The organism is Flavobacterium sp. P3_A6 (assembly GCF_056403035.1).
On record NZ_JBFUGG010000005.1, the window covers coordinates 57,672 to 173,014 of the forward strand.

Genomic DNA, 115,343 nt, shown 5'->3' on the forward strand with positions numbered 1-115,343 from the left:
TATTTTTCGGTAAAAGTTCCTGAGGGAAATTACAAAGTAAAAATCACTTTGGGCAACGATAATAAAGATTCTAATATTACTGTAAAAGCAGAATCCCGAAGAATAATGATTAATCAGCTTTTGATAAAAAAAGGTAAATCTGCCATACAGGAATTCAATGTAAATGTTCGTAACTGTTATATTAATGATTCCTATTCAATAAAATTAAAAGACCGTGAAAAAGGAGACTTGAATTGGGATAACAAACTAACCCTAGAATTTTTAGGAACAGCAAATATTCAAAAAATTGAAATTATTCCACTTGATAAAGTTACTACCATTTTTCTGGCAGGCGATTCTACTGTAACCGATCAAGACGTAGAGCCTTGGGCTTCATGGGGACAAATGATTCCTCAGTATTTTAACACCAATGTTATCGTAACCAATTATGCTTGCTCTGGTCTTGCCTTGAGTTCTTTTAAAAGCAGCAATCGCCTGCAAAAGATAAGTTCTCAAATTAAAGCTGGCGATTATTTGTTCATTGAATTTGGTCACAATGATGAAAAAATAAAAGGCATGGAAAATACTGCCTGGAAATCATATTCAGATTTATTAATCGAATTTATTCAGGCAGCTAAAGACAAAGGGGCCATTCCAATTTTAGTTACGCCTACACAACGTCGCGCCTTCAATACCGACGGAACCTTAAAAGCAACGCATGGAGATTTCCCCGATGCCATGCGTGCCGTAGCTAAAAAGACGAATGTGCCTCTTATTGACATTACCGCAATGACTACCCAATTGTATGAAAAATGGGGAGATAATGCTTCCAGAAAAGCTTTTGTACAATACCCTGCCAATACTTTTCCAGGGCAGACCAAAGCTTTAGAAGACAATACTCATTTTAATAGTTTTGGAGCCAATGAAATTGCACTTTGTATAATTAAGGGAATCCGTGACTTGAACTTACCTTTACAAAAAGACATTTCAAAGCAAACACCAAAATACAGTCCCGAACATCCTAATTACATTTCAAATTGGACGTTACCAATGAGTACGCGTTTTGAAATCGCAAAGCCTGACGGCAATTAATTTTTTTGAATACATTTAAAATGAAAATACAACAAACTTTACAATCTCTTTTTATTGTTGCGATGACTATCGTTCCAGCACAAAGCAATTTTGCTCAAGAAACGGACAAAGTTTTACTTTCCGGAAAAGATTTTGAACACCCGGTACAATGGGATTTTTATTGTACCGATGGCAATAACAGTAAAAAATGGACGACTATCAACGTGCCTTCCCAATGGGAATTAGAAGGTTTTGGCGAATACACATACGGAAGATGGTATAAGGAACTTAACCAAAAAGAGCCTAGTAAAGAAGAAGGTCTTTATAAATACGTATTTGATGTTCCCAATGATTATAAAGGCAAAGATGTCTTGATTGCTTTTGGCGGTGCCATGACGGATACCGAAGTAAAAATTAACGGCAAATTAGCCGGAGAAATTCATCAGGGCGGTTTCTATGAATTTAAATATGATATCACTTCTTTATTAAAATTTGGCACCAAAAACACGCTGGAAGTTCACGTATGGAAACATTCGAACAACAACTCGGTTAATGCTGCAGAACGCAGAGCAGACTGGTGGCTGTTTGGCGGAATCTATCGTCCAGTATGGCTGGAAGTATCCCCAAAAACACAAATTCAGCATATAGCGGTAAACCCAAAAATGGACGGTTCGATTACTATTGATATGAACCTTAAAAACATTCCTAAAAATACGGTTGTAGAAGCCTCTTTGAAAGGATTAAACGGTGAAAATTTTCAAACGTTCACTTTTCCGATTAAGGCAAAAAGCATTAAAGAAACAATCGCTGCCCAATGGAAAGATGTTAAGCCTTGGAATCCGGAAACTCCAAATTTATATACACTAGAACTGTCTCTGAAACAAAACGGGACAGTACTTCACAAATTGGACAAAAAAATTGGTTTCAGAACTTTAGAATTCAAGAAAAAAGACGGAATTTATGTGAATGGTACCAAGATTATAATGAAAGGAATCAATCGTCATTCCTTTTGGCCGGAAGGCGGGCGCAGCACCAGCAGACGCATCAGTGTGTTAGACGGCCAGCTGCTGAAGGACATGAATATGAATGCTGTACGCGGCCATTACCCGCCAGATGAGCATTTCATGGAAGTCTGCGACTCTTTGGGACTATTTGTTCTAAATGAATTAGCCGGATGGCAAAACTCTTATGACACCAAAACAGGAACAAAATTAGTGACCGAAATGATTACCAGAGATGTCAATCATCCATCAGTAATTATTTGGGATAACGGTAATGAAGGCGGCTGGAATTATGAAGTGGACAAAGTTTTTGACGAAAATGATCCTCAAAAAAGAATTGTAATTCATCCTTGGTCAGATTTTAATGGCTGGGATACACACCACTACCCTACTTATTTAACGGGTATGCACCGATTCAACAGTGGCGAAAACGTGTTTTTCCCAACCGAATTCATGCACGGAACTTACGACAACGGTCACGGTGCTGCTCTTGAAGATTTTTGGACTCGCTATAAGCAAAGTCCTCTGTTTGCCGGAGGGTTCATGTGGGCAATGCTGGACGAAGCTGTTTTTCGCTCCGATTGGAAAGGCGACGTGAAATTTGACTCCAAAGGCTCTTTGGCAGCTGACGGGATTTTAGGCCCGCACCGCGAAAGAGAAGGCAGTTATTATACGGTAAAAGAAGTTTGGGCACCCATTCAGTTTGCTCCAAAACAAGTCACAGATGCTTTTGACGGCTCCTTTTTAATAACCAACGATTACCTGTTCAGCAATTTGAATTCCTGTAAAATGGAATATAAAATAATGAAATCAGATGCCGATATTCTTTATACAGCCGGCGTTTCAAAAGTAGTAAGCTCTGGTAAAATTGAAATCCCAAGTATTGAACCAGGCGAAACCCGCAAAATTAAATTTGCTGTTCCTGCGAACTTTGCAGAGGGAGATGTTTTGTCTATTACTGCAAATGACCAATACGGCAAAGAAATCTATACTTGGACTTGGCCTATTCACAAAGCCAGCTATTTTGCCAATAAATTTTTAGTTTCTAAAACTGTTAAAACTAAAGCCATTGCCACCCGAAATGGAAATGAAGTTGTTTTAAGCGGTGACAATGTTACCGTGACTTTGGACAGCACAACTGGAGAAATCTTGACGGTTAAAAACGCAGCTTCTGTAATTCCGCTAACGAACGGTCCGCGTCCTATCGGGATGAAAGCCAAATTAAAAGATGTTCAGCTTTCGCAGGAAGGAGAAAATGCAGTCTGCACCGTTACCTATTCCGGTGGGTTAAACACCATAAAATGGATTATGTATCCTGACGGAAGGTTCAAAATGGAACTGCTCGCTTTGAAAAATGCAGAAAATGCAGGAGGTTTTGATGGTGCTTATTTTGAGGATAAAATTAATTCGTTCGGAATCACATTCAGTTTCCCTGAAAAAGAAGTTACGGGAATAAAATGGTTTGGAAGAGGCCCTTACCACGTTTGGAAAAACAGAATCAAAGGAACTACTTATGGTGTTTGGGAAAAGAACTATAACACCACTATAACTGGCGAAAGTTTTGAGAATTTGGTTTATCCGGAATTCAAAGGCTATCATGCCAATTTATTGGGAGCCAATCTAAAAGCGGGTACATCGTCATTTAAAGTTTTTAGCGAATCTAACAATTTGTTTCTGAGATTATTTACTCCCGATTTACCTAAAAATGGTTTCCCAGGAAGCAACCCGCAGCCTGCTTTTCCGGAAGGCGACATTTCCTTTATGTATGAAATTCCAGCGATGAGAGATTTCAAACCATTGGAACAGCAAGGACCGGAAAGCCAGCCAACAAATATCCGCATCAAAAAAGGAGACGATGGAATATCAATGAATTTGTGGTTTGATTTTAGAAACAATAATTAAGAAATAGAACAGAGACCAATAAAATAAATTTATACATATATGAAAATTATACGATTAATGGCTTTACTGTATGCAGCAGTACTTTTTTTTAATTTCACCCAAAAAACTGAAACCAAACCAACCCTTTTTATAGTTGGCGATTCAACTGTAAAAAACGGAAGCGGTAAAGGAGATGGCGGTCTTTGGGGCTGGGGCGATTTTATTGGCCAATTCTTGGACACTACCAAAGTTTCTATACAAAACCATGCTTTGGGAGGAACCAGCAGCCGAAGTTTTCAGTACAAAGGATTGTGGGAACCTGTTTTTAAACAGCTTAAAAAAGGTGATTATGTTTTTATTCAATTTGGACATAATGATAATGGTGCCATAAATGATACGACAAGAGCCAGAGGAACAATTAAAGGAATTGGCAACGAAACCGAAGAAATTGATAATCTGTTGACTCACAAACATGAAATCGTTCATTCGTATGGCTGGTACATTCGAAAATTAGTACAAGATGCCAAATCAAAAGGAGCTATTCCTGTAGTTTTTTCACCAATTCCAAGAAACGACTGGAAAGACGGAAAAGTGCTTCGCAATAACGAATCGTATGGCCTATGGGCAAAACAGATTGCTGAGCAGGAAAAAGTTGCCTTTATTGATTTAAATGATAAAATGTCTTTGGAATTAGAAAAAATCGGTGAATCCAAAGTGATGGGAACCTATTTTTATGAAAGAGACCACACCCATACTTCTGCAAAAGGAGCCGTTTTATCAGCTTCAGTAATTGCGAGTGAACTCAAAAAAAACAATAATTCATTTGGCAAATATGTTTTAGCGAATCCAAAAATTAAACTTCCTAAAAAGAAAAAAGTGTTTTTGATTGGCGATTCTACAATGGCAAACAATGGCAACAATGAAAATGCCGTAGGCTGGGGAGTTGCTTTCCCGCAATTTTGCGATACAACACGAATTGATGTCATTAATAAAGCAAGGGGCGGCAGAAGCAGCCGTACTTATGAATTTGAAGGCTTATGGAAAGACGTCAAAGACCAATTACAGCCTGGAAACTTTGTTATTATTCAGTTTGGCCATAATGATGCAGGAGCTGTTGACAAAGATAAATACAGGGGCTCTTTAAAAGGAAATGGCACAGAAACACAAATTGTAAACCGCGCTGACAGCATTACTGAGACTGTGCATACTTTTGGCTTTTATATCGAAAAATACATTAAAGAAGCTAAAGAAAAAGGCGCAATTCCGATTGTGATGAGCCAGACACCAAGAAACGAATGGCCGAATGATAAAGTAGAACTTAGAGAGGACAGCTATAACAGCTGGTCAAAGACTGCTGCCGAAAATCAAGGAGTTGATTTCATTGATCTAAATGTAATTGTTGCCAAAAAATATGAAGCTTTAGGCAAAGTAAAAGTAAAAGCCTTTTTCCCAAAAGACCACACGCACACTAGCCTCGAAGGCGCAACACTCAATGCACTGACCGCAGCGGAAAGGATTAAAAACTTAAAAAAATGTGCTTTGAGAGATTATATTGAGATTCCGAAAAAGAAAGAATAATATAAAATTTTATTTGAAATCAAGTGCGGTAATATAAATCTATTGCCGCACTTTTTTTATGGGAATACAATTCAAAATCCGTGCATCACTTTTTTTAAAACCAAATATGCATTGTTTTTCAACCTTTTTTATGATAATTTTTGGTTCAATCTAGTGTCTAATGTTGAATAATTATAGAAAAAATAACAGATAATCAATAAGTTAAGGCAATTAAAAAAAGTATTGAGTTTTTTCACCAGACCCAATATGAGATTTCAGTTCCTCAGAACCTCACTTTTGCTGATGACTTCTTTAAAATTCTAACTCCCGATAGATACCCTTATCAATCGCTAACACTTCCTATCAACTCGGCGGGTACATACACTCTCACTCTCCTAGAAAAAAACCATACCCGACATACTAAAAAATTACAAAAGAAATTACTGAGAAATTCGCAATAAACCATTTCACATTTTATTAAAAATAAATTCATAAAACTGACAAAACAAGCAATATCTTACATTACAAATTTTATGAAATACAAGAGTTTGTAAGTCTTTTTCAGCAATTACAAATAATGCAAAAAAAATAAAATTTTATTTTTCATAATATTATATTATTCGCTAATTTTTAAGCATTTAGTAATAATTTTACAAATAACATAAGATTATTAAAATAATCACAGGACACTACAGGATAGTCAATTATTTTCCCTTTTTTAACTTTAACAAGTTAATATTTATTATAGCACTATTACATTTAAATACCTGAGAAAAATTAGCACAAAAAAACTTATAATCCACCGTCAAAAGAGTGATTTTCATGTAATGCAAATTAATTAATCATAAATCAACATTCTTGCTTATCGAGTTTAATTAGCTTTTTACATTAGAGTTTACAAAATATTTATATATAAATACAATTACAGCACATACTCTTCAATAAAGTTCCTTAATGGGGTAGATATATTTAAAATACATAATCTTCTAGACCTCTATAAATTCATATCCCTAAGTCCTTTTGCGCCACTCCAACAATGCATTAATTAGTCAATTTCACTATGCAAAATAATTACCAAGAAAATTCTAAACTTCAATTCTCAAATAAATTATTCTTTCTAGTATCACTTCTCGTTTTAATGGGCAGTTTGATTAATATTAATTTTTTCATTTACAGAGGTTTATTTAATTATTTTGTTTTAACAATAAGTAGTGGAGTAATTCTAACAACAGTTCTTTTTTGGAAGTATCGAACTATAAAAAATATGGTAAATACTCCTGTCACATTACCATCTGTACTTTTTTTATTATGGGCTTTATTTGTTTTTGTTCAATTAGGAGAAGCCGTGCAATATAAATATTACCGAATAGCAGTCTGCTTTTCATTTATTATTTCTTTCATTGTATTAAAAAAGAATAATGCTATTAGTTTTTATAAGTCCGTTGCTATTATTGCCACAATAGAGGGGCTTTGGTGTATTTTACAATATTTAGGTAAAATTCCTAGCGAAAGTAATGATTTTGCTGTTACTGGAAGTTTTGTGAACCCCAATGTTGTTGCTATGTTTTTGGCGTTATGTCTTCCTGCACTACTTTATTTTTGCTTTAAAGCATCTTCTGCCTATTTAAAAGCAGTACATTATTTGACGCTGCTAATTGTATTTATAGGGTTACTGCTTTTAGAATGCCGTACTGCAATACTGGGCGGTGCTTTTTCTTCGGGATTGTTTATTGTACTTCGTTTCAATCTAATAAAACGCTATAAACGAAAATATCTATTGTTGGCAATTTTAGCTATTGTTATTTTAATTGTTCCCGTAGGAAGACAATTATATCTTCATAAGAAAGATTCTGCTGACGGGCGATTGCTTATTTGGAGAATTTCTACTCAAATGATTTTGGATTCACCTGTTAGAGGTTATGGAACGGGAATGTTTGAAAGAGAATATAATCTGCAACAAGCTAAAGTAATACAGAAAAAAAAATTAAGTGGAAGTGAATTAAAAAAAGCTTCATTTGTTTTGATGGCTTACAATGATTACTTAGAACAGGCTGTTGAAGGTGGATTTCCTGCTCTATTATTTTTTGTGACGATGATAGTTTCTTTTTTATATCCATCTAAAATAAATACCAATATAAGACTAGAAAACAATACTAATGATAATCTAGACATAACCTATGTTGCTTATGCCGGTTTTGCTTCTTTTGCGTTGATGGCCTTTTTTAATTTTATACTTCAAGCTGTTCCTGCGATGCTTCTATTTTGCGTTTATGCAGGAATTTTATGTATCAATGATGAACAACGAAAATTAACAGATTTATCAATTAAACAGCCCGTCGCCAAAACAATTCTATTAGCCTTAACTTGTTTCACTTTCTATCTCACTTTTGGACAACTAATCCAAGCCAAGGAGTATCGAAAAATTAAAATCGCAAGAGATTTTCTTGAATCAGGAAATATTTCACAAGCTGAAAGTCTACTAGTTCCTTTGCAAAATTCAAAACAAAACTCCACAAGCTTTTGCATAATCTACGGTAACCTGCTCTATTCCCAAAATAAATACAATGAAGCTTTAGAACAATTTGAAACTGCTAAAAAGTTTAGTTCTAGCGCAATCCTGTTTAAAATGGCTGCACAATGCCAATTTCAATTAAAAAATAATAAAGAAGCTATTTCAAATTTATATCAGCTTACTCTATTATCTCCAAAAACCATGAAGTATAAATTTGATTTGATGCAAATTTTAACATCTAACAAACAAATAAATTTAGCATGTATTGTTGCTCAACAAATTATTGACATGAACGTCGTTAACCCAAATGAATTAACGGATAAGTATCAAAGCATTGCCAAATTATTATTAAAAAAAAGCAAGAATAGCAATTCTAATAAATCATTTTAAATGTCATGAGTAAATTTATAGCTGCCTTATTATTATTTTCAGCATTTTGCACTATAGCCCAAAATAGCCTGCCAAAAAATGTGGCAACGGTCTTAAATAAGGCTGGTAAAAACAAAGGGGAATTAGAAAAAGTTATTCACCGGTATAATCAAAATAAAGCTGATAGTCTTAAATTAAAAGCGACTTATTTTTTAATAAGCAATATGGATATTCATTCCTCAGTAGATTACTATTGGGCAGACGGAACAGGAAAAAGAATTCCTTACAACGAAATGGATTATCCGGATTTTGTGACTGCTGTAAAAGCTTTTGAAGAAATAAAGCCGAAATACAAAAGTGTAAAACCTGTACCTTATAGTTACAAAGACATCGACACTATTAAGGCTGATTTCTTAATTAAAAATATAGAAAATGCATTTGAGGTGTGGAAACGGCCACAAGCCCAAAATGTTTCATTCAGTGATTTTTGCAATTATATATTACCCTACCGAGTTGGCTCAGAACCTCTTCAGGAATGGCGAGCTATCTATCAAGAAAAATTCAAATGGATTCAAGATAGTGTAAAAGGAAATAACACAGAAGATGCCCTAAAATATTTTGCCAATGATTTCCGAACTTGGTTTATCAATACCTGGGACCAGGAACAAAGAAAAGAACCTTTGCCTCATCTTGGTCCAATTCAGTTATTAAATCGGAAAAAAGGGAATTGTGATGATATTGGGGATCTAATGACTTATATACTTCGTTCTCAAGGTTATCCTTCTTCTGTTGAATGTGTTCCCTTTTGGGCAACATCAACGGGAACACATTTTTTTAACAGTACTTTTTCGTCAGAAGGAAAGTCGATTCCTTTTGACGTTTCGACCGCTAATGTTAAGATTGATAATTTTTCTAGAGAACCTTCTAAAGTCATACGCCTTACTTATGCCCGACAACCCAATGTTCTAGCAAGTATATTACCCAAAGAACAAATTCCTCCCGGTTTTATGCGTAATGAAAACTATATAGATGTTACCTCAAATTACTGGCAAACCAGCAGTTTAACAACATCTCTTTTTAGTGTAAATGCAAAACCAACTGTAGCGTATATCTGTGTTTTTAATGGTATGGACTGGAGAGCCACCTGGTGGGCAAAAATTAAAGATGGCAAAGCCACATTTAATGACTTATGTAAAGGGGCTGTTTTCCTGCCTGCATATTACGGTAACGGTAAAATTTTGCCTGCCGCCTATCCCATAGCCTCAGGTTACCAGCACCAGCTCATTCTGAAACCTGATTTGGCAGCAACGAGAAATGTAGTTATAGAAGAGCAGGACAAATACCTCAAATTCAGGTTAGACAAAAAATACACTCTTTACTATTGGAACAATAACTGGATTTCTATGGGGGAGCAAACAGCTACAGCCGAAACCAAATCACTTGTATTTGAAAAAGTCCCCAAAAATGCACTATTGTTATTGGTTTCTGACTATTCACAAGGTAAGGAGCGGCCTTTTATCATTACTGATAATCAAGAAAGAATCTGGTTTTAAAACCAAAACAAGCTTATTAACAACCATTAAATATTTTAAATTATGAAAAAAACAATTTTTGTCCTATTAATTAGTTTGGCTTTTACATCGCACAAGATGAATGCGCAAACCAGCGAAGAACAATTCTTCAAAGAAAAATACTTACAGCAAATTGAGAAAAATGCTGCCAATGAAGCACGAGCTCAGTTAATTTTAATTACAGGTAAATACAAGGTAGATACTGAAACTTATAATACATTATATAAATTGTATTATGATCGAAAAATAGAAATAGAAAAAAAATTATTTGTTACGGAAGCATCCAGAAATTCACAGAGGGATTTAGCAGTTGTAATTTCAAAATACGATTCAATTTCCAGTTTTTATTTGCAGGCGTTAAAAAACAAAAGCCTTATTGGTGATAAGGTACTTGATGTTAATGATAATTCGAAATTTGCCAGTGCTGTGAGAAATAGGGGAAAACTAAAACTTACCAAAGAACAAATAGATAATTTAATCTATAACAGCAAATTAATGGCTGCCCAAAAGAATGAGAATCCTTCTTTGGATTTAAAAGCGAATGAAAGAAAAATTCTTCCAACAATTCTAACGGATGAACAATACACCCAACTGCTGATTATTCTGAACCAAAAAACCGCTTCAGATTGGGCAAAAAACTCATGGAAACATCTTCAGGAAAGAGGGATCGACCAAGGGCTTGACAGTACCAAGGTAAATAGAGAACTCTTTAACTACAACTTAGCCAAATTAGTTAAAAAGGAGCGTTTTGGAAACGAGGCACCAAAAACAAGCGAAAGCATGAGTAAATTGACCACGGAGCTTCCCGAGGCTTTAAGAAGACTTCAATCTGACCAAGCCCGCAATACGTCGAAAAAACCAGAAGAGACAAAAACCAAATTCGCATGGTAATCCCCTGCTCTTACTTCCATGAAGGAACCGAAACCTGAAAAAAGTTTTTGTGCTAGGATTTCTTAAAACAATAATAAATAATTTATTTATGAAAAAAATTACACAAATAGCAGTGTTGCTGCTCTCGTTCCAGCTATGGGCGCAGACTAACAGCAAGCCTTCCATATCGTCRCTGGATATGGCCAAAATGCAGCTCAACCAAAACCACGTTTACTACAATCCCGAAAAAGGATTCGAATCCTGCAGGAAGGCCGCAGAGGAAGAAGCAATCCCAAAGGCGATGAATATGCTGGCTATTCTTTACAGCGAAGGGGTAGGTGTAGCTCCAAGTCAAGAACTGGCACTACAATGGTTCCAAAAAGCTGCTGAAGCGGGTTATCTAAAAGCATGGTTCAATATAGGAACTATATATAGGGAAGGAATAGGAACTACCCAAGATTTCAAAAAAGCATTTGAATATTACTCTATAGGAACAGACTTAAAAGCTACCACCAGTATGTCCGGTAAAGGCTATATGCTTTACAAAGGTTTAGGTTGCCAGCAAAATTATAAGGAAGCTTTTGAATTGTTTAAAGTAGCCAGCCAACATGGCGTTTTAAATGCAATGTATATGCTGGGAATATGTTATCGTAATGGTTATGGTACTCCAAAAGATTTAGTTGCTGCCAAACAATGGCTTACCAAAGCTGCAAATTATGGGTATAGCCCGGCTCAAAATGAAATGATGGAAGCCGAACCTGAATTTGTAGATTACAAAGAAACGAAAAAATCGTATTCTAAGACAAAATCCATTCATCAAGAAGGTATAAAAGAAACTTTTGAGCCTGTATCTCATCGATTAGATAGTGCACAAGAGCTAGACGGGACTTATTCAGGCTATCTTGTTACCTATGATTGGAGCGGACAGCATATAATAGCCAAAAATGAATTGACTATCGACTTAAAAAAACAGGGCGATGGAATTTTCACAGGTACATGGACAGAAAAAGATAAAACTGCTGTCCCTTTAAGAGGGACAATTACCGATACTGAAGTGCGTTTTGACAACACTGCTTATAATAAAATAGATCACTACAGTGCCAAAAAGCCAACCGAGTTTTTGTTTAAGGATGCCCGTCTGCAAAATATAGTCTACAAAGATTCCAGCTATCTGGTCGGGAATTTGCAATTATGGTCGGTTAGACAGAATGAGCCCGAAAAGCCTATGTACATCAGTTTGGTAAAAAACAATAAAAATAAAATTGATACAAATACAACAAAAACCAAAGATAACTTGGTCGTATTCCCCAATCCTTTTTCTAATAGTTTCTCTTTCAATCTTAGTTTGAATGAGCGAAGCACGGTTGAAATTGCTCTGTATTCCATAACGGGGGTCGTTCTATATAATGAAAAATTGGAGCTTCCTGCAGGTGACCATAGACATACTATTACGGTTAGTATCCCTTCTGGTGCCTATTTTTTAAAAATAAACTATGGGAATGTTCGAAAATCAACCATTGTAATTAAATCTTAAGATGAAAAAAATATTATTTTTATTACTATTTTTGACGGGCTTAACCCCAGTTTTCAAAAATAATACCCTAAATTTGGTTTGTTATCAATCATATGGACAAGAACCGAGCAATGGTGAAGAAGATGTGGTAGTGTGTAATAGTCATGTAACAACTACTTCATGGCAAGAAGGAGATTGGTTCATTACAGAGTCATGTCATCTTGAAAATGGTGAAAAGCCCTGGGATGATTGCGTTGAAGTTTGTGATCAGGATGCTGAATATAGTCCTGTTGAACCTGATCCGGATGATGGTGATGATGGTGATGATGGCAGTGGAGGCAGTGGAGGCAGTGGAGGCACAGGAGGTACAGGAGGCGGGGGCACTACCACCCCTATTAAAGTGGGCGAAGCGCCAATAACTAAGACAGAATTTGATAGGCGCAAAGCATATGATTACGCCAGTTATAACCCTAGTGTCAAAGAAAATCAAGTGTTGACCCAATCATTTGGCGACGCAAAAGTTATTGGTACATTAATTCGATTTGAAAATGCGTTTGGACATGTTTTTTATTATTTCACGCCATATGCTACCGCATACGGATTAACCACGGGTATGTATTATAGAATTCCAGACAGAACAGACAGTAGTTCTCCCACATATACATATCATTTCAATAACGACGTTACAGGTTTTCCAGAATCGGGGACTTCAACTATTGGCGACTTATTCGATTTATTTGGCAAACCAATGACTGTAACGATAGAACCGAACAATTCACCTATAACGACTACAAACAATGTCCCTCTTACAATGAAAACATGGTATCTTGACAAAGATGGTGATGGCTATCATAGCGATACCCGACAGGCTACAAGTAACCCAGGCTCGGGATGGAAAGCAACAACAAAAGGCTCAGATTGTAATGATAATAGTTACTACAAAAATATCGATTGCAGGCCTAATTGGTATCTTGATATGGATGTTGATGGATATGATGGAGGCACCCAACAATCCGACACCAGCCCAGGTACAGGATGGATTAAGGGAACTTCTTTAGGTACGGATTGTAATGATAATGTGTATAACATTCAAAATATTTGTGGGAATAGTCGTGACTGCATAGAAAACAACACTAATAATCAAACAAATATAAAACCAAGTCAAGCTACATTAAGTCAAAATGCTATTAATTTATTAAAAGGTATTGAAACACTAAGTCTTATTCCTTATAATGATAAGACAGGAAATCCAACCACTAAATATGTTGATGGTGCTACTATAGGCTATGGTCATTTAATTGCTAATGCAGCGGAATTTGAGACATATAAAAATGGAATTTCATTATCATCAGCAAATACATTATTTACGAATGACATAGATCGAGAAATAAAGGCCGTAAGAACCTTAAGCTATGATTTATCACAAAATCAGTTTGATGCCCTAGCTATTTTGGTTTTTAACATTGGTAGTACACAATTTAAAAGTTCTTCTTTGAGGAAATTTTTACAAGATTGTAATGCACCAACTAATTATAATTCAGTTGAAAATGCTTGGAAAGCTTTTAATAAGGATAATGGTGTTATAGTTCAAGGGCTAATTAATAGAAGGAATTGCGAGTGGGATATTTTTGTTAACGGTATATACAAACAATGGTAATTTTAAAATAATTAAATATATAATATGAAAAAAGCAATATTTTTTATGTGTTTGTTAAAATGTTTATTTTTAACTGCACAAGAGCAACAATACGGTACATTAGTAAAATGTAATGAATGCAATGTTCAGTCTTATTTAGGAGAGTACAAATATGTAGCATACATTCCTTATGATCATCCTGAAAATCAACAATGGATAACTTTAAATCAGAATGACAGCAATTTTGCAAAAAAAGTTGTGTTTTTAGAACAACAATTTAGCGGGCTTGATTTGACAGTAGCCAATCCAATTTACAGTATAGATAAATACCGTTTAGTAAATAAAGAAGGCTATGTTGAAACAAATAGGGTAATGAGAACTTATTTAAGTTATTATTATTCGATATTAGGCAATTATGGAGATTACACTTACATGATAGGTGTCAGAAGTACTTTAAATTCAGGTGCAATTTATGAGCATGCAGACTATATGTTTGAAATTTATGGTGAAAAACTAATTAGGCGTGATGGTGATAATTTTTATCTTTTAGAAAAGATAAATTAAAATAACATACCCACTCTATAAAGTCTACCGACTTCATCACACACGCAGAGCGCAAAACAAAACCACAAAGTAACAGCTGTTATTTTGTGGTTTTTGGTATATTTTGATAAGAAATACCTGCAAAATTAGGAACTGCACCTATTGCCGACTTATTCGATTTATGGGGCAGACAAATGACAGTAACGATAGAACCAAACGATTCCCTATAGCGACTACAAACAATGTCCCTCTTACGATGAAAACATATTATTATGACTTTGATGGTGATAAATATCATGGAGATACACGACAGGCCACCACTAATCCAGGCGCGCGATGGTCTTTAACAACAAATGGCCCAGATTGTAATGATAATAATCTCTATAATAACATCGATTGTAGACAAAGTTGGTATACTGATGTGGACGGTGATGGATATCATGGAAAAACCGAACGATCCGACACCGAACCAGAAGGTGGAGGATGGATTAAAGGAAGATCATATGGTCAGGATTGTGATGATAATGTTCCTAGCATTGAAAATATTTGTGGGAATGGTGGCTGTAATACAAGTGCTGGGGATTTGCAGAAACTTTTCCCTTTAACGGATGCTAAAGCAAAGTTATTGGCTGATACCATAAACAAGTTTTCTAAATTTTATGGTATAAATACTAAAGAAAAATTGCAGCATTTTTTAGCTCAGGCAGGAGTTGAAACAAAAAATTTTAATTCTTTCAGAGAAAGTACAAATTTTCAACCTCAAGTTGTAATGGCGAAATTTAGCAAATATTTCAATAGCTTAAAAAATGATAACAAAGATCCCGATAAAGCTAATTTGAGTTCCATTTATATTGTTGGACAAAAATATGTTGATGGTGAAAAATTATTTAATATTGTGTATGATGACAGAAATCCTAATAGAAGTAGATATAATCTGCTTGGAAATACTCAAAATGGGGATGGATATAAATTCAGGGGGCGTGGTGCTTTACACTTAACTGGTCGTGATAATTATACCAAATTTACAGAGTTTTATAATAATATTTCAGGTGACGCACCTAAAGATTTTACCCAAACTCCAAATGATTTAGTAGACAATCTTGAAATAGCTATCCATGCAGGAATGTGGTTTTTTCAAACGAAAGTAATGGGAGGTATTGATAATTTTAATACGAAAATTTTAAATACCGATCCTGCAATTATAGATAAGTTAACCATAAAAATATCGAATATAGTAAATGGTGGAGATAATGCTTTACAAGATCGAGTGGATTTATTAAACGATTCAAAAACAAAAATGAAATGTAATTAAAAATATAAAAATGAAAAATATAGTTTTATTAATTATGATGGTATTTACCTTTCAATACTCTTCTGCACAAGATATAAATGTAAACGAATTTCCAAATAAAATTTTAGGAAAATGGCAACAAATGTTATATGATACCACATTGGAAGATTATGTAAGTTCAGAATATTATTATTTATTTAAAGAAAATAATGTCTTGGAGGAATATAAGGGTAGTATGTTAACGGGAACACTTAACTATGAAATTTCTTTTTCAGAAAATTATAGTAATGGGAGAACTATAAAATTAGCAAATATAAAAATCGCAGATCCTGATTATGGAAGTTCCGATGATTATCAACTTAATATGTTTATAGCCGAAGATTCTTCTATGAATCTAACATTAGAAGCAAATAAGACAGCAGTAATCAGTGTGTATAAAAAAAAATAATCTCTCTCTGCGACAAGTATCTATTTAAATTAGAATAGAAATTGTAGTGTTTGCAATACGGTTATTAAAAAACAGAAGTGTTTAAGTTCCTTCTGTTTTTTTTTATTTTACAGTTTTAAAAATCAATATGTTTGAAGAAATTAATGCCGGATAAATAGAAGTAGAAATGGAAATACAGAGCCTGGAGATGGCTACATATTTAGAAGAAGGGGAGCTATACAAATAACAGGAAGAACTGATTATACTAATTTTAGCAATTATTATAAAGCTAATTTTGATTCATCGGTTGATGTATTACATAATCCCAATCTCATATCAAGTAATCTTGAAATTGCTATAATAAGTGGTTTATGGTTTTTTAAAACTGAAATTATAGATAAACTTCCTCCAATCGATTCAAATACTCCAGTTCTAAAAATTACTAATAAGATAAATCGCTACGAAACTAAAAAAAAGAAAGAAGAAAGAAAAAAAATATTTGACGAAAAAGTAAAACCTAATGCTAAATGCAATTAAAAAMAATAATTATGAAAAAGTATTTTATAATAGCTCTAACAATATTTATAAACTGTAACTCAAATGCTACAATAGAGCAAAAAAATTCTATAATCAAAACTATTAATATGCCACCTGATAGCAGAACCAAAATACTTGGAATCTGGTATGATTATTCATATAAAAATTCGTACTGGGAATTTAAAAATGATGGAAAAGTATATATTTACTCAGACGGAGTCTTAGAAAGTGTATCAGACTTTTCAATATCTCATAGTTGCGGTCAAAATTCTGATACAAAATTTGAATTTCTTAAACTTATAGACGAAGATGGGGCTGAATACTGTGCTGAAATTAACGGTATAAACGAAAACAATAGCGGTATTTTATCTTTAACAAGTATGAGTAATTTTGATGTTACTTTATTTGTAAATGATAAAAATATTGTTATTTCTAATTAAAATATTAATGTGCCAATGGTTACTTGATGATAATCATTCAAAAAAAACTTTAGGATTTGCAAAAATATAGAACAATCCACTTTTAAGAATTCTGTTTTTTAAACACTATATTCCGCAAATGTCTCCTGACTTTGCGGAATCCTGTTTTATAGAAAAATGTACTTTTTAAAACAATTACTTAAGTTAGTTTTAAAAATTGAAATTTAGCTAATTGACAATTAGGAATGGGTACAAAGTCAGGAAACATTCGCACAGCAACTGCTTCGTAACAAGATTTATATTTTTGGGAAGACTTTGTGGAGCGGGATAATATAAAATTTCATTTAAAATATGTGCGGTAACGGTTATCTGTTACCGCACTTTTTTATGGAAATAAAGCAATAAACACTACAATTAAATGTTATATAATAAGATACAACTGTTTTTAATTAGTACTGTTTATAGCTTATGAAAAGGATATTGTTTTTAATTAGTGTGATTGGTATTTCCCTGCAGGGATATGCTCAGGATGGGCGTGATCCTAAATTTAAGCCCATTCCAGCTAAAAATACGCAAGAAAAAATAGTTATTCCTCCGAGAGAAATTACGCCAAAAAAAGAAGAGTTGGCTGTTGTAAAAAAGCCAGACCCTTATCAAATCAATCCTGAAGAACTTTTTAAAAATCCTTATCTGTATAAAAAACCAAACAATTCTGAAGGTATTTTTTATAGACAAAATCAATATTTAGGAAGTTTTAAAACGAAAACCTTTACTTCTACTATCCGATTTCGGGATGCTGCTTTTGTAGACGGCGATAAGATAAAAGTATATTTGAATGATAAAATAATTCAGCCCGAAGTTAGTTTGAGCGGCGAATTTCAAGGCTTTAAAATAAATTTAGCTGATGGTATAAACAAAATTGATTTTGAAGCTTTGAACGAAGGTTTTGCATCGCCAAATACCGCCCAATTTGAAGTTTATGATGATAAAGGAACTGTTATTTCGGCAAATCAATGGAATGTAGGCACTGGTTATAAAGCCACTATAGTATTGATTAAAGAATAAAAATTGGCTTGAGTCAAGGTTTTTAAACTCTCAACAACTCCGAAAATACTCTTATAATTAAGCACAACACAAACAACAGTAGTTGGCGAGGCTAACAGCAAAAAAAGTAATGTTTGCCATTTACATGCAAGAATTATTTTTTGCCAATTTGACCATATAATAATCAAAACGAAAATGGAGCAAAATGAAATAAGAAATGGAGCAATTAAGTTTCCCCAATTTTTATCGTAAGCCAAGAATTGAGCCTGATAAATTTCGTCCCAAATAATAAATGCTACAAAAAAAAGTATACTTGAATATATAATTTTTAATGTTCTGTTCTCCTGCATAATTTATATTGTTATTCTTAAACCATATTTTGGCTTTGTTTTACATCTAATTTTTCTCTACCTAAAATTCTCATTAAAAAATAATTGCCCTTCAAAATTCAATTTATTCTAATTTTCTTTTTATCGAAATATAATCTAAAACAATTCCAGTTTGATTTACCGAAATGGTCATTTTTTGTTTATTAGCAGCAGTAACCGAAAAAGGAACTTTTACAACTGCACTGTTCCGCAATACATTTTCTTTCCAGGTATTATCGCGGTCTTTGGTATTAATTAAAAATGATTTCGATTCATTTTCATTTATTCTAATGAAAACTTCCTGATCAAAATTATTTGAATGGGTTGGCAGAAAATGTACTTCTGCCTCATAATTTCCAGCATCTGAAACTTCAAATTCGTACGAAACAGAAGGCTTTGATTTCTTAAAATAATGCTGATTTAAAGGAAAAAGAGTCATCGCATTATTGCTGTAACCCAATCCGTTTATTGTTTTCCAATTATAATTTTCACTGTTTTGCACAGAGACAAACTGGTTAGCCTGAATTACAACAGCAGTATTTATTTTACTTTCTTCATTCGTCTTTGAATTTTTGACTACCGAATCAAAAACAGGCAGATTTCTCGGATGCATTGACATCATATTATTCCATTTCCCGCTGGTCATTTTCGTGTTATAAAAATCCGTAAGCTCTTTTATTTTTTCATAAGCTTCAGATGCCTGTTTATGGTATTTTTCTTTTTGAACCTCATCATTCGCCGTTGCTTCCAAATTCCAATAAAGAAATTTAAAATTCATATTTGCCGCCGCTTTTACAGGATAAACAACCAATTGAAACCAGGCATTTTTGCGCTCATTCGGTATTGAAGAAGATAAGTCATCCACTTTTTTTACCAAATTCTCATAAGCTTTGATTCTCTCCTCCATTTCTTGTTTTGTAAAATTAGAAGGTTTAATCTGAGTCGTAGGTTCGGTTTGGCTCCAGCCCATATATTCCGGTTTTCTGATAAAAGCTAAACGATAATATTCGGTCATTACAGAACTCAATTCGCTGGCAATCGCTGGCGCAAATTCTCTTGAAGCCCATCGTTCTAAATTTTTATTGATACCGTCAAACGGAATACTATTGATATTCCATGCTAAATCCATGAAAAACTCCATATTATATTCGCCTGGCTTGATATCACCCACGTTTACAATCCACATTTTTTTGGCACCGTTCTGGTAAGCTTTTGACATTTCGCTCCAAATTAACCCAGGCTGTGCAGTACTCAGCCAAAGATAATCATGAGGACGTCCCCAATAACTAAGATGGTAATACACACCACCGCCTCCAGCTCTTTTTTGCTCTTTTTCATTACTTAAACGGCGGATATAACCGTAATTATCATCTGGCCAGACCAGCGTAACATCATCTGGGACTTTGAGTCCGTTATCATACAATTCCAGCACTTCTTTATACGGAACGAAAACCTGCGGAATTTCATTTAGCGGTTTTTTAAAGGTATTCGACAGCATTTCGCGCTGAGTCCCGATTATTTTTCCAACCATAGAAATGGATTCTTCTACATTTTTGGCACCCTCCATTTTGCTGTCATGAACCCCTCTCATCCCCAATGTCATGACCACTTCATTATTAGCCGATTTTATTTCGTCTAAACGGTCCTGCCAATATTTATTTACTTGGTTACTGTTTGTAAAATAATTATAATCTCCAAAGCTTTTTTTCCATTCATCGACATTATTTCGAAGCATAGGTTCTGCATGAGAAGAACCAATTACCATGTGATATTTCTCGGCCATTTCTTTATTTCCGTTAATGGTAAAAAAACCTTTTGTACAGGGATGCATGGCTGGCCAGATTGTATTGGCTTTTAACCTCAACAGCAGCTGAAATATTTTCTCATACGTTTTTGGACCGATATCACCAGTTTCGGGCTCAAAAGTTTTCGCCGCCCAAGGCTGCAGTCCCCAATCTTCATCATTCAAAAATATTCCTCTGTATTGTACTGATGGCTTTTCGATTATTCCTTTTGACGGCAATTGAAGCACCAGTTCTTTTTTGGCAATCGGATTTACATCAGCCCACCATTTCCATGGTGAAACACCTAATTGTTCGGCAATTTCAAAAATGGCAAAAACAGTTCCCCTCACGTCACTTCCTGCAACTATTAGGTTTTGCTCTTCTTTTTTGATATAAAATTTCTCCCATTGATTCGCTAATTCTTTTTGAATGGTTTTAGACTGAAATAAAGAACTTGAAGCCTGACCAATATAAATTCCATTTTGAGAAATTTTGTTTGCAGTAACGACCTGTAATCTCTTTCCTGTAATTTCTTCCACATCAGAAACCAGCTCATTGACTGCCCAAAGCACCAATTTATCTGTTTTGGAGTCAATAAATACTGTTGTGCTTTCATTGGCTTTTACAATAGGAAAATCAATTGCTTTATTATTTTGACCAAAAATGGTATTAGTTAAAAAAGCAGTTATTGCAATTAAAAAAAAGAGTTGTTTTTTGAACATTGTACCTGTTATTTTTATTCTGATTTGCTTGTCTCTGCTATTTTTGGATCTTTCTTTATTTGAATATCCAATTCCTGTTTCATTTTCTCGAAGATTGTTTCATTTTGGGTCAAAACATTATTTTTTTCTTCAGGATCCTTTTCTATATTAAACAGTTCATAATCTGCAACCCCTTTTTTGGAGGGTTTATTTTGAATTAGTTTCCAAGGTTTTTGAATCAAACAAGCTTGTAAATGTCCTCGAATATAAAGAGAACGATTTTTAATTTCCTTGTTCTCTGCAATTTCATTCCATATATTTTGGCCTTCTACCGTTTGCGGTAATTTTTCAGCCCCAGCTAATCCTAAAATGGTAGGCAAAAAATCAATCACCGAAACATAGTCTGAGTTTTTATAATTTTTTAAATGGCCTTTCCAATACAACACACAAGGCACTCGTACTGCTCCTTCGTAATTTGAAGTTTTCCAATCACGCAATGGTGAATTATCTCCCAAAGTTGTGTTTGATCGATGTATTCCACCATATTCTTTTCTGGAATCCCAGTTTTCCATCGCTCCATTATCACTCATAAATATGATAAGCGTACTCTCATCTAAATTTTGTTTTTTTAAATTCTCTAATAAAATGCCAATACTGTGATCCAAATGCGCCATTGCAGCATCATAATCCCTGCGGGAACTGTCTTTGGCAATTTTGTTATAAGGAATCTTCCATTTTTCTTCTTCCTGCAAAGGAAAATGAGGCGCACTGTATGCCACCTGCAAATAGAAATTCTCCTTTTTATTACGAATTTCCGAGAGCCATTTAATAGATTCTTGAGTTACCAAATCGGTTGTATGACCTTTTTCATCAATGAATTTGCCATTTCTGTACCAGCTTTGATCACCGTTTTTGTATCGGTGTGTATATTGATCAATCTGTCCATGCAAAAAGCCATAGGAATAATCAAAACCGTACGCTTTTGGATTACTGCTTAACTGCAGGCCTAAATGCCATTTGCCAATAAGCGCAGTTTCATATCCGTTTTTCTTTAGTAATTGAGGGAGAGTAGGAATAGAATCCGGTAACTTCAATTCGCTTTTATCACTTATTGGGGCCAAAATCCCCATACGGCTGGCTGGTCTGCCCGTAAGCAATGCTGCCCGTGTAGGAGAACAAGTAGGGCTGACATAAAAACGGTTAAGCTGCACACCGTTTTTTGCCAGATTATCAATATTAGGCGTTTTTATTTCCGATCCATTATAGCCTACATCATTCCAGCCCATATCATCTGCAATAATAACAATGATATTAGGTTTACTTTCTTTCATTATTCTTTTTTGAGCATAAGTTCCTATACTGCTTAAAAATGCAAAAGCAGAATAAAAAAATATTTTTTTAGAATTCATCATTGAAAAAAATTTAAAGAATCAATAAAGTAAAAAAAGACTGTTTCACATTTGTGCAACAGTCTTTTATAAATTTTAAAATAACTAATCCACTAATTTACCATTAACTTTTACATTCTTAAAAGTTACGCCTTTAATCGCCGTTTTGTCAATCTCGCTGTTTTTGGATTCAATATTTAGATTCTCAAAAGTAAAATTGGATAAAAATATGTTCGGATCCTTTTGTACTTCGTAAAACTTGTCGCATTTTAAACTGATGTTACGCAAAGTTACATGCTCTCCATAAGAAGCAGGAGTATCTTTACGCCCTTTCATATCAAAAAACTGATTCCATTGATAAACCACTAATCCTTTTACAGCAGTTCCTTTAATGTTTTCAACCAAAATGTATTCGTATTTTTGAGGAGTATCCGGTCTCATTTTCAGCCACAGTAAACGTGATACATCTGTAACTGAACAATTACGCATGATTACATTTTTGTTATGTATAGATTCACTTCCATTTGTTAATGCCGAATGCGAGAATCCATAAGTACAGTCTTCTATAATAATATTTGTGTTTTCTCCATTTCCTTCTTCAGTATCTGCCCATGGCCCTTTTCCTCCTTTTAAAGCAATGGCATCATCATTAACCGACATATAGCATCTTTTTACCAGAAAATTAGAACACACATCAATGTCAATAGCATCGGTACTTGGCGCTTTCACTTTTTCATGCGGTGAAAAAATATAAAGATCAATCAATTTTACATTTGTACATTTATAAAAATGATTGGTCCAGAAACCCGAATTAATCAGCTTCACATCCTGAAACTGCACATTTTTAGAATTCCAGACAAAAACCAATCGCGGTCTTGAAACTTCTAAATTAGTGCATTTTGGATTTTCTTTACGTCTTGCCCAAAAAGCTTCATAATATTTATAACCATTACCATTTATTGTTCCTTTTCCAGAAATGGTAAATCCATCCAAGCCATAAGCATTGACTAATGCTGGAAAATAATCCAGGTTCTGCCCCTCCATACGTGAAGGCATGATTGGATAATTAGAAATATCATCCGAACCTTTTAAAACTCCTCCTTCTACAACGTGCAAATGCGTTTTTGGCTTAAAAAATAAAGCACCGCTCAAGAAAACTCCTTTTGGAATTATAATTACTCCTCCTCCATTTTCTGAAGCTTTATCAATTACTTTCTGAATAGCGGCAGTCTGAATTACAGTGCTGTCATTTTTCACCTCATAATCTGTAATAACATATTGCTTTCCTAATTTTTCTAATTTGATTTTAGACGAATCATTAAACCAAGCTGGAATCTTTGTTCCGTCAGGGAAAACATTTTTAGCGTTTTTTTGAGCTACCGAAATTTGATAAAATCCGATAACCATGACAATCAATGCGATACTTTTCTTCATTATATTAATTTAATTTTCAACTTTTTTATTTTCTTTTCAGCCATGTTTCAGGCACATTTATAATACAGATATTCAAGTTTTTATTATCCTCCGACAGCATTGCTGACTGAAACTGTATTTTCGTTCCTTCTCTGTTAAAAGTTGGATGTATATGATCTTTAGCTGTTTCTTTATGCCCTGTTGTGAGCATTAGTATTTCTTTTGTTTTTCGATCAATTAAATATAAACTTCTGGAAAAATCATCACCAGTCGCCCATCTCCCGTCAGCTGAACCATGAACGTGCCAAAAACCGCTGCCGCTGTTTGTCTGTCCGGCAATAATCATTTCTCTTGTTCTTAGATTAACTATTGCTAAACCTGTAGGTTTTTCACGAGTTCCAGATGCACCCCAATTACTTTCCTGTCCAGGATTTTCGGGATTTCTAACATCTTTACTGCCGTTTTCTTCAACAGGAACATCTTTTTGAACGTCAACTTTTCGGTGTCCCATTATTGCCATGGCAACTTCATCTTTTCCTATTACTGCTTCATGCGTAACCCACTCATAAGGAGCTTCTGGATACAATGGGCGTAAACCCGAACCATCTGCCATTACTGTCCAAGTGCGCTGCGGTGATTTACCTCCTGTTTCCCAGCAAAAAATAATTTCGTCAGCATTCCATGTATTCGATTGGATATGACCAATTTGAAAAGGAACAGAAACCACATGTTTGAACGCTCCCGTTTTCAAATTCATACTTCCGATTCCGCCTGGTCCAGCTCCCATATTTCGGGGACCAAAATTCTTTTCGAGCGTTACATTTTTATCCAAATATTTAAAAGCTTCATTTTTACCGACTCTAAAATAGACTTTCTCTTCATCTGCATCCAATGCCATGTCTCCGGAAGCTTCCATGTCGGACGGGCTTTTTCCGCAGACTCTTTCGTAAGCAGTGACAGCCTGCATTTTTCCAGATTTACTGTCTTTAAAAACTTTATCAAGATCCACTTCAATAATCTGCATAGCCTTTTCACCCACATCGCGCATAAAATAGACTTTCATTGATTTTTGAGCAATACAGAACGTCCCTGAATAACCGCCTTGAGTAACCTGAACTATTTCTCCTGATTTTTCATTAACCGCCATAATCTCGCCCTCAACACGATGAGAACGGAATAACACCCAATTACCATCAGAAGTCCATTGCGGATGGGTAGGATAAATTTTAGAATCTCCTTTTGATTTTGTTGTCAAAAAAGTGATTTCGTAGCCTGTTACCGGATCTTTTACAATCTTTTTTTCAGAAGGGAAGCGCTGTCCTATTTGACCAAAAACAGTAAAAGCACAGAGAATATTAAATGATAAAAATGCTGTTTTTAATTTCATCCTGATAAATATTATCCTTTATTTTTTAATTGTATAGAACTGTCATTTATCTCAAACTGACTATTATTCAACAGCGCAATCACTTCTGCACCAGCCAATAAAACCGGACCGTAGCCATGTGCAGCAAATACATTTATCGGACGGTAATAATAGAATGCCGGGTCAAAACCCATTCCTGTACCTACGCAGGTTCCTTCAACCTGGCCTTTGTCATTGACTTTTGACGCTACCGCATTCCAAGCTAACAAAACTGTGGGAGCATACGTCATTTTATCGACATATCCTCTATTAATAGCTCTTGCTATTGAATAAGCATATATTGCTGTCGCAGAAGTTTCTAAATAGGTATCATTCCTGTCAATTAACTGATGCCAGAAACCAGTTCCGTCTTGGTATTTTTGCAGTCCAGCGATATGAGCCTGCAATTGCGCCAATACTTTTGGATACCCTGGATGATTTTTTGGTAATGTTTCCAGCAATTCGACCATAGTCATAACTGCCCAGCCATTAGCTCTAGCCCAGTGAAACTGAGGATGCACCTGCATTGATTCTACCCATCCATGCATGTAAAGACCTTTTTCGGCATTAAACATACGTTGCGAAAATTGAGTCACTTGTTTTACGGCATCATCAAAATATTTTACATCCCCTGTATAACCGCCCATTTGCGCAAGCGCCGGAACGCTCATAAACATATCATCCAGCCATAGTGTGTTCATCTGTGGTCTGTTTCGTGCCAAAGTACCGTCACTCAAACGCTGCTGTTTTTGACTTATAAATGTAATTAGGTTATTTATTAGTGGGTCAATATTTGATGCTAAACCCATTTTTTTCGCTTTGATAAAAGCTGCACATAACGCTCCTGCATCATCCAAAGCATGTGGCTTGATTACCGAATGTATTGGAGAACCCTCAAGGTTTTTTTCATTTGTATTGGCATATAGATCCGCAATGAGCTGGAGTCTTTTGTTTACATAATTTTCGTAATTTTTATCAGAAGTCACCTGTGATGTCAAGAGCATTCCTGCATAAGTAACTCCCCATTCATAACTGGTAAGTCTAAACGCGCCTTTTTCAAAAGCAACATTGCCATCTATTTTTTTAAAATCGGTTACTTCTGAATTATCCTTTTTATTTACAACTTTTGAAGCGGTATTTGCTTCTAAAAAATTATAGACTTTATCTAAAACTGTTTTTACGTTTTCTTTTTGAGGAATAATATAAGGAGTTGGGTATACTGGCTGCAGCAAATGCAAAGGAGCAGTAGCGTCATTTGTTTGAGATTGCGCAATTGTAAATGCTCCCAAAAAAAATAAAACGAGAATCTGGTTTGGTTTTTTCATAATTCTTTAGATTAAATTATTTTTTTGATTAGTCCATTATTTTATTTCAAAATCGATTTTGGCTGAAAGCTGTTCGGCCAAAGCAGTAACATATTTAGCAAAATAAGCCGCGTCTTTAAAGTTTGGATCGGCGCTTAACTCCCAGCCTGCCACTGCATAATAACTGATCGGCTCATTATTTTTAACTGTCAGCTTAGCCAGATAAGAATCGGTTAGCTGTCCTGTTTTGAGAGCTTCGATATAGCCTTTGTATAACTTTTTTGGAACTATAATTGCTGTTCCTAATATCCATTGCTTTTCGTAAGTTAAATGTCCGTGCTGTATCAAACAGACAAAATCCCCCGACTCAATTTCCTTTAAAGGATTCGTGTTATTAATATTGGAAAGAGCAGCTAAAAACACTTCATTTCCCTGAAGTCCGTTTACCTTTACTGTATTTTTATATCCGTACATTCCCGGCCAGATTGAAGTTGTCTCCTGTACCTGATACTTTTTCCCGTTAATATCCCAATTGCGATAATTATAACTCAAAACCGAATTCACTGGTCCTTCACTTACAATTTTAAATGTTGTTGTTTCAATGTTATTTAAAGGTTCTTTTGCAGTAACCCCTAATCTTTTTATTTCATTATTTACCAGTAAAGCATAACCTCCCAAACCGGCTGAGTTTCCAACTGGAAAAATATCTCTTCCCCAATCGTACATTTGATGGTAATTATCTTCTACTGCACCTTTGCTGTTGATACCAACATCTTCTGGTGTAATGGCTGGGATTTTTTTACCAAAAACATCTTTGGCATTTCTTCCGTCTAAATAATGCCTGAATCCTACTTTGTCATTTTCCCAAGAGGGACCATCCGTCTGATAACGCTGATATCCAAGCGCTGTATGCACTTCATTAGCTGGCAATACTTCTTCTGCAGCGGGTTTTACTGGTTCATTTTTTCCGGCTCTTTTCCCAAAACGAACGCTTGTTCTTATGACAAATTTTGGATCAGTTACAGACCATTTTAATACTAACTCTTTTTTTTCTTTGGCAGTAAAATCAGCCGTCAAAAAGATTTCATCCCATTTTCCGTCCCCGTCAAGATCATTAAGCTGTGCAGGAATAGTATCCTTTTGCAGCAATATGATTGGATAATTAGCTGTATTTTTTACAAAAGGAAGAGTGCTTCTTTTAATTTCAACTGCCTTTTGCGACAAAGCAATATCCGAAGTATTTTTGAGAACAATTTTTACTGCAGTTCCTTTTTTTTGAGCCATACAGCTGTTCGCTAATAATACTGCAGCTGTTACTGTTAAACCAAATTGAATACTTTTTTTCATTTTATTGTTTTTATTAAAAAATATGATGGAACTGCTATTCAGAATCTTCGCATTTTCAAATTTGGATGTCTTTTTCACCAGTTAAAATAATCATGAAATACTGCTATKTTTATTTTAAAATTAATTTACAAAAAAAAAAAACGCTAAACCATAAAGATTATAGCGCTTAAAAAGAAGGCTCGTAAAAACTCCACTTATAGAATTAACTTTCTTTTTAAAAAATTTAAAACCACTAACTAAACCAAAACAACCGTGAAGAGTTATTAAACTAACATAGATTCAAATATATCTATTAAAGCGGGTAAGAGTGTCCTGTTGTATACTGCTACTGCCATTTTTTCGTGTGATCAATAAATTAATCCAAATGAAAAACTTCTTTTAACGAAGCCGAAAGCGGCGAATTATCCGGATTAGTCTCCATAATATCTCCCATATACGCCCACCATTTTTTTACAATAGGATGATTCGGCAAGAATGTTTCATCAAAATCAGGACTTAATTTTTGAACTGCAAAAAGAATAAGTGTTTCTTCATCTAAAAAAATACTGTAATCCTGAATTCCCGATTCGGATAGCAGCGATGCTAATTCCGGCCAAATTTCGTCGTGTCTCTTTTTGTATTCCGTTTCAAAACCTTTTTTTAATTTCATTTTGAAAGCATTTCTATACGTGTTTTTCATTTTTATGGCTGTTTTAAATTTATATAAACAGGATTATCCCTGTGGCAGACAATTTCGTCATTTTCTAATTCTAATTCGGCTATTTGGATTGAACTTCTTCTGGTCTCATAATTATCTTTCCCTTTATTTTCGGGAATTCTTCCAGGATGCGTAAAATAAAAAATATAGGCTTTGCCTCCATTTACGACTACATCAGCATGCCCGCCAATAACCTGATCATCGATTCCTGTACCTGGAATTTCGAGTATATTTTTTGACTGCCGTTTCCAATTGATAAAATCTTCTGACGAATATACACTTAGTCCTCGCCAAGTATCGCAAATCATCCAGTTTTTGCCTTTCCACTGAAAGACTTTTGGACCTTCTCCTCTTTCTTTTATTATTTTTTTTCCAGCATCTGTCCAATTATACAAATCGGGACTATCAGCATAATAAATGGATTTTCCCTCATTTTCATTATTGTAATACATGCGCCAAGTTCCATTGGGCAACCGAAAAACTGAAGCATCAATACATCGTTCTGATGCTAATTTTAGTTTTGACTCAAATTTCCAATCCATTAAATTTTTACTCGTCAGATGAATAATGTAACGCGGAAAATACCAGCCGTCAAAAATACCGGGAACAATTGTCAAATACATATGATATAACCCTTTATACTCAATAACATCGGGAGCCCAGTGAGTAATCTGCGGTAATTTGTAACCAATATTACAAGTGTCCTTATAGGTCCAATTTAGGCCGTTTTTTGATTCTGCAATTCCAATTCGAGTGCCATGAACCCAGCTAACTCCTTTTGCTGTAGCATCATTTGCCCTGCGGTTGGTGTAAAACATAAACCATTTTTTTTGTTTTTTGTTCCAAATAACTACCGGATCTGCCGCTCCGTCTAAAACAGGATCCCGAAATAACGGTTTACCGGCTGTATTCTGAGTCTTATTTTCAGTGTTCTGCCCATTAACAAAATGACAAAAAAACAGCAAAATTCCGAAAAAAATATTTTTAATTATAGCGTTCATAAATGTATAATTCATTTGGAAAAATCCTATTTCTGATTTTCCCAATTATCCGTTCTAAATGGTGATGCTGGTAGATTTTCGGTGTTGAATAAATTTGGATCAGGAACCGCTTTCCATGCAAACCGGACAGCTGTGGGCTTATTTACTTTTTCAGAAGAAACTACTACTGTTTTTCCTTTAATTTTAGCAGCAGCAGGATAAAAAACTTTGTCCTCGCCGGCAATTTCAAATTCTTTCAGAACATCACCTTTTTGCAGGAGTCCGGATTCAGCATGGTCAAAAAACAGCTGTATCTGCTTTTTATCTGCTTTCATGTGATTGTATATGGGACCTGAATACACGAGTTTATTTTCATTATAAGTCTGAGCACGGGCAATAAGTGATAGTCTGTAACCAACCGTCTGCTTATCTATCGGATGAATATTGGTTTCATTCCCAACATCTGTTGTAACCGCCATGCCGCTGTTTTTAATTTTATTCAAAGAAAGCAGCTGTGCCTCACGGATGTACGCATTCTGACCTTTGTGAGGCGCAATCTGAACATAATAAAACGGGAAATCACCTTGTTTCCAGTCGTCTCTCCAATTTTGCACCATTGCAGGAAACAGAGTTTGATACAGCTGTGCTTTTTCGGCATTACTTTCTCCTTGATACCAGATAACCCCTTTCATCGTATAATTAACTATTGGGTGCAACATGCCATTATACAAAACATACGGATATTTATTCTCATCCGTTTTCTTTGGTTTTTTTTGTTCTGTAGCTGCAGTTCCATTTTTCAAATTTGTATAATACGCTTCTAAGTCAGTATAATATTGCTTTTCTTTTTGAGCATTTTCTATCAGAATCGGAACTAAGTCTTTATTCTCTTCTAAAACTTTTGATGATGTCCAAGCTTCGGCTTTTGTTCCTCCCCAAGAAGTAGAAATCAAACCAATAGGAGTTTTGATATTTTGAAATAAATCACGTCCAAAAAAGTAGCCTACCGCCGAAAAATCATATACGTTTTCTGGAGAACATTCCTTCCAATTCCCTTTAACATCATCTAATGGTTTTTCAGAAGCTATAGTTGTTACCGTAAATAATCTGATTAATGGAAAATTAGCATTTTTAATTTCCTCTTCATAATTTTTCACTCCTGTTTTCCAAGTTCCCTCTTGTTTCCCAACAGGAAAGAACATGTTAGACTGCCCTGAACAAACCCAGACTTCTCCCAATAAAACATTATTAAGTACAATTTTGTTGGAAGCCTGCAGCGTAATAGTATATTTTTTCTCATCTGCTTTTGGAGTTGAAACCTGAACTTTCCAATTTCCTTTGGAATCAGCCTTTGTTTCAACTAATTCTGTCTGCCACCCTAATTGAATTTGAATGTTTTCATTTGGCGCAGCCCAGCCCCATAAATTTACTTTTGCATTTTGCTGCAAAACCATATTATCACTTACAAGTGCCGGTAATTTTATCTGCGCCTGCAGCAATTGACAAGCTATTATAAAACAAAAAAGGAACAGTTCTTTTTTAACCATTTTCATATCTTCTTTTTTACATTGAGTAGAGGATTTAAAAATACAGGACAACTTTTGATTAAGCGTCCTGTACTCTCCTGATTATAAAAAAACAAACCGCCTCAAATTTTGTTATGAGGCGGTTTATAATTTTTTATAAAATCAAAAATTAGTTATATCCTGGATTTTGCATTTCTTTTTTCTGAGCTGCTGATAAAGGAACTCCATTAGCATAAATTCCATCTAAGAAAGTTTGTGGAATTGGTCTCAAATTATGGAAATCTTTAATATTTAGAGCAGCTTCTGGATTATAAGCCTTCGCTCTAACTACTAAAGTCTTAGTTCTGCTTAAATCTTCCCAACGGTGAAACTCTCCGCAAAGTTCTCTAGCACGCTCATTCAAAACCAAACATAGCATTTTGTCATAATCGCTAGAGTAACCTAACTTTGCAATTACAGCTAGATCAGACGGAGGCAAAGCACTAATACTAGCTATGGCTAAACTTGTAGCTGTAGTTATTGGAGTTGTAATATTATTAGATTCATAATAAGAGTTTTCTGGGATATATGAAATCGGAATTCCTGCTTGCCCGCTAACCGTGTAAGCACCATTACCATCAGCATAAAGAGCACGATTTTCTCCAGCTTTGTAAGCGGCACGTGCACGGACAGTATTGATATAAGGAAGAGCATCTGCAAATGATCCTGATCCTGCTTTTGCTAGACGTACTTTAGCTTCGGCTGCCAACAAATAAGTTTCTGCCGAACGCGCCAATACCATATCGCGAGATCCTTTTGTAGTACTTACATCTACTCTGTTACCATCTAAGTGTTTGCTTAAAGATGGAAATCTTACATCAGCCATTAAACCCACTTTATCTGCTGCATAAGCTACATATACACTTGGAATAGTTTTCCCTTTGTAAAGTATTGCTGGATTGTCATTGTTTTTGGTTTTTGCAAAACGAGTATCTGCAGCATTATTGATAATATACATGATACCTAAATCTCCATTTTTATAAACTGCTCCAGAGGCATTGTTAACAATACTTTTGGTTTGAAAACTTTTCCAAAAACGAGAATCATTTACCTGGTCAAATACATCATACATAAAATAAGTAGGCGCCAAACGACTGAAAGGTCTTCCTCCTGCAAGGTTACGCTTCATTTGAGGCAACTGGTCGTAAGTAGAAAGAAAATGCAAGTGTTGTTGATTTCCTCCTGTCGTCAAAGCATTAGCATTAAACTGTGCTGACAAGATTAATTCAGAAACTTTTTCATTTGCACCGTCCGCTACCGTATAATTCCATAAGTCACCAAAATTTCCTGTCAATGGATGATGAGAAATAACCTCATCTGATAAAGTAACTACTTTTTGTAAATCAGCAGTTTTTGTTCCAGAATTCCAACTGTCATTAATTTCACTGGCACGGGCTAAATACGCTTTTGCCAAATAATGTGCAGCAGCATCTTTTGTAATTTTAGCTGGAAATCCTGCATTATCCAATAAATCGTACGCTTGTGTAAAATCTGCTATTACTTGATCCAAGACTGCTTGTGCAGTAGCTCTGGTAAATTCTCTTTCTACCGTCGTAGTCGAACCAGTAATTAATCTTAAAGGTACCCCTCCATATTGACTTTCTAATTTTAAATAATTGAAAGCTCTTAAAAAATATCCTTCACCCAATGCCCTTTTCTTGATAGCAGCGTTAGTGGATACAATTGCTGTAGCAGCTTCAATTAATTGATTGGCATTACCAATTCCGATATACAAATTGTCCCAATTGGTGTTAGCCGCAACAGTATTGGCATTAGAAACAGTTACAAAAGCCTGAAAACCTGAAGCATAAGAATTCCAAGTCCAGTTTGAAGGATCTCCTCCAGCATGAAATTCATCTGTACCTGATTCATTTGCAGTAAGTGCAACTTCAGTAGCTAATTCTGCTGCAAATACTTGGTAGTACGTTCCAACTGCTAAAGCTTGAATCCCTGTTTCGGTTTTATAATAATCCTTATTATAGGCTGTGGTCAATTCCTCATCTAGGAAATTATCACTACAAGAGCTGCCAAGAACCAATGTAGCTACTAGAGTTAAATGGATATATATATTTTTATAATTTTTCATAATTTATTGTATTAAAATTCAATTTTAGAATTGCACGTTTAATCCCATTGTAACTCCTCTGTTTGAAGCCGTTGTTTGCGTATCCAAATCAGTCCATTTAACTTTTGTAAATACCATACCAGGATTGTTTACTTGAAAATATAATCTCAGTTTGGAGAGTCCTATCTTTTGTGCTAATTCATCTGTGAAGTTATATCCTAATGAGATATTTCTCATTTTCAAGAACGAACCATTTCGATATCCTAAAATAGGATAGTATTGATCACCTGTTCCTGCTGAAGCAATTGGTTTTTGATATTCTGCGTTGGTGTTAATCTCTGTATAATAATTAATTTCTCTTTGACTAAGTCTTGCTCCTTGATTCTCACCACCTGTATCATAAATATATCCCATTTTACCATATACAAAGAATGACAATGAGAAATTTTTGTAATTAAAAGTATTTGTTAATCCTGCTATGTATTTTGGATCTTTATTACCTATTATCACACGGTCATTGTTGGCATCAATTTTATAATCACCATTTTGATCAACAGGTCTTGCATTTCCAACAGTAAATCCAGCTCCATTAGCATTGAATTTTGCCATTTCAGCTGCATCTTCTGTTTTCCAAATTCCATTTGATGCGAATCCATAAATTGAATTTTGAGATTGGCCTATAAACAAGTTATTGTTGATGTCATCAAATTTACCATTCTGTAAGGCAACTATATGACTTTTTTGATAAGAACCGCTAAAGTTAGAACTCCACTCAAAGTCTTTTGCTTTAACATTGATAGTATTCAAAGTAAGCTCAACACCATTTCCTTTTGTTTCTCCAACGTTTTGATACGTGTCTTTATATCCAAGAACAGTAGGCACACTGCTTTTTAATAATAAATCGGTGGTTGTACTTGTATAATATTCCAAAGCACCCGAAACTCTATTGTTAATTATAGAAAAATCCAAACCGTAATTAAACTGTGAAGTTTTCTCCCAGCCTAATGCTAAATTTTCTAAAGAAGTGTTGTTTAGAACTCCTGAAAGAGTTCCATAAAGCACTCCAGTTAGGGAAGGTTGAGTTGCATAAGCAGGTATTGCAGCATTTCCTGTAACACCATATCCTACTCTTAATTTTAATGAATTAATCCATTCCGCTTTTTGCATAAATGACTCTTTGTCTATACGCCAAGCAGCAGATGCACTCGGAAAATCAGCATTTTTATTTCCAGCAGCTAATTGTGATGCCCCATCTCGACGGTAGGAAGCTGTTAACAAGTATTTGTCTGCATAGCCATAATTTATTCTAGCCATATATGACAATAGTCCTGTTTCAATCAATCCTGTAGAATAACCTGAAAGTGATGGTACATTAGAAGGAGTTAATGCATTCCATTTATTAGCAGGGTTTGGAATACCAGTAGCAGACATAGAACTTCCTTCATTTTTATATTGTGTCTGACTCGCCAATAAGGTTAACCCAAAATCATGATTACCAACAGTTTTGTTATAAAAAATCAAATTGTCTAACGTATAAGAAATAGTTTGCTCAGTGGTTAAGGAAGCAAAATTTGTTCCAGCTCGAACAGCAGACTTAGCATCTAAGTAAACTCCATCTCGGAAAGAGGTCAAATCTGGACCAAAATTAAGACGGTATTTTAAACCATCAAGCGCTGAGGAAATTGCTCCCAAGTCAAACTGAGTATATAAACTACCAAAAGCACGAATACTTGCACGCTGATCTTGTGAGTATTTATATTCATCAACAGGCGTTCTAATGGCTGTATCTCCTCCTGGGTTATCAATTCTGTTTCCATTGGCATCATAAGGAACTGTATAAGGAAGATTTGTGCGGGCAGAAGCATATATTCCAGTAGAACTTGTAACTGCATTCCTTCCTGTGTTGGATTGTCCATATTCATTAATACTATAACTAGTATTAAGGTTAATTCCCATAGAGAACCATTTGGTTGGCGTAATATCTACATTAGCATTACCGCTGTAGCGTTTATAGCCTTGACCATAAAGAGTTCCTGTATTGTCTAAGTACCCAAAAGAACCATAGGCTTTCATTTTTTCAGTACCTCCACTAACACTTAAGTTATGTTGTTGGGTAATTCCTGTACGGGTAACAAATTTTGTCCAATCTGTAGTTGCTACTTTAGAGCCATCCCAAGTGGTAGTAATGTTCCCATTAGCATCTTTCCATCCTTTTTCGATATTTGCCCAAGCTGATGGATCAGCAGACGCTAAGAAAATAGTTTTGTCGTTTGCAATAGTTGGTGCATCTCCTCTTGGAACAGTAGCTGGTTTTTCATAATACTTTGCCCAACGACGAAAGTTAATATATTCTGCCGAATTCATATTAGGAGCATTCTCATGTATTGTTTCTGTAACGATAGAAGAGTCATAATTTATGGTGAATCTTCCATTTTTTCCTTTTTTTGTTGTTATAATAATTACTCCGTTAGCACCTCTAGAACCATAAATGGCAGTTGCCGAAGCGTCTTTTAAGACATCAATTGCTTCAATATCATTAGGGTTTAAAAAATCAATCCCACCCGAATTTGGATCAACACTGATTTTTCCTGCTGAATCAGTAACAAGTCTTGTATTCATTGGAATCCCATCTACTATATAAAGAGGAGCATTTGAAGCTGAAATTGATCGAGCTCCACGAATAGTAACACTTCCTACCTGTCCAGGACGTTCGTTTGAGCCAATATCAACCCCTGCAGCTTTTCCCTGCATAGACTGAACTGCGTTTACTACTGGTCTAGAAGTAATTTCAGCCGAATTCATGCTTACTGTAGAACCTGTCAGATCTTTTTTCTTCCTTACTCCATAACCTACAACAACCACTTCATTTAAAGTATTATCAACTTCTTTTAATGAGACATCGTAAGTTCCTGCATCACCAACAGTCCTTTCTTCTGCTTTAAAACCTACAAAGCTAAAAACAAGGATAGATCCCTTTGGAACATTTATAGAATATGATCCGTCAATATCAGTACTAGTACCGTTTTTGGAATTCTTAATATTCACATTTGCTCCTGGTACAGGAATTCCTGACGCATCTTTCACCGTCCCCTTTACAGTTTTATTCTGCGCATAAAGAGATGAATCCAGCAACGAAATCACCGCAATAATGAGCAGAAAAATTAATTTGTTTTTCATAAAAGTTAAATTTTAGTTAATTAGTTAATTCAAATTTATCCAGAACACTTTCATGCACTATCCTGTACTATCCTGTATTTACATTTGCAGATAAATAATTATCAGTGATTTATAAAATTATTATTGGATTTTTATCTTTTATACACTGTGCAATCGATTGAATTGAAACTAAATACCAAAAAATATGTTAAAAAAATACATAATCATAAAAAATTATACTTTTTTAAATTATTTATGTTTTTTTATTCACAAAAAAATATCATACTGAAAATTTCATCATAAAATCATTATGTTTTTTAAAACATAAATCAATTTCAGCGATATCTTTTATGACTTTAAACTCATACAAACTATATCAAGTTAATATATTAATTAGAATTGAATGGCCTATCGTCAAATGTATTTATAGACAATAAAACAAAATCGGATTCAGCAGCATCACAAGACTTAATCGAAATATTACCGACATATATCCGTAGCAGAAATAAAGAAAAGAAAAATTAAGTTTTTCGCGATATTGGGAAATATTAAAAACTTAACAGCAGTGCTTTGAAGTACACACTGGAAAAAACAACATATTAAAAACCTAATTATAAGCATAAAAAAAGGCTGTCTAAATTAGACAGCCTTTCTTGTATTTAAAAAAACTAAACAGATTAATTATAACCTGGATTTTGCCAAGCCGCTTTTTGCGCAGCTGTTAAATTAGTACCATCTTCATTCAATAATCCATCAATAAATGATTGCGGAATTGGACGCAACTCATGCTTATTCGCACTAATTAATGTTGCATCTGGATTGAAGGCTTTAGCTCTTGCAATCAAAGTCCCTGTACGAGATAAAGTTTCCCAACGATCCCATTCACCCAATGACTCACGAGTACGTTCGTCTAGAAGGAAATGCAATGCACGTTGATAATCTCCTGAAGCTCCAATTCTAGAAAGAATGATTTCATCTTCTGAAGGCAAATTAGCTGGAAATGATTTCAAAGTCAAATCAGACGCCGCTGTTGTAAGCGCTATTTGAGGATTAGACAAATAATACGTATTCATATCTAAATTAGAATTAATGTAATTAGTTGCTGCCGTTCCTACATTTAAAGGATTATTTTTAAATGCAAGAGATCCATCGCTATAGAACGATCTGTTTTCTCCATTTTTCCATTGTGCACGTGCTCTAACAACATTGATATCATTCATTGCTTGAGCATACTGTCCTAAACGCACATAACATTCTGCACGTATCAAAAATGTCTCTGCCAAACGAGCCATAATTACATCACGGTTTGCGTTAGCTCTTTCTGCATTACGTGAACCATCGTCTGTTTTATTTATTCCTGCAAAGAAATTACATTTAGCCTGATTTCCAAATGATGAAGCTACATAATTACCATTTTGGTACAATACTAAAGAATTAGGAACAAATTGTCCTTTTGTAGTGGTTAATGCACCTGTAGTTGCTGTTTGACGGCTACCTACAGTCCATGCCGCTAAACGGCCTGCATCATCTTTCCAGTTTGGATTTTGTGTAGCAGCACAACCAAACTTATAAGAATCATAAGTATGGTCATTTTTATCATTAAGAATCATCACAATACCAGGATCACCTAATTTCACTCCAAGACCAGCAGTCTTTACTGCATTTGTTCCGTAAACTGTTTTGAAAGTTTTCCACATACGAGCATCGTTAACGTGATCAAAAACAGAATAAGCATACTCTGTAGGACGACAAGCTTGAAAATCCATAGACCCTATCCAAACACCACGCGCTACCCATCCTCCAGAAAAACTTGAGAATTGAGGTGTAAAAGAAGGTCCAGTTTGATTTCCAAAACGACCTGCTGTTGTGGCATCTGCATTAAAACCAGCAGCCATTAATATTTCGTCTAATTGCTCATTTGGACAATCAACCCCTGTCCAATTTGCATATAAATCACTATAATTTGCAGTTAATTTTCCACCACGAGCACCAATTGCATATGTTGTAACATCAATAGCTTCTTTCAAATCTGCATCCTTATATTGAGCATTCCAAGCAGCACATCTTTCAGATGAACGGAAAAGCAACGCTTTTGCTAAAAAGTGAGCAGCCGTAGCTTTTGTCCAAGTAATTCCTTTACCATAAGTATAAACTTCTCCAGAAAAATTCTTGTATGCATTTCTTAAATCTGAAATAACTTGTGCCCAAGATTCCTCTTCAGTCGAACGTTTAAAATTACGTACTACAGTTACAATCGGTTCATTTTGAAGAACTATACCACCATATTGAGCAGTAAGACGATAGTAATTGTAACCACGCATAAAATAAGCATGCGCTAAACAACGATTTCGAATAACTGGATCAGCTATTACTTTATCTGCTTTAGCGATAATCGTATTAGCAGATGCAATTCCAAAATACATCTCATCCCAAAGTGCTGCAGGAGAAGTAGCATTAGCATTAGCGGCTCCTGTTGCTACCGAAGCACCTACAGGCCCTAAACGACTATCATAGGTATTCCACATTTCATTAGTCAAATCATTACCTGTAGTAAATTCGTCACATCCTAAACTCGTTATAGCATGTGACCAGCCAAATCCAAAATGCCAACGAATATTACCATAAAGAGATTGCGATAAATCTACAAGACCTGCTTGGGTATCAAAATAATTAGTAGCATACTGAGAATTTAAATCTTCGTCAAGAAAATCATTTGAACAAGAGCTTATTGACACTCCTATGAGTATCAATAAACCAAATCCTATATTTCTAATATTTTTCATTTTTAAAATTTTTAAACGTTATTTATTAAAATCCAACTTCAAGACCGAAAACAAAACTACGGTTGTAGTATGTGTTGTTCACATCAAAATCATACCAATCTACTGCTTGATAGATACTTCCTGGATTAACCGCTTGTGCATACAATTTCAAATGAGACAAACCAACCTTAGAATTCAATTCTTTAGGAAAGTTGTAACCTAGTGATATGTTGCGAATTTTTACAAAACCAGCATTTTTAAACCCTAAGAGACCAGAATAACTATCTAATGAACCTGAAGTTGCTTGTCCTAAAATTGGTTTTTGATATTCTGCTCCAGTGTTATCAGGTGTCCAATAATCGATTTCACGTTGATTACTGTGAGCAGTCATTGCTTCTCCTCCTAATGATGCTACGTACCCCATACGCCCATAAAGATTTATCCCTAAATCAAAACCTTTAAAACTAAAAGTGTTATTCCAACCCATTGTCCAGTTTGGATTACTATTTCCTAAAATAACTCTATCATCTGCTGTCATTTTATAATCTCCATTTTGATCTTTAGGACGTACTTTCCCTGGAGAGAATTTCTCACCGTTAGCATTCCATTTAGCTATTTCAGCTTGATCTTCTGGAGTATCTTGCCATAATCCTAAATTATCATAACCATAACGCACCGCTAAAGACTCACCAATAAACCAAGCATTGTCAACCATATCATTTTTACCATAAGCCAACTCTACAATTTTATCTTTTTGCCAAGCCCCATTTAAGTTAGACTCCCAAACAAACCCACCAGCAGTTTGTACCGGAATAAAATTAAGCGTCAACTCAATACCGTGGTTTTCAGTTTTACCAACATTTGCAAAAGTAGTAGGAAATCCTGTCAATGTTGGAATATTCATTTGCATAATCAAATCATTTGTAAACGAAGCGTATGCCTCCAAACTACCACTAATACGATTATCTAAAACCCCAAAATCAAGACCTACATTGTACTGAGTAGTTTTTTCCCAACCCAATTCTGAGTTAGCCATCCCTGTTAAATTTTTAGTATAATATGGCTCATTAGTCGTGTAGGCCAATTCATTACTAATTCCATTGAAAGGCAAGTAAATACCTGTAATAGCTCCTTTTGTTGCATAAGGATCAACTGAAGAGTTTCCAGTTGTACCCACTCCAAAACGAAGTTTCAAATTGTTAATCCATTTTGTGTCTTCCATGAATGACTCTCTATCTATACGCCAAGCCAAAGCTGCTGATGGAAAAAAGTCCCATTTATGACCTTCTGCTAGCTGAGATGCTCCATCCCAACGTCCAGACATCGTTAACAAGAAACGACTATCATAACCATAGTTCAAGCGAACCATATAAGAACTAAGCTGACGTTCTGTAAGACCAGAATCTACACTCGCTTTATTAGCAGCATTTGTTAAATCTACTGTATCAAAAGCATTCCATAAAAACGCAGGGTTTGGAATATTATTAGCACTCATTGCTGAGCTTTCAGTATTCCATGCAGAAGCTGTTTGAAGTAAAGTAAATCCAACTTTATGCTTTTCTGCAAAAGTGCGATCATAAACCAACATATTATCCAAAGTCCATGACAAGTCACGACGATTTTGAAGACGCGCATAATTAGTTCCTGCAGAACCATCCGCATTTATTTTTAATGAAGAAGTACCGTCGATATAAACACCTTCTCTCCAGTGTCTAAAATCAGGGCCAAAATTCATTTTATAACTAAGTCCTTTTACAGGAGCCCAAATTTTACCAAAGTCTAAGGTCGCAGCAAAACTTGCCAAAACACGCATAGTTTGTGAATCCTGTTGGCTTTTATTCCACTCATCCATAATAGTATAAACACTATTTTCTCCACCAGGGTTAATAACTAAATTTCCATTTGGATAATAAGGTACAGCTATATTGTAAATAGATTTAGCAGCCCCATAAATAGCATCAGGAGTTGAACTACTTCTTGCCCCCAAAGTTGACATTCCGTATTCCTGCTCACTCCAAGAAACATTAAACGAAGCATTAAAATTAAACCAATCTGTTGGTTTTAAATTTGCACTCAATTTTGCAGTATAACGATCATAAGACTGCCCTTTTTGAGTACCTTGATTACTTAAATAACCAAAAGAACCATAAGCATTTACTTTATCAGATCCACCACTTGCACTCAAAACACGCTCATTAACAATACCTGTTTGAGTTACATAATCAGTCCAATTTGTATTAGTTACCTTAGAAGGATCCCAGCTTCCGCTTTCCCAACCTTTTAATACATTATCTCTAGAGGTTTCACCGTCTAAAGGGCTGCCAAAGATTAATTTGTCATTAGCCAATGTTGGAGACTTAGGACTTGCGTAAGTTGTTTTTGAACCAGGTTCAAAGTTAAGGTTATAAGCTGCTTGTCTTCTAAAATCGATAAAATCAGAAGCACTCATTGAAGGAGCACGATCTATAATATCCGACACAGTAACAGTTTCAACATAATCTAAACTGAACTTACCAGACTTCCCTTGTTTAGTCGTTACAATAACAACACCATTAGCCCCTCTAGAACCGTATATAGCTGTTGCAGAGGCATCTTTAAGAATATCAATCGATTCGATATCTCTCGGGTTAATTGTTTCAATACCAGAAGCAGACATCAACGGCACACCATCTACAACATACAATGGCGTGTTACTAGCTGTCAATGAACGATTTCCACGAATACGAACAGATCCTACAGTTCCAGGACGCTCACTTGAGGTAATATCTACCCCAGCCGCTTTACCTTGAAGTGCTTCCATTGCACTCGACACAGGTCTTGAACCCAACAATTCAGCATTTATACTCACTACAGACCCTGTTACATCTTTCTTTTTAACAGTACCGTATCCAATAACTACAACTTCATTAAGAACTGCACTCTCTTCTCTTAAAGTCACATTAAGAGCATCTGAAGCATCAACGACTCTCTCTATTGTTTTTGTTCCCGTAAAACTAAAAACTAAAATGTCTCCCACTTTAGCATCAATAGAATAATGACCGTCAAAGTCAGAACTTATTCCTTTTTTTAATCCCTTAATTACAACATTTGCTCCAGGAATTGGTAATCCAGTTGGGTCTGTAATTACTCCTTTTATGGTCTTATTCTGCGCATATGTTACCGTTTGTAACAAAGCAAACAAAACCATAAAAACCCAAAGACTTGTTTTATTTTTCATAAAAAGTTAAATATAGGTTAATATTAATCCTCAAAATTATTTATCCTTATAATGCTTCCTATCCTGCAGTATCCTGCAAGATGACTACATTTTATTGTATAAAAATTCATAATAAATACAAATTGAATGTTAAAATATTCATAATAAGTCACTTAGATACAGTTAAAGATTATTTAAGAAAAAATATTTTTTTTAAATAATTTCATAAAATATTGATTACAAAAAAAAGAAATTTTACGAAAGTCTCAATTTCGCCAAACAGGACGCAACAGGACACCTATTAGAATACATAATTCTATTTTTACGTTTCTTTATATCCTAAATTCATTCAAAAACTAATTAGCCACAAATGATACTTAAAAAAGCTAGTTTATTTACAGTAATTGCACTGACATTTATTTCTATAACTTCTGGACAAACTGTATCTAAATTTCGTTTGCAGGAAATAAGCAATACAAATCAGCCTTGGGCACGATGGTGGTGGATGGGAAATGCTGTTGACAAACCCGGTCTGAAAAAAAGTTTAATTGATTTTCACAAAGCGGGAATCGGCGGTGTAGAAATCACTCCTATCTATGGTGTAAAAGGCGAAGAGAATAACTTCATTGATTATTTGTCGCCAAAATATATGGAAATGTTAGGCTATACTGTAAAAATTGCAGACAGTTTGAGTATGCAGGTCGACATGGTTCTTGGAACGGGCTGGCCTTATGGCGGACCGCAAGTTACGCTTCCTTATGCAGCAACTAAATTAGTCATAGAAAAATATCAAGTTCAAAAAAACGAACTTTTTAATAAAGAAATAAAAGCTGATCCTGAAAAGGAAAAAATACCAGCACAATTAATATCGGTTTCGGCTTATGGAGACGACGGTTCTTATTTAGACCTGACGAGTCAATTAAACGGATATGTCCTGAATTGGAAAGCCAAAAAGAAAAACTATACCCTGTATGCTGTTTTTGCCGGCAAAACAGGACAGCAGGTAAAGCGTGCGGCGCCAGGCGGCAAAGGATATACCTTAGATCATTATTCTCAAGACGCTCTCAATGCTTATGTAGTCCCTTTTGACAAAGCATTAACAGGATTTGAAGGCAAATTACGTGCAATTTTTAACGATAGCTATGAAGTATACGGGACTGATTTCACTCCTTTATTTCTTCAGAAATTCGAGAAACGTAGAGGGTACGATTTAAAAAAGCACCTCCCACAGTTGTTAAGCGAGAACGATAATGAAATAGGCAATAGAATAAAAAGTGATTATAGAGAAACCATTTCTGATTTGTTACTAAATAAATTTGATCTGCCTTGGACAAAATGGGCAAACAGCAAAAACTACAAAACCAAATTACAGGCACATGGCTCCCCTGGAAATTTAATCGATTTATATGCCTCCGCCGATATTCCAGAATGCGAAACCTTTGGCTCTATGCCTTATGACATTCCTGGTTTCAGACGTGAAAAGCAAGATATCCGCGAAGGCGATGCTGATCCTGTAATGCTGAAATTTTCATCATCTGCCGCACACATTTCAGGAAAACCATTAGTATCTTCAGAATCATTTACATGGCTGAGAGAACACTTCAAAACTGCCTTATCACAATGTAAGCCCGAAGTAGAAGATTTGTTTTTAAACGGAGTCAATCATGCCTTTTTACATGGTTCTACATACTCTCCAACCAGAGCAGCGTGGCCAGGATGGGAGTTTTATGCTTCTGTAAATTTTAACAGCAACAACACTATTTGGGAAGACGCTTCAAGCTTATTTTCATATATCGCCAATTGCCAGTCATTATTGCAGCAGGGAAAACCGGACAACGAAATTTTACTGTACTGGCCTATCTATGACACTTGGAACAAATACAATAACGGTTCTTTATTTTTGCAGTTCAAAATCCATTCTTTATCCGAATGGCTTTACGGAACTTCATTTTATGATACTACAAAAAACTTAATGAGCAAAGGATACGGCGTCGATTTCATTTCGGATGCCTTTATAAAACAGGCAGCTGTAAAAGACGGGGCAATTATTTTGCCGGGCGGGAGTTTCAAGTCGCTGGTTGTACCTGTCTGTAAAACAATGCCGTTGGAAACATTAAAAAAGTTGATTGATTTAAAGAAAAACGGTGCCAAAATTATTTTTGAAAGTCTGCCAGAATCAGTTCCTGGATTTAATGAATATGAAAAACAAAACACAGAGCTTCAAAAATTAATAACTGAGAATAAAGACTTAACTCAACCTGTTTCAGACATCGTACAAAGTTTGAGCTCAGAAAATATCATCCCTGAAAGCTTGGTCAATACAGGACTAAAATTCACAAGAAGAACCCTAGATAATGAAAAACTGTACTATTTAGTCAATCATACCAACAAAACTATTGACGGAATGATTCCATTGCAAATTGGCAATAAAGAAGTGGTTATTTATGATCCGTTAACTAATCAATATGGCAATGCAATCGTTCAAAAATCGGATAATCAAACATTGGTAAAATTACATATCGAAGCAGGAAAATCATTGATGCTGATTACAGAGAAGATGCCAACTGTACAAAAATGGAATTATTGGGAAACAGCATCTGCAGCAATTCCTTTAAACGGAAAATGGCAATTGAATTTTGACAAAGGAGGCCCTGAACTTCCACAGCCAGCCACTTTAACAGCTCTGGAATCCTGGACAAAATTATCACCGCAAGCCGAAGCTTTTTCTGGTTCTGCTACTTATACTTTACAATTCGACAGTCCAAAAGTTATTGCAGACAATTGGAATTTAGATCTTGGCGATGTTCGCGAAAGCGCTAAAGTGTGGTTAAACGGCACCTATATTGGTACGGCTTGGTCTGTTCCTTATCAATTAAATATTGGTAAATTGAAACCTGGTAAAAACGAACTTAAAATTCAAGTCACTAATTTGGGAGCCAACAGAGTCCGCGATATGGAACTCAAAGGAATAGAATGGAAAATATTTTATGAAATCAATATGGTTGACAAAGATTATAAAAAATTTGACGCGACCAAATGGGATCTAACTCCTTCCGGATTATTAGGTCCAGTTTCTATTACTCCATTAAAAAATGAAATCAAGAATTAAATGAATCCCAAAATGAAAAAAATAGTTTTATTTATCACGGCAATTTTAGCCTATACCACTACTTCACATGCACAACCGACATTTGACAAAAAAACAGTATTGTCTCAAATGGAATTGGCTAATAAATATTTTATGGACAAATGGCCAGATACTGGCAAAACTATTATTACCAACAAAGAACGTCCAAGCAATATCTGGACTCGCGGCGTGTATTATGAAGGATTGATGGCTTTGCATGAAATCTACCCAAAAGACATTTATTATAACTATGCTTACGATTGGTCAGAATTTCATAAATGGGGTTTTAATGGCGGAAACACGACTAGAAATGCTGATAATTATTGCGCTGCCCAAACCTATATCGATTTGTATAAATTAGAACCAGATGCAAAAAAATTAAAAAATACTAGAGCAAATATTTCAATGCTGCTCAATACGCCTCAAAATAATGACTGGTCATGGATTGATGCAATACAAATGGGTATGCCTGTTTTTGCCAAAATGGGTGTTCTGGAAAAAGACAATCGCTATTTCGAGAAAATGTATGAAATGTACATGTTCTCCAGAAATAATCATGGCGATCATGGATTGTTTAATCCAAAAGACGGATTATGGTGGAGAGATGCAGATTTTGATGCTCCCTACAAAGAACCAAACGGAGAAGATTGTTACTGGAGCCGTGGCAACGGTTGGGTAATTGCTGCTCTTGCAAAAGTGCTTACAATAATCCCAAAGAATGCTCCGCATAGAGATCAATATGTAAAAGATTTACAAGCCATGGCAAAAGCTTTAGTGCCAATTCAAAGAACAGACGGATTCTGGAATGTGAGTTTACATGATCCAACTAATTTTGGAGAAAAAGAAGCTTCTGGGACTGCTTTGTTCGTTTATGGTATTACTTACGGAATCAACAGTGGCATTTTAGATAAAAAAAACTATTTGCCAGTTATCGAAAAAGCTTGGACTGCATTGACAACAGAGAGTCTGCATAAAGACGGATTCTTAGGATTTTTGCAATCAACTGGAAAAGAACCAAAAGACGGCCAGCCATTAAACTATGATAAAATTCCTGATTTTGAAGATTATGGATTAGGCTGTTTCTTGCTAGCAGGGTCTGAAATTTATAAAATGAAGTAATACTAATGATTTAATAGTAAAAAGGGAAGTTTAGTGGCTTCCCTTTTTAATGAATAGTAATCCGCATCATATGAAATATAAAATTTTACTCATCCTGATTTTATTAAAAAGCTTTCTTTTATCGGCTAAAGAATTTTATGTCTCCCCTCAAGGAAATGACACTAATGATGGCAGCATAACAAAACCCCTCGAGACTATTCAAAGAGCACAGGAATTAGCCAGTTCTGGTGACACTGTTTATATAAGAGGCGGACTTTATACGATGAGAGAAGAACAAATTGCCGAAAAAAAAGGCGTTTGGGCGTATGTCACGACCTTGGATAAAAACGATATTTCTTATTTAGCCTATAAAAATGAAATCCCAGTATTTGATTATAAAAACATTAAACCTGGAGACTGCCGAATAATTGCTTTTTTAGTAATCGGCAATAATATTCATATAAAAGGCATTGAAGCAATAGGCATTCAGGTAACTATTCAAACGCATACCCAATCAGAATGTTTCGAAATTAGAGGTAACAATAATACATTGGAACAAATAAAGATGCACGAAAATATGGCAATCGGAGTTTATATGCTATCAGGTTCAAACAACCTGATATTAAATTGTGATGCTTACAATAACTGGGACTCGGTTTCCGAAGGCGGAAAAGGCGGAAATACAGATGGTTTTGGCGCTCATCTTAAAAAAGGAAGTATCAATAATGTTTTTAGAGGCTGCCGCGCTTGGTTCAACAGCGATGATGGTTTCGATTTGATCAATAATGCTGAACCTGTTTTAATAGAAAACTGCTGGGCTTTTTACAATGGCTATTCTTCTGATTTTGTAAGCCGTGCCGATGGAAACGGATTTAAATCCGGCGGATATGGCAAAGGTAAAAATCCTTATGACAACGTTATTGCAAATTACGCTCCAATCCCTAAAAATACAATCCGCTTTTGTCTGGCTGTAGGAAATAAACAAAACGGCTTTTATGCCAATCATCATTTGGAGGGGAATTATTGGCACAACAATACTGCCTACAAAAACAGAGTAAACTATGATATGCTTAACTGTGTGGCATTAAACCCAACCGATTTTGGAACTGATGGCCTAGGCTGGAATCACGAAATGGCAAACAACTTAGGCTTTGCCGCTAAAGTAAAGGAATTAGGAAACATTGATAAGTCACGCTGCGTGTTGAAAAATAATTATTTTGATTTAGCGGATAATTCAGTTACGGCTTCGGATTTCTTAAGTCTTGATGAAGCTTTGCTTACCGCACCAAGGCAAGCTGATGGAAGTCTTCCTAATAACGATTTTTTAAAGTTGGCTACTTCCAGTAAACTCATAAATGCCGGAACTGATATTGGATTTCCATTTAATGGAAAAGCCCCGGATTTAGGTTGTTTTGAAAAAAAATAAACAATAAAAACATTAAATATGGTAAATAGTTTAAAACGATTTTTTTGTGTTTCATTATCATTAATTTTCTGCTTTTCTGCTCATTCGCAAGAATTCAGCAGAAAAAAATACAATTTTAATTCAGATTGGAAATTTAAAACCGAAGACCTCAGCGGAGCAGAAGCCATTGATTATAAAACTTCGGATTGGACTTCCGTAACGCTTCCGTATGCTTTTAACGAAAATGAAGCCTTTAAAAAAGACATTACACAGCTTACTACTGGAATTGTTTGGTATCGAAAAAAATTCAAACTGCCAGAAAGCGCAAATGATAAAAAAGCATTTATCGAATTCGAAGGCATTCGTCAAGGCGGCACTATTTATGTCAATGGGCAAAAAGTCGGACTTCATGAAAATGGAGTAATGGCTTTTAGCTTTGACATTTCAGCATTGGTAAAACCATACCCTGCCGAAAACACTATTGCTCTTCGTATTGATAATGACTGGAAGTACAAAGAACAGGAAACAGGATCTACTTTTCAGTGGAATAACAATAATTTTAATGCCAATTATGGCGGAATCCCAAAAAACGTTTACCTCCATCTAACGGATAAATTATACCAAACGCTTCCTTTGTATTCTACTCTAAAAACAATTGGAACTTATGTTTATGCCACTAATATAAATATCCCTAAAAAAACAGCTTTGGTAACCGCAGAAACCGAAGTTAAAAACGAATTTCCTACAACTAAAACCTTCTCTTATGAGGTACAGGTTTTTGATATTGACGGTAAAAAAATAGCTGACTTTTCGGGTTTGAATACAGTATTAAATTCGGGTGAAACCAAAATCATTAAGGCTTCCAATGAATTGGAGAATCTGCATTTCTGGAGCTGGGGTTACGGGTATTTGTATACCGTAAAAACCATTCTTAAAATTGATGGTAAAGAGATTGATGCAGTAACTACCAAAACTGGTTTTAGAAAAACTGCTTTTGCAAATGGTGAAGTGGTATTGAATGAACGTGTGCTTCAAATGAAAGGCTACGCGCAGCGTACCAGCAACGAATGGCCAGCAATCGGAATGTCTGTGCCAGCATGGCTGAGTGATTTCAGTAATCGAATGATTGTAGAAAGTAATGGTAATTTAGTGCGATGGATGCACGTCACGCCTTGGAAACAAGATGTAGAATCTTGTGACAGAGTAGGTTTAATACAAGCCATGCCTGCTGGTGATGCCGAAAAAGATTCAAAAGGAGCGCAATGGACACAACGTGCTAATTTAATGCGCGATGCGATAATTTATAATCGAAATAATCCGAGCATCTTATTTTATGAATCAGGAAACGAAGTAATCAGCGAAGAACACATGCGCGAGATGAAAAGTTTGCGCGATACTTATGATCCATTCGGAGGAAGAGCTATTGGTTCCCGTGAAATGTTGGACAGCAAAGAAGCAGAGTACGGCGGAGAAATGCTGTATATTAATAAAAGCGCCGACAAACCTCTTTGGGCAACCGAATATTCCAGAGACGAAGGCTTGAGGAAATATTGGGACGAGTTCTCCCCTCCTTTCCATAAAGAAGGAACCGGAGGAACAAATCATTCCAATGTGAATGGATCAAAAGTAACAGATGCAAGTTCGTATAACCACAATCAAGATGCGCATGCCATCGAAGATGTGGCGCGCTGGTTTGACTATTATCGTGAACGCCCAGGAACTGGAAAAAGAGTAAATTCTGGTGGTGTTAATATTATTTTTTCGGATAGCAATACCCATTTTCGAGGTGCTGAAAATTACAGAAGAAGCGGCGAAGTGGATGCGATGAGAATTCCAAAAGACGGTTTCTATGCACATCAGGTAATGTGGGACGGCTGGGTCGACATTGAAAAATACAGAACCCATATTATCGGACACTGGAATTATACAAATGAAGTTACTAAAAACATTTATGTGGTTTCTTCAGGAGCCAAAGTGGAGCTTTTCGTTAATGGCAAATCCAAAGGTTTTGGAAAGCAGAGCACTCAATTTTTATTTACTTTCGAAAATATTCATTGGGAAACTGGTTCACTGAAGGCAGTAAGTTATGATACCAATAATAAAGTGCTGAGTGAAGATCAGAAAACGACTTCGGGAACACCTTTTGCTATTCGATTAACTTCTCATATCAGTACTCAGGGATTATTGGCTAACGGTGCCGATGTTGCTTTGGTAGATGTCGAAGTGGTGGATAAAAAAGGGAATCGCTGTGTTCTGGATAACAGTTTAATCGAATTTTCTTTAGATGGAAATGCTGATTGGTTAGGCGGAATTGCTCAAGGACCAGATAATTATATTTTATCTAAAAATTTACCTGTAGAAAATGGCGTAAACCGAATTATGATTCGTTCTACTTTGAATGCTGGGGAAATTACTGTCTCTGCAAAATTTAAAGGACTGCAGTCGGCTAAAGCAGTTTTAAAATCAAAACCGTTCTTAACAAAAGATGGACTTACAGAACAATTGCCTAGCGATAAAATGCCTTCTTATTTGGACAGAGGAGCGACACCGAAAACACCTTCGTATACTATAAAAAGAACTCCGGTTTTTATTAGTAACGCAACAGCAGGAGCGAATGCCAATGATGTGAATAAAAGCTATGATGACAATGAATTGACAGAATGGGCTAATGACGGAAAAATTAGTACTGGGAAAATCACCTATACTTTAGCTGAACCAGCAATAGTAAATGAAACTGTAGTTAAATTTACAGGCTGGCGCAGTAAAAGCTATCCAATTCGTATATTAGCTGATGGAAAAGAAGTCTATCGCGGCAATACAGAACAGAGTTTGGGTTATATCACCATTCCGTTAAAACCTGTATTGGCAAAAGAAATAACAATTGAGCTGACAGGATCTAATTCTGAAAAAGATGGTTTCGAAACTATTGTTGAAGTAGACCCAAACAAAGAATTGGATTTATTTAAAGATAAAGAAGCTACGAAAACCAAAGGGCAGCTGCGTATTGTAGAAATAGAATTTTATAAAAAGAATGATGAATAGAATTAACCAAATGATACTTTTTGGATCAATACTTTTTTTAGGATTATCCATTAACGGCTTTTCACAAGAAAGTGCAGCATTTCCGCTATGGAATCAAATCCCGGGAGCAATTAAAAATGATGCTTATAAAGAAGAACCTCGACTAGATGCTCAAGGCATTCGAACAGGAATCAGGAAAGTTACAGAACCTACTTTAATGCCTTTTTTGGTCGAAAATAATTCCGGAAAAAATGCTGCAGTAATCATTTGTCCTGGTGGCGGATATTCTGTTTTGTCCATCGACAAAGAAGGAATCAATATTGCTAAATGGTTCAATTCTATTGGAGTTTCGGCTTTTGTGCTTAAATACCGTTTACCTTCGGATGCTATTATGACAGATAAAACCGTTGGCCCGCTTCAAGATGCTCAAGAAGCAATACGCACCTTACGCCGAAATGCCGTGAAATGGAATCTGGATCCTGCTAAAATTGGAATCATGGGATTTTCGGCAGGAGGTCATTTGGCTTCAACTGCATCCACTCATTATTTAGATAAAATATATGACAGCAAAGAAGATATCAGCGCACGCCCTGACTTTTCGATGTTAATCTATCCCGTAATTTCTATGGAAGAAGGAATCACTCATAATGGTTCCAAGGAAAGTCTTTTAGGTAAAACAGCTTCTGCCGAGCTGATTGCTAAATATTCCAATGAAAAGGAAGTAAACGAAAACACGCCCCCAACATTTTTAGTACACGCAACAGATGACCATGCTGTTCCCGTAGAAAACAGCATTAATTATTATTTGGCATTGAAGAAAAACAAAGTCGCTGCTGAGATGCATTTGTATCAAAATGGAGGTCATGGTTTTGGTTTGGGTACAAAAGGAACACATACGGATTGGCCGGCCACTTGCAAAAAATGGCTGACAGCGAATAAAATCTTAGAGGATAAACCAACCTATTTATTTTCTTATTTTAAAGGAAATGGAGAAGACGGACTGCATTTTGCCTGCAGTACTGATGGCTACGAATGGCAGTCTTTGAAAAATGACACTTCCTTCTTAACTCCCGAGGTTGGAAAAGATAAATTAATGAGAGATCCATGCATTATTAAAGGCGGCGACGGATTATTTTACATGGTATGGACAGTGAGCTGGACTGATAAAGGAATTGGATATGCTTCCTCCAAAGATTTAATTCATTGGTCAAAACAGGAATTTTTACCTGTAATGGCTCATGAAGAAAAAACAAGAAATACTTGGGCTCCCGAAATCACTTTCGACGAAAAGTCAAAAACCTATATGATTTATTGGGCTTCTACTATTGATGGTAAATTTCTGGAAACTAAATCGGAAGAAGAAAAAGGGTACAACCACAGAATCTATTATACAACAACAAAAGATTTTAAAAAATTCAGCAAAACAAAACTGCTTTACGAGCCAGGATTTAATGTGATTGATGCTACTATTTTGAAACAAGACAAAGGTTATGTGATGTTTTTAAAAGATGAAACAAAAGTGCCTGTTCAAAAAAATCTTAAAGTAGCATACAGCGATAATTTGACAGGGCCATATACAAAAGCAAGCGCTCCAATTACTGGCAATTACTGGGCTGAAGGACCAACCGCAATAAAAATTGATAACAATTGGGTTGTTTATTTTGACAAATACACCCAAAAAAAATACGGAGCTATAAAACAAACAGAAACTGGCTGGGAGGATATTTCAGATAAAATCTCATTCCCTCAGGGAACACGCCACGGAACTGTAATTAAGGTTAGTCCAGAAATTATTGCTAATCTGAAAAAAGAGTAATTAATTTATTGGAGAATTATTTATTGAGTTCTTCAGAATATGTTGTGAACATAAATTTTTATCAAACCATTAAAAAATTAAGATTAATTAAGAAATCCTTTAAACCTTAATTTCCTTAATGCCTTAATGGTTAAAAATTAAAACAATACTAAATTGTTTTACATTTTCTTTTACTCCCTATTTTTACTGTCCATTACGATAGTAACTGGCCCGTCATTGAGCAATGACACTTTCATATCGGCACCAAAAATTCCGGTTTGGACTTTCTTGCCCAATTCTTTTTCGATTTGTTTTACGAAATTTTCATACATCGGAATAGCAGCTTCTGGCTTTGAAGCTTTTAAATATGACGGACGGTTTCCTTTCTTGGTGGAAGCATGAAGCGTAAATTGTGAGACCACAATTATTTCACCATCAATGTCTTTTACCGAAAGATTCATTACGTCGTTCTCATCACCAAAAATGCGAAGATTAGTGATTTTTTGGCAAAGCCAATTGGTATCTTCCTGCGTATCTGCATCTTCAATTCCCACTAGAATCAATAATCCTTTCTGGATATCGGCTACAATTTTAGAATCGATGGTTACTGAGGCTGAGGAAACTCTTTGGATTACAGACTTCATTTTATTCTAAAATAAATTTCAACATTGAGATTGCTATTGATTTTTGAGATTTAAATGGCTATTTCCTAGTTTCATCACTTGCTTTTCGATCTTCATCATAAGAATCGGTACGGTAATGTTCATCGTCTCCTTCTAAAATTTTGAGGTAACTGTTGTAACGAGACCAAGCGATCTCATCTTTTTCTAAAGCTGCTTTTATGGCGCAATGCGGTTCTTCTTTATGCAGGCAGTTGTTGAACTTGCATTGGTCTTTTAATTTGAAAAATTCTGGAAAATACCCGCTAATCTCTGCGGGATCCATATCGACCATTCCGAAACCCTTGATTCCGGGAGTGTCTATAATTCTGGCTCCAAAAGACAAATCATACATCTCGGCAAAAGTAGTTGTGTGCTGACCTTGCTTGCTGGCTTCGGATATTGTTTTGGTTTTAAGATGTAAAGAAGGTTCCAAGGCATTTACCAAAGTAGATTTTCCCACACCCGAATGTCCCGAAAACATACTCACTTTGCCCTTCATTAATTCCTGCAATGCATCAACTCCTTTCATCTCGGCAGCCGAAACTCTCAAACATTGATATCCAATTTCTTGATACACATGCTGCATATACAATTGTTCATCAAGCGTAGCATCATCAAAAGTATCTATTTTATTGAATACCAAAATAGCTTCAATACCGTAGGCTTCGGCAGTTACCAAAAAACGGTCAATAAAATTGAAAGTAGTTGGCGGATTGTTTACTGTTACCAACAAAAATACTCTGTCTATATTGGACGCAATAATATGCATTTGATGTGACAGATTCACCGCTTTTCGAACGATGTAATTTTTTCTTTCATGGATATTATGAATCGTTCCGGTAATCGCGTCTGAAGTTTCTTCAAGTTCATAATCGACGATATCGCCCACAGCAATTGGATTGGTGCTTTTAATTCCTTTGATTCGGAATTTCCCTTTCATACGGCATTCTATAAAATCTCCTTGTTCGGATTTTACGGTGTACCAGCTTCCTGTAGATTTATAAACGAGTCCTGTCATAGAGGATTTTTGATTGAAGATTAACGATTTTAGATTTATGATTTAAAATATAATTCGCTGCAAAGATAATTGATTTATGATTGAAGATTAACCATTTTATCAGGGCATTCGCTTTTTAAAAAAAAGTTAAACACGAATTTCACAAATTTACACGAATTACGATCTGTTTTAATTACACTAACTCTAAAAATAGGCAAAATTTATTCTGTTCAGTTATTAAATTTGTGATAATCTGTGTAATTTGTGGTAGAAAATTTTAAAAGCGAATGCCCTGCTATTTTAGATTTATGATTTTATATGACATTAAAATAAACAAAAAATCCCAAAACCTTAAGCCTTGGGATTTTTGTTAAAAATCTAAAATTATAGGAATCCAGAAATCAAAAATCTTTAATCTGAAATCCTCAATCTTAAATCATTTTTATGAATTCAAGATTTTTTCTTGGTGACCAATACTTTCTTGGTGAATTTCTTTGAACAATTTAACGATAAATTCTTCTGTCAATCCTTTTTTACCGCCTTCAGCAATCATTTTCGCTTGAATTTCGTTCCAACGGTTGTTTTGCAAAACAGCTACGTTATTGTCTTTTTTCACTTGACCAATTTCGTCAGCTACTTTCATACGTTTTCCTAGCAGGTCTAATAAATTAGCATCTAATACATCAATATTAGCTCTTAATTTTGTCATTTTTTGCTCAAAATCAACGGTGTCACCACTCACTTTTCTTACCTTCAAATCTTTGAAAATTTGTTTCAAAGCATCAGGAGTTACTTGCTGCGCTGCATCAGACCAAGCATTATCCGGATCATTATGAGTTTCGATGATCATACCGTCATAATTTAAATCCAAAGCTTCTTGAGTTACTTCAAGAATCATATCACGGTTTCCTGTAATATGCGAAGGATCGATAATTAATGGTAAATCAGGGAATTTATTTTGCAGTTCGATAGCAATCTGCCATTCTGGAATGTTTCTGTATTTAGTTTTTTCGTAGGTAGAAAAACCTCTGTGAATAACTCCCAATTTTTTGATTCCAGCAGCATACAAACGCTCTACTCCACCTAACCATAAAGCCATATCTGGATTTACTGGGTTTTTAATCAATACAATTTTGTCAGTTCCTGCCAATGTATCAGCAATTTCTTGAACTGCAAAAGGATTTGCAGTTGTACGGGCACCAACCCATAAAACATCAATATCATTTTCCAAAGCTAATTTACAGTGCGCTGCAGTAGCTACCTCAGTTCCCATAAGCAAACCTGTTTCAGCTTTAGCTTTTTTAAGCCATTTTAATCCAATCTCTCCAACACCTTCAAATCCTCCTGGACGAGTTCTTGGTTTCCAGATTCCTGCTCTAAAAACACTAACGTCTGAGTCTTTTAATTCATGAGCAATTTTCAACACTTGCTCTTCAGTTTCAGCACTACAAGGTCCTGCAATTACGAATGGATGAGACAATTTGAACTCGTTCAACCAATCTCTCATTTCTTTCTTGTTTTCCATCTTTTCTAGTTTTATTCTTTTAATTTAATTATTTTAGTTTTCTTTTTTTGCCCCTACGCAATGCGCTATTTCTTAGCATTCATTCCGTTTAATATCTCTTTAATTTTATTTACGCTCTGCATTTCATTATAAATCGCCTCATAATCATCATTCACCAAAAGTTCTTTAAAATTAGATAAATTGGCTATATATTCTTCTAATGTTTTGACAACCTGTTTTTTGTTTTGTTTAAAAATCGGCGTCCACATTGCCGGAGAACTTTTGGCCAAACGAACGGTGCTTTCAAAACCAGAACCTGCCATATCAAAAATATCCTGCTCGTCCTTTTCTTTATTTATCACTGTTTTTCCAAGCATAAACGAACTGATATGGGATAAATGCGACACGTAAGCAATATGTTTATCATGCGACTTTGGATCCATGTAGCGAATTCTCATTCCCAGTTCTTTAAACAGCTCCAATGCTTTTTCCTGCAATTTAAATGCCGTTTTTTCAACTTCGCAAATAATATTTGTCTTACCTCGAAACAAGCCTTTTATCGCTGCCGAAGGTCCGGAAAATTCTGTTCCTGCAATAGGATGCGCTGCAATAAAATTTCTTCTTCTCGAATGACTGGCTACTGTTTCACAGATTGGCACTTTGGTCGAACCAACATCAAAAACAATAGTTTGTTCTCCAACAGCATCCAGCACTTTTGGCAAAACCGTCATCGCTACATCTACAGGCACCGAAACAATCACAAAATCTGCAGTTGCCAAATCCTCAAAACTAGATTCCTTATCAATCACTCCCAAAGCAATTGCCTCATGAACGTGCTTCTCGTTAGTATCAATACCGTGAATAGTCGCTTCAGGATACAGCCCTTTAATGTCTAGCACCAACGAACCTCCAATCAATCCTATTCCTATTACGTGTACATTCATATTTTAAATTTATTTGAAGCTAATCCTGCTATCCGCTGTATCTTTTATGGCGAACCCCGCCATAAAAGGATGCCGCTTCTATCAGGGCTAGGACATTCCGTTTTTCAAGAACTTTAGTTTTCTAAGTTTAGTTTTGTCATTCCGACGAAGGAGGAATCTCACTAGTGACTCACATTATGTGATTCCTCCTTCGTCGGAATGACAAACTGTGGCAAAATCAAAAATCGTTACCCGAGCCTGAAAGGCGAACAGGCGAAGCAATCTAAAATCTATCAATCGCTTCCTGAACTTTCTCCTCTTTCACACAAAGCGCAAATCGAATATATCCTTCTCCATTACTTCCGAAAATAGTTCCCGGAGTGATAAAAATAGATTTCTCATATAATATCTTATCAATAAAATCCTCCGCAGATGTGATTCCGTCAGGCAATTTTGCCCAAACAAAAAGACCAACTCCCTCTGCATAAACTTTACAGCCTAGTTTCTCTGCCAATTGCTCAGTAAGAACACGACGCTTTTTGTAAACAGCATTCATAGAATCAAACCAAGATTTATCGCTTTTCAAAGCTTCAACAGCTCCTTTTTGAATTCCGTAAAACATACCGCTGTCCATATTGCTTTTTACTTTAAGAACCGAATCTATAAGCGTAGCACTTCCTAAAACCATCCCAACTCTCCAGCCAGCCATGTTAAAAGTTTTACTCAAAGAATTCAGCTCTAATGCAACATCTTTGGCTCCTTCAACCTGCAGTAAACTCATTGGTTTATCATTCAAAACAAAACTGTACGGATTGTCATTGATTAATAATATGTTGTGCTTTTTGGCAAATGCTACCAATTTTGCAAACAATTCCAGACTTCCTCTTGCTCCTGTCGGCATGTGCGGATATCCCAGCCACATGATTTTCACTTTTGACAAATCCAATTTTTCCAAAGAGTCAAAATCAGGTTCCCAATTATTAACCTCTTTCAAATCATAATAGACAGGCACAGCACCAACAAGATTTGTCACCGAAGTGTAAGTAGGATAACCCGGATTTGGAATCAAAACATGATCTCCTTCATTCAGGAAAGCCATAGAAATATGCATAATCCCTTCTTTGGAACCAATTAATGGTAAAATTTCAACAGCTGGATCTAAGGCAACTCCATAATTATTTTGATAAAAATCGGCCATTCCTTTTCTAAGTTCCGGCAATCCCTGATAGCTTTGATACTGATGTGCGTTTTCGTCCTGCATTGCCAAAACTACGGCATCTATAACCGCTTGTGATGGTTTTAAATCTGGACTTCCAATTCCCATATTGATAATTGGTTTTCCTTCTGAGGCTAATTGTCTCACTTCTCTCAACTTGGATGAGAAGTAGTATTCTTCAATGATATCAAGACGTTTTGCTGTTGTAATCATGCTATTTTATATTTCTCTTTTCAGAGTTTTTATTCTTTTTATTTTTTGACTTTCGACCTTTGACTTTCTGACTAATTAAGGTTTGGTGTTTTTGTATTCTCCCAATACTTTAAAATACTCAGCCATAATCTGCAATAGTGATTTTGCTTTGGCAAAATCTTCGTATTTTTCAAAAGTAACATCTACAAAAAATGAATATTTCCAAGGCGTTTCAATTTTTGGCAGCGACTGAATTTTAGTCAGATTCAGTTTGCAGTCACTCATTACGTTCAAAACTGCTGCCAGACTGCCGCGCTTATGATCCAATTCAAATTTTATCGAAGCTCTGTTTATTTCACTTTCCGGCACAAAATGATTCTCTCTGTTAATAATCACAAAACGAGTCATATTATTATTTATCGTTTGAATTTCGGGAGCCAGAATTTCCAAATCATACATTTCAGAAGCCGTTTTACTCGCAATTGCTGCAATTCCTTTTAGCTGTTTTTCGTGTATTCTTCTGGCGGTTTCGGCAGTATCTTTGTCCTCAACCAGTTTTATGTTTGGGTATTTTTTCAAGAACTCCATACATTGCAACAACGCCATAGGATGCGAATGCACTTCCTGAATATCTTCTATTTTCTGGCCTTTCAGCGCCATTAAATTTTGATGAATGCTTAAATAATGCTCCCCAATGATGTGCAGATTATTTTTATCAATTAAGGCATAATTTGGAATTATTGGTCCGGCAATAGAATTCTCTATGGCCATTACCGCCTGATCTGATTTTCCAGACAGTAAACTAGCCACCAATTCCTCAAAAGACAAACATTCATCTACTTCTATATTTTGATAAAAATAGTCTTGAGCCACTTGATGGTGGAAAGATCCTTTAATTCCTTGTATTGCAATTTTCGTTCTCATTGGGTCAAAAAAAAATCCTGATTTTCATCAGGATTGTATATTAGTTTTATTTGTTTCTTGTTTTTCAAATAACCATAGCACAATCCCTTACTTCCTAAAGAAGAAATAAAAAGAGTTGCTAAAATAAAAACGGTTATTAGACATTGTATTGTTTGTGTTTCAATTATTTGATGCAAATGTATAACATATTTTGGCTCGCCCAAAATAAAAATAATATTTTGTATAACAAAAAAAGATTTCTTTGTTAAACTAGTTTTAAAATTACTATTTCATAAAAAAAAAGCTTTTTGAGTGATTAAAATTATTGATTTCAAAACAAAAAAAGAATTTTGAATTTGGTTTTAAATCAAAATCGCTTCTTTTTTACTTAATTCCTTTTAAATATTMATTAAAAAACTGCTTCCCGATTACTCGTGACCGCGTGAGTGATGGAAGCTGGCTACCGAAGTAGCGCGGACAGCACGACCCTGTTGAGTAAAGGGGCGAATATGCGGCACTGTACTTAAGCCCCTTTGCTCAACAGGGTCACGCCCAAAAAACATTCTCAAACTGATGCCATAAAAGTTTTATTTCATTGGGTGATGCTTTGGGAAATCCATTTTTTGCCTTCGGAAATTCTGGTGACCATTAAAGCCGAAACTACATCTCCATTGGCATTCAATAAAGTAGCGATTGGATCGACCAAGGTTCCTATAATCATTGCGGCTGGCAAGGCCTGTTCCATTGGGAAACCGTAAACAGTTATGGCGAGAATTTCTCCTATATAACCGCCGTTTGGAATTCCTCCTTCGACTACAGATACTATTATCGTGATTCCAATTGCAATTAATAAAGTATAAGGATCGGTAAAATCCTTGCCGAATAAGGCAAAAAGAATCGCGATTTTGACAATCGATGACATACTGGAACCGTCTTTGTGCAGAGGTGCTCCGAGCGGAATTACCAAATTCCGGATGTGGCTTGGAACATTCATCTGTTCAGTCGCTTCGAGATTTGCCGGGATGGTTGCGATACTGCTGCAGGTTCCCACAGCTGTTAATGCGGGCGTGATGTTGTTTTTCCAAAATATTTTGAAACCAGAAATTCCTCCTGCGAAAAAAGCATACAAACTAAAAAACACAATAAAATAAAAAGTGCAAACGGCATAATAAAGCGCCAAAGGTTTAGCATAAGCACCAAACAGCTGTGGGCCAAAAACGCCAACTTGATATGCAAAATAAGCGCCAAGACCGATTGGAGCCATTTTCATAATAAGATGCAGTAATTGTTTCATCACTTCATTTCCGGAATTAAGAAAACGCGCAAAATCTTTTCCTTTTTCACCTGAACGCAAAGTCGAAAAACCGATTAGAAAAGAAAACAATATGAATGCCAGCATGTTTTTACGGGACAAAATCTCATAGAAATCATTGACCGTCACAAGCTGTGTGATTTGAGAACCTATACTGCTTTCCTTAATGGTTTCTATAGCGATTTTTGAAATTACTATACCTTGATGAATCGGAAAAAGCAACACTCCAATAATCATTATAACTGCCGAAATAATTACGGTTGTCAAAAAAACTCCTAAAACTATTATGAAAAGCTTCCCTAGTTTTTCGGTCTTTTGCAGGTTCGAGATTGAGGAAGCAATGGTAAAAAACACCAATGGAATAATAGCTGTAAAAAGAAGATTCAGGAATATATCTCCCAATGGTTTTATGACTTCTACACCATTGCCAAAAACCAAACCTAAAATACTCCCAACAAATATACCACCGAGAAGCAACAATATACTGCTGTAATTTTTCAAGAAACTGCCTGATTGATCATTTGCCATACTGATTTAGTTTAAATCGTAAATATATAAATCTTAGCGGGACAATTTTAAAATAAAAAGCATCCGTAAAAACGGACGCTTTCTTAAAACTAAATAGAATATAAATTAGAAGTTTTTTGAAAGCCCTATATTAAATGACTGTCCAAAATTGAAATAAAAATTACTATTCTTTCCATTATTTCGATCACTCTTAGTATTTGAATATGTCAACCCTCCAATACCAAAGTTTAATCCAAAATTATTTTTAATATTCAGAAACAAACCAGGTGCAAAATTCGCATAAACACCATCAAACGTATTTGTTGAAGTAGCAGGATCAGAAAAAGAGTTAGTGTTAGTCTCTTTAAGATTCTTATAACCAGCACCTAAATCAGCATATAACAAAAACATTGGGTTTAGTGATTGTGAATATCTAACAAAAGCTCCTCCTGTAAAGTTTTTAGTAATTCTTTCCTGATTATTCGATGCATTTTCTTGATAAGTGTATTCATTTTTAGAAGATGAAAATCCAGCTTCTGCCCCTACAGTCCAATTATCCTTGAACTGATATCCTATTTTTGGAGAAAAATTAAAGTTTTTACCCTTGGATTCACTCCCTTGACTAGAGTCTTTATTAGACCAAAAACTCACATTTCCTGACACCAATACCGTCCCTCTTTGAGCGTTTGCAAAGCTTATCATAACCAATGCAAGAATTACTAATGTTTTTTTCATAATCTATTTTTTTGATTTGTTAAAAATTAGTAATCATTTAACAAGAACTGTGCCAGTATTTAATAATTTTCATACAACATGCATCTATTTGTACTGCAATAAATGGCCTGAGAGTTGTCAATTAAAACATAAATTTTTCCGATTAATGGAGAACTATATATTTTCTATTTACTTTTGCAACAAATAAAATATTATGTCAATAGAAGTTAAAAATATTTCGAAAAGTTATGGTGCTCAAAAAGCATTGGATAATATTTCTTTTTCTGTAAAAAAAGGAGAAATTGTTGGTTTTCTAGGACCTAATGGAGCCGGAAAATCGACCTTGATGAAAATATTGACAACCTATATCAATGCAGATTCTGGTGTGGCACTTGTCAATGACTTTGATGTAAACACCCAAGAAAAATCAGTACAGCTTTCTATTGGCTATTTACCGGAACACAATCCGCTGTATTTGGATTTATATGTTAGAGAATATCTAGCCTTTAATGCCGATGTATATAAGGTAGACAAATCAAGAATTGAAGAAGTGATTCAGCTGACTGGTTTGCAGGCAGAAAGCCATAAAAAGATAGGACAGCTATCAAAAGGATATCGTCAGCGTGTAGGACTAGCCAATGCCTTGCTGCATAATCCTGACGTACTGATTCTGGACGAGCCCACGACTGGTTTGGATCCTAATCAATTGGCCGAAATCAGGAATGTGATTAAAAATGTTGGTAAGGACAAAACAGTTTTCCTTTCCACACACATCATGCAGGAAGTGGAAGCGATTTGCGACCGTGTCATTATTATTGACAAAGGGCATATCGTTGCCGATAAAAAACTGGACAGCTTAATCTCTGCCGATAAAGAACAGGTAATCGAAGTAGAATTTGACAAAAAAGCGGAAGAAGATCTTATTGCTCAAATTCCTCATTTGAAATCTTTCAAAAACAGTCATGGTTTTTCTTGGGAACTGACTTTTGTTTCTGATAAAGATATGCGCCCAACCGTTTTTGATTTTGCTTACGATAATGGTTTGAAGACTTTACAGCTGAACCAGAAGAATAAAAATCTAGAAGCTGTGTTTAGGGAAATCACGAAGTAAGTTAGCAGGTTTCAGTTTACAGATTAYAGATAAAAAGAGCGCGTTTAAAACTATTTTAAACACGCTCTTTTTTTATTTTACCAATGATTTTATATAAATTGTATATAATAACGATAAAACTATTGCCGAAAGACGAATCCCATTTTTTACAAAAACACTGTTGAAATTCAACGAAGGCAAATTGGATTTTGTTTTCAGAAAAAAGACAACAAGCTTTTTATAATCTAATAAAATCAAGAATAAAACGCCAATCGTCAATACTACAGACTGTACCAATGCGCCGGCGTTCATTTGATAAAAAATATTGATTAATGTCAAATTCGATAGCAGCGCAAACAAAATTATCGCTCCAATCAATAATGTTCTTCGGAACAATAATAGATAACCACCACTTATTTGGATTAATGCTATTATGATTCCAAAAGCCTGTGAGTGTCCAAAATAAAACCAAGTCAGCCATTCGCCCGATTGCTGGTTCATAGGTTGACTTGCAATTTCAGCTGGTACAACAAACTGAAGTCCGTAAAATTTTTTCCAGCCAAAACTGGCAATATTAAAAGCAATACAATATCGGATGGCACTATACAAGAAGCCATACACTTTTTCAGTATTGATTTTTTGTCTTTTCTCCAGATAATGCCATATAAATGGAAACACAACAGCCCTCAATAAAGTAAGCCCGACAAAAGGAAAAATCAGCGCTGGCGGCAAGTATGGGATATTTCCGCCCATTCCAAGCATTAACAACAAAGCGGCAAACACAAGTCCAAGCATTATGGAAGTGCCTATTTTTTTTAAAATTGAATCTGAAATTTCTGAAGCTGTTTGTTCTAACATGGCGATTTTTATTTGAGTTAATAGACCGCAAATTTGGCTATTTATCAAATAATGACTGTTCCGATGTACCCGTTCGAACGTGTTTATGCTTCTTTTTTTTCTAAAACCAAATTGGATTTTACAAAATCTGTTGGAGATACACCAGTATGCTTTTTGAAAGTAGTATTAAAAGTCGTTTTGGAATTAAATCCCGATTCATAAGCGATTCCCAGAATATTTAATTGACTGAATTTTGCAGAAAGCAATACTGTTTTTGCTTCTTCAACGCGGTATTTGTTTATAAAATTGTAGAAATTATCACCGTATAATTCATTGATGGCAAACGAAGTTTCATTGCAGCTCGCATTCAGTTTTTCGGCTAATTTTGGAAGGCTTAAATCATTTTCCAAATACACTTTCTCTAAATTCATAAGTGCCTGCAGTTTATTATCCAGTTCACTCAATCGGCTTTCTGAAACTCGTTTGGGATTTTCTTTTTTATTTGTTTTAATAGCTGACAGCTCCTTTAAATCATTTTTATTAAATTCGAAAACTTCCTTTTGCTGTAAAGAAAAATAGGCCAGGAAAAAAACACTCAACAGATACAAGAAAGGCGTAAACTCAATTAAACTTCCTAAATTGAAAAAGATAAGATTGAACCAAACCACTATAATTAAAATCAAAACCAAGAGAAAATATTTTAACCAAAACAAGTCAATTTTCTCAATTGATGATGAAAATTCATGTATGTTTTTTAGATGATTTTGCAATTTGCTAAATGACAAATACCAGTAAATTACAGTCTGAAGAGGTAATGTTGTCTGCAGAATAAAAAACACTATTCTGCCCGCTTCATAACTGAATTCCATATTTTTTCCTGTTATAAAAAAAGGAAATCTGAAAAGTAAAAAAATCAGAAACGGCAAAAAATGCCATAGAATTTTCTTTTCAGTTTTTTTGGAAAATGATGTAAAATATAAAATGCTGATGTAAAGAAAAGGAGCTGTCAGAAAGCGTATCAAACCAATCATCTCGAAAAGATTAGGATTCTTTGAATCAAACTTTTGATAAAGCAAAGGAATTTCAAGCATCGCTAATCCTAGTGTAATAACAAATAACCCAAGGTATATATTAGCAATTGTATTTACTTTTCGTGAATGGGCAAGAAGCAAAAAGCCAAGCAAAAATGCCGCGCCAGAAGTAATACCCATTATGATTGGAAAATTTAGCATACTAAAATATTTATATATCTAATTCTAAAAAACAGCTTTCATTTACTCAATCGCAACATGGATTTTATTTTCATTCGTATATCAATTAACAAAAAAGGTTCTAATTCCTTCTTTTATCAATTCAAAAAGAGAGCAAAAGCTTTTGTGTCAAAGTAAAAAGGTCTAATTGCTGTAATTTTTCCAGATTGCAATTCGAAATACTCTGAAATAGGCATGCTTATTACTTGTCCTGATTTTTTTGATTTGCATTTGATTGTGAAATACATGATAACTTCGTCCTTCGAAATATTGGCAAAATAAGTTGGCTCTTTTTCGATGACTAAATCATAATATGTACTTGCTTTTACAAACATTGTAATCCATTCGCTAAAACCAACATAAGTACCGCCATAAGCCAAACCTTCGGCCTGATTGTAAACCGCTTTGTCTGCAATAAGCGTGGCCATTGTTTTAAAATCTCTGGTTTTAAAAAGACATTCATAATATTTGGCTACCACAGTTATATTCTCTTTTTCAAGATTATTTAATGCATTAGGCTTTGTTTGGGCAAATGTCAAATTAAACAAAAAAAACGTTAGGGCAAAACTCCATATTTTATTCATCTTTTTGATTTAGTTTTAACCATTATTTTATTAGTTACTTAAAGTTGATTACTTTGAAATTACTGTATTTCTAACTCCAAAATTGTCTCTTTTAAAGACTCAATTGCAATTTTCAAATCCGATTCAGCTGTTCTCCAATTTACAAACGAAGCCCGAATTCCTTTTCGATTTTGGTAAACTGTAGGCGTCATAAATACTTTGCCTTTATCATTGAGATGGGTCAAATATAAATTTACTTTTTCCTGATTGTGGTCTCCAGCCAAAGTAAAACAAACGTTGTTGAGACGAGTTGGAGCCAATAATTCGAAATTTTCATTTTGAGATATGAAGGCATCAAACTGCAATGCCATCGCAACGCTATTTTCCACAATGTCTTGAAATCCCTGCTTCCCATACGCCAATAAAGAAAACCAAACTGGTAAGGCTTTTAAGCGTCTGGAATTTTCAGGCAAGAAATTCAGGTAGCTAAAATTTTCCATTGGATCGCCCAAATACGGAGCATTCGAATTCTGAAACGTTTCAACTTGATAATTTTTATGCTGTTCTTTTATCAAATAAAAAGCACTTTCGTAAGGAACATTGAGCCATTTGTGACAATCAATCGTAATACTGTCTGCATTTTCCCAACCGTTTACCAAGTGCTGAAATTTTGGAGAACAGGATGCAAAACCACCAAAAGCAGCATCAATATGCCACCAAAAATTATATTTCCCTTTAAGTTTTGAAATTGTAATAAAATCATCAAAATCAGCTGTATTTACTGTTCCTGCACTTGATATCAGAATAAAAGGCTGATTCTTTAAATTCTTTATAGTTTGTTCTAAATCGACCATATCAATCGCTTCCCGATTGCCTTCGATAGTTTTTATTTTAGTAAAATTTTGGCTCCCGATTCCTAACATTGCCAAACATTTTATTGAAGAAGAATGTGGTGTAGCAGTAAGAATATGTATTGGAACTGTAATTCCATTTTTAGCAAAATCATGACCCAATTGTTTTCCAAACCATTGTCGGGCAACCGCCAAACAAGTGAAATTTGACATCGTAGCACCCGTTACAAAACCACCCAAAAATGATTTTGGCAAAGCCAATAACTGCAGCAATAAATTAATGGTTTCAATTTCTATCAATGCAGAAACGCCTCCCTGTGCTTTTATGGCTTGTGCATTTGGATCATAAATCGTAGCCAGCCAATCCCCAACAATTGAAGCTGGTGTTGCTCCTCCTGTTACAAATCCCCAATACCTTGGCCCTGCTTGTGAAACCATCAAAGGAGCTAAACGCTGTTTGAATTCTTCCAAAGCCAGCAATGCTCCTAAACCCGAGTCGTTTAGATTTCTATTAGTCGATATTGTATTTTGAGTAGAAGTGGGAACATCATCAATGACATTCAAAAAATCAATACCTTGCTGTTTGACTTGTTCAAGAATGTTTTCAATTTCTTTTAAATCATTTTGGAGGATTGAGTTCATTTTATTTATATTAAAAAATTTATTGAACTCGAATGTAGTAAATTATCGCTATTCTACTGACAAAAAAAGAAATATTTATTGTTTCAAATACAACCAATCATCTATAAATAAATCAAAAAAAATTGCCAAAGGATGCACCGATGGCAATTCAAAAAATAATTCAACCAACAAATTATTTACAAAATTTGTATTGTTTTAAAATGCAGCTCCTACCTTTTCATTGCAAAATGTCCTTTATAGACTTTGCCGTTTGCTCTTGTAACTACAAACCAATAATCAGTAGAAGGCAGTTCATGTCCGTTATACGTTCCGTCCCAAGCTGAAACAGCATTTAATTCTTTAATGAGTTTACCATATCGGTCAAATATTTTAACTATAAGTTCAGGCTCAGATGCTGAAAACCGTATTGCCCAGCTATCATTATATCCATCACTATTGGGCGTGAAAAACTTTGGATAATTCAGAATATAAACTTCCTGACTGGCAATCCCGCAGCCATTTTTGTCTCGAACATAAACCATATAATCACCACTTATTAATCCCGAAAAAATATTGCTGTCCTGATAGGTAATTCCGTCTAGTGAATACTCATAGTTCCCTACGCTTGAACTCGAAACATATACTGCAATTACATTTTCAGCATCCGTCCAATCCTGAATTTCGGTCGAAATTACAGCGACATTTGACAGCACTACCGAAAAGCTTTTGGTTGCTGTACAAACTGTGCTTCCGTGATTTTGAGTTACAGTTATCGAATACGTTCCAACATCTGAAACCGTTATTAAAGGAGTTGTTTCCGAATTTGACCATAAATAACTGTCAAAACCAGAACCCGCATTTATGGTAACCTCCTTATTTTCGCAGACAGGAATACTATCAGGAACTGAAAGAACTGGCATAGCGACTAGTGTCAGACTCAACTGCTCCACTTGATAACATTTATCATTGGAATCAATTCTGACATACACTACTGAAGTTCCTAATGCCAAATTATAAATTGCTGGCGATGCAATTTGATCGGCTGCAGTTTGATTTTCAGCACCCGACAATGATGTAAAATATGTAAAAATACAGTTGCTGCAAGAAGCTATTTTTGAATTATAAGCCGTTAAATCCAGTTGTTCCGAACCATCATCAGCATTGTCACAAATAAAATCTGAAACATTACTTACAGCCAGACTAGGAGTGACAATTGATGCCAAAACTGCCAGCCTGTTTACACTTTCACAGCCATTTACCGTCTGCCCCGCATAATAGGTTACTCCATTTACCAAAGCTGTTGTAATTGGCAAAACTGTACCGTTTATTGCGCTGTCATACCAAATTACATTAGTTCCTGTAACCGATAAACCCGCAATTACTGCTTTTTGTGTACTGCAAAAATTCTGCACAGAATCTCCTGTTGGGACTGGAGTGTTTTGAATTTCTATCACTACTGGGACACGTAAACTTTCACATGTCGTTATGGTCTGAGATGCATAATATGTTTTACTCTGCAGTATTGCTGTACCGGCCAGCAGATTCCCATTTGCGGCAGCATCATACCATTTAACATTTGTTCCGGATATGACAATATCATTAATGGCAGCATTTTGCTGCACACAAAAAGTTTGTTCTGTTGCCACTGGAAGCGGTTCGGTATTTACAAAAGCTTTAATTTCGGCTACATTTGCTACAAGCGAATTACAGCCAATTGCATTTTTAATCAAAACTTGATAGATTCCGGGAATCAAACCCGTTTTAGTATTGCCTGATGTCCAGTTTTGACCTCCGTCAAAGCTGTATGAAGCTGCATTATCTGAAACAATTATAGTTCCTGCTGATGTACTGCAATCTGGCTGCGTAACGCTCACAGTCGGTGTTGGCGGATAACCTGGCGGTACAATAATTGTTGCAGTAATGGATGTTTTTTCACATAAACTGCTGTTTCGTGTTTTGACCAAATAATCCCCTAGAATAAATCCTGTTTTTACATTACTGGTCTGCCACGTTAAACCATCATCAAAACTATATTCAGCATCCAAACTGGTAACCGTAATTGTACCATACGCATTGTTACAGATTACGGGCTGGATAATATCTATCGTTGGGGTAGCTGTAGAAACTGCTTTCAAATTAATGTGAGCTGTAACTGGACTTGAAACGCAGCTAGAGCTTTTTGCAGTAACCTTATAATCACCACCGGCCAAACCTGAAAAAACCATAGAAGACTGATAATTCACGCCGTCTACACTATATAAAAGTCCTGCTGGAGCTGTTACCGTAATCGTTCCCGAAGGCACATCACAATTAGGCTGTGTCGTTTCTACAGTGGGTGATATTGGTCCAGATTTTACATTAATCGTTATTTCATTAGAAAAGACACGGCAATTAATCGAGCCGATATTAGAACTGTCAGCAGTTGCTAATCGGTATTTATAAGTGCCCACAGCACCCGAGACAAAAGTATATGTTGCTTTATCTGCTCCCGAAATATCAGACCAGGTTATTCCGCCGTCAGTGCTGTTCTGCCATTGATAGCCAACTGTTGTATACGCAGAAGACGAAACCGATCCGCTGAGTGTTATCGATTTTGATTCACCCTCGCATACATCTAAATTAGTTACCGACTGATCTACAATTTCCGAAGTTACCGTTGGTCCGCAGGCTCTAAAAGTAATATCATCCAAAGCGATATCATTACCCGGAGCTGCGCCAACTTTATTATTCCGCATTCGGATCACAACAGTATCAACACCCGAAGGGGTTGTAAAAAAGAATCCATACTGCTTCCACACGGCACTGCTTGATAACCCTATATTTCCTGTGTTGTATGTGCCTAAAATTGTTCCGCTCGTATCTTCAATTGTAAAAGTGATATTGGGAGGGCTATTGTCCTGACTTCTCAAAAGATTCATAATCCAGGCAGCAAACTCATAAGTAGTGCCTGCACACAAACCCGAAACCGTATTTTTATAAAAATAATCGGTGGTAGAAAAACTTGCGTTGACTACCATCATATATCCTCCACCTGTATGATCTGTAGTTGTCCACCAAGTACCTGGCGTGTTTGTAGTACTTTCGACAGTATAGGAGCCATCACTGGGAAAATTTGCCGTAGTATAGGTATAGCTCGTAATCCCTGTTCCTAATGCACTTCCGTGAATCGACGTACCCGAACCAAAATCCAATTTAACAACAGGGTCGCCCAAACTGCCTGTACATAATTGAGCATGCAATTGTGGGAATAAAAAAAAGCTAATCAGCAGTGCAATAAGATATTTAGAATTCAAAACAGAGTAGTTTAATTTAAGTAAAACTACCCTATAACAAACTTATTTTCAAAAATCTTATACCAGTCAGCACTATTAATCGATGAAAATTAAATCCTTATCTATTAAAAATACCTTTTAGAAATATAAAAATAGTTCTTTTGTTTAACACCTCTAACTCTCTCCAAAGGAGAAGGAGATAGAATTGGATTATTTTATATTTCTAAACAATATAAACATTCCTAAAAAGCCAATAAGAAACCAGTCTAAAGAAAATTTGTTTTGCAGTTAACATTTTCAACAGATGAGATTTTTTGATTTAAATAATTTCCCAACAAAAAAAGCCAAATTCATGGCTTTTAAAATTATCGCATTTTATTTTTTCTAAAAAACGTTTTGTAAATATATCTGTTTTTTGACTAAATCTTATTCTCAAAAAACTAAGTTTTTGGCAAAGGCGCTCCAACGGCAATATCACAGCGATGTCCTGCCTGCCCATGTGGCGGATTCATTCCTTCTGGAGTTACAACATTTGCTGAACCCGTAGATAATAATGCTGGAACTGGAGGCTGTACCGTAATATTTTTGCTTATTTCACCTGAAGACGGTACAGGTGTTGCCGCTGTAGCTGCAGCAGGTTTTGAATTTAATGGGGCTCCGACTGGAATATCGCAACGGTGATTCGGCTGTCCATGTGGCGGATTCATTCCTTTTGGCGTTACTGTTTTTGCAGCTGCAGATTGTGTTATGGTTTGTACTTGTGGCTGCATTTGCACCTGATTGGGTTGTTGTGGTGGTGTTCCATTAACTGGAGAATTCAATGGTGCTCCAACTGGAATATCACATCTATGATTCGGTTGTCCGTGCGCGGGATTTACACCCGCTGCCACTGATGGAGTCCCAACTGCGTTGTTTTCATGAAATAAATTATGCTGCTGCGGAGCAGGTTGCTGTTCTGTTTGTGCAGTTACCGCAGTTTGCTGAGTAAAAGGCGTGATTACTTTAGGGACAGCTTTAGCCGTTTCCTCATTGTTTTTACAAGAAGTTATTGCAATAGCAGCAACTAAGAAAGTATAGTAAATGGGTTTCATTTGGGAAAATCTATGATATTAAAATCAAATATAACATTTTAATACTAAGCTCCAAAATGGTCTTTTGGTTCCTTTTGAATTGATGATCACAAAAAAAACTATTTTCTCCTTTTAGCCCTGATAGAAGTGGAAATCCTTTTTTTTTTTCTTTAAAAATAAAAAGATTACTTCACTTACTTTTATTTTAAGCGGTGTTCAGTGAACTTTATTTATAACGGATAGCAGGACCCATATTCCTAAAAATGCCAAATGTTATTGCTTCAAAAAATAATTATTATCCTCTAACCAATCTGCTAACCGTTGAGGCCATGTTTTCAAAGTATTGGTTTTTGCTCTATTGCCCATATTAAAAGCATGTCCTCCTTTTGAATACAAATGCATTTCTACAGAAACATTTGCTTTGCGGTAGCCATTGAGCAGCTCTACAATTGGCGAAGAGCAGCACAAATCATCATTGGCAGCTAATAAAAAAACAGGAGGCGCATCGGACTTAATTTCTTTAGGAATAAATAATGGCCCAGGATATATCAATATTTGAAAGTTAGGCTGCGCATCCAGTTTATCTATTTCATTAGAAGCATTTTTAACTGTATTCGAAGAATTGTAAGCCACTAGAGCAGCAACTTCTCCTCCTGCAGAAAAACCCATAACTCCAACTCTGTTAGCATCAATGCCAAAATCTTTGACTTTGCTTCTAATCGTTCTCATAGCTCTTTCGGCATCCTGCTTAACGTGTGTCTCTAACTTATAAACAGAACCCTCTTCCCTAGCCAGCCGATATTTCAATACGAAAGCTGTTACTCCTAATTTATTGAAAAATTCGGCTGCGTCTTTACCTTCTGAGTTGAACACTAAATCCTTATGTCCTCCTCCAGGGCAGATAAGAACTGCCATCCCGTTTGGTTTCTCCGGCAAATAAGCCACTATTGATGGATTGTGAATATTCTTTACCCACCAGTCTTTGGCTTGTTCTGGCTCATTTTTGCGGTTTTCAAAACCTGGTGCACCGTTTTCCCATAATGGAATACTAAATTCTTTTTGCTGTGAATAACCTAAACAGCTAATGGCTAAAAAAATAAAACAAACTATTTTTTTTGTAATCATCTGCATTCCGGTTTAGTATTATATTAAACAATGATGAATTCAAATACTTTAATCCATTTAATTTACTCCATTAAATCTAAAAAACCTGGCTTGCTATTTGCCTGATATTTTCTGATTTGCCCATTGAATAATAATGCAAAACAGGAACTCCTGCTGCTTTCAATTCGATGGATTGCTGAATAGCCCATTCGATTCCTACTTGACGTATCTCGGTATTATTCTTGCACTTTTCTACGGCGTTTATTAAATCTTCAGGTAAATCAATACGGAAAATTTGAGGTAAAATCTGCAAATGTTTTTGTACCGCAATCGGCTTGATTCCAGGAATAATTGGAACAGTAATTCCCATTTCCCTTGCTTTGGCAACAAACTCAAAGTATTTAGCATTGTCAAAAAACATTTGAGTCACGACATAATCGGCACCTGCATCTACTTTCTCTTTCAATCTTTTTAAATCTGATATTAAAGAAGGGGATTCTAAATGCTTCTCTGGATAACCAGCCACTCCAATGCAAAAATCAGCTTTATTATCAATGTCCATAACATCGTGCAAATACTTTCCACAGTTCAATTGATTAATTTGTGAAACCAAATCTACAGCAAAATTATTCCCTCCCGCTTTTGGCACAAAAGACTGTTCGTCTTTCATAGCATCACCGCGAAGTGCCATAACGTTATTGATTCCAAGATAATGACAATCCACCAGCATATACTCAGTTTCTTCTTTGGTAAAACCTCCGCAAAGCAAGTGCGGCACGGTATCTACATTGTATTTGTGCTTTATCGAAGCACAAATCCCCAATGTTCCTGGACGCATTCTGGTTAGTTTTTTATCCAATAAACCATTTCCTTTATCAATGTAAATGTACTCCTCACGAGAAGTGGTCACATCTATAAACGGCGGTTTGAACTCCATCAATGGATCGATATTATCGTATAATTCCTGAATGCTTTTTCCTTTTTGTGGCGGAATAATTTCGAAAGAGAATAATGTTTCTCCTTTGGCGTTTTCTATATGTTGTGTTACTTTCATTTTTTTATAGTTGAAAGTTGATGGTTGGTGGTTGATGGTTGAAAGCCAGCAACTATATCCATTAACTAAATTTTATTTTTATAATAGTTTATAAATCCATTTAAAAGCTTTTTACAACTTTGCATTTGTTCTAGAGCTTTATTAAAATCATTTTCTACAATATATTTTTGATCTAAAGCTAAATAGTATTGTGTTTCTAATTCATATAGAGAACCTCTTGCAATATGCAGAAAGTGCAATGTATCTTTAGACGTTTGCCTGCCACACCCCTCAGCTATATTTGAAGGTATTGAAACAGCCGCTCTTCGCATTTGATTTGTCAAACCAAATAATTCTTCTTTTGGAAATAATTTAGCTGAATCATATAACGAATTCACCAATTTTCTAGCTTCTATCCAAACCTCTAATTTACTGTACTCCTTTTTTTATTTAGTTGTTGGTTGGTAATTATTGGTTGATGGAATGCATTGTATTAGCTTATTAGAAAATCCAGCAACCATCAACTGACAACTAAAACCTAATCTGCAATATTTGGATTCAGCCATTTCATGGCGACTTCGGTTGAAACACTTCTTCGTTTAGCGTAATCAATAACTTGGTCTTCTTTTATTTTTCCAAGACCAAAATACTTGCTTTCCGGATTTCCAAAATAGTATCCCGAAACTGATGAAGCCGGCCACATCGCCATACTTTCAGTCAAGGTCACTCCGATTTCTTTTTCCACATTCAGCAATTTCCAAATCGTTGGTTTTTCCAAGTGATCCGGACAGGCAGGATAACCCGGTGCTGGACGAATTCCTTTATAATCTTCTTCAATAAGTGCTTGTTTACTCAAAACCTCATCGGCCGCATAACCCCAAATTTCTTTACGGATTTTTTCGTGTAAATATTCGGCGAATGCTTCTGCAAATCGGTCAGCCAAAGCTTTGACCATAATTGAATTGTAATCGTCCAAATCCTTTTCAAATTCAGCTGCCCATTCGTCAACGCCAAAACCGGTGGTTACGCAAAACGCTCCCATGTAATCTACTTTTCCGCTTTCTTTTGGAGCAATAAAATCGGCTAATGCGATATTTGGAGCTCCTTTGGTCTTTTGTGACTGCTGACGCAAAGTCAAGAATGTCTGTAATGGTTTTCCGTTTTCATCAGTCAATTCGATATCATCATCATTTATTTGGTTCGCAGGGAAAATTCCATAGATTCCTTTGGCTTGCAATTTTTTCTCTTTCAAAATTACTTCCAACATCGCTTGTGCATCTGCAAAAACAGAAGTCGCTTGTTCACCAACAACTTCATCGGTCAAAATCGCAGGATATTTCCCAAACAATTCCCAAGTCCTGAAAAACGGAGTCCAGTCAATATATGGAACCAACACGTCCAAATCCACTTCAACAATTTGCTCGCCAATAATTTTTGGTTTTACAGGTTCGAAATGCCTCCAATCCAATTGCAATTTATTTTTACGAGCTTGCTCAATCGTCAAGAAATTCTTGTCACGCGAACGGTTCAAGAATGTTTCTCTAAACGCATCGTATTCGGCTCGAATATCGCTTGCATAAATTTTTCTGTTGTGATCCAATAAGTTTCCTGCCACTGTAACGGCTCTCGACGCATCGTTTACGTGAATCACCGTTTGTCTGTATTGAGGGGCAATTTTCACGGCAGTATGAGCACGCGAAGTAGTTGCACCACCAATCATTACCGGAATTTTAATATCTCTTTTATCCAATTCTTTAGCGAGATACACCATTTCGTCCAAAGACGGTGTGATTAATCCGCTCAATCCGATAATATCTACGTTGTGTTCGATAGCGGCAGCAATAATTTTTTCGGGAGGCACCATAACGCCCAAATCTACAATCTCATAATTATTACAAGCCAATACCACCGAAACAATATTTTTACCAATATCGTGTACATCCCCTTTTACGGTTGCCATCAAGATTTTTCCATTCCCTGATTTGTCGCCTACCTGTTTAGCTGCTTCAATAAAAGGCAACAAATAAGCCACCGCCTTTTTCATCACACGAGCTGATTTTACCACCTGCGGCAAAAACATTTTTCCAGAACCAAACAAATCTCCAACGACATTCATTCCCGTCATCAAATTGATTTCGATAACTTCGATAGGTTTTGTGGCAGCCAATCGGGCTTCCTCAACATCAATTTCTATAAATTCGTCTACCCCTTTTACCAAGGAATGCGTGATTCTTTCCTGAACCGTTCCCGAACGCCATTCTTGAACCGCTTTCTCGTTGCTCTTCACATCGCCTTTTACGTTTTCCGCAAAATCCAATAAACGTTCCGTTGCATCGTCGCGTCTGTCCAAGATTACATCTTCAACGTGTTCTAATAAATCTTTTGGGATCTCATCATAAATCGACAGCATTTCCGGATTTACAATCCCCATTGTCATTCCGTTTTGAATGGCGTGGTACAAAAAAACCGAGTGCATCGCTTCTCTCACCGTATCATTTCCTCTAAACGAAAACGAAACGTTGCTCACCCCACCACTTATATGTGCATGCGGTAAATTTTCCCGAACCCATTTGGTTCCCCTAAAGAAATCCAAAGCATTCAAGCGGTGTTCCTCCATACCTGTCGCTACGGGGAATATATTCAAATCGAAGATGATATCTTGTGGTGCAAAATGTACTTTGTTTACCAAAATATCATACGAGCGTTGGCAAATTTCAACTCTACGATCGAAATTATCAGCTTGTCCCACCTCATCAAAAGCCATTACAATAACCGCAGCACCGTAGCGCTTGATTAATTTGGCGTGGTGAATAAATGCCTCTTCTCCTTCTTTTAGCGAAATTGAGTTTACCACACATTTTCCTTGTACGACTTTCAAACCAGCCTCAATGATTTCCCATTTCGAGCTGTCAATCATAATGGGCACACGAGAAATATCCGGCTCGGCAGCAATCAAATTCAGGAATTTGGTCATCGCATAAACGCCGTCCAGCATTCCCTCATCCATATTAATATCGATGATCTGCGCTCCTCCTTCTACCTGCTGTCTAGCAATATCAAGTGCTTCCTCATATTTTTCTTCCTTGATTAATCTCAGGAATTTTCTAGATCCCGTTACATTGGTACGTTCCCCAATATTCACAAATACGCTTTCGGGCGTAATGATTAAAGGCTCTAATCCTGATAATACAAGGTTTCTTCTATGTTCTTTCATTTCTTTTTGAGTTACTAAGTTCCTAAGATACTCAGGTTCTAAGTTTTTATTATTTTGTCCACAGCTTAAAAAACTGTAGCTATATTTTATTTTAATTTCAATCTATTTTGGGCGTGTCCCTCCAGAAAAAGTCGGGTCGGGCTATTCGTTCCCGCTTTTCTTCTTGATAAAAAAATCAAGAAAAAAGAGCTCCACTGCTATCCCTCACGCGGGCAATGTGCAATTCCACATCATTTTCATTTAATGCATTAAACTCCATTGCAACAAAATGTATCGTTCCTATGGAACTCATCCACTTCTCCACCCCGCTTGTCATTCCGACGGAGGAGGAATCTTCGTTGGTTACTCACGTTGCGGAGATTCCTCCTCCGTCGGAATGACAAACTAGACTTAATTGTCTTTGCAGACACGAGCGGAACGCTCGCGCTAATAAAGAAAAATATTTATTCTAAACTATTAATAAACCTGAATAAATTTTCCGTTTGAAGTAATTGAAACTCCGTTAAATCAAAAAAATCGTCCATTTCTTTTGCTTCCTTAAGTCTGTGTCTTGCAATTTCATAATATAGACAATCTTCTAAACAACTCAGTCCAAGATTTCAAATTTGTTTCTTTTTCAAAATTCCCTTGACTATGAATAGAATCAATTACTATAAAATCTGTAAAAAACAATATCACATTTTCTTTTAAAACTTGCTCTAAAGATCTAGAACTTAAAGACCATCCATCAAAGGCATTTTTAATTCGTTCGAATCCTTCTCCTTGCTTAACAAGCATAAAAAAATCGTGCGACTTAATTCTTATTGGATTTTCTCTATCGATTTTATCATACCAAACTACATTAAGCTCTTTATAATTATAACTTTCTTTAGTAACATCACATTGAAAAAGAGTTTCTTCAATCCATTTTGGAATACTTGTGTTTTTCATAAATTATTTTTAAAAAAATTACTTACCTAACAATACGAATTTGTAAACTCTATCCTTTTTCAAATTATTAATTACATCACCGCAGTCGAAACTCTCGGTTTATAATTCTTAGCAATATCAGCAATCAATTTGATATGCTTTGGGGTTGTACCGCAACAACCGCCTATGATGTTTATTAAATTATCGTCTAAATATTCTTTGATGAATGCCTGCGTTTGTTCAGGCGTTTCGTCGTATTCTCCAAAAGCATTGGGCAATCCTGCGTTCGGGTGCGCTGAGATATTAAATGAGGTATTGTGTGATAAAGTCTGTAAATATGGCTTCAATAAATCAGCACCAAGGGCACAATTGAATCCCACGCTCAACAACGGAATATGCGAAACCGAAACCAAAAAGGCTTCTACCGTCTGTCCAGAAAGTGTTCTTCCCGAAGCATCGGTAATCGTTCCAGAAACCATAATTGGAATATCAAGATTGCGTTCTTCTTTTACTTGCTCGATTGCAAAAAGTGCTGCTTTGGCATTTAATGTATCAAAAATAGTTTCTACCAAAAGTAGATCGCAGCCGCCATCCATTAAGGCTTCTACTTGTTGTTTGTAAGCAATGCGTAAATCATCAAAAGTTACGGCTCTGTAACCTGGATCGTTTACGTCTGGCGACATACTTGCCGTACGGTTTGTCGGACCTATTGAACCGGCAACAAAACGAGGCTGGTTTGGATTTTTGGCAGTGAATTCATCGGCTACTTCACGGGCAATTTTTGCCGATTCGTAATTCAATTCATAAACGTATTCTTCCAGGTAATAATCCGCCATTCCAATGGTGGTTCCAGAAAAAGTATTGGTTTCTACTATATCGGCACCTGCCTCAAAATAAGCAGCGTGAACGTCTTTGATCGCTTGAGGCTGCGTTATGGACAATAAATCATTGTTCCCTTTTAGCGGATGCGGAAAATCTTTGAATCTTTCGCCTCGAAAATCTTCTTCAGAGAAATTATAACGCTGCAGCATGGTTCCCATTGCTCCGTCGAGCACGAGTATTCTCTTTTTTATTTCTTCTTGAATTGTTGACATAACTTATTTTAAATCGCTAAGGCGCAAAGGCGCTAAGCTTTTTGATTACTATTTTTCCAAAAATTCCTAATTCTGGCTCTTTAGCCCCGATTACAGTGAAAATCCTTTTTTGTCTCGTTTTTTAACGAGACAAAAAAGATTGCAACGGAAAGCGGGAACATTGACTGCAAAAAATGCGCCAATCATTCGCTCTAAAAAATTATCTAAATGTTAATCAGGAAAAGGTTTGAAAAATACATGATGTATCTTGTGTTATCTATCCGCGCGATGCGTGGTAGAATGTAGCACCTTTCTCGTAAGGACGGGAGGTTGCTAAGGTTTCATTGGGTCTTTTCCCTCCGCCTTTCGTGATAACGTTCAATAAAATTAGGAACGGTGCAAAGTTATGAAATAGCCTTGCCACTTGCAAGTATTTTTTTCTTAGATTCTGAGACGTTAAGTTGCTAAGATTCTAAGGTAAAATGATAAATAAAAAAGCCCAAACTATATTGCAAGTTTGAGCTTTTTTAAAATCTTAGCTTCTCAGCTTCTTAGTAACTCAGCAACTTAAACGATTGCTTTCACCACTGCTTTTGGAGCTTCTTTACGAGTACCGTCGAATCCGTCAACTCCGGAAACGGTGGTGTATTTCATAACATATTTTTTACCAGGATTGATGATTTGGTAAGCCGCCTGGCACATTAATGTGGCTTCGTGGAATCCGCAAAGAATCAATTTTAATTTTCCTGGGTATGTGTTTACGTCACCAATGGCGAAAATTCCAGGAATGTTGGTTTGGTAATCCAAGGCGTTGTTTACTTTAATTGCATTTTTTTCGATTTCTAACCCCCAGTGTGCGATTGGACCTAATTTTGGCGTCAATCCAAAAAGCGGAATGAAGAAATCGGTTTTGATGTTTTGGTGTGCACCGTCCTCATCAACATCTACAGATTCTAAATGTTCATCTCCATTTAATCCAATAACTTCGCCCGGTGTAATCATTTTAATTTTCCCTGCGTTTTTCAGTTCCTGTACTTTTTCTACAGAATCAAGAGCTCCTCTAAATTCGTTTCTGCGGTGAATTAAAGTTACCTCTGATGCAACGTTGGCTAAGAAAATACTCCAGTCCAAAGCGGAATCTCCACCTCCAGAAATCACGACTCTTTTGTCTCTGAATTTTTCCGGATTCTTGATAAAATATTTCACTCCTTTATCTTCGTAAAATTCGATATCTTCAATTAATGGTTTTCTTGGTTCAAAACTTCCCAATCCTCCAGCAATAGCTACAACAGACGCATGGAATTTCTTTCCTTTATTGGAAGTAACAATAAAACTTCCGTCTTCTTGTTTTTCGATAGTTTCTGCACGTTCGCCAAGAGTGAATCCTGGTTCGAACTGCTTGATTTGTTCCATTAAATTATCCACCAAATCACCAGCCAATACTTCAGGGAAGCCTGGGATATCGTAGATAGGTTTCTTAGGATATAATTCTGAAAGCTGTCCTCCTGGTTGTGGTAATGCATCAAGAATATGACATTTTAATTTTAATAATCCTGCTTCGAAAACGGCGAATAGACCTGTTGGCCCGGCTCCTATTATAAGTATGTCTGTTTTTACCATTATATTTAAATTTACTTCTTTTTTTATTACTATTTTTATTTTGTGTGCAAATGAACGAATGATTTCAATTTCTAAACATGACTATTGTCAGATAATTTTATCCACTATTTAAAAACCTCACCCTAACTCCTCTCCAAAAGAGAAGAGAGCCTGATGAAGCTTCATTCGTTATTTTTGTTTTATTTTATTCTTTTTTCTATTCTCTTTATTCTGGTTTCTGCTTTCTGAAATCTTCTTACTTCTTTAAGCCCTTTGTGATTTCATTCATTTTTTGAACTTTTTCTTCGAAATCACCTTTTAGAGTTTTTCTGTATTCATTCAAATTTTCGACCATTTTATTAATATCCTCCGGAATTACTTCTTCAAAAAACTCGCGTAATCTTTTGGCAGTTGTTGGCGATTTTCCGTTGGTTGAAATCGCTATTTTTACATTTCCTTTGGTTACAATTCCTCCCAAATAATAATCGCATAAATCGGGCGTATCGGCAATATTGCAAATCAAATAACGCTTTCGAGCTAACTCATAAATCCTTTTATTGACTTTCAAATCATCGGTGCAAGCGATAACCATGTGTCGTTTTTTCAGCATTTTTTTCCTGAACTTCGCTTGGGTCAATTTAACTGAAGGATGTTTTTCGACTAATGCTTCTAATTCGGGCAAAAACTTTGTCGCCACTACCTCAACATTTGCATTGGGACTGGATTTTAACATAAATGACAGCTTTTCCAAACCAACGTTCCCACCACCTACAATAAGTACATTGATGTTATGCAGTTTTAAAAAAATCGGATATAATTCGTTTCTTTCCATTATAATTTTATTCCAGCAGATACAAATTCTTCGTAAAAACCTTTTAGTTTATTGCTTTCTTTGACCACTTCTCCAATTACGATAATCGCTGGTGAACTTAATTTATTTTCAGCAGCCACTTCTTGAATAGTATCAATGATTCCCGCTCCTATCTTTTCGCTTAGTGTCGTTCCGTTTTGAATAATCGCTACTGGGGTTTCACCTTTGCCTTCTTTTTGAAATAACTCCACAATTTGTGACAGTTTACTCATTCCCATCAAAATCACAACCGTTGCAGACGATTGCGCCGCCAAAACTACATCTGCAGATAATTCTCTGTCCGAAGTTGTTCCTGTAATTACCCAAAAACTTTCTGAAACGCCTCTTTTTGTAATCGAAATGCCTTGACTCGCTGGCACCGCAATTACCGACGAAATTCCAGGAACCACAAATGTAGGAATTCCAAAACTTTCAGCATATTCTATTTCTTCGCTTCCTCTTCCAAATACAAAAGGGTCTCCACCTTTTAGGCGCACCACATTCCCATACGTTAACGCATTATCAACAATCAATTGATTGATCTGGTCTTGCGTGTAGGCGTGATTGCCAATTTGTTTTCCAACAAAAATCTTGATGGCATTGTGAGGAGCATGACTCAATATTTCTGCATTAGCCAAAGCATCATACAAAACCACGTTCGCTTCAGCCAGTGCATTTACACCTTTTAGCGTAAGTAAATCTGGATCTCCAGGGCCTGCACCAACTAAAGTTACTTTTGGTTTTATTGTATTAAGCATCAGCTAAATCTTTGGCTCTATACGTTTCAATTTTTTCGAAAAATACAATTCCCTGCTCAATATATGCTTTTGCAAAAGCTTCAGAAGCCTGAACTTTATTGATTTGATAAACCAATTCCACAAAAGTTGAATCCAATTGAATTTTATTGCTTTCGATAAAAACTTTATCAAATAAATCTACAATTCCAGCGTGGTTATTTGTTTTTTCATTTTCAGAAAGCAACAAAGCTTTTGCCCCGTTTACAAATCCTGCATAAGCATGATAAATTGCATCAGACCATTTTCCTTCATTGAAAGATTCTTGTGCAAACGTTAATTTATCTTTTGCTTCTAATAATAAAGTAGCCACTAAATCAATAACAACACCTGCACATTCACCAACTCCGACTGCTTTTACATAGTTATCAGCATTACCCCAATCTACGAAATCAGCTTCGGTCAAATTAGTTACATCGGCTAATGGTTTCAAAAATTCATAGAAATATTTTTCTCCTTTAGCATCATAATAATTCAGGAATGACTGTCCGTTTCCGTTGGCTTCAAAATCATTTAAGATATAACGCAAAGCATCTGGTCCTCTTCTGCTTGGAATTTTAATTACTTTATCGGCAAAACGTCCTTCTCCATTTCCTAATCTTCCTCCTCCCAATAAAACCTGTAACGCTGGCGCCACTAATTTTCCTGAGTTGATAGACATTCCTTGGAAACCAATTGCGGACATATTGTGCTGTCCGCAGGCATTCATACAACCGCTGATTTTGATTTCAATTTCTTGGTTGTTGCTGTATTGCGGATATTCTGCTTTGATTACTTTTTCTAATTCATCTGCTATTCCGGTACTGCTCGCAATTCCTAAGTTACAAGTATCTGTACCTGGACAGGCAGTAATATCACCAATAGTATTATAGCCTAAAGCTGCCATATCCAATTTGGCTAATTCTTGGTAAAAGAAAGGTAAATTTTCTTCTTTAATATTACGGATAACAATGTTTTGCCTTAATGAAAAACGCAGTTCATTTGCACCATAATTTTTAATCAAATCTGCTAATAATCTCGCTTTATCAGTATAAAAATCTCCTAATAAAACTTTGATTCCAATAGCAAAATAACCTTCCTGCTTTTGAGCAATTACATTTGATTTTTTCCAAGCTTCATAAGCAACGGCATCTTCAACTGTTACTTGCGGCACTTCTAATAATGGATCAGAGATTGGTCCATCAAAAGCAGTTGTGTCAATTTCGTATGTTTCAAAAGCGATTGCTTTTTTCTCTTTTTCAACCAAATCAAGGAAAACATCTCTTCCCATTTCTTTGATTAAGAATTTCATACGGGCTTTCATTCTTTTGGCACGCTCACCGTATCTGTCAAAAATACGAATGATGCCTTCAGCCGTTGGAATGATTTGGTTAACAGGAATAAATTCTGAAAGCAATTCAGCGTGAGCAGGCTGTGAACCTAAACCACCGCCAAAAACTACTTTAAATCCGCGTTCGCCATTTACAATTTTTGGAATAAACCCTAAATCGTGCAAATAACTCAAAGCAGTATCTTCATCAGATGACGAGAACGAAATTTTGAATTTACGTCCCATTTCCTGACAAATAGGATTTCTTAATAAATACTGAAACATCCCATGTGCATAAGGCGAAACATCAAACGGTTCGTTTACATCTACACCAGCCAATTCGCTTCCTGTAATGTTACGCACAGTGTTTCCGCAAGCCTCACGCAAAGTAATATCGTCTTTGGCTAATTCAGACCAAAGCTCAGGGGTCCTGTCTAAACTCACATAGTGAATCTGAATATCCTGACGTGTAGTGATATGCAGACGTCCTGTAGAATATTTATCTGATACTTCAGTGATTCTCTTCAATTGTTCGCTAGTCACTTTTCCGTAAGGCAACTTAATACGGATCATCTGCACGCCTTCTTGACGCTGACCGTAAATTCCGCGTGCTAAACGAAGACTGCGAAAACGCTCATCATCAATTTGTCCGTTACGGAACGAATAAATCTTTTTCTCTAAATCGATAATCTCTTTTTGGACAATCGGGTCTTCTATTTCTGTTCTAAAACTTTGCATATTTTCTTTTCGCTTTAGGCTTTAAGCAATAAGCTTTAGGCTCTTGCACACCTTGTTATACATTTTCACTAAAAGCTTACAGCCTAGGGCTTATTGCTTGTTACTTTTTCTTATTTAATAAAACCAACTCCTGCTGTTGTGTTGGTTGCCGCATCTATTAAAATGAAGGCTCCATTAGATTTGTTATCATTGTAAGCATCAAAATAAATAGCCTTACTCAATTTAATGGTCACTTCTCCAATTTCATTTATAGCTAATTGAGTTGCTGGAGTAACTCCTGAATAATCAGTGGCAATTACATTTTTTACGCTGTCAATTTTTGCCAAAACTCTATTAGTATTGTGCTGTACAAAATATTTTGCACCTGCCACTAATTTTTTACTGTCCATCCAACAAACCGTTGTTGTGATATCTTTTTCTACTCTAGGAAGCTCGTTTGATTTTACAATCATATCGCCTCTAGTCACATTAATATCATTCTCTAATTCGATAGTCACTGACGAACCAACACTAGCTTCATCAAATTGCTGGTCGAAAAAGTGAATATTAGTCACTTTCGATTCTGTCAAAGAAGGAAGAACCGTTACTGCATCTCCAACTTTAATATTGTTTCCATATAATTTTCCAGCATATCCTCTAAAATCATGGTATTCCTCCGTTTTTGGACGAATTACTGTTTGAACTGGGAAACGGGCTTGTCCATTATCGTAAATATCTTTTGGTTCTAAGCCTTCCAAATGCTGCAGGATAGTTTGTCCTGTATACCAAGGCATTTTTCCTAATGTTTCTACCACATTATCTCCTGTCAAAGCACTTAACGGAATGTAACTTACGTTTTGTTCTTTATAGGCGCTTTTTGCATTTAATGCTTGAAAATCAGTTTTGATTTTATTAAAAACTTCTTCTGAATAATCAACCAAATCCATTTTATTAATCGCAACAATCACATCTTTTACTCTCAATAGATTATTGATAAAAAAGTGACGGTACGTTTGCTCAATAACTCCTTTACGGGCATCGATCAAAATAATGGAAACCTGTGAAGTCGAAGCACCGGTAACCATGTTACGAGTATATTCTACGTGACCCGGAGTATCGGCAATGATGTAACTTTTTTTAGCTGTAGAAAAATAAATATGCGCTACATCTATTGTAATTCCCTGTTCTCTCTCGGCAACCAAACCATCGGTTGCCAATGAGAAATCTAAGTAATCGTATCCTTTTTGTTTACTGCTTTTTTCTATTGCTTCAATTTTATCTGTAGTCAATGATTTTGTATCGTATAATAATCTCCCGATTAAAGTACTTTTCCCGTCATCTACGCTTCCTGCTGTTGCTATTTTTAAAACTTCCATTCTCTTTATTAGTTATTGGTTGTTGGTTGTCGGTTGTTGGATTTTCACACCAGAAACTAAACCACTCAAAATATTAAAACTTCTTTTTATGAAATTGGCTTCGATTTTATCATTGAACTATCAACTAAAAACCATCAACCAACAACATTTTTCTAAAAGTATCCTTGTTGTTTTCTTTTTTCCATTGCTGCCTCAGAACGTTTGTCATCAATTCTGGCTCCTCTTTCAGAAATGGTCGAAGAACGAATCTCTCCAACTACTTCCTGAATGGTTGCTGCATAAGACTCAACTGCTGCTGTACAGCTCATATCCCCAACAGTTCGGAAACGAACAATTCTTTCTTCGACTTGTTCATCTTCTTCTTGGTACACATAAGGAGAATGCGACCAAATTAAACCATCTCTCAAAAAAACTTTACGCTTATGCGAAAAATAAATCGATGGAATTTCGATTTGTTCTTGCTCGATATAACTCCAAACATCCAATTCGGTCCAGTTTGAAATTGGAAAAACACGTACGTTTTGACCATTTTCAATTTTTCCATTCAATAAATCAAATAATTCAGGGCGCTGATTTTTTTCATCCCATTGACCAAAATCATCACGAACAGAAAAAATACGTTCTTTGGCTCTTGCTTTTTCTTCATCACGACGCGCTCCGCCTATACAAGCATCAAATTTGAATTCTTCAATAGCATCTAAAAGCGTAGTAGTCTGCAGACTGTTTCTGCTGGAATATTTTCCAGATTCTTCAACCACCTTACCTTGGTCAATAGCATCCTGCACATTACGAACGATTAATTCTAATCCTAATTCGGCTACTAATTTATCTCTAAATTCAATTGTTTCTGGGAAATTGTGTCCTGTGTCTACGTGTAGCAGCGGAAAAGGAATTTTTGCCGGGAAAAATGCTTTTTGCGCCAAACGCACTAACGTGATTGAATCTTTACCGCCTGAAAAAAGCAAAACGGGTTTGTCAAATTGAGAAATCACTTCTCTGAATATGTAAATCGCTTCGCTTTCTAAAGCATTTGTTTTTAAAACTGAACTCATTATTATTTGGTAATTTGTTTATTTGTTTATTCGGCTAAACGATCAAACATATAAACGATTAAACTTTTTTATTTTTGGTGTAAACCGCATTCTTTATGACTGGATTCCCATGACCATCTTCCTGCCCTGATGTCTTCTCCCTCGACAATGGCTCTCGTGCATGGTGCACAGCCAATACTCACAAAACCTTTTTTGTGCAAAGCATTTTGAGGAACATTATTCTCATCAATATATTTTTGAACATCAGCCAAACTCCATTTCAATAATGGATTGAATTTTATAATATTGAAATGAGCATCATATTCAAAGGCTGCCAAATCATTTCTGTTTTCGGATTGTTCAGCACGTAAACCGGTAATCCAAATTTCATTTCCTTTCAAAGCTTTGGTCAATGGCGCTACTTTTCGAATAAAACAGCATTCTTTTCTGTTCTCCACCGATTCGTAAAAGCTGTTCGGCCCTTTTTTATTCAACAAATTTTCTACATCGCTAGCTTCAGGAAAATAAGTTTGAATAGCTACTTTGTATTTTTTTATTGTTCTATGAAAAACATCATAGGTTTCCTGGAATAATCTGCCGGTATCCAATGTAAAAATATTAATCGGCAACTCATTTTTGGCAATCAAAGCGGTTATAACCTGATCCTCTTGGCCAAATGAAGTCGAAAAAACAACTTTCCCTTTGTACTCATTAGCCAAAAAAGCTAAGGTTTCCTCAATGGAAAAACCTGCTGTTTTCTCTAATAAAGTATTTGCTATTGCTGTGCTCATTTTTATTCTTGCTTTTAATTTTAAATCTATTACCCTATCGGGTTACTAGATTACTTTGCAAAAGTACTACTTTTTTTTAAATTCAAAATAAATTTTAAATAAATTTTATAAATTTAGAATGCAATGTCTGCCAGAGTGTTGCTTTCAAGAACCTTAAGCGTATTGTCCCTAACCTGAGTCATTAAGCGTCGTGCGGCACAAGTCGTCTCGTCATCACAATCATCACATTTTTCATAAAAATTGTGACTTGCGCAAGGAAGCAGTGCAATTGGCCCTTCGAGGATGCGGTATACTTTGGCCATACTGATATCTTTTGGATCTTTTATCAAGTAATAACCTCCGCCTTTTCCTTTTTTTGCCCCCAGAAAACCAGAATTTCGGAGCAATAATAATATACTTTCCAAAAATTTAATCGAAATATGTTCATTTTTAGCGATTTCAGCAATTTGAACTGGCGTATTATCTTTCTGGCGTGCCAAAAAGGTAAGGGCTTTTATTCCGTATTTTGTTTTCTTTGAAAGCATTTAAAATGTTTTTATTATAAGAATTAAATCACATTGAATTATGTCTACGAAACTACAAACTTTATCCTTTTATCAGCAAATTGTATGAAACTATTTTAAAATTTCGGCACAAATTGAATTTGTAAATTCTTTTTCAGTATAAAAATCGTGTTTCTCATTTTTTATAATCTCATAATCTAACGAATGTGATTCAAACCAGTTCTTGTTTGGTTTGTTATTATCGTTTTCCCCATAATAGAGCTTTATTGCTCCACTAGGAATTTCATTCTCATACCGCAATCTTGTTGATGAAACAGCAAATAAATTTCTAATATTCAATCCCTTCAAAGCCGATTTCCAAGCAATTGTTCCGCCAATACTAAATGCTAAAACATCAATCTCATTCTTTTCAGCTTTCAAAAGATTCTCAACAGCCTTTTCAATTCCGCCATTAACAAACTGACTATGGAGATTTTTTTCGGTATAATCGGTTTTATCAATTTCTCCCAATTCACAGCAATCATAATATTGAATTTCGAAATTGCCTTCCAATAGTTCAATATAATATAAAACCCAGTCCGTTTTTTCTTTTCCCCACAAATCCGATAAAATGATTAATCTTGGTTTCATATGATCAGAGAAAAATGTGAATCAAATGTCAAAAAAAGTAAATGATGATTAACATTTTAGAAAACAATACAAATCTGCAATCTAAAATCGTCAATCATCATTCTAAAATTAATATTATTTAAGAAAGCGCCTGCTCCAAATCAGCAATGACATCTTCTACAGTCTCCAGCCCTACGGACACACGTACCAATCCATCGGTAATGCTAACTGCCAAACGCTCTTCAACAGTCAGTTTACTGTGCGTTGTTGAGGCTGGATGCGTTACAATGGTCCTCGTATCTCCTAAATTTGGCGATAATGAACACAATCTTATTTTATCCAAAAATGCTCTTCCTGCTTCTATTCCTCCTTTGATTTCAAAGGCAACAATATTCCCTCCTAATTTCATTTGCTTTTTGGCAATTTCGTATTGCGGATGCGATTTTAGGAACGGGTATTTTACGCTGTTTACCTTTGGATGATTTTCCAAAAACTCGGCCACTTTCAATGCATTTTCACAATGTCTTTCGACGCGAATGGCTAAAGTTTCCAAACTTTTAGACAATACCCAAGCATTAAAAGGAGATAATGATGGGCCTGTAAGTCTAGAAAACAGGTAAATATCTTTTATCAAATCAGCATTTCCAACGGTGATTCCGCCCAATACTCTTCCTTGTCCATCAATCAGTTTAGTTGCAGAATGCACTACCAAATGCGCTCCCCATTTTATCGGCTGCTGAACATACGGCGTGGCAAAACAGTTGTCGATAATCAAAATCAGATTATGCTTTTTGGCAATGGCTCCCAAAAGTTCCAAATCAATAATATCAACCGCTGGATTAGTTGGAGATTCTGCAAAAAGTATCTTCGTATTTGGCTTTATAAAACCCTCAATCGTTTCTGGTTTTGTAAGATCAAAATAAGAAGTTTCGATATTCCACTTTGGAAAATAATTCACAAACAAAGAATGAGTTGCCCCAAAAACACTGCTGGCAGAAACAATATGATCACCTGATTTCAACAAAGCCACAAAAGTAGAATACACTGCAGCCATACCCGATGCAAATGCGAAACCTGCCTCAGCACCTTCCATCGCACAAATTTTATCAACGAATTCGTTGGTATTTGGATTGCTGTATCGGCTGTAAATATTACGGTCTTTCTCATCTGCAAAAGAAGCACGCATGTCTTCAGCATCTTCAAATACAAAACTAGACGTTAAGTAAAGAGGCACTGAATGCTCTAAAAATTGTGTTCTTTCTAATTGGTTACGGATGGCTTGAGTTTCAAAACCAAATTCTTGTTCGTTCATTTTAATTTGTTTATGGTTAATAGTTGTAGTTGTTGAAATATCTATACCTTTCAACTAAAAACCTATTTCGTTTTATTTTACTATTCTTTTAACTATTTCTACATTTCATCACTTAGCGACTGGCAAATCTTTTCGCATTCAATAATTCAATCAAATTTTGTTTTTTTAAATTCCACTCTTCATCAATGATACTGTAAAATGCTGAATTCCTTTTTGTTTTATTATGTCGTAGCATTTCATTCCTTAAAACTCCTTCAAATTGTCCTCCAATTTTTTCAATTGCTTTTCGTGAACGTAAATTATTTTCATCAGTTTTTAATTGCACTCTTACAGTTTTCAATTCTTCAAAGCAATGTGTCAATAATAAAAGTTTACATTCCAAGTTAACTTCTGTAGCCCAATAATTTGGATCTAACCAAGTGGCACCTATTTCTAATTTTTGATGTTGTTGTTGAATATCTAAATAACTTGTACTTCCTATTATTCTGCTGTCCTCTTTTTGAAAAATCACAAATGGAAAACGAGTATAATTTTCTCTTTCCTTTAATGTCATGGTATAAAATCCATAAAAACGATTTGAATCTGTTCCGTCAAAAGGATAGAATTCCCAAATTCTTTTGTTTTTTGCTAAAGCCTCAAGTTCAACCAAATGACTTTCTTCTAATGAAATTAGCCTAACTGTTTGTCCTTCAAGAACTATCGGATATTTTATCCAAGTCATACTTTCAATATTAATTTATATTTCTACATTGAATTGCTCTACTAATATATAACCAAAACTGACTCACATTCAATTACTTAGTTAATTCCACTCCGTTCAAAACTACTTTATAATGTATTGTTGCTGTTGGCTCTACCGTTTTAGAAACTGAGCAATATTTATCAAAAGACAATTGAGCCGCTTTGGCCGCTTTATCTTCTTTAATATTTCCTTCCAATGAAAAAACCACGTAAATATCTTTGAATGGTTTTGCTTCGCCTACTTGAACGCGTTCTCCCTCGACCTCAGCTTTGAAAGAGGTAATTTCCTGACGCTGTTTTTTTAGAATCGAAATCATATCAATACCGCTGCATCCAGCAACGCCCATTAATACTAATTCCATTGGGCTTGGCCCCATATTATTCCCTCCAAATTCAGGTCTAGCATCTATATTTACAATATGTCCACGCTCGTTTTTTAATTCAAAATGGAAGTTTTCGTTTACTCTGTCTAATGTTATTTTCATTGTTATTTTTTTTTAAATCTAAATTCAAAAATCATTAATCTGCAATCTTAAATCATTACCCTTTATCCGACAATCTCAAAATATCTCCAAAAACCCCTCTGGCTGTAACCGCCGATCCAGCCCCTGCAMCTTGAATAACGATTGGTCGGTCTCCATAAGATTCTGTGTAAATTTCGAAGAACGAATCCGAACCTTTCAATCCTCCCAAAGCGGTGTCTTTTGGAACTGATACCAGTTTTACTTCCAGATTCCCTTTGTCGTTTTGCAAATCGCCCGATAATTCTCCAATGTATCGCAACACATGATTTGGTTTTTGATCTGCTTTAATTTTAGCATAAATCGGATCAAACTCTGTTAATTTGTTTAAGAAATCGAAAACATCGCCTTCGCGTAAATGCTCAGGAATTAAATTCTGAATCGAAATCTCCTCAAATTCGTTTTGCAGATCTAATTCTCTGGCCAAAATCAATAATTTTCTTCCTACGTCGTTTCCGCAAAGATCTTCTCTTGGGTCTGGCTCGGTGTAACCATTATCGATGGCTTCTTTTAATATTTCGCTGAACGAAGCATCTTTCGCAGAGAAATTATTAAACAAATAGCTCAAAGTTCCCGAGAAAACACCTTTTATCTTAGTAATATTTTCACCCGATAAATGCAATAATTTTATTGTATCAATCAATGGCAAACCTGCGCCTACGTTCGTTTCATACAAATATGTTTTTTGGTTGTCTTCCAATACTTGTCTCAACTCTTTGTAAAATGAGTAACTCAATGTATTGGCTACTTTATTGGACGAAATCAAGTCAAAACTGTTTTCTGCCAATTTGATATAATTTTCAACAAAAGCAGTACTTGCCGAGTTGTCAATCGCTATTAAATTCTCCAAATGGTGCTCATTCGCATAAGCAATAACATCATCAATAGTATAGGAAGTTCCATTCGTTTGAATTTCATTTCTCCAATTTGGGGAAACACCATTTTTATTCAGAAGAATACTTTTAGAATTCGCAATCGCAAAAACATTCAGTTTAATTCCTTTGCGTTTCTCGATAGCTCCAGCCGATTCTAAAATTTGGTTAATCAGCGTTCCTCCTACCAATCCGTGTCCGAAAACTGCAATATTGATTTTTTTGGAAACCCCAAAAATTTCACCGTGAATTACATTCAAAGCTTTGTTCAACTCCGATTTCTTCACCACCAAACTCACGTTTTTGCCCGTAACCGTGTTGTTGAAAAGGATAGGGACAATTTTATTTTTGATTAAAGCCGTGTAGGGTTTGTGAAAAGTACTCAAATCCTGACCGATTATCGAAATTACCGAAACATTGTCGGTAACCGTGATTTTATTAACGTCTTTGGAATAAAAATCATTTTCAAATTCTCGTTCCAATTCAATCATCGCACGGGTTGCTTTATCCGCATCAACTACGATCCCAATTCCTCTTTCGGATGAACCTTGCGAAATGATGCTAACGCTAATTTCATTGTCTCCCATCACTTTAAAAATACGGGCATCAACACCTGTTTTTCCTAGCAATCCTCTTCCTTCCAAATTCACCAAAGCCACATTTTCCAGAACTGAAAGCGTTTTAATTCCCTCTTTATTGGCATTTGAAGTAATTAACGTCCCTTGATTTTCGTGATTGAATGTGTTCAAAATACGAAGGGGAATATTTTTTTCCAACAAAGGAATGATTGTCTTTGCATGCAGAATTGTTGCCCCAAAATTAGCCAGCTCATTGGCTTCGTTAAAAGTCAAATGGTCTATTTTTTTGGCATCAAAAACTAGGTCAGGGTTTGCTGTATAAATTCCGTCAACGTGTGTATAATTTTGAAGTTCTGTCGCATCCAGATAATTAGCCAGCAACGAAGCCGTGTAATTACTGCCGTTTCTTCCCAATGTTGTTGCTTCATTTTTACTATTGGAACCAATAAAACCGGTAACAACGTTCACCGTTTCCCCATTATGTTCCTTAAAATATGCCACCACATTTTTCTTCGAAAGCTGTTCAACAGGTTGTGCATCTCCGTAATTAGAGTCCGTTTTTATCAATTCTCTCGTGTCCGAAAAATTAGCTTTTATGCCATTTTTAATTAAAATAGCCGTAAGCAGTTTAGCCGAAATCAACTCTCCTTTGGACAGTACTTCGTCCTTAATTTTCACGCTGTAATCCCCAATCAGGCTCACGCCTTCAAAAAGTTTTTCCAGTTTACCAAACTCTTCAGACAAATCCACATCGTCGTAAACATCCTGTTGGTATTTTTTAAAATCTTCAAAAAGCGGTTTATAATTTCCGTTTTTCGAAGCCAAAGCCAATATATCTTCCAGTTCGTCCGTTGCATTTCCACGTGCCGAAACCACAACTGCAATCTGCTCTCCGTTATTCACTTTATCGGCAATAATTGCCACAACCTTATTGATTCCGTCTCCGTTTGACAAAGACTTACCTCCAAATTTTAATATTTTCATTATCTTATTTTTTTAAAGCTAAAACTTCGTTTCAACCGTTTTTTTTTATCAGTAATAAAACCTTATTTCTATTTAATTATCTTCAGTTGGGCGTGCCACCATTAGGAAAAGGGACCAACCCATTATTGCATTCATTCGGTCCCTTTTCCTAATACTGTCGGGCTATCCGTGCTACTTCGGTAGCTTACTTTTATCCCTCACGTGCGTGACCAAGAACCTTTTCGTTTAACAAGAACCTTTTATTTCCTAATTAAAAACCTCTTTTATAATTTCTAAATAAATATTGGTGCTATCCAAGCAATTGAAGTTTTTATTTCCTCATCATTCCATTTAAATTCAATATCTGAAAGACATTTCACTTTTTCTTTTGAAGACACTTCATCAATTGGAAAATCATCCCCTTTTCTGTATTTCGTATTTTTATACGTTTTGAAATTCAGAGCTTTTCTTTTATTTCCTTCCAGAACATATCCCCTTTCATCTGTTGTCAACAAAAAGACTCCAAAATCTATTTTACCATGATTCACTAAATAGCTAAGTCTCTTTATGTCGTTGATTATTTTTATTCTTGTTTGAGTATGATTCGAATTACCTTTTGAGTTCTTTTTAGGAAATTTGAATTCTAATCCAATCTTTTTGTTTTGATATTCAAAGTACAAATCCAAATAAGTACCATCTGAAAAATCTTTGAATAACTGTCTTTCAAAATCAATAATCTCAACCTCCTCCTTTAAACTTTCCTTCAGAAGCCAAGCAAATCGAAATACCATAGCTTTTTCGCTAGAAAAACGACTTTTATTACTTTTCATCTCCTTTGCTAATCCTTCCCACAATTCCGAAATCAAATCAATCAATTTGTCTTTATCCAGCTTTACAAGTTCTTTTTTTATAGCTATTAATTCCATAAGTTCTAATTAAAAACTCCTTTAAGAATTTGATCCAGTTGTTTGTATTCAATCAGGAAAGCATCGTGTCCGTGAATGGAATCAATTTCCTGAAACGTTACATTCTCTTTGTACTTTTTTAATGTTTCGTATGTTTCTTTATTTTCATCTACAGTAAAAAACAAATCCGAATTGATTCCAATAATATGAATGTCGGCTTCAATTTGAGATGCCACAGTAACAAAAGATTCTCTGTTTCTGGAAATATCTATTGTTTTCAGCAATTGATTCATCAGCTTATACGCCGAAAGCTGAAAGCGTTTCTGCAGTTTCTCTCCGTGATGGTTCAGCCAGCTTTCGATGTTAAAAACGGCTAATTCTTCATTAATCGTTCGGTCAAATTTTGCCTTAAAAGATTCCGGCGTTCTGTAGCACAACATCGCATGAATGCGTGCATCTTCAATTGGCTTTGCCGAATTATTCAAAATTTGTTCCTGCAAAAAACAATTGGCAATAAGCCAATCGGTCGATTTCCAGTCGGTTGCAATCGGAATTAAATGTTTTGTTATCTGTGGTTCCAATGCGGCAATTTCCCAAGCAATTCCTCCTCCTACAGAACCGCCAATAATAGCAAACAACTGATTAATCTGAAGCGATTTTAACCCTTCTATAAACAGTCTGGCCACATCTCTAGCCGTAAAATCCAAATAGTTTTCGATAATAGTATCGTCAAATCCATTTCCCGGCACATTAAAAGCAAGTATTGTATATTTATCAGTGTCAATTGTTCTGTTTTTACCTATGAGTACATTCCACCATCCTTTTGAACCCACAACATGTGAATTCCCTGTCAATGCATGATTAACCAAAACAATAGGTGCCGTATGCAATGCCAGACCAAAAATCTGATAACTTAAATTAATTGAAGCAAAAAAAGCACCACTTTCGGTAGTGAAATTTTGTATAGTAATTATTGTTGGTTTATTTTCCAATTTCAAATCTTTTTGATTTTTTGATTTGTATCTGGAAATATTATGAAGAAAGTTAGAAAACCTAAATGAATTCTTAGTGTTATCTTTCCACGTTTGGCGTGGTAGAATGCAGCACCTTCTTCGATAAATCGAAGGGTTGCTAAGGCTTCATCGGGTCTAATCCCTCTACCTTTCTTTATAACATTTCAATACGTTTCTGAACTTAAAGGTGCAAATTAACTACAATTTTATGAAACGACCAAATAATTATTAAACTCTTCCTAGAAACAACCATTCCCTTCTAATAAAGAATTTGCCAAAAAGTTCACTTATTCTCACACATTCCTCTTAATTCCAAAAAAATGCCGTGTTTTTATCCGTGAAATTCTTGGCAAATAATTTTTACCCGAATATTTCCCGAGGTACCTTACTTATGCTTCAAATAAAAAGAGTTTCATTCTCTTTAGAATACATGTGAAACAATAAAGAATTGTTGCCTTTTTTATCTTTCAAATCAAAATTTTCATCTACATGAAATCTTGGATGATTCAATTCTTTCATTGGGTTAAAAGGCTCAACTGTTATAGTCCTCAAAATTGCTTTTTTTAGTAACTCTACTCTGCTTGTGATATATGTTATAATTTTCATGATACTTGTTTTTGTAATTAATGTCTTTTTTTTATGGCTTATATTTTAAATGTTTTACAACATTCTCTTCTTTTTTATAGCACAATGAGTTTAGTTTCCTAAAAAATCAATTGTGCATTTATACTTTTACTGTTAATTCGGCAAAAACGGCTGATAAATCGGCTTTTAAATCTTCTATATCTTCCAGTCCAACTGACAATCGAATCAAATCTTTGGTAACTCCTGTGGCGGCCTGTTCTGCATCAGACAACTGCTGATGCGTTGTACTGGCCGGATGAATAATCAAGGATTTGGTATCACCAATATTGGCTAAAAGTGAAAATAATTTCGTTTCATCAGCCATTTTCTTGGCAGCTTCAAATCCTCCTTTTAAACCAAATGTCAGCAATCCATTTTGTCCTTTTGGCAAATATTGCTGGGCTAGATMATAATACTTACTTGACTTCAAACCGGGATAATTGACCCAAGCCACGGCTTCCTGTTTTTCTAACCACTGCGCCAAAGCCAATCCGTTTTCACTGTGCTTCTGGACTCGAACAGGCAAGGTTTCCAATCCCTGTATAATCTGAAAAGCATTAAACGGACTCAACGCCGCTCCATAATCCCGCAGTCCTTCGATTCTTACTTTTGCAATAAACGCTGCGTTTCCAAGTGCCTCGTGATACACTAATCCGTGATATCCCGGCGACGGTTCTGTGAACTCCGGAAACTTACCGTTGCTCCAATCAAAAGTTCCTGCATCAATAACCACTCCTCCCAATGAAGTACCATTCCCAGCAATATATTTTGTCAGTGAGTGAATTACGATGTTGGCACCATGCTCAATTGGATTTAATAAATAAGGAGAAGGAACCGTATTATCTACAATGAAAGGAACTTTAAAGGCCTTGGCTTCTGCCGAAATGGCTTTAAGATCAAGAACGTCTAATTTTGGATTCCCCAAACTTTCTGCAAAAAACACTCTGGTATTCTCTTTGGCCGCCTTCGTGAAATTTCCAGGATCTGATGGATCAACGAATGTGGTTGTAATTCCCAATCTTGGTAATGTTGCACTCAATAAATTATAAGTTCCACCATACAGACTGTTTGAAGCTACAATATGGTCTCCTGTTTTTAGCAGCACTAATAATGATGTTGCTATTGCTGCAGTTCCAGATGCAGTTACAACTGCACCTATACCGCCTTCTAACGCTGCCAAACGCTGCTCCAGAATATCATTGGTTGGATTATTCAATCGAGTATATATAAATCCAGCTTCCGCAAGGCCAAATAAATTGGCGGCATGTTCCGAATTATTAAAAACATAAGATGTTGTTTGGTAAATAGGCACTGCGCGTGTACCTGCGTTTTTTGTTACATCATGTCCTGCGTGCAATGCATTGGTGGCAAATTTATTTGAACTCATAATTTCTTTTTTTAATTTTTATTTAAACAAAGCATATCGCTTTTATACTATTTTTTAATTCTAACTTTTGTCCTTTGATGACAGTAAAACAAAAACCCTTTTAGATACATATCCAAAAGGGTTTTAAGCTGTATATAAACTTATTCTTTTGGAATCAACAAATACGGGCAACCATCATGGCATTGACACACATCATCTTCTTCTTCGCTTTGCAAATGGTAATCTTAATAGTGTAGAGTTGCTGCATATTTTATTATTGTTTTACTTAATCTTATTATTGTTTTAATCTTGAAAAAAATGACTTGAAAAATGACCAAAAAAAAACCTCCCAACGAGTTGGGAGGTTTTGCTATATATTATTTAATTTAAAATAAAGCTATATACACCTCCCCTTGCAGGTTTTCACCTGAATGGCTTTTTTAGACATATTACATAGATTAAATTTCATTTTTTCTGTTTTCATTTTTGTTGAACAAATATCTAATTTTTTTTTCTATTTTCCAAACGCTAAACGCAAATTTAATGATTAATAAATATTTAATTAAAATAGTAACTGATAAAAAATCAGCGCTTTATAAAAACATCCCAACAAATCTCAATAAATATTTTTATTTTTTTAACAAAACTTTCTCGTTTTCAAACTATTAAACAGCTAAAAATTAAGTCGAAAACAAGAAATCCTGGTACTTTGAGTGTATTGTTTGGTAAAATAAAACTCCTAATCCACCTAACAATATTATAACTAAATGCAAAAATGAATTTGGAAAAAAGGAAAAACTCAAATAACCAATTATAATACCCCTTAAAAAATCCAAATGAAAAATCCATTTCTTTTGATCCAGCATAGCTCCAGTAGCAATTACGCTCAGAATAATAAAAACCGTAATTAAAAAAATATTAAAGCCTGTTATAAATTCTGAAAAGAGAATTGTTAAGAACAATATTGCCATTGTTACAATTGTTTTGGCAATAATTGAATTTGTCAGTTTCTTTGAATATTTAACATCAATATCAACTGTTTTTTTGGAAAATTTCCTTTCCAGAAGCAACCGTATCCTTGCATCAATATCATTTGGACCTCCAAAAATTACTTTTGCTTTTTGCTTTATTGTTTTGGCCATTCTAAAGGCTACTATTAATTCCAAAACATAATGGAAATGCTGCCATAAAAAGCTATAACTCCCCAATGACTTGGTTAATCCAAATTTAGGTTCTGCAGTCTCTTCTATAAAGGTTCCAAAAATTTTATCCCAGATAATTAACATATCTCCATAATTTTTATCCAAATACTCTAGATTGCTGCTATGATGGACTCTATGGTGCGATGGCGTAACGATAATATATTCCAGCCATCCCAGTTTTCCAACTAGTTGCGTATGCGTAAAAAAAGGATACGTCCCATGAATTAGCAATAATACAGTAATCATCTTTGCATTGAAACCAATAATAGGCAGCACACACCAAAACAAACCTCTGGCGACAGCCTGAAAAACTGTTATCCTGGCCGCCGCCGTATAATTAAAATCATCACTTTGATGATGTACAATATGTGATGCCCAAAAAAGATTAACAGTGTGCCCAAATCTGTGATACCAATACCAAAGCAAATCTGTAGCCAAAAACAAAAGAATCCATGTTACAGCAGTGGATTCAATTGAAAAAATGGAAAAATTTGCATTAAGCCAAGAAAAAATAAAGAAGAAAGTTCCCGTGGTCAAAAGATCTGCAATACGCTCAGCTATTCCAACATTAAGATTGGCAATGCTTTCATTAAAATGATGAAGTTTTTTATTTTTTCTTACACTAATATAATATTCCAAAAACATGAATAATGCAAAAAATGGAACTGCAAGAGCTATATAATTTAATTTCATTGGGTATTTTTTATTTGCTTTAGAGCCAAATTGTTTCTTTTATTTTTATTTTTTCGCTTACTTTTAAAATATCCACAAGAATTCCTCGAGCTATAGTCTCCGACTTTTTTCCAGAATTGTCTCCGCGAACAACAATTGGATTATTATTTCCACGGGATTGAGTGTAAATTTCATAAACCGTTTCGGTTCCTTTTAATTGGCCAATAGCAGAAGATACAGGTTCTGAAACCAATTTGGCTTCAAATTTATTTTCTGGAATCAAAATCTCTCCGACATATCGCAGCACTTCATTTTTTGACTGAGCGATTTTGGCAACTTCAAAATCTTTATCCAATACTGCTGCATTGGATAAAAATTTAGATTTGAGACTTGATTCCTCCAAAGGGTGTGATAAAAGTGAAGTAATTTTTATATCTAAAAATTCTATCTCTTTGCCCAGTTCTCTTGCTAAAACTAGTATTTTTTTAGCTACTCCAATCCCCGAAAGCTCTTCTTTAAAATCGGCTTTTAACAAACCTTTTTTATCTGCATCATTTAATACAGCTGAAAAAGACACATTTTCTGATGAAAACCTATTAAAAATATAGCTCAATGAATCTGAAAAGACACCCCTTATTTTCGTTATTTTTTCGCCTGAATAATACAAATCGCTTATAATCTGTAAAACAGGAATCCCTGCTCCAATATTAGTTTCATACAAAAAACTCTTATCAAACTTTTTTAGATTTCGCCGTATTTCTTTATAGAAATCGATATGCAGTACGTTTGCATTTTGATTGACAGCAACAATATCAAATTCGTTTTGAATTAAGGGAATATAATGTTTAACTAGTTCAGAGCTTTCAGTAGCATCAACTATTATTACATTTTCAAGTTCTTTATTTTTGACGAACTCAATAATATCCTGCATTGTAAAAGGAAATGCTAGTTCATCAAAATTGGCTTCCCAACTATTTTTGACTCCATCTTTTTCAAAAAAAGCCAAAGTTGAATTGGTAATTACAGGGAAGCGCAAATCAATATTTTTCTTTTCCAAGTAGAATTGCTGACTCTCAATAATTTGATTTATCAATGCACTTCCCACGCTTCCAATTCCAAAAAGGATTACGTTTATTTTAAGCGCTGGCATAAAGCTGGTGTTTATGATAGTTAAAAATTGGCTTTAAAATATCTGACAGCTGATTGAATTCAATCAAATAAGCATCATGTCCATGAATAGATTGAATTTGGTGATAAAAAACATTTTGCTTTTTATTGGTCAATTCCCTGTAAGTTTTACGGGTTTCCTCAGCAATAAACAAATAATCTGAATCAACAGTTATAAGATGAATATTGCTCTCAATAGCATTTGCCACTGTTAAAAAATCAGGTCTGTTTTTAGTGATATCAATTGTTTTAAGCAGATGATTCATCAATTTATAAGCAGCCAATCGGTATCTGTTTTTCAATTTAAAGCCATGATCAAGTAACCAATTCTCAATTTTCAGAGCTGATAATTCATCTAATTTGCTTCTTCTAAACCTTTGATTGACATATTCTGGAGTTCTATACAGCAAAGTAGCATGCAAGCGGGCATCAACTATTGGATCATCCGAGTGATTTAGAATTTGATCTTGAATTAAAACATTTGCAATAACCCAATCAGTAGCTTTCCAGTCTGTTGCAATTGGAATCAGATTTTCAATTTTATCAGGCTGCAGTGCTGCCATTTCCCATGCTATCGCTCCGCCTAAACTTCCGCCAATTACGGCATAAACATTTTTTACTTTTAAGAAAAATAATCCTTCCCAAAAGATCCTTGCAACGTCACGAACACTATAATCTCGATAGTTATCGATTAAATTTTCGAGATTGTCATCATATCCATTTCCTGGGATATTAAAAGCTATTACTGTAAAATAGTCTGTATCAATTGCTCTGTTTTCGCCAACGATACCACTCCACCATCCTTTTTCTCCAGCAACCTTCGAATTTCCTGTCAAAGAATGATTCACTACTACAACAGGAGCACTGCCCAACGGCCTCCCAAAAACATTATAAAACAAAGGAAGATATGCCTTTTGTTTCCCTATTTCTAAATCAAAATTAAAGAGATCTATTTTTTCTAAATTTTCCATTTTCGAATATTTTTAAAAATTAAATTTTAACCTGAATCCGACTGCCATTGTTAATGATGGCAAAAACACACTATCATTCTTTTTAGCCCTGATCGAAACGACATCCTTTTTCTTTTTCCTTTAAAAAGAAAAAGATATAGTGGAGAGCAGGAACCATCTCTCTAAAAATGCCTGATGCAATTGCTCCCAAAACAAATACGAGAATTCAGATTTTTGTAAAAACCACCTTAGACTAACAATCCAAAGTAGCTAAGGCAGTTTTACTAACAAAAAAAAACACATTATCAAGCTAATTGTGGTGCTTTTATGGTTTCAAAAACAGCTTTTAAATCTGCTTTTAAATCCTCTATATCTTCAAGTCCAACTGATAGTCTAATTAAATCTTTGGTAACACCTGTTGAAATTTGTTCCTCATCAGTCAGTTGCTGGTGTGTGGTGCTGGCAGGATGAATGATTAAGGATTTGGTATCGCCAATATTGGCCAGTATGGAAAATAGTTTCGTGTTATCGGCCACTTTTTTGGCTGCATCAAAACCGGCTTTTAAACCAAATGTTACAACACCGCTTTGTCCTTTTGGCAAATATTTTTGAACTAAAACATAATATTTACTTGATTTTAAACCTGGGTAATTTACCCAAGCAACCTCATCTTGAACCTCTAACCATTGTGCTAATGCCAAGGCATTTTCACTATGTCTTTTAATACGCACTTCCAAAGTTTCTAATCCCTGAATGATTTGGAAAGCATTAAAAGGGCTCAATGCCGCTCCATAATCACGAAGTCCTTCAATACGTGCTTTTGCAATAAAAGCAGCGTTTCCTAATGCTTCGTGATATACCAAACCATGATATCCTGCTGAAGGCTCTGTGAATTCAGGGAATTTCCCATTTGCCCAGTCAAATTTTCCTGCATCAATGATTACTCCTCCTAATGAAGTTCCATTTCCTGAAATATATTTGGTCAATGAATGAATTACAATATCCGCTCCATACTCAATTGGGTTCAATAAATATGGGGAAGCAACCGTATTATCGACTATAAAGGGAACTTTGAAAGCCTTTGCTTCATTTGCAATTGCTTTTAAATTCAATACATCTAATTTTGGATTTCCTAGACTTTCTACAAAGAATGCTCTCGTATTTTGTTTAGCCACACGTGTAAAATTTTCAGGATCTGTAGCATCTACAAATGTGGTGGTAATCCCTAATCTTGGCAATGTTACTTTCAATAAATTATAGGTTCCGCCATATAAACTGCTAGAAGCTACAATGTGGTCTCCGGCTTTTAGCAACACTAACAAAGCAGTCGATATTGCTGATGCTCCTGAAGCAGTAACTACAGCACCAATGCCTCCTTCCAGAACTGCTAACCGCTTTTCTAAAATGTCATTTGTCGGATTATTTAATCGGGTATAAATATATCCCTCTTCTGTAAGTCCAAATAAATTGGCGGCTTGATCTGAATTATTAAACACATACGAAGTGGTTTGATAAATTGGAACTGCTCTAGTTCCACCATTTTTAGTTACGTCGTGTCCTGCGTGTAATGCGTTTGTTGCAAAGTTTTGTGTGCTCATGATTTCTTATTTTTTAATATTGTTAAATAGTATTTTGAATTTGTATTTCTTTATTTTTAAACAAAAAGGTCTTCTTCTTCTAAATCATACATTTTAAATAGTAATGATTCCTGACTTGTTGAATACTGCTCTTCGTTTTGCTGAGCTGTTTCTGTTTGTATATCTTCTATTGGGCTGATGCTCCTTCGATAATCTATTTTTAATAAAGACTGCGTTACTTTCGAATTTTTATTTAGTGTTTTCATAATTATAATTTTAAAAGTGTAATAAAAAAAAACCTTTGGCTGGCTGGCCAAAAGGTTTTATAGTTTTAACTATAACAAAGATTCATCTTTCACTTTTGGCAACAGCAACTAGGAATGCATTTTCGCATCATACAACATACCCTCATTTTATTTGCTATTGTTTTCATATTATAATTTGTTTTAATTAAAAATTCTTTGAATTATTTTAATTCTACTAATTTGATAGAGTAAATATAGTAACTATTTTCAAACCACCAAAAAGAAATATATTATTTAACATTTAAAAAAGAATTTCGTGTTAAAAATTCTTCCGAAATCTTATAAAAATCCTTTATAATCAAGCATTAAGCATTTTTATGATCTAAAATATTTTTTTTATTTTTTTACTTAAAACTTGAAACTTAAACGCGTAAAAACAAATCTTCCGTTTAAACCAAACTGCGAAACAGCTCTTGAATAAGGAAACTGATTGGCATTGCTTAAATCTGTACTTGGCGCAGGAGACAATGTTGGCGTCGTATTTGTAAATGCAGGAGTTGCAGGATTATTTCGATCTGGATAAACATCTCCTATATTATTAACTCCAAGCGTAACTCTGAATTTTTCGTTTATTTGATATCCTAAAGATAGATCGGTAACAATTTTTGCGCTGTATTCAGGATGTTCGTACACAGATGAAAATCCGTCTAAGTTTACATCTGTTGCTCCCGGATCAGTAACTTGTCCGAAATAAGTATTTCTTAAATAAATGTCCAGTTTTTTGATATTGAAAGTTGTTGTTAAATTGGCTTTCAATTTTGGAATTGCCTCTTCAAGATAAATTCTGCTTGACTCAGGGAAAAACGAATATTTATAAGGTTCTCCGCCCGCATCAATGATAGACTGAGGAATATTTAAATCACCAACTCTTTTTGTTTCGTTATAACTGATTGCAAAATCGTTTCGTATTGTGAAATCCTGAATAACATCATATTTATGAGAAATCACCACATCTATGCCTTTTGTTTCTGAGTTGATTCCGTTTGTCCAGAATGAAGCTCTTTCTACACCTTTCAAATCAAATGCTTCCTGAAACAACCTTAATGCTTCTGCTTGCTCTGGCGATGTTGCTGCTCCAATTTGCGCATCTGTTGGTCTTGAATATTGACCAGTTAAAACGATTCTGTCATCAATTCTTGTGAAATACCCATCGGCCGAAATAGTAATATTAGCCGATGGAATTTTGAATGTAAAACCTGTACTTATACTTTTAGATTTCTCTGGCTCTAAGTTTTCTACACCAATACTTTTTGCGGCATCAGAATCATTTGTAAAATACCCAACTTGATAAGGAGAGCCATTAATAAATTGTGTAGAACTGCTTTCAAAATATTTTTGCTGTAATGATGGCGCTCTAAAACCGGTTTGCCCTGAAACTCTCCAATTGACGAATTCATTCAATTTTAAAAGAGAAGCCAATTTAAAAGTTACTGTATTCCCAAAATCGGAATAATTCTCAAAACGTGCTGCTCCATTCAAAAGCCAATTTTCAGTTGGATTTAATTCTAAATCGACATAAGCAGCAACACTTTGTCTGTCTTTTTCTTTAACATCCGAAGGCTGAAAACCTGAGAATCCTTGTGCTCCTGCTCCGCGTTTATTCCCAAAAAAATCAGTTACGATTAAAGGTGAAGTAGTTGGCAATGTTCCTTGAACAAAGTTTCCGTTTACATCATACAATCCGTAAGAAGCTTCTTCACCAGCTTTAATCTGATAATTTTCATATCTGAATTCCCCACCAAAAGCAACATTCAAACCATCTAAAACATCGAGTTTTTTACTAAAATCTAAATTGGTTGTACTCTGTAAAAACGAAACTTTACCTGCATCAAAACTAGATGGAGATGCTGTTCCCAAAGTTGCATTTATAGTATTGTTTACACCATATTTAAAAGAATTTGATCCTAAATTTGAACTAAAATCAGCATCAAATCCAAATAATTTTGTCGCAACTCCAACCGCTGCCGAGGCATCTAATATATCTGACTCAATTTCCGGCAAAAATCCATTTGAATACACCTGCGTGAAAGTTCCTGAACCATTTGGAAGTCTGTTAAAAGCATAAGACTTTCCGTTTCTATACGAAACTCCACCAAAAGAATACAAAGAGGCAATATCATTTAAAGGGTATTTGGCATTAAAATACAATTGCCCTGAAGCCAATTCTGACTGACCCACACTCATATTATAATCACTTCTTTCCTGGCCTCGATAATGGATTTCGTTATTAGTAACATCAAAATTTAATGCTGTCTGCATTTGAGAAATTGTTGCTGCACCAGCAATAGCTGTTTGTTGAGCCGGAGTAAAATAATCAACTTGTGGCGCATATTGTTTCAAAGTGCTAATAATCTGAGCCGAATTTGGCGTGTTATTAATATTGCTGAATAAAGAATTCACCTCAACACCATTCTGAGAAGCTCTGTTTTCGACAGCATTATATGCATTAAAAATGGCGTTGCTTCTAATTCCCGCACGGCTTGTTGCTTGTCTTGTCACGCCACTTCCTGTAAAATTCAAATAGCTTCCTTTTTTACCTAAAGATGTTCCGTAATTTAAATCTATTTGTAAAGTTCCCCCATCACTTCCGCCTTCAAAATTATTAGATCCCGAAGACAGATTCGCTCCGTATTGAATATTTCCAGAAACATATTTAGCATCCTTTTTCAGCACTATATTTATTACGCCGGCAATGGCATCAGAACCATATTGTGCTGCTGCACCATCTCTTAAAACTTCAATACGTTCGATGGCGTATGACGGAATCGCATTCAAATCTGTACCAACTGAACCTCTTCCAGGTGATCCGTTTATGTTTACCAATGCGCTAGTATGCCTGCGTTTTCCATTAACCAAAATCAAAACCTGATCTGGTCCCAAACCTCTTAATTGAGCTGGGTCTACGTGATCTGTTCCATCAGCAGTAGAAGTTGGGTTACTGGTAAATGATGGGGCAACGTAATTTAATATTTGAGTTACGCTCGTTTGTGGTGCACCTTTTGTTATTTCCGAAATATTTAAAATGTCAATAGGAACTGGCACATCGGTCTTTACTCTGTTTTTGCTTCTTGAACCAACAACAGTCACTTCTGACAATTCATTGTTTTGCAAAGTATCGTTCTTTATTTTATTATCCTGAGCGTGCAATCCGGAAAATGCAGCTAAGCCAAGAAGTATTAGTAATTTATTTTTCATAACTATTTAATTGAGATTATCCTTCAGTTTTAAAATTTGACATTCATTCTTTATTTTATTTTTGAGCAAAAAAAAACCCTGCAGTTAGCAGAGGTTTCATATTATATATATCAAAAATAATCTACAATACTCTCTCTGCGGAACTTTCCGGCATCATACAAGACATATTTTTTGAGATTAATTTCATTTTGTTTTCTATTTCTTGATGCAAAAATGCAAACTATTTTTCAATCAGCCAAGAGAAAAACAATTTATTTTATAAATCCTATAGAATTAGTATAGTTTGTTAAATTCCTCTTAATAAATTAAAAAAAGCAAAAGAATAATTTGCAATTCAAAATGGTTTCATACCTTTGCACCCGAATACAAGAGGAAAAATTTGAACTGATTGCAACCTCTTCATAATGAAACAAATTCATTATGGATGCTGAAAATTTTTCAGTAGAAAAAAATGCTAAAGCAGAAACTCTCCTTTAGTCTTTCCAGCAATTGTTTTTCCTCGATTAATTTTAAAAATTTATAATTATTATGGCTTATTTATTTACGTCAGAATCTGTAAGTGAGGGACACCCAGACAAAGTTGCAGATCAAATTTCGGATGCATTAATTGATAACTTTTTGGCATTTGATGCTGAATCAAAAGTAGCTTGTGAGACGTTAGTAACTACAGGTCAAGTAATCTTGGCAGGTGAAGTAAAGTCAAATACTTACTTAGATGTACAACAAATTGCCCGCGAAGTGATTCGTAAAATTGGTTATACAAAAAGCGAATACATGTTTGAAGCAAACTCTTGCGGTATTCTTTCAGCCATTCACGAACAGTCTGCAGATATTAATCAAGGTGTTGACAGAGCAAGCAAAGAAGAGCAAGGCGCTGGAGATCAAGGAATGATGTTTGGTTATGCAACAAATGAAACTGAAAATTACATGCCATTGGCACTTGATTTATCTCATAAATTATTACAGGAATTAGCTGTTTTGAGACGTGAAAATAACGAAATCACTTATTTGCGCCCTGATGCTAAATCTCAAGTTACCTTAGAATATAGCGATGACAACAAGCCAACTCGTATTGATGCTATCGTAATTTCTACACAACACGACGATTTTGACGAAGAAGAATCTATGCTTGCCAAAATCAAAAAAGACATTATCGAAATATTGATTCCAAGAATCATTGCAAAAAATCCTGCTCATGCACATTTATTCAATGATAAAATTCAATATCACATTAACCCAACAGGTAAATTCGTAATTGGAGGTCCTCACGGAGATACTGGATTGACAGGAAGAAAAATCATTGTAGATACTTATGGCGGAAAAGGAGCTCACGGTGGTGGTGCTTTCTCTGGAAAAGATCCAAGTAAAGTAGACAGAAGTGCTGCTTATGCTACACGCCACATTGCCAAAAACCTTGTTGCAGCAGGTGTTGCCGATGAGATTTTGGTACAAGTTTCGTATGCGATTGGGGTAGCAAAACCAATGGGTATTTTTATTGATACTTATGGAACATCTAAAGTGAATTTGACTAATGGTGAAATTGCTAAAAAAGTAGAAGCTATTTTTGACATGCGTCCTTACTTTATCGAACAGCGCTTGAAATTAAGAAACCCAATTTATAGTGAAACTGCGGCTTACGGACACATGGGACGTACGCCTGAAACCGTAACCAAAACATTCTTTGCTCCAGGCGGATTAACTAAAACAGTTACAGTTGACTTATTTACTTGGGAAAAATTAGATTTTGTAGATCAGGTAAAAACTGCTTTTGGATTGTAAAAAACCCAAAAAGATTATACAAAAAACCATTCGGCAATCGAATGGTTTTTTTTTTGACAAGTCTTGTCCTAAAACAGCAATACACAGAAAATACCTTCATAAAAAATTATCAAGTAATTTAAGCCTGAATTACAACTATTACTTATAAAAAAATCTGGGCATCATACTATCAGAAAGGTTTTCTCAGCAATACTCTGAAAAGAATAAAATTTGAATTTATATTTCAAAATCATTGTATAAATATCTTTACTAAAAACAAATTTTATCTATTTTTACAATCGTATGAAATATGAATTATAAAATCGTAATAACGTAATGCACATAGCTATAGCTGGAAACATAGGTTCAGGAAAAACAACATTAACCCGTTTGCTGGCCAAACATTTTAAATGGGAGCCTCATTTTGAAGAAGTAGTAGACAATCCCTATCTTGATGACTTTTACCATCAAATGGAACGCTGGTCCTTTAATTTACAAATCTATTTCTTGAATAGCCGTTTCCGTCAAATAATGCAAATTCGTGAGAGTGGCAAAAAAATCATTCAGGACAGAACTATTTATGAAGATGCACACATATTTGCCCCCAATCTTTATGCCATGGGATTGATGACAAGCCGTGACTTTGAAAACTATTCTTCTCTTTTTGAATTAATGGAATCTCTTGTCAAAGCACCTGATTTATTAATTTACTTAAGAAGTTCTATTCCTAACTTAGTAGGACAAATTCATAAGCGTGGCCGAGAATATGAAAACACCATTTCTATTGACTACTTAAGCCGGCTTAACGAACGTTATGAAGCTTGGGTACAAACTTACAACAAAGGAAAAATCATGATTATAGATGTCGACAATATTAATTTTGTAGACAATCCTGAAGATTTAGGAAGTATCATCAATCGGATTGATGCTGAATTGAATGGGTTATTTTAATATCAAACATCATCTCTTAAAAAAATAAAAATGCCCCGAAAAAAAATTTCAGGGCATTTTTATTTAAACAATTCAATATTATTATTGCAAAGCTTCTACTTTAGCTTTTACTTCTTCCAATGAACCTTCAAAAACTTGTACATTTTCATTGCTATTTACTGAAGTAGTTACGGTTGCTTTTGATTTTCCGCCTTTGTTAATTAGCTGTACTTTCACTTCTTTTTTGACTTCACCTTTTTTAGCACAGCACGCTTTTCCTTTTGGTTCAACAAATTTTCCGTTTTTGTCATAATGGGACAAACACATTTCTTTTTGCTCAGGAGTGCACTTTAGACTGTCGCACATTTTTGCACATTCTTCTTTGGTCATTTTTGCACATTTAGCCATGTCGCATTTCCCCATCATCATTCCGCCTTCATTTTTATGACATTCTTTCATCCAAATTTCTTTCTTTTCAGGACAAGTCCCTTTTGCGTCAATGGTAATGCTTCCATTTCCTAAAATTGGAGCCATTACCAATCCAATCAAACAAGTCAATTTGATTAAGATATTCATTGATGGTCCAGAAGTGTCTTTGAATGGATCTCCAATAGTATCACCAGTAACCGCCGCTTTATGTGCATCTGATCCTTTATACGTCATTTCGCCATTAATCATAACTCCTGCCTCAAAAGATTTTTTGGCATTATCCCAAGCACCGCCAGCATTGTTTTGAAAAACAGCCCAAAGTACACCAGAAACAGTAACTCCAGCCATATAGCCTCCTAACATTTCGGCAATTAATTGATTATTATCTCCATATACTAATTTTCCTAATAGTACAATTGCAATAGGAAAACCTATTGTTAAAATACCTGGCAACATCATTTCGCGCAAAGCTGCTTTAGTAGAAATATCTACACATTTTGCATATTCTGGCTTTCCAGTTCCTTCCATAATTCCTGGAATTTCTTTGAATTGACGTCGTACTTCGTACACCATATCCATCGCCGCTTTCCCTACTGAATTCATTGCTAAAGCAGAGAAAACAACTGGTATCATTCCACCAACAAACAACATAGCTAATACTGGAGCTTTGAAAATATTAATTCCATCAATACCAGTAAAAGTTACATAAGCTGCAAATAAAGCCAAAGAGGTTAATGCTGCCGAAGCAATAGCAAAGCCTTTTCCAGTTGCAGCTGTAGTATTTCCTACCGAATCCAAAATATCTGTTCTGGTACGTACTTCTTTTGGCAATTCACTCATTTCGGCAATTCCGCCAGCATTATCTGAAATAGGACCAAAAGCATCGATTGCTAATTGCATTGCTGTTGTGGCCATCATTGCAGAAGCAGCTAATGCTACGCCATAGAACCCAGCTAAAGCATAAGAAGACCAAATCGCTGCTGCAAATAATAATACAGTTGGAAAAGTAGAAATCATTCCTGTCGCCAATCCTGCAATTACGTTTGTTCCTGCGCCTGTACTTGATTTTTGAACAATAGCCATTACTGGTTTTGTTCCTAAACCTGTATAATATTCTGTTACAGATGAAATAGCTCCACCTACAATAAGTCCAATAAGTGTAGCATAAAAAACACGCATCGATGAAATATCCATTGATCCTTCACCAAAGAAAGTCATGCTCATCGTTTCTGGAAGCATATATTGAACTAAGAAATAACAAGAGATTGCAGTTAAAACAATAGAAACCCAGTTTCCAATATTCAATGCTTTTTGAACCTGAGCTTCTTTGGCATTCTCATCTGTAATTTTAACTAGCATAGTACCAATTATAGAAAACAAAATTCCAAAACCTGCAATTGCCATCGGTAATAAAATTGGTCCGATTCCGCCAAAAGCGTCTTGGATGTTTCCTCCCATATCTTTTATTACATAATTTCCAAGTACCATTGCTGCCAAAACGGTTGCTACATACGACCCAAATAAATCGGCACCCATTCCTGCAACATCACCTACATTATCTCCTACGTTATCAGCAATTGTAGCAGGATTTCGAGGATCATCCTCTGGAATTCCTGCTTCTACTTTACCTACCAAATCAGCACCTACATCGGCTGCTTTGGTATAAATCCCTCCACCTACACGGGCAAACAAAGCAATTGATTCAGCTCCTAGAGAAAAACCTGCTAACGTTTCCAAAACAACCGTCATGTCTTCTGTTGAAGTCCATTGTCCGTTCATGAATATTCTGAAAAAAATAATAAAAAAACCGGTTAAGCCTAAAACAGCTAAACCGGCTACGCCTAATCCCATTACAGTTCCGCCTCCAAAAGAAACTTTCAAAGCTTGCGGCAAACTTGTGCGAGCAGCCTGAGTCGTTCTTACATTGGTTTTTGTTGCAATTTTCATTCCCATATTCCCAGCTAATGCAGAGAAAAATGCACCGAATATAAATGCCACCACTATTAATATATTTGTTTTAACTCCTGGTATAAAAGTAATACTTGCTAATACAACACTTGCAATTACTGCAAAGACTGCCAACAGTCGATATTCTGCCTTTAAAAAAGCTAGGGCTCCCTCATATATATGATCTGATATCTCCTTCATTTTACCATCTCCAGAATCCTGCTTTAATACCCAAGATCTTTTGATCGCCATAAAAATTAGCCCTATTACTGCCATAATTATTGGCACATAAATCATAATTGAATTCATAATTATTCATTTTGGTTTGTTAATGTAAAAATTGTTATCGATAGCAATTTAACAAAAAAAAGCAACACTCTTTACAGAGTATTGCTTTTTTTACAAATTATAAGGGGGTAAATTATTTAATACTAAATAATCCCTCTGGTTTATTTGGAATATCATTAAAACGCTGCGTACATTCTTTGATAATAGCAAATGCTTCATTTATATCTCCCCAACCTTCTACATCAACTTGTTTGTTTTCAAGATCCTTGTAAACTTGGAAGAAATGCTCAATCTCTTTCAATAAATGAGGATTGATATCAGATAGGTTTTCTAACGAATTCCAGATTGGATCTGAAACAGGCACACAGATTATTTTTTCATCTGGTCCTTTATCATCAGCCATGTGGAAAACTCCAATAGGTTTCACTTCCATTACACAACCAGGAAAAGTTGGCTCATTAATCAACACCAAAACATCCAATGGATCACCATCTAATGCCAAAGTTTCAGGGATGAATCCATAATCAGCCGGATACATCATAGAAGAGAATAACATTCTGTCAAAACGCATTCTTCTAATTTCAAAATCGTACTCGTATTTATTTCTACTTCCTCTTGGTATTTCAATTAATACATCAAAAGTTTTTATTTTGTCTGCAGTCATTATTCTTTTATCTTTTCTTAATTTTATTAACGTTTGCAAAAGTAATCAAACTATACTTTTTTACAATAAAAAAAGATAATTTAATCCAGTGATTAGTGATTAGTTTACAGTAATTAGCTTTGATTAACACTCTCACGCACTATTACACTCAAAATAATTGAAAAACAATCAATCAAAAGAATCTTTTTGTAAAGAATTTGATTTTTCATATTCCTAACGGCCAATCACTAATTACCATCCGATAATTACCTGTTTTCTAATATACTATTGTGCGTTTGCGTTTTTTAAGATAATAATGCCAAAGCAAAAATGTAGCATAAGATCGATAAGGACTCCAATTAACAGTATAGGTTTCCATAATGGATTTGTCATGAATATCCAGTAATTCTTTTATTGTGTTGACTACTGCTATATCGCCCAGAGGCAGTAAATCAGGTTCCTGCAGGCAAAACATCAAATAAATATCAATTGTCCAATTACCTATTCCCTTAATTTTAATAAGTTCTTCGCGGACTTGCTGTGCCGATTTTTGCGGCAAACTGACCAAATCTATTTCTTTATTTAAAATAGCAGACGACAATGCTTTTATATAAGCAGTTTTTTGTCTGCTTACACCAAAAGTTCTATATTGATCATCGGAAATGGCAACAAGTAATTCGGGTTTGAAAATAGCGTGTTCAGCTTTTATTTTTAAGAAAGTTGCTTTGGCCGAATCTATGGAAACTTGCTGTTCTAAAATTAACAGCACTAATGTCTCAAATCCTTGAGGCCTTTGTGGGATTGTTGGTAATCCATAGCTGTCTATAATCTGCTTGAAGATGCCATCTTTTTGAAAAAGATAATCAATAGCTTGTTGCATAGTTTGATTTTTAATTCAAATTTAGATTAATGCCTGATGCCATAGCCCAGATCACCTCAATTAATTTTTATTTTCATAGGAGTTCAGTGAACTACGTTTGGAGTGAAAATTTTGCAGGATGAAATACTATTATTTTCTTAACCAAAAGAGCGGCCAGCCGAAGCTCCTTTTAGGCAATTGAAAATAAAATATTTTGACAAAAAATCATAACAAAAAGCTGGACACGAGTGAAACGAACTGACAAAATAATAGCTTCTAAAAATAAAATCCAACCGATGCTTTTACTGCAAATTTATTAACATTAGGCACATCGAGATAGTTACCCCTCCAAGAGAAATCTACACGGAATATTTTGAAAATATTTCCTATTCCCGCATTGTACTCCCAATACACATCCTCTGGCGCTGTATATATTAAGCCCGAGGCATTTATGGCTTTATTATCGTCTGAAACTGTACCATAAGCGGCTTTGACTCCTACAAATTCTCTCCAATTGAGTTTTCGCATAAAAGGAATTCTGGCAAACAGTCTTCCGTTGAAATCATGATTCCACTGGAATGTAGCATATTTATCAGTGATAAATTCATAATAATTAAGATTACTGAACGTGTTCTCAATAGTAAAAAACGTCTGATTCCCTGGCACAATACTCAATAAGCCCAAAGGAACTGTCCCAAAAGTTTTTCCAAGTTCCAATATTAGATTAGTGCGTCCAAGAGGACCAATGATGATGGGCTGTTTGTAATATATTTCGATTTTTTTATAATTAAAATCGCTATTCAATACCCCTTTATATCCTTGGCTGTAATTAACAAATACCGTGGTGTACGGACTGCTGGCTATGCTTCTTTCGACTCCATAAGCGATGGTTCTTCGGTTGGGCGTATATTCTGCCTGAATATTAAATTCCGATTGCGTGGTGTTGCTTTTTACAACTCCAGCAGGATTTGCTGCCGAGGGCAAAGCAGTATAATAATCTAAACTAAAAACAGGCGAAGCTGATTCCAATGTTTTATACGACACTCCCGTTTGAAACATCAGATTCTTAACCGGCTCTATGGCTATGTAGGCATTCGTCAAACCTATGTTGGTTAATTTCCCGTTAGATCCTGTTGTAAAAAAGGCAGATGAGCCATAATTTCTAGCCAATATATCATTGGTCGTAGTCAATTGAGACCCCAGTTGTTCGATATCACGCCTATTCCCTCCTGAAATAATAATCCGGTTTTTCTTATCAATCATCCATTTTCCGGCAAAACCATATTTAAACTTTTGATCTGTAAATCCATAAGCTGTAAAAGCCTGTACCCGCCAAGGGTCGTTTGGTCCAAAATAGGTTCTCGCTCCTAATCGGGCTTTAAAACCCTCGACTTCATTATAGCCAAAAGTGGAAAAAATTGGTCCGAAATCAAAATTACCATAATTGACGTAACCACTAGCCAGCATGGTTACCAAACTGGTTATTTGCTTAAAAGCTTGTACGTTTTTCAAAGTGTCGAGCATTTTATAAACACCCTGCTCGTCTTTGGTTAGTTTCTCAAAACGATTCTCTTCCCAATATTCATCATTCTTCTTATATATTTCGTTGTCTACAAAATTGACTTCTTCTTTGTAGAATTTCTCCGGTTTTTCGATATTGAATTTATGGTTTTGATAATAAGTGGTACGCTTACCATAAACCCCTTTTGATTTTTCTTTTTTATTAAAAGCAAAATCAGACATCAAGTAATCTTTGGTCAAAAGAAAAACAGAATCATTTAAAACCTCAAATTCCTGTTCTACATAAATATCCTTTACCCAGTTGATATTGGCACTTTTGGTAACGGCCATGTTTATTCTTTTTATGGCAAATGTGGTGTCATTTACCCAAAAATCACCTTTGAAAGTCAATTCGTTTTTTCGTCTTGGATAAAAAACAATATTGTAACACCATTTTTTATCAATATAAGCACTGTCTTTCAGCACATAATTATACACATCAATTCCTGTTCTAGAAAGCGGACTTGTAAAACTTTTATCAAATAAGGCAATATAATTATTGTATATGTTGTAATCCGAATATAAATCTTTTATGAATGATAAAATTTGCTGATTCCCCTCAAAACCCGAAGTTTTACTGGCTTTTATAATTTCTTTTACCCTCGGTATTTTATTGTCTCCATACACATCTACCAACGCTTCATTAATAAAAATGGGCAAATAGGTTTTTCCAGTTACTTTCGAAGTGTCAACATGGTCAAATATAAATTCCATGCCTTTAAAAATCTTTTGTTTTCTATAAGCACTGTCAATGGAATTGATGTCAAATTCC

80 protein-coding genes, 1 pseudogene and 2 riboswitches (2 of these 83 cut by a window edge) are annotated in these 115,343 nt (G+C 35.3%); of the genes and pseudogenes, 21 read left to right on the forward strand and 60 right to left on the reverse strand.

Annotated elements, in window-relative coordinates; translation table 11 throughout:
- From AC1DVP_RS06820 to AC1DVP_RS06880, 13 genes are all read left to right on the forward strand, one after another.
- On the forward strand, nt 1–1,071 hold the 3' portion of the coding sequence (locus AC1DVP_RS06820; protein WP_477182749.1) for a rhamnogalacturonan acetylesterase. It extends 279 nt beyond the left edge of the window; the window shows 1,071 of its 1,350 coding nt (coding positions 280–1,350); the start codon falls outside the window, past its left edge; its stop codon occupies nt 1,069–1,071.
- A 20-nt stretch (nt 1,072–1,091) separates the two neighbouring features.
- Nucleotides 1,092–3,953, forward strand: a complete 2,862-nt coding sequence (locus AC1DVP_RS06825; protein WP_477182750.1) for a glycoside hydrolase family 2 protein — start codon at nt 1,092–1,094, stop codon at nt 3,951–3,953.
- A gap of 39 nt (nt 3,954–3,992) precedes the next feature.
- Entirely contained in the window at nt 3,993–5,510 is a 1,518-nt protein-coding gene (locus tag AC1DVP_RS06830; RefSeq protein ID WP_477182751.1) for a rhamnogalacturonan acetylesterase, read from the forward strand.
- A gap of 1,039 nt (nt 5,511–6,549) precedes the next feature.
- Entirely contained in the window at nt 6,550–8,391 is a 1,842-nt protein-coding gene (locus AC1DVP_RS06835) for an O-antigen ligase family protein (protein ID WP_477182752.1), read from the forward strand.
- A 5-nt stretch (nt 8,392–8,396) separates the two neighbouring features.
- Nucleotides 8,397–9,923 (forward strand): hypothetical protein, encoded by a 1,527-nt coding sequence (locus AC1DVP_RS06840; protein ID WP_477182753.1) that lies wholly within the window; start codon nt 8,397–8,399, stop codon nt 9,921–9,923.
- A 42-nt stretch (nt 9,924–9,965) separates the two neighbouring features.
- Nucleotides 9,966–10,832: a hypothetical protein gene (locus tag AC1DVP_RS06845; RefSeq protein WP_477182754.1), complete on the forward strand. Its 867-nt coding sequence runs from the start codon at nt 9,966–9,968 to the stop codon at nt 10,830–10,832.
- 88 nt (nt 10,833–10,920) lie between these two features.
- On the forward strand, nt 10,921–12,345 hold the full coding sequence (locus AC1DVP_RS06850; protein ID WP_477182755.1) for a T9SS type A sorting domain-containing protein: 1,425 nt from the start codon (nt 10,921–10,923) through the stop codon (nt 12,343–12,345).
- Nucleotide 12,346: 1 nt separating this feature from the next.
- Nucleotides 12,347–13,981: a lysozyme gene (locus AC1DVP_RS06855; RefSeq protein ID WP_477182756.1), complete on the forward strand. Its 1,635-nt coding sequence runs from the start codon at nt 12,347–12,349 to the stop codon at nt 13,979–13,981.
- Nucleotides 13,982–14,005: 24 nt separating this feature from the next.
- Nucleotides 14,006–14,524 carry a hypothetical protein gene (locus tag AC1DVP_RS06860; protein ID WP_477182757.1) on the forward strand — a complete coding sequence of 173 codons (519 nt, stop codon included), beginning with the start codon at nt 14,006–14,008 and terminating at the stop codon, nt 14,522–14,524.
- A gap of 235 nt (nt 14,525–14,759) precedes the next feature.
- Nucleotides 14,760–15,815 (forward strand): glycoside hydrolase family 19 protein, encoded by a 1,056-nt coding sequence (locus tag AC1DVP_RS06865; RefSeq protein WP_477182758.1) that lies wholly within the window; start codon nt 14,760–14,762, stop codon nt 15,813–15,815.
- A 10-nt stretch (nt 15,816–15,825) separates the two neighbouring features.
- Entirely contained in the window at nt 15,826–16,242 is a 417-nt protein-coding gene (locus AC1DVP_RS06870; protein WP_477182759.1) for a hypothetical protein, read from the forward strand.
- 527 nt (nt 16,243–16,769) lie between these two features.
- Nucleotides 16,770–17,198 (forward strand): hypothetical protein, encoded by a 429-nt coding sequence (locus tag AC1DVP_RS06875; RefSeq protein ID WP_477182760.1) that lies wholly within the window; start codon nt 16,770–16,772, stop codon nt 17,196–17,198.
- A 447-nt stretch (nt 17,199–17,645) separates the two neighbouring features.
- Nucleotides 17,646–18,242 (forward strand): hypothetical protein, encoded by a 597-nt coding sequence (locus tag AC1DVP_RS06880; protein ID WP_477182761.1) that lies wholly within the window; start codon nt 17,646–17,648, stop codon nt 18,240–18,242.
- Between the two features lie 432 nt (nt 18,243–18,674).
- On the opposite strand, the gene AC1DVP_RS06885 is transcribed toward AC1DVP_RS06880, so the two are convergent.
- From AC1DVP_RS06885 to AC1DVP_RS06945, 13 genes are all read right to left on the reverse strand, one after another.
- The gene (locus AC1DVP_RS06885; RefSeq protein ID WP_477182762.1) at nt 18,675–21,095 is read right to left on the reverse strand and encodes a glycosyl hydrolase 115 family protein; all 2,421 of its coding nucleotides are present in this window, start codon (nt 21,093–21,095) and stop codon (nt 18,675–18,677) included.
- Between the two features lie 14 nt (nt 21,096–21,109).
- Nucleotides 21,110–22,486, reverse strand: a complete 1,377-nt coding sequence (locus AC1DVP_RS06890; RefSeq protein WP_477182763.1) for a sulfatase-like hydrolase/transferase — start codon at nt 22,484–22,486, stop codon at nt 21,110–21,112.
- Between the two features lie 81 nt (nt 22,487–22,567).
- Nucleotides 22,568–23,896, reverse strand: coding sequence for a rhamnogalacturonidase (locus AC1DVP_RS06895; protein WP_477182764.1), 1,329 nt, complete (start codon nt 23,894–23,896; stop codon nt 22,568–22,570).
- Nucleotides 23,897–23,921: 25 nt separating this feature from the next.
- On the reverse strand, nt 23,922–25,262 hold the full coding sequence (locus tag AC1DVP_RS06900) for a TolB-like translocation protein (RefSeq protein ID WP_477182765.1): 1,341 nt from the start codon (nt 25,260–25,262) through the stop codon (nt 23,922–23,924).
- An 11-nt stretch (nt 25,263–25,273) separates the two neighbouring features.
- On the reverse strand, nt 25,274–26,605 hold the full coding sequence (locus tag AC1DVP_RS06905) for a glycoside hydrolase family 88/105 protein (protein WP_477182766.1): 1,332 nt from the start codon (nt 26,603–26,605) through the stop codon (nt 25,274–25,276).
- Between the two features lie 36 nt (nt 26,606–26,641).
- Nucleotides 26,642–27,931: a DUF4861 domain-containing protein gene (locus AC1DVP_RS06910; RefSeq protein ID WP_477182767.1), complete on the reverse strand. Its 1,290-nt coding sequence runs from the start codon at nt 27,929–27,931 to the stop codon at nt 26,642–26,644.
- Between the two features lie 355 nt (nt 27,932–28,286).
- A complete protein-coding gene (rhaM, locus tag AC1DVP_RS06915) occupies nt 28,287–28,610 on the reverse strand; it encodes an L-rhamnose mutarotase (protein WP_477182768.1) in 324 nt (107 codons plus the stop codon).
- 2 nt (nt 28,611–28,612) lie between these two features.
- Nucleotides 28,613–29,629 carry a family 43 glycosylhydrolase gene (locus AC1DVP_RS06920; protein WP_477182769.1) on the reverse strand — a complete coding sequence of 339 codons (1,017 nt, stop codon included), beginning with the start codon at nt 29,627–29,629 and terminating at the stop codon, nt 28,613–28,615.
- Nucleotides 29,630–29,655: 26 nt separating this feature from the next.
- A complete protein-coding gene (locus tag AC1DVP_RS06925) occupies nt 29,656–31,161 on the reverse strand; it encodes a sialate O-acetylesterase (protein ID WP_477182770.1) in 1,506 nt (501 codons plus the stop codon).
- 142 nt (nt 31,162–31,303) lie between these two features.
- On the reverse strand, nt 31,304–33,259 hold the full coding sequence (locus AC1DVP_RS06930) for a RagB/SusD family nutrient uptake outer membrane protein (RefSeq protein WP_477182771.1): 1,956 nt from the start codon (nt 33,257–33,259) through the stop codon (nt 31,304–31,306).
- A gap of 24 nt (nt 33,260–33,283) precedes the next feature.
- Entirely contained in the window at nt 33,284–36,415 is a 3,132-nt protein-coding gene (locus tag AC1DVP_RS06935) for a SusC/RagA family TonB-linked outer membrane protein (protein WP_477182772.1), read from the reverse strand.
- A 656-nt stretch (nt 36,416–37,071) separates the two neighbouring features.
- Complete coding sequence (locus AC1DVP_RS06940) at nt 37,072–39,177, reverse strand: RagB/SusD family nutrient uptake outer membrane protein (protein WP_477182773.1); 2,106 nt, start codon at nt 39,175–39,177, stop codon at nt 37,072–37,074.
- A gap of 25 nt (nt 39,178–39,202) precedes the next feature.
- On the reverse strand, nt 39,203–42,373 hold the full coding sequence (locus tag AC1DVP_RS06945; protein WP_477182774.1) for a SusC/RagA family TonB-linked outer membrane protein: 3,171 nt from the start codon (nt 42,371–42,373) through the stop codon (nt 39,203–39,205).
- A 349-nt stretch (nt 42,374–42,722) separates the two neighbouring features.
- On the opposite strand from AC1DVP_RS06945, the gene AC1DVP_RS06950 reads away from it, so the two are divergent.
- The 5 genes from AC1DVP_RS06950 to AC1DVP_RS06970 all read left to right on the forward strand — a co-directional run bounded on the left by AC1DVP_RS06950 (nt 42,723) and on the right by AC1DVP_RS06970 (nt 52,819).
- Nucleotides 42,723–45,461, forward strand: a complete 2,739-nt coding sequence (locus AC1DVP_RS06950; RefSeq protein WP_477182775.1) for a glycosyl hydrolase — start codon at nt 42,723–42,725, stop codon at nt 45,459–45,461.
- 12 nt (nt 45,462–45,473) lie between these two features.
- Nucleotides 45,474–46,598 (forward strand): glycoside hydrolase family 88/105 protein, encoded by a 1,125-nt coding sequence (locus AC1DVP_RS06955; RefSeq protein ID WP_477182776.1) that lies wholly within the window; start codon nt 45,474–45,476, stop codon nt 46,596–46,598.
- 70 nt (nt 46,599–46,668) lie between these two features.
- Nucleotides 46,669–48,003, forward strand: coding sequence for a right-handed parallel beta-helix repeat-containing protein (locus AC1DVP_RS06960; protein ID WP_477182777.1), 1,335 nt, complete (start codon nt 46,669–46,671; stop codon nt 48,001–48,003).
- Nucleotides 48,004–48,021: 18 nt separating this feature from the next.
- Nucleotides 48,022–51,024 (forward strand): glycoside hydrolase family 2 protein, encoded by a 3,003-nt coding sequence (locus AC1DVP_RS06965; protein WP_477182778.1) that lies wholly within the window; start codon nt 48,022–48,024, stop codon nt 51,022–51,024.
- Nucleotides 51,014–52,819: a prolyl oligopeptidase family serine peptidase gene (locus AC1DVP_RS06970; RefSeq protein ID WP_477182779.1), complete on the forward strand. Its 1,806-nt coding sequence runs from the start codon at nt 51,014–51,016 to the stop codon at nt 52,817–52,819. Before AC1DVP_RS06965 ends, AC1DVP_RS06970 begins: the two co-directional genes overlap by 11 nt.
- 170 nt (nt 52,820–52,989) lie before the next feature.
- On the opposite strand, the gene dtd is transcribed toward AC1DVP_RS06970, so the two are convergent.
- The 8 genes from dtd to AC1DVP_RS07010 all read right to left on the reverse strand — a co-directional run bounded on the left by dtd (nt 52,990) and on the right by AC1DVP_RS07010 (nt 61,749).
- Nucleotides 52,990–53,442: a D-aminoacyl-tRNA deacylase gene (gene dtd / locus AC1DVP_RS06975; protein ID WP_477182780.1), complete on the reverse strand. Its 453-nt coding sequence runs from the start codon at nt 53,440–53,442 to the stop codon at nt 52,990–52,992.
- Nucleotides 53,443–53,500: 58 nt separating this feature from the next.
- Nucleotides 53,501–54,478 (reverse strand): ribosome small subunit-dependent GTPase A, encoded by a 978-nt coding sequence (rsgA, locus tag AC1DVP_RS06980; protein ID WP_477182781.1) that lies wholly within the window; start codon nt 54,476–54,478, stop codon nt 53,501–53,503.
- Nucleotides 54,479–54,899: 421 nt separating this feature from the next.
- Nucleotides 54,900–55,982: a chorismate mutase gene (locus AC1DVP_RS06985; protein ID WP_477182782.1), complete on the reverse strand. Its 1,083-nt coding sequence runs from the start codon at nt 55,980–55,982 to the stop codon at nt 54,900–54,902.
- Between the two features lie 65 nt (nt 55,983–56,047).
- The gene (locus AC1DVP_RS06990; RefSeq protein WP_477182783.1) at nt 56,048–56,905 is read right to left on the reverse strand and encodes a prephenate dehydrogenase; all 858 of its coding nucleotides are present in this window, start codon (nt 56,903–56,905) and stop codon (nt 56,048–56,050) included.
- A 262-nt stretch (nt 56,906–57,167) separates the two neighbouring features.
- Nucleotides 57,168–58,313, reverse strand: a complete 1,146-nt coding sequence (locus AC1DVP_RS06995) for a pyridoxal phosphate-dependent aminotransferase (RefSeq protein ID WP_477182784.1) — start codon at nt 58,311–58,313, stop codon at nt 57,168–57,170.
- Between the two features lie 75 nt (nt 58,314–58,388).
- Nucleotides 58,389–59,216 (reverse strand): prephenate dehydratase, encoded by an 828-nt coding sequence (locus AC1DVP_RS07000; protein WP_477182785.1) that lies wholly within the window; start codon nt 59,214–59,216, stop codon nt 58,389–58,391.
- 571 nt (nt 59,217–59,787) lie between these two features.
- The gene (locus tag AC1DVP_RS07005; RefSeq protein ID WP_477182786.1) at nt 59,788–61,035 is read right to left on the reverse strand and encodes a dicarboxylate/amino acid:cation symporter; all 1,248 of its coding nucleotides are present in this window, start codon (nt 61,033–61,035) and stop codon (nt 59,788–59,790) included.
- A 105-nt stretch (nt 61,036–61,140) separates the two neighbouring features.
- Nucleotides 61,141–61,749: an outer membrane beta-barrel protein gene (locus AC1DVP_RS07010; protein ID WP_477182787.1), complete on the reverse strand. Its 609-nt coding sequence runs from the start codon at nt 61,747–61,749 to the stop codon at nt 61,141–61,143.
- A 193-nt stretch (nt 61,750–61,942) separates the two neighbouring features.
- Here AC1DVP_RS07010 and gldA point away from each other — a divergent pair, with 193 nt between their 5' ends.
- Complete coding sequence (gene gldA / locus AC1DVP_RS07015; protein ID WP_477182788.1) at nt 61,943–62,839, forward strand: gliding motility-associated ABC transporter ATP-binding subunit GldA; 897 nt, start codon at nt 61,943–61,945, stop codon at nt 62,837–62,839.
- A 72-nt stretch (nt 62,840–62,911) separates the two neighbouring features.
- On the opposite strand, the gene AC1DVP_RS07020 is transcribed toward gldA, so the two are convergent.
- From AC1DVP_RS07020 to AC1DVP_RS07190, 35 genes and pseudogenes are all read right to left on the reverse strand, one after another.
- Nucleotides 62,912–63,676: a hypothetical protein gene (locus AC1DVP_RS07020; protein WP_477182789.1), complete on the reverse strand. Its 765-nt coding sequence runs from the start codon at nt 63,674–63,676 to the stop codon at nt 62,912–62,914.
- Nucleotides 63,677–63,759: 83 nt separating this feature from the next.
- Entirely contained in the window at nt 63,760–64,887 is a 1,128-nt protein-coding gene (locus AC1DVP_RS07025; RefSeq protein WP_477182790.1) for a helix-turn-helix domain-containing protein, read from the reverse strand.
- 116 nt (nt 64,888–65,003) lie between these two features.
- Complete coding sequence (locus AC1DVP_RS07030) at nt 65,004–65,489, reverse strand: nuclear transport factor 2 family protein (protein ID WP_477182791.1); 486 nt, start codon at nt 65,487–65,489, stop codon at nt 65,004–65,006.
- A 59-nt stretch (nt 65,490–65,548) separates the two neighbouring features.
- Nucleotides 65,549–66,961: a pyridoxal phosphate-dependent decarboxylase family protein gene (locus AC1DVP_RS07035; RefSeq protein ID WP_477182792.1), complete on the reverse strand. Its 1,413-nt coding sequence runs from the start codon at nt 66,959–66,961 to the stop codon at nt 65,549–65,551.
- Between the two features lie 209 nt (nt 66,962–67,170).
- On the reverse strand, nt 67,171–70,233 hold the full coding sequence (locus AC1DVP_RS07040; protein WP_477182793.1) for a T9SS type B sorting domain-containing protein: 3,063 nt from the start codon (nt 70,231–70,233) through the stop codon (nt 67,171–67,173).
- Nucleotides 70,234–70,652: 419 nt separating this feature from the next.
- Complete coding sequence (locus AC1DVP_RS07045) at nt 70,653–71,303, reverse strand: hypothetical protein (protein ID WP_477182794.1); 651 nt, start codon at nt 71,301–71,303, stop codon at nt 70,653–70,655.
- 252 nt (nt 71,304–71,555) lie between these two features.
- Nucleotides 71,556–72,407, reverse strand: a complete 852-nt coding sequence (locus AC1DVP_RS07050) for an alpha/beta hydrolase (RefSeq protein WP_477182795.1) — start codon at nt 72,405–72,407, stop codon at nt 71,556–71,558.
- 76 nt (nt 72,408–72,483) lie between these two features.
- Nucleotides 72,484–73,440 (reverse strand): methylenetetrahydrofolate reductase [NAD(P)H], encoded by a 957-nt coding sequence (gene metF / locus AC1DVP_RS07055; RefSeq protein ID WP_477182796.1) that lies wholly within the window; start codon nt 73,438–73,440, stop codon nt 72,484–72,486.
- A 65-nt stretch (nt 73,441–73,505) separates the two neighbouring features.
- Nucleotides 73,506–73,838: pseudogene (locus tag AC1DVP_RS07060) on the reverse strand (four helix bundle protein); the annotation flags it as partial.
- Nucleotides 73,839–73,957: 119 nt separating this feature from the next.
- Nucleotides 73,958–76,735 (reverse strand): methionine synthase, encoded by a 2,778-nt coding sequence (gene metH, locus AC1DVP_RS07065; protein ID WP_477182904.1) that lies wholly within the window; start codon nt 76,733–76,735, stop codon nt 73,958–73,960.
- 456 nt (nt 76,736–77,191) lie between these two features.
- Nucleotides 77,192–77,563 carry a hypothetical protein gene (locus AC1DVP_RS07070; RefSeq protein ID WP_477182797.1) on the reverse strand — a complete coding sequence of 124 codons (372 nt, stop codon included), beginning with the start codon at nt 77,561–77,563 and terminating at the stop codon, nt 77,192–77,194.
- A gap of 71 nt (nt 77,564–77,634) precedes the next feature.
- On the reverse strand, nt 77,635–78,636 hold the full coding sequence (locus tag AC1DVP_RS07075) for a homocysteine S-methyltransferase family protein (RefSeq protein ID WP_477182798.1): 1,002 nt from the start codon (nt 78,634–78,636) through the stop codon (nt 77,635–77,637).
- Nucleotides 78,637–78,885: 249 nt separating this feature from the next.
- Nucleotides 78,886–78,993, reverse strand: a riboswitch (SAM riboswitch).
- A 189-nt stretch (nt 78,994–79,182) separates the two neighbouring features.
- Nucleotides 79,183–80,235, reverse strand: a complete 1,053-nt coding sequence (locus AC1DVP_RS07080; RefSeq protein ID WP_477182799.1) for an NAD(P)/FAD-dependent oxidoreductase — start codon at nt 80,233–80,235, stop codon at nt 79,183–79,185.
- Nucleotides 80,236–80,470: 235 nt separating this feature from the next.
- The gene (locus AC1DVP_RS07085; protein WP_477182800.1) at nt 80,471–81,046 is read right to left on the reverse strand and encodes a precorrin-2 dehydrogenase/sirohydrochlorin ferrochelatase family protein; all 576 of its coding nucleotides are present in this window, start codon (nt 81,044–81,046) and stop codon (nt 80,471–80,473) included.
- The gene (gene cobA, locus AC1DVP_RS07090) at nt 81,046–81,822 is read right to left on the reverse strand and encodes a uroporphyrinogen-III C-methyltransferase (protein WP_477182801.1); all 777 of its coding nucleotides are present in this window, start codon (nt 81,820–81,822) and stop codon (nt 81,046–81,048) included. The genes AC1DVP_RS07085 and cobA overlap by 1 nt, the downstream gene beginning before the upstream one ends.
- Entirely contained in the window at nt 81,815–83,905 is a 2,091-nt protein-coding gene (locus tag AC1DVP_RS07095; RefSeq protein ID WP_477182802.1) for a HEPN domain-containing protein, read from the reverse strand. Before AC1DVP_RS07095 ends, cobA begins: the two co-directional genes overlap by 8 nt.
- Before the next feature lie 110 nt (nt 83,906–84,015).
- On the reverse strand, nt 84,016–85,260 hold the full coding sequence (locus tag AC1DVP_RS07100; protein WP_477182803.1) for a sulfate adenylyltransferase subunit 1: 1,245 nt from the start codon (nt 85,258–85,260) through the stop codon (nt 84,016–84,018).
- A 152-nt stretch (nt 85,261–85,412) separates the two neighbouring features.
- Nucleotides 85,413–86,312 (reverse strand): sulfate adenylyltransferase subunit CysD, encoded by a 900-nt coding sequence (cysD, locus tag AC1DVP_RS07105; RefSeq protein ID WP_477182804.1) that lies wholly within the window; start codon nt 86,310–86,312, stop codon nt 85,413–85,415.
- 68 nt (nt 86,313–86,380) lie between these two features.
- Nucleotides 86,381–87,082 (reverse strand): phosphoadenylyl-sulfate reductase, encoded by a 702-nt coding sequence (locus tag AC1DVP_RS07110; protein ID WP_477182805.1) that lies wholly within the window; start codon nt 87,080–87,082, stop codon nt 86,381–86,383.
- Between the two features lie 113 nt (nt 87,083–87,195).
- Nucleotides 87,196–87,606 carry an RrF2 family transcriptional regulator gene (locus AC1DVP_RS07115; protein WP_477182806.1) on the reverse strand — a complete coding sequence of 137 codons (411 nt, stop codon included), beginning with the start codon at nt 87,604–87,606 and terminating at the stop codon, nt 87,196–87,198.
- A gap of 90 nt (nt 87,607–87,696) precedes the next feature.
- Nucleotides 87,697–88,215 carry an alpha/beta hydrolase gene (locus tag AC1DVP_RS07120; RefSeq protein WP_477182807.1) on the reverse strand — a complete coding sequence of 173 codons (519 nt, stop codon included), beginning with the start codon at nt 88,213–88,215 and terminating at the stop codon, nt 87,697–87,699.
- 118 nt (nt 88,216–88,333) lie between these two features.
- Nucleotides 88,334–89,506, reverse strand: a complete 1,173-nt coding sequence (locus AC1DVP_RS07125; RefSeq protein WP_477182808.1) for a trans-sulfuration enzyme family protein — start codon at nt 89,504–89,506, stop codon at nt 88,334–88,336.
- A gap of 112 nt (nt 89,507–89,618) precedes the next feature.
- Nucleotides 89,619–90,227, reverse strand: a complete 609-nt coding sequence (locus AC1DVP_RS07130; RefSeq protein WP_477182809.1) for a GNAT family N-acetyltransferase — start codon at nt 90,225–90,227, stop codon at nt 89,619–89,621.
- A gap of 73 nt (nt 90,228–90,300) precedes the next feature.
- Complete coding sequence (locus tag AC1DVP_RS07135; RefSeq protein WP_477182810.1) at nt 90,301–90,732, reverse strand: OsmC family protein; 432 nt, start codon at nt 90,730–90,732, stop codon at nt 90,301–90,303.
- 55 nt (nt 90,733–90,787) lie between these two features.
- Entirely contained in the window at nt 90,788–93,202 is a 2,415-nt protein-coding gene (gene thrA, locus AC1DVP_RS07140; protein WP_477182811.1) for a bifunctional aspartate kinase/homoserine dehydrogenase I, read from the reverse strand.
- 272 nt (nt 93,203–93,474) lie between these two features.
- Nucleotides 93,475–94,107, reverse strand: coding sequence for a hypothetical protein (locus AC1DVP_RS07145; RefSeq protein ID WP_477182812.1), 633 nt, complete (start codon nt 94,105–94,107; stop codon nt 93,475–93,477).
- Nucleotides 94,108–94,112: 5 nt separating this feature from the next.
- Nucleotides 94,113–95,078 carry an alpha/beta fold hydrolase gene (locus tag AC1DVP_RS07150; RefSeq protein ID WP_477182813.1) on the reverse strand — a complete coding sequence of 322 codons (966 nt, stop codon included), beginning with the start codon at nt 95,076–95,078 and terminating at the stop codon, nt 94,113–94,115.
- Between the two features lie 76 nt (nt 95,079–95,154).
- A riboswitch (SAM riboswitch) is annotated at nt 95,155–95,262 on the reverse strand.
- Nucleotides 95,263–95,495: 233 nt separating this feature from the next.
- Nucleotides 95,496–95,705: a hypothetical protein gene (locus AC1DVP_RS07155; protein WP_477182814.1), complete on the reverse strand. Its 210-nt coding sequence runs from the start codon at nt 95,703–95,705 to the stop codon at nt 95,496–95,498.
- A 118-nt stretch (nt 95,706–95,823) separates the two neighbouring features.
- A complete protein-coding gene (locus AC1DVP_RS07160) occupies nt 95,824–97,110 on the reverse strand; it encodes an O-acetylhomoserine aminocarboxypropyltransferase/cysteine synthase family protein (RefSeq protein WP_477182815.1) in 1,287 nt (428 codons plus the stop codon).
- Between the two features lie 659 nt (nt 97,111–97,769).
- A complete protein-coding gene (locus AC1DVP_RS07165) occupies nt 97,770–98,984 on the reverse strand; it encodes a sterol desaturase family protein (protein WP_477182816.1) in 1,215 nt (404 codons plus the stop codon).
- Between the two features lie 19 nt (nt 98,985–99,003).
- Nucleotides 99,004–100,113, reverse strand: coding sequence for a homoserine dehydrogenase family protein (locus AC1DVP_RS07170; RefSeq protein ID WP_477182817.1), 1,110 nt, complete (start codon nt 100,111–100,113; stop codon nt 99,004–99,006).
- Nucleotides 100,100–101,101 carry an alpha/beta fold hydrolase gene (locus AC1DVP_RS07175; RefSeq protein WP_477182818.1) on the reverse strand — a complete coding sequence of 334 codons (1,002 nt, stop codon included), beginning with the start codon at nt 101,099–101,101 and terminating at the stop codon, nt 100,100–100,102. The genes AC1DVP_RS07170 and AC1DVP_RS07175 overlap by 14 nt, the downstream gene beginning before the upstream one ends.
- A gap of 284 nt (nt 101,102–101,385) precedes the next feature.
- On the reverse strand, nt 101,386–102,678 hold the full coding sequence (locus tag AC1DVP_RS07180) for an O-acetylhomoserine aminocarboxypropyltransferase/cysteine synthase family protein (RefSeq protein ID WP_477182819.1): 1,293 nt from the start codon (nt 102,676–102,678) through the stop codon (nt 101,386–101,388).
- Between the two features lie 56 nt (nt 102,679–102,734).
- A complete protein-coding gene (locus tag AC1DVP_RS07185; protein ID WP_477182820.1) occupies nt 102,735–102,923 on the reverse strand; it encodes a hypothetical protein in 189 nt (62 codons plus the stop codon).
- Between the two features lie 387 nt (nt 102,924–103,310).
- Nucleotides 103,311–106,157 carry a TonB-dependent receptor plug domain-containing protein gene (locus AC1DVP_RS07190; protein WP_477182821.1) on the reverse strand — a complete coding sequence of 949 codons (2,847 nt, stop codon included), beginning with the start codon at nt 106,155–106,157 and terminating at the stop codon, nt 103,311–103,313.
- A gap of 528 nt (nt 106,158–106,685) precedes the next feature.
- Between AC1DVP_RS07190 and metK the strand changes: the two genes are divergently transcribed.
- Nucleotides 106,686–107,936, forward strand: coding sequence for a methionine adenosyltransferase (metK, locus tag AC1DVP_RS07195; protein ID WP_477182822.1), 1,251 nt, complete (start codon nt 106,686–106,688; stop codon nt 107,934–107,936).
- 315 nt (nt 107,937–108,251) lie between these two features.
- Nucleotides 108,252–108,866 (forward strand): deoxynucleoside kinase, encoded by a 615-nt coding sequence (locus AC1DVP_RS07200; RefSeq protein WP_477182823.1) that lies wholly within the window; start codon nt 108,252–108,254, stop codon nt 108,864–108,866.
- 81 nt (nt 108,867–108,947) lie between these two features.
- On the opposite strand, the gene AC1DVP_RS07205 is transcribed toward AC1DVP_RS07200, so the two are convergent.
- From AC1DVP_RS07205 to AC1DVP_RS07220, 4 genes are all read right to left on the reverse strand, one after another.
- On the reverse strand, nt 108,948–111,530 hold the full coding sequence (locus AC1DVP_RS07205) for a sodium-translocating pyrophosphatase (protein WP_477182824.1): 2,583 nt from the start codon (nt 111,528–111,530) through the stop codon (nt 108,948–108,950).
- 112 nt (nt 111,531–111,642) lie between these two features.
- Complete coding sequence (locus tag AC1DVP_RS07210) at nt 111,643–112,173, reverse strand: inorganic diphosphatase (RefSeq protein ID WP_477182825.1); 531 nt, start codon at nt 112,171–112,173, stop codon at nt 111,643–111,645.
- Between the two features lie 256 nt (nt 112,174–112,429).
- On the reverse strand, nt 112,430–113,032 hold the full coding sequence (locus AC1DVP_RS07215; RefSeq protein ID WP_477182826.1) for a DNA-3-methyladenine glycosylase family protein: 603 nt from the start codon (nt 113,030–113,032) through the stop codon (nt 112,430–112,432).
- A 255-nt stretch (nt 113,033–113,287) separates the two neighbouring features.
- Nucleotides 113,288–115,343 carry the 3' portion of a DUF5686 and carboxypeptidase-like regulatory domain-containing protein gene (locus tag AC1DVP_RS07220; protein ID WP_477182827.1) on the reverse strand. It continues 443 nt past the right edge of the window, so the window shows 2,056 of its 2,499 coding nt (coding positions 444–2,499); the start codon falls outside the window, past its right edge; it ends in the stop codon at nt 113,288–113,290.

What these genes read in the sequence shown, in the direction of transcription:
- AC1DVP_RS06960 (WP_477182777.1), top strand. Translation starts at nt 46,669, where the DNA reads ATGAAATATAAAATTTTACTCATCCTGATTTTATTAAAAAGCTTTCTT.
- AC1DVP_RS06845 (WP_477182754.1), top strand. Translation starts at nt 9,966, where the DNA reads ATGAAAAAAACAATTTTTGTCCTATTAATTAGTTTGGCTTTTACATCG.
- AC1DVP_RS06880 (WP_477182761.1), top strand. Translation starts at nt 17,646, where the DNA reads ATGAAAAGGATATTGTTTTTAATTAGTGTGATTGGTATTTCCCTGCAG.
- AC1DVP_RS06905 (WP_477182766.1), bottom strand. Translation starts at nt 26,605, where the DNA reads ATGAAAAAACCAAACCAGATTCTCGTTTTATTTTTTTTGGGAGCATTT.
- AC1DVP_RS07010 (WP_477182787.1), bottom strand. Translation starts at nt 61,749, where the DNA reads ATGAAAAAAACATTAGTAATTCTTGCATTGGTTATGATAAGCTTTGCA.
- AC1DVP_RS07080 (WP_477182799.1), bottom strand. Translation starts at nt 80,235, where the DNA reads ATGGTAAAAACAGACATACTTATAATAGGAGCCGGGCCAACAGGTCTA.
- cysD (WP_477182804.1), bottom strand. Translation starts at nt 86,312, where the DNA reads ATGAGTTCAGTTTTAAAAACAAATGCTTTAGAAAGCGAAGCGATTTAC.
- AC1DVP_RS07030 (WP_477182791.1), bottom strand. Translation starts at nt 65,489, where the DNA reads ATGAATAAAATATGGAGTTTTGCCCTAACGTTTTTTTTGTTTAATTTG.
- AC1DVP_RS07110 (WP_477182805.1), bottom strand. Translation starts at nt 87,082, where the DNA reads ATGAGCACAGCAATAGCAAATACTTTATTAGAGAAAACAGCAGGTTTT.
- AC1DVP_RS07115 (WP_477182806.1), bottom strand. Translation starts at nt 87,606, where the DNA reads ATGCTTTCAAAGAAAACAAAATACGGAATAAAAGCCCTTACCTTTTTG.
- cobA (WP_477182801.1), bottom strand. Translation starts at nt 81,822, where the DNA reads ATGCTTAATACAATAAAACCAAAAGTAACTTTAGTTGGTGCAGGCCCT.
- AC1DVP_RS06995 (WP_477182784.1), bottom strand. Translation starts at nt 58,313, where the DNA reads ATGATTACAACAGCAAAACGTCTTGATATCATTGAAGAATACTACTTC.
- AC1DVP_RS07175 (WP_477182818.1), bottom strand. Translation starts at nt 101,101, where the DNA reads ATGGAAAATTTAGAAAAAATAGATCTCTTTAATTTTGATTTAGAAATA.
- metF (WP_477182796.1), bottom strand. Translation starts at nt 73,440, where the DNA reads ATGAAAGTAACACAACATATAGAAAACGCCAAAGGAGAAACATTATTC.
- AC1DVP_RS06840 (WP_477182753.1), top strand. Translation starts at nt 8,397, where the DNA reads ATGAGTAAATTTATAGCTGCCTTATTATTATTTTCAGCATTTTGCACT.
- AC1DVP_RS06855 (WP_477182756.1), top strand. Translation starts at nt 12,347, where the DNA reads ATGAAAAAAATATTATTTTTATTACTATTTTTGACGGGCTTAACCCCA.
- AC1DVP_RS07205 (WP_477182824.1), bottom strand. Translation starts at nt 111,530, where the DNA reads ATGAATTCAATTATGATTTATGTGCCAATAATTATGGCAGTAATAGGG.
- AC1DVP_RS07130 (WP_477182809.1), bottom strand. Translation starts at nt 90,227, where the DNA reads ATGACTTGGATAAAATATCCGATAGTTCTTGAAGGACAAACAGTTAGG.
- AC1DVP_RS07125 (WP_477182808.1), bottom strand. Translation starts at nt 89,506, where the DNA reads ATGAACGAACAAGAATTTGGTTTTGAAACTCAAGCCATCCGTAACCAA.
- AC1DVP_RS06890 (WP_477182763.1), bottom strand. Translation starts at nt 22,486, where the DNA reads ATGATGAATTCTAAAAAAATATTTTTTTATTCTGCTTTTGCATTTTTA.
- AC1DVP_RS07045 (WP_477182794.1), bottom strand. Translation starts at nt 71,303, where the DNA reads ATGAAACCCATTTACTATACTTTCTTAGTTGCTGCTATTGCAATAACT.
- AC1DVP_RS07075 (WP_477182798.1), bottom strand. Translation starts at nt 78,636, where the DNA reads ATGTCAACAATTCAAGAAGAAATAAAAAAGAGAATACTCGTGCTCGAC.
- AC1DVP_RS06860 (WP_477182757.1), top strand. Translation starts at nt 14,006, where the DNA reads ATGAAAAAAGCAATATTTTTTATGTGTTTGTTAAAATGTTTATTTTTA.
- AC1DVP_RS07155 (WP_477182814.1), bottom strand. Translation starts at nt 95,705, where the DNA reads ATGAAAATTATAACATATATCACAAGCAGAGTAGAGTTACTAAAAAAA.
- AC1DVP_RS07000 (WP_477182785.1), bottom strand. Translation starts at nt 59,216, where the DNA reads ATGAGAACGAAAATTGCAATACAAGGAATTAAAGGATCTTTCCACCAT.
- AC1DVP_RS07145 (WP_477182812.1), bottom strand. Translation starts at nt 94,107, where the DNA reads ATGGAATTAATAGCTATAAAAAAAGAACTTGTAAAGCTGGATAAAGAC.
- AC1DVP_RS06900 (WP_477182765.1), bottom strand. Translation starts at nt 25,262, where the DNA reads ATGAAATTAAAAACAGCATTTTTATCATTTAATATTCTCTGTGCTTTT.
- metK (WP_477182822.1), top strand. Translation starts at nt 106,686, where the DNA reads ATGGCTTATTTATTTACGTCAGAATCTGTAAGTGAGGGACACCCAGAC.
- AC1DVP_RS07085 (WP_477182800.1), bottom strand. Translation starts at nt 81,046, where the DNA reads ATGGAAAGAAACGAATTATATCCGATTTTTTTAAAACTGCATAACATC.
- AC1DVP_RS06970 (WP_477182779.1), top strand. Translation starts at nt 51,014, where the DNA reads ATGATGAATAGAATTAACCAAATGATACTTTTTGGATCAATACTTTTT.
- AC1DVP_RS07100 (WP_477182803.1), bottom strand. Translation starts at nt 85,260, where the DNA reads ATGGAAGTTTTAAAAATAGCAACAGCAGGAAGCGTAGATGACGGGAAA.
- gldA (WP_477182788.1), top strand. Translation starts at nt 61,943, where the DNA reads ATGTCAATAGAAGTTAAAAATATTTCGAAAAGTTATGGTGCTCAAAAA.
- AC1DVP_RS07135 (WP_477182810.1), bottom strand. Translation starts at nt 90,732, where the DNA reads ATGAAAATAACATTAGACAGAGTAAACGAAAACTTCCATTTTGAATTA.
- AC1DVP_RS07050 (WP_477182795.1), bottom strand. Translation starts at nt 72,407, where the DNA reads ATGATTACAAAAAAAATAGTTTGTTTTATTTTTTTAGCCATTAGCTGT.
- rsgA (WP_477182781.1), bottom strand. Translation starts at nt 54,478, where the DNA reads ATGACAGGACTCGTTTATAAATCTACAGGAAGCTGGTACACCGTAAAA.
- AC1DVP_RS06830 (WP_477182751.1), top strand. Translation starts at nt 3,993, where the DNA reads ATGAAAATTATACGATTAATGGCTTTACTGTATGCAGCAGTACTTTTT.
- AC1DVP_RS06965 (WP_477182778.1), top strand. Translation starts at nt 48,022, where the DNA reads ATGGTAAATAGTTTAAAACGATTTTTTTGTGTTTCATTATCATTAATT.
- AC1DVP_RS07180 (WP_477182819.1), bottom strand. Translation starts at nt 102,678, where the DNA reads ATGAGCACACAAAACTTTGCAACAAACGCATTACACGCAGGACACGAC.
- AC1DVP_RS06825 (WP_477182750.1), top strand. Translation starts at nt 1,092, where the DNA reads ATGAAAATACAACAAACTTTACAATCTCTTTTTATTGTTGCGATGACT.
- AC1DVP_RS07020 (WP_477182789.1), bottom strand. Translation starts at nt 63,676, where the DNA reads ATGTTAGAACAAACAGCTTCAGAAATTTCAGATTCAATTTTAAAAAAA.
- AC1DVP_RS06940 (WP_477182773.1), bottom strand. Translation starts at nt 39,177, where the DNA reads ATGAAAAATATTAGAAATATAGGATTTGGTTTATTGATACTCATAGGA.
- AC1DVP_RS06920 (WP_477182769.1), bottom strand. Translation starts at nt 29,629, where the DNA reads ATGAACGCTATAATTAAAAATATTTTTTTCGGAATTTTGCTGTTTTTT.
- AC1DVP_RS06910 (WP_477182767.1), bottom strand. Translation starts at nt 27,931, where the DNA reads ATGAAAAAAAGTATTCAATTTGGTTTAACAGTAACAGCTGCAGTATTA.
- AC1DVP_RS07070 (WP_477182797.1), bottom strand. Translation starts at nt 77,563, where the DNA reads ATGAAAAACACAAGTATTCCAAAATGGATTGAAGAAACTCTTTTTCAA.
- AC1DVP_RS07200 (WP_477182823.1), top strand. Translation starts at nt 108,252, where the DNA reads ATGCACATAGCTATAGCTGGAAACATAGGTTCAGGAAAAACAACATTA.
- AC1DVP_RS06985 (WP_477182782.1), bottom strand. Translation starts at nt 55,982, where the DNA reads ATGGAAAACAAGAAAGAAATGAGAGATTGGTTGAACGAGTTCAAATTG.
- AC1DVP_RS06935 (WP_477182772.1), bottom strand. Translation starts at nt 36,415, where the DNA reads ATGAAAAACAAATTAATTTTTCTGCTCATTATTGCGGTGATTTCGTTG.
- AC1DVP_RS07185 (WP_477182820.1), bottom strand. Translation starts at nt 102,923, where the DNA reads ATGAAAACACTAAATAAAAATTCGAAAGTAACGCAGTCTTTATTAAAA.
- AC1DVP_RS07025 (WP_477182790.1), bottom strand. Translation starts at nt 64,887, where the DNA reads ATGCTAAATTTTCCAATCATAATGGGTATTACTTCTGGCGCGGCATTT.
- rhaM (WP_477182768.1), bottom strand. Translation starts at nt 28,610, where the DNA reads ATGAAAAACACGTATAGAAATGCTTTCAAAATGAAATTAAAAAAAGGT.
- dtd (WP_477182780.1), bottom strand. Translation starts at nt 53,442, where the DNA reads ATGAAGTCTGTAATCCAAAGAGTTTCCTCAGCCTCAGTAACCATCGAT.
- AC1DVP_RS06835 (WP_477182752.1), top strand. Translation starts at nt 6,550, where the DNA reads ATGCAAAATAATTACCAAGAAAATTCTAAACTTCAATTCTCAAATAAA.
- AC1DVP_RS07170 (WP_477182817.1), bottom strand. Translation starts at nt 100,113, where the DNA reads ATGCCAGCGCTTAAAATAAACGTAATCCTTTTTGGAATTGGAAGCGTG.
- AC1DVP_RS06945 (WP_477182774.1), bottom strand. Translation starts at nt 42,373, where the DNA reads ATGAAAAATAAAACAAGTCTTTGGGTTTTTATGGTTTTGTTTGCTTTG.
- AC1DVP_RS06870 (WP_477182759.1), top strand. Translation starts at nt 15,826, where the DNA reads ATGAAAAATATAGTTTTATTAATTATGATGGTATTTACCTTTCAATAC.
- AC1DVP_RS07190 (WP_477182821.1), bottom strand. Translation starts at nt 106,157, where the DNA reads ATGAAAAATAAATTACTAATACTTCTTGGCTTAGCTGCATTTTCCGGA.
- AC1DVP_RS06930 (WP_477182771.1), bottom strand. Translation starts at nt 33,259, where the DNA reads ATGAAAAATTATAAAAATATATATATCCATTTAACTCTAGTAGCTACA.
- AC1DVP_RS07120 (WP_477182807.1), bottom strand. Translation starts at nt 88,215, where the DNA reads ATGAAACCAAGATTAATCATTTTATCGGATTTGTGGGGAAAAGAAAAA.
- AC1DVP_RS07035 (WP_477182792.1), bottom strand. Translation starts at nt 66,961, where the DNA reads ATGAACTCAATCCTCCAAAATGATTTAAAAGAAATTGAAAACATTCTT.
- AC1DVP_RS07005 (WP_477182786.1), bottom strand. Translation starts at nt 61,035, where the DNA reads ATGGCAAATGATCAATCAGGCAGTTTCTTGAAAAATTACAGCAGTATA.
- AC1DVP_RS07165 (WP_477182816.1), bottom strand. Translation starts at nt 98,984, where the DNA reads ATGAAATTAAATTATATAGCTCTTGCAGTTCCATTTTTTGCATTATTC.
- AC1DVP_RS06950 (WP_477182775.1), top strand. Translation starts at nt 42,723, where the DNA reads ATGATACTTAAAAAAGCTAGTTTATTTACAGTAATTGCACTGACATTT.
- AC1DVP_RS06990 (WP_477182783.1), bottom strand. Translation starts at nt 56,905, where the DNA reads ATGAATGTACACGTAATAGGAATAGGATTGATTGGAGGTTCGTTGGTG.
- AC1DVP_RS06885 (WP_477182762.1), bottom strand. Translation starts at nt 21,095, where the DNA reads ATGTTCAAAAAACAACTCTTTTTTTTAATTGCAATAACTGCTTTTTTA.
- AC1DVP_RS06865 (WP_477182758.1), top strand. Translation starts at nt 14,760, where the DNA reads ATGAAAACATATTATTATGACTTTGATGGTGATAAATATCATGGAGAT.
- AC1DVP_RS07095 (WP_477182802.1), bottom strand. Translation starts at nt 83,905, where the DNA reads ATGCAAAGTTTTAGAACAGAAATAGAAGACCCGATTGTCCAAAAAGAG.
- AC1DVP_RS06875 (WP_477182760.1), top strand. Translation starts at nt 16,770, where the DNA reads ATGAAAAAGTATTTTATAATAGCTCTAACAATATTTATAAACTGTAAC.
- AC1DVP_RS06955 (WP_477182776.1), top strand. Translation starts at nt 45,474, where the DNA reads ATGAAAAAAATAGTTTTATTTATCACGGCAATTTTAGCCTATACCACT.
- AC1DVP_RS07210 (WP_477182825.1), bottom strand. Translation starts at nt 112,173, where the DNA reads ATGACTGCAGACAAAATAAAAACTTTTGATGTATTAATTGAAATACCA.
- AC1DVP_RS06895 (WP_477182764.1), bottom strand. Translation starts at nt 23,896, where the DNA reads ATGAAGAAAAGTATCGCATTGATTGTCATGGTTATCGGATTTTATCAA.
- AC1DVP_RS07215 (WP_477182826.1), bottom strand. Translation starts at nt 113,032, where the DNA reads ATGCAACAAGCTATTGATTATCTTTTTCAAAAAGATGGCATCTTCAAG.
- AC1DVP_RS06925 (WP_477182770.1), bottom strand. Translation starts at nt 31,161, where the DNA reads ATGAAAATGGTTAAAAAAGAACTGTTCCTTTTTTGTTTTATAATAGCT.